122 protein-coding genes, 1 tRNA gene and 1 pseudogene (1 of these 124 only partly in view) are annotated in these 110,280 nt (G+C 69.3%); 64 read left to right on the top strand and 60 right to left on the bottom strand.

Translation table 11 applies throughout. The annotated features are described in order from the left end of the window. On the top strand, nt 1-80 hold the 3' end of the coding sequence (locus tag AC3WLB_RS00620; protein WP_492502440.1) for a GNAT family N-acetyltransferase. 232 nt of this gene lie to the left of the window's left edge; the window shows 80 of its 312 coding nt (coding positions 233-312); the start codon falls outside the window, past its left edge; it ends in the stop codon at nt 78-80. Between the two features lie 117 nt (nt 81-197). Further along, nucleotides 198-788 (top strand): hypothetical protein, encoded by a 591-nt coding sequence (locus tag AC3WLB_RS00615; protein WP_492502439.1) that lies wholly within the window; start codon nt 198-200, stop codon nt 786-788. Nucleotides 789-954: 166 nt separating this feature from the next. On the opposite strand, the gene AC3WLB_RS00610 is transcribed toward AC3WLB_RS00615, so the two are convergent. Both AC3WLB_RS00610 and AC3WLB_RS00605 read right to left on the bottom strand, forming a co-directional pair. Beyond that, nucleotides 955-1,350, bottom strand: a complete 396-nt coding sequence (locus tag AC3WLB_RS00610) for a hypothetical protein (RefSeq protein WP_492502438.1) — start codon at nt 1,348-1,350, stop codon at nt 955-957. A gap of 196 nt (nt 1,351-1,546) precedes the next feature. Next, nucleotides 1,547-2,071, bottom strand: a complete 525-nt coding sequence (locus AC3WLB_RS00605; protein ID WP_492502437.1) for a nitroreductase family protein — start codon at nt 2,069-2,071, stop codon at nt 1,547-1,549. Between the two features lie 83 nt (nt 2,072-2,154). Between AC3WLB_RS00605 and AC3WLB_RS00600 the strand changes: the two genes are divergently transcribed. Then, on the top strand, nt 2,155-2,661 hold the full coding sequence (locus tag AC3WLB_RS00600; protein ID WP_148287686.1) for a superantigen-like protein SSL4: 507 nt from the start codon (nt 2,155-2,157) through the stop codon (nt 2,659-2,661). A 64-nt stretch (nt 2,662-2,725) separates the two neighbouring features. On the opposite strand, the gene AC3WLB_RS00595 is transcribed toward AC3WLB_RS00600, so the two are convergent. Together AC3WLB_RS00595 and AC3WLB_RS00590 are read right to left on the bottom strand one after the other, a co-directional pair. Further along, complete coding sequence (locus tag AC3WLB_RS00595; protein ID WP_492502436.1) at nt 2,726-3,058, bottom strand: hypothetical protein; 333 nt, start codon at nt 3,056-3,058, stop codon at nt 2,726-2,728. 88 nt (nt 3,059-3,146) lie between these two features. Then, nucleotides 3,147-3,320, bottom strand: a complete 174-nt coding sequence (locus AC3WLB_RS00590) for a hypothetical protein (protein ID WP_492502435.1) — start codon at nt 3,318-3,320, stop codon at nt 3,147-3,149. Nucleotides 3,321-3,407: 87 nt separating this feature from the next. Between AC3WLB_RS00590 and AC3WLB_RS00585 the strand changes: the two genes are divergently transcribed. Continuing rightward, nucleotides 3,408-4,307, top strand: a complete 900-nt coding sequence (locus AC3WLB_RS00585; protein ID WP_492502434.1) for a hypothetical protein — start codon at nt 3,408-3,410, stop codon at nt 4,305-4,307. Between the two features lie 157 nt (nt 4,308-4,464). Here AC3WLB_RS00585 and AC3WLB_RS00580 read toward each other — a convergent pair whose 3' ends face one another. After that, complete coding sequence (locus AC3WLB_RS00580) at nt 4,465-4,935, bottom strand: hemerythrin domain-containing protein (protein ID WP_492502433.1); 471 nt, start codon at nt 4,933-4,935, stop codon at nt 4,465-4,467. Nucleotides 4,936-5,134: 199 nt separating this feature from the next. On the opposite strand from AC3WLB_RS00580, the gene AC3WLB_RS00575 reads away from it, so the two are divergent. From AC3WLB_RS00575 to AC3WLB_RS00560, 4 genes are all read left to right on the top strand, one after another. After that, nucleotides 5,135-5,629: a hypothetical protein gene (locus AC3WLB_RS00575; protein ID WP_492502432.1), complete on the top strand. Its 495-nt coding sequence runs from the start codon at nt 5,135-5,137 to the stop codon at nt 5,627-5,629. Between the two features lie 215 nt (nt 5,630-5,844). After that, nucleotides 5,845-6,024, top strand: a complete 180-nt coding sequence (locus AC3WLB_RS00570; RefSeq protein ID WP_492502431.1) for a hypothetical protein — start codon at nt 5,845-5,847, stop codon at nt 6,022-6,024. 28 nt (nt 6,025-6,052) lie between these two features. Continuing rightward, on the top strand, nt 6,053-6,619 hold the full coding sequence (locus AC3WLB_RS00565; RefSeq protein WP_492502430.1) for a Fic family protein: 567 nt from the start codon (nt 6,053-6,055) through the stop codon (nt 6,617-6,619). Nucleotides 6,620-6,744: 125 nt separating this feature from the next. Beyond that, entirely contained in the window at nt 6,745-7,518 is a 774-nt protein-coding gene (locus AC3WLB_RS00560) for a hypothetical protein (RefSeq protein WP_492502429.1), read from the top strand. A gap of 22 nt (nt 7,519-7,540) precedes the next feature. On the opposite strand, the gene AC3WLB_RS00555 is transcribed toward AC3WLB_RS00560, so the two are convergent. Genes AC3WLB_RS00555 through AC3WLB_RS00540 form a run of 4 tightly spaced genes read right to left on the bottom strand, consistent with a single transcriptional unit; the run spans nt 7,541 to nt 9,757 of the window. Further along, complete coding sequence (locus AC3WLB_RS00555) at nt 7,541-7,942, bottom strand: hypothetical protein (RefSeq protein WP_492502428.1); 402 nt, start codon at nt 7,940-7,942, stop codon at nt 7,541-7,543. Nucleotides 7,943-7,990: 48 nt separating this feature from the next. Beyond that, nucleotides 7,991-8,602, bottom strand: coding sequence for a T6SS immunity protein Tdi1 domain-containing protein (locus AC3WLB_RS00550; protein WP_492502427.1), 612 nt, complete (start codon nt 8,600-8,602; stop codon nt 7,991-7,993). A 16-nt stretch (nt 8,603-8,618) separates the two neighbouring features. Continuing rightward, the gene (locus tag AC3WLB_RS00545) at nt 8,619-9,467 is read right to left on the bottom strand and encodes a hypothetical protein (protein WP_492502426.1); all 849 of its coding nucleotides are present in this window, start codon (nt 9,465-9,467) and stop codon (nt 8,619-8,621) included. After that, nucleotides 9,464-9,757 (bottom strand): YrhB domain-containing protein, encoded by a 294-nt coding sequence (locus AC3WLB_RS00540; protein WP_492502425.1) that lies wholly within the window; start codon nt 9,755-9,757, stop codon nt 9,464-9,466. The genes AC3WLB_RS00545 and AC3WLB_RS00540 overlap by 4 nt, the downstream gene beginning before the upstream one ends. A gap of 129 nt (nt 9,758-9,886) precedes the next feature. Between AC3WLB_RS00540 and AC3WLB_RS00535 the strand changes: the two genes are divergently transcribed. After that, nucleotides 9,887-10,540 (top strand): DUF4304 domain-containing protein, encoded by a 654-nt coding sequence (locus AC3WLB_RS00535; RefSeq protein ID WP_492502424.1) that lies wholly within the window; start codon nt 9,887-9,889, stop codon nt 10,538-10,540. Nucleotides 10,541-10,555: 15 nt separating this feature from the next. Here the strand turns inward: AC3WLB_RS00535 and AC3WLB_RS00530 are convergent, their stop codons facing one another. From AC3WLB_RS00530 to AC3WLB_RS00515, 4 genes are all read right to left on the bottom strand, one after another. Beyond that, nucleotides 10,556-11,092 (bottom strand): DUF2716 domain-containing protein, encoded by a 537-nt coding sequence (locus AC3WLB_RS00530; protein ID WP_492502423.1) that lies wholly within the window; start codon nt 11,090-11,092, stop codon nt 10,556-10,558. Between the two features lie 12 nt (nt 11,093-11,104). Next, entirely contained in the window at nt 11,105-11,524 is a 420-nt protein-coding gene (locus AC3WLB_RS00525) for a DUF4279 domain-containing protein (protein ID WP_492502422.1), read from the bottom strand. A gap of 19 nt (nt 11,525-11,543) precedes the next feature. Then, nucleotides 11,544-11,705, bottom strand: coding sequence for a hypothetical protein (locus tag AC3WLB_RS00520; protein WP_492502421.1), 162 nt, complete (start codon nt 11,703-11,705; stop codon nt 11,544-11,546). A gap of 176 nt (nt 11,706-11,881) precedes the next feature. After that, complete coding sequence (locus tag AC3WLB_RS00515; protein ID WP_148287688.1) at nt 11,882-12,259, bottom strand: hypothetical protein; 378 nt, start codon at nt 12,257-12,259, stop codon at nt 11,882-11,884. A gap of 200 nt (nt 12,260-12,459) precedes the next feature. Between AC3WLB_RS00515 and AC3WLB_RS00510 the strand changes: the two genes are divergently transcribed. From AC3WLB_RS00510 to AC3WLB_RS00495, 4 genes are all read left to right on the top strand, one after another. Continuing rightward, on the top strand, nt 12,460-12,708 hold the full coding sequence (locus AC3WLB_RS00510) for a hypothetical protein (RefSeq protein WP_492502420.1): 249 nt from the start codon (nt 12,460-12,462) through the stop codon (nt 12,706-12,708). Between the two features lie 742 nt (nt 12,709-13,450). Further along, nucleotides 13,451-14,197 (top strand): hypothetical protein, encoded by a 747-nt coding sequence (locus AC3WLB_RS00505; RefSeq protein WP_492502419.1) that lies wholly within the window; start codon nt 13,451-13,453, stop codon nt 14,195-14,197. 33 nt (nt 14,198-14,230) lie between these two features. Further along, a complete protein-coding gene (locus AC3WLB_RS00500) occupies nt 14,231-14,629 on the top strand; it encodes a hypothetical protein (RefSeq protein WP_492502418.1) in 399 nt (132 codons plus the stop codon). Nucleotides 14,630-14,711: 82 nt separating this feature from the next. Then, on the top strand, nt 14,712-15,305 hold the full coding sequence (locus AC3WLB_RS00495; protein ID WP_492502417.1) for an acetyltransferase: 594 nt from the start codon (nt 14,712-14,714) through the stop codon (nt 15,303-15,305). 31 nt (nt 15,306-15,336) lie between these two features. Here the strand turns inward: AC3WLB_RS00495 and AC3WLB_RS00490 are convergent, their stop codons facing one another. Continuing rightward, nucleotides 15,337-16,008 carry a hypothetical protein gene (locus AC3WLB_RS00490; RefSeq protein WP_492502416.1) on the bottom strand — a complete coding sequence of 224 codons (672 nt, stop codon included), beginning with the start codon at nt 16,006-16,008 and terminating at the stop codon, nt 15,337-15,339. A 634-nt stretch (nt 16,009-16,642) separates the two neighbouring features. Here AC3WLB_RS00490 and AC3WLB_RS00485 point away from each other — a divergent pair. The 3 genes from AC3WLB_RS00485 to AC3WLB_RS00475 all read left to right on the top strand — a co-directional run bounded on the left by AC3WLB_RS00485 (nt 16,643) and on the right by AC3WLB_RS00475 (nt 19,701). Further along, entirely contained in the window at nt 16,643-17,161 is a 519-nt protein-coding gene (locus AC3WLB_RS00485) for a hypothetical protein (RefSeq protein ID WP_492502415.1), read from the top strand. Between the two features lie 152 nt (nt 17,162-17,313). Then, on the top strand, nt 17,314-18,735 hold the full coding sequence (locus tag AC3WLB_RS00480; protein WP_492502414.1) for an SNIPE associated domain-containing protein: 1,422 nt from the start codon (nt 17,314-17,316) through the stop codon (nt 18,733-18,735). Nucleotides 18,736-19,302: 567 nt separating this feature from the next. Then, nucleotides 19,303-19,701, top strand: coding sequence for a hypothetical protein (locus AC3WLB_RS00475; protein WP_492502413.1), 399 nt, complete (start codon nt 19,303-19,305; stop codon nt 19,699-19,701). 298 nt (nt 19,702-19,999) lie between these two features. On the opposite strand, the gene AC3WLB_RS00470 is transcribed toward AC3WLB_RS00475, so the two are convergent. Continuing rightward, nucleotides 20,000-20,146, bottom strand: a complete 147-nt coding sequence (locus tag AC3WLB_RS00470; RefSeq protein WP_492502412.1) for a hypothetical protein — start codon at nt 20,144-20,146, stop codon at nt 20,000-20,002. A 78-nt stretch (nt 20,147-20,224) separates the two neighbouring features. Here AC3WLB_RS00470 and AC3WLB_RS00465 point away from each other — a divergent pair, with 78 nt between their 5' ends. From AC3WLB_RS00465 to AC3WLB_RS00425, 9 genes are all read left to right on the top strand, one after another. After that, the gene (locus AC3WLB_RS00465) at nt 20,225-20,389 is read left to right on the top strand and encodes a ribbon-helix-helix domain-containing protein (protein ID WP_492502411.1); all 165 of its coding nucleotides are present in this window, start codon (nt 20,225-20,227) and stop codon (nt 20,387-20,389) included. Between the two features lie 193 nt (nt 20,390-20,582). Next, complete coding sequence (locus tag AC3WLB_RS00460) at nt 20,583-21,158, top strand: hypothetical protein (protein ID WP_492502410.1); 576 nt, start codon at nt 20,583-20,585, stop codon at nt 21,156-21,158. A 4-nt stretch (nt 21,159-21,162) separates the two neighbouring features. Continuing rightward, a complete protein-coding gene (locus AC3WLB_RS00455; RefSeq protein WP_492502409.1) occupies nt 21,163-21,513 on the top strand; it encodes a hypothetical protein in 351 nt (116 codons plus the stop codon). A 170-nt stretch (nt 21,514-21,683) separates the two neighbouring features. Then, complete coding sequence (locus AC3WLB_RS00450; protein WP_492502408.1) at nt 21,684-22,661, top strand: siderophore-interacting protein; 978 nt, start codon at nt 21,684-21,686, stop codon at nt 22,659-22,661. Next, a complete protein-coding gene (locus tag AC3WLB_RS00445; protein WP_492502407.1) occupies nt 22,658-23,710 on the top strand; it encodes a FecCD family ABC transporter permease in 1,053 nt (350 codons plus the stop codon). The genes AC3WLB_RS00450 and AC3WLB_RS00445 overlap by 4 nt, the downstream gene beginning before the upstream one ends. A gap of 157 nt (nt 23,711-23,867) precedes the next feature. Next, the gene (locus AC3WLB_RS00440; protein ID WP_492502406.1) at nt 23,868-24,953 is read left to right on the top strand and encodes a FecCD family ABC transporter permease; all 1,086 of its coding nucleotides are present in this window, start codon (nt 23,868-23,870) and stop codon (nt 24,951-24,953) included. A gap of 271 nt (nt 24,954-25,224) precedes the next feature. Further along, nucleotides 25,225-26,025: an ABC transporter ATP-binding protein gene (locus tag AC3WLB_RS00435; protein WP_492502405.1), complete on the top strand. Its 801-nt coding sequence runs from the start codon at nt 25,225-25,227 to the stop codon at nt 26,023-26,025. An 85-nt stretch (nt 26,026-26,110) separates the two neighbouring features. Further along, the gene (locus AC3WLB_RS00430; protein ID WP_492502404.1) at nt 26,111-27,133 is read left to right on the top strand and encodes an iron-siderophore ABC transporter substrate-binding protein; all 1,023 of its coding nucleotides are present in this window, start codon (nt 26,111-26,113) and stop codon (nt 27,131-27,133) included. Between the two features lie 60 nt (nt 27,134-27,193). Next, on the top strand, nt 27,194-27,778 hold the full coding sequence (locus AC3WLB_RS00425) for a hypothetical protein (RefSeq protein WP_492502403.1): 585 nt from the start codon (nt 27,194-27,196) through the stop codon (nt 27,776-27,778). Between the two features lie 39 nt (nt 27,779-27,817). On the opposite strand, the gene AC3WLB_RS00420 is transcribed toward AC3WLB_RS00425, so the two are convergent. Further along, nucleotides 27,818-28,303, bottom strand: a complete 486-nt coding sequence (locus tag AC3WLB_RS00420; protein ID WP_492502402.1) for a hypothetical protein — start codon at nt 28,301-28,303, stop codon at nt 27,818-27,820. A 276-nt stretch (nt 28,304-28,579) separates the two neighbouring features. On the opposite strand from AC3WLB_RS00420, the gene AC3WLB_RS00415 reads away from it, so the two are divergent. From AC3WLB_RS00415 to AC3WLB_RS00405, 3 genes are all read left to right on the top strand, one after another. Next, a complete protein-coding gene (locus tag AC3WLB_RS00415) occupies nt 28,580-29,245 on the top strand; it encodes a hypothetical protein (protein WP_492502401.1) in 666 nt (221 codons plus the stop codon). 82 nt (nt 29,246-29,327) lie between these two features. Continuing rightward, the gene (locus AC3WLB_RS00410) at nt 29,328-30,461 is read left to right on the top strand and encodes a septum formation family protein (protein WP_492502400.1); all 1,134 of its coding nucleotides are present in this window, start codon (nt 29,328-29,330) and stop codon (nt 30,459-30,461) included. Nucleotides 30,462-30,489: 28 nt separating this feature from the next. After that, nucleotides 30,490-31,233: an enhanced serine sensitivity protein SseB C-terminal domain-containing protein gene (locus AC3WLB_RS00405; protein ID WP_492502399.1), complete on the top strand. Its 744-nt coding sequence runs from the start codon at nt 30,490-30,492 to the stop codon at nt 31,231-31,233. A 39-nt stretch (nt 31,234-31,272) separates the two neighbouring features. Here AC3WLB_RS00405 and AC3WLB_RS00400 read toward each other — a convergent pair whose 3' ends face one another. From AC3WLB_RS00400 to AC3WLB_RS00385, 4 genes are all read right to left on the bottom strand, one after another. Next, nucleotides 31,273-31,863 carry a class I SAM-dependent methyltransferase gene (locus AC3WLB_RS00400; protein WP_492502398.1) on the bottom strand — a complete coding sequence of 197 codons (591 nt, stop codon included), beginning with the start codon at nt 31,861-31,863 and terminating at the stop codon, nt 31,273-31,275. A 69-nt stretch (nt 31,864-31,932) separates the two neighbouring features. After that, nucleotides 31,933-32,154 (bottom strand): hypothetical protein, encoded by a 222-nt coding sequence (locus AC3WLB_RS00395; RefSeq protein ID WP_492502397.1) that lies wholly within the window; start codon nt 32,152-32,154, stop codon nt 31,933-31,935. A 134-nt stretch (nt 32,155-32,288) separates the two neighbouring features. Beyond that, nucleotides 32,289-32,729 (bottom strand): hypothetical protein, encoded by a 441-nt coding sequence (locus tag AC3WLB_RS00390; protein ID WP_492502396.1) that lies wholly within the window; start codon nt 32,727-32,729, stop codon nt 32,289-32,291. Next, nucleotides 32,726-33,049 (bottom strand): putative quinol monooxygenase, encoded by a 324-nt coding sequence (locus tag AC3WLB_RS00385; RefSeq protein ID WP_492502395.1) that lies wholly within the window; start codon nt 33,047-33,049, stop codon nt 32,726-32,728. Before AC3WLB_RS00385 ends, AC3WLB_RS00390 begins: the two co-directional genes overlap by 4 nt. Nucleotides 33,050-33,122: 73 nt before the next feature. On the opposite strand from AC3WLB_RS00385, the gene AC3WLB_RS00380 reads away from it, so the two are divergent. Further along, complete coding sequence (locus AC3WLB_RS00380; RefSeq protein ID WP_492502394.1) at nt 33,123-33,674, top strand: putative immunity protein; 552 nt, start codon at nt 33,123-33,125, stop codon at nt 33,672-33,674. 40 nt (nt 33,675-33,714) lie between these two features. On the opposite strand, the gene AC3WLB_RS00375 is transcribed toward AC3WLB_RS00380, so the two are convergent. After that, a complete protein-coding gene (locus AC3WLB_RS00375) occupies nt 33,715-34,776 on the bottom strand; it encodes an acyltransferase family protein (protein ID WP_492502393.1) in 1,062 nt (353 codons plus the stop codon). A 183-nt stretch (nt 34,777-34,959) separates the two neighbouring features. Between AC3WLB_RS00375 and aldh the strand changes: the two genes are divergently transcribed. Together aldh and AC3WLB_RS00365 are read left to right on the top strand one after the other, a co-directional pair. After that, the gene (aldh, locus tag AC3WLB_RS00370; RefSeq protein WP_492502392.1) at nt 34,960-36,336 is read left to right on the top strand and encodes an aldehyde dehydrogenase AldH; all 1,377 of its coding nucleotides are present in this window, start codon (nt 34,960-34,962) and stop codon (nt 36,334-36,336) included. Nucleotides 36,337-36,495: 159 nt separating this feature from the next. Continuing rightward, on the top strand, nt 36,496-37,413 hold the full coding sequence (locus tag AC3WLB_RS00365) for a patatin-like phospholipase family protein (RefSeq protein WP_492502391.1): 918 nt from the start codon (nt 36,496-36,498) through the stop codon (nt 37,411-37,413). A 90-nt stretch (nt 37,414-37,503) separates the two neighbouring features. Here the strand turns inward: AC3WLB_RS00365 and AC3WLB_RS00360 are convergent, their stop codons facing one another. The 5 genes from AC3WLB_RS00360 to AC3WLB_RS00340 all read right to left on the bottom strand — a co-directional run bounded on the left by AC3WLB_RS00360 (nt 37,504) and on the right by AC3WLB_RS00340 (nt 43,135). Continuing rightward, nucleotides 37,504-37,944 carry a hypothetical protein gene (locus tag AC3WLB_RS00360; protein ID WP_492502390.1) on the bottom strand — a complete coding sequence of 147 codons (441 nt, stop codon included), beginning with the start codon at nt 37,942-37,944 and terminating at the stop codon, nt 37,504-37,506. A gap of 94 nt (nt 37,945-38,038) precedes the next feature. Continuing rightward, complete coding sequence (locus AC3WLB_RS00355; RefSeq protein WP_492502389.1) at nt 38,039-38,995, bottom strand: N-acetylglucosamine kinase; 957 nt, start codon at nt 38,993-38,995, stop codon at nt 38,039-38,041. Next, nucleotides 38,992-40,077 carry an SIS domain-containing protein gene (locus AC3WLB_RS00350; protein ID WP_492502388.1) on the bottom strand — a complete coding sequence of 362 codons (1,086 nt, stop codon included), beginning with the start codon at nt 40,075-40,077 and terminating at the stop codon, nt 38,992-38,994. The genes AC3WLB_RS00355 and AC3WLB_RS00350 overlap by 4 nt, the downstream gene beginning before the upstream one ends. After that, entirely contained in the window at nt 40,074-42,074 is a 2,001-nt protein-coding gene (locus AC3WLB_RS00345; protein ID WP_492502387.1) for a primary-amine oxidase, read from the bottom strand. Before AC3WLB_RS00345 ends, AC3WLB_RS00350 begins: the two co-directional genes overlap by 4 nt. Then, nucleotides 42,071-43,135 (bottom strand): Gfo/Idh/MocA family protein, encoded by a 1,065-nt coding sequence (locus AC3WLB_RS00340; protein WP_022895441.1) that lies wholly within the window; start codon nt 43,133-43,135, stop codon nt 42,071-42,073. Before AC3WLB_RS00340 ends, AC3WLB_RS00345 begins: the two co-directional genes overlap by 4 nt. A gap of 151 nt (nt 43,136-43,286) precedes the next feature. Between AC3WLB_RS00340 and AC3WLB_RS00335 the strand changes: the two genes are divergently transcribed. The 3 genes from AC3WLB_RS00335 to AC3WLB_RS00325 all read left to right on the top strand — a co-directional run bounded on the left by AC3WLB_RS00335 (nt 43,287) and on the right by AC3WLB_RS00325 (nt 46,415). After that, nucleotides 43,287-44,582: an ABC transporter substrate-binding protein gene (locus AC3WLB_RS00335; protein ID WP_492502386.1), complete on the top strand. Its 1,296-nt coding sequence runs from the start codon at nt 43,287-43,289 to the stop codon at nt 44,580-44,582. A gap of 89 nt (nt 44,583-44,671) precedes the next feature. Further along, nucleotides 44,672-45,559 carry a carbohydrate ABC transporter permease gene (locus tag AC3WLB_RS00330; RefSeq protein WP_492502385.1) on the top strand — a complete coding sequence of 296 codons (888 nt, stop codon included), beginning with the start codon at nt 44,672-44,674 and terminating at the stop codon, nt 45,557-45,559. 7 nt (nt 45,560-45,566) lie between these two features. Further along, complete coding sequence (locus AC3WLB_RS00325; RefSeq protein WP_022895438.1) at nt 45,567-46,415, top strand: carbohydrate ABC transporter permease; 849 nt, start codon at nt 45,567-45,569, stop codon at nt 46,413-46,415. 90 nt (nt 46,416-46,505) lie between these two features. Here AC3WLB_RS00325 and AC3WLB_RS00320 read toward each other — a convergent pair whose 3' ends face one another. From AC3WLB_RS00320 to AC3WLB_RS00305, 4 genes are all read right to left on the bottom strand, one after another. Further along, nucleotides 46,506-47,294 (bottom strand): GntR family transcriptional regulator, encoded by a 789-nt coding sequence (locus AC3WLB_RS00320; RefSeq protein WP_492502384.1) that lies wholly within the window; start codon nt 47,292-47,294, stop codon nt 46,506-46,508. 161 nt (nt 47,295-47,455) lie between these two features. Next, nucleotides 47,456-49,435 carry a cell wall-binding repeat-containing protein gene (locus tag AC3WLB_RS00315; RefSeq protein WP_492502383.1) on the bottom strand — a complete coding sequence of 660 codons (1,980 nt, stop codon included), beginning with the start codon at nt 49,433-49,435 and terminating at the stop codon, nt 47,456-47,458. A gap of 40 nt (nt 49,436-49,475) precedes the next feature. Then, a complete protein-coding gene (locus AC3WLB_RS00310; RefSeq protein ID WP_492502382.1) occupies nt 49,476-50,801 on the bottom strand; it encodes an ion channel protein in 1,326 nt (441 codons plus the stop codon). 62 nt (nt 50,802-50,863) lie between these two features. Continuing rightward, nucleotides 50,864-52,213, bottom strand: coding sequence for a coiled-coil domain-containing protein (locus AC3WLB_RS00305; protein ID WP_492502381.1), 1,350 nt, complete (start codon nt 52,211-52,213; stop codon nt 50,864-50,866). Nucleotides 52,214-52,360: 147 nt separating this feature from the next. Here AC3WLB_RS00305 and AC3WLB_RS00300 point away from each other — a divergent pair, with 147 nt between their 5' ends. Further along, nucleotides 52,361-52,981 carry a type II toxin-antitoxin system PemK/MazF family toxin gene (locus AC3WLB_RS00300; protein WP_492502380.1) on the top strand — a complete coding sequence of 207 codons (621 nt, stop codon included), beginning with the start codon at nt 52,361-52,363 and terminating at the stop codon, nt 52,979-52,981. Here AC3WLB_RS00300 and AC3WLB_RS00295 read toward each other — a convergent pair. From AC3WLB_RS00295 to AC3WLB_RS00220, 16 genes are all read right to left on the bottom strand, one after another. After that, the gene (locus AC3WLB_RS00295) at nt 52,978-53,577 is read right to left on the bottom strand and encodes a hypothetical protein (RefSeq protein ID WP_492502379.1); all 600 of its coding nucleotides are present in this window, start codon (nt 53,575-53,577) and stop codon (nt 52,978-52,980) included. The two genes, AC3WLB_RS00300 and AC3WLB_RS00295, sit on opposite strands and share 4 nt — an antisense overlap. 579 nt (nt 53,578-54,156) lie before the next feature. Further along, nucleotides 54,157-54,753, bottom strand: coding sequence for an HD domain-containing protein (locus AC3WLB_RS00290; RefSeq protein WP_492502378.1), 597 nt, complete (start codon nt 54,751-54,753; stop codon nt 54,157-54,159). Nucleotides 54,754-54,880: 127 nt separating this feature from the next. After that, nucleotides 54,881-55,186, bottom strand: coding sequence for a hypothetical protein (locus AC3WLB_RS00285; RefSeq protein WP_022895429.1), 306 nt, complete (start codon nt 55,184-55,186; stop codon nt 54,881-54,883). A gap of 168 nt (nt 55,187-55,354) precedes the next feature. Continuing rightward, nucleotides 55,355-56,017 carry a response regulator gene (locus tag AC3WLB_RS00280; RefSeq protein WP_492502377.1) on the bottom strand — a complete coding sequence of 221 codons (663 nt, stop codon included), beginning with the start codon at nt 56,015-56,017 and terminating at the stop codon, nt 55,355-55,357. Beyond that, nucleotides 56,014-57,507: a sensor histidine kinase gene (locus tag AC3WLB_RS00275; RefSeq protein WP_492502376.1), complete on the bottom strand. Its 1,494-nt coding sequence runs from the start codon at nt 57,505-57,507 to the stop codon at nt 56,014-56,016. Before AC3WLB_RS00275 ends, AC3WLB_RS00280 begins: the two co-directional genes overlap by 4 nt. A gap of 93 nt (nt 57,508-57,600) precedes the next feature. Next, nucleotides 57,601-58,248, bottom strand: a complete 648-nt coding sequence (locus AC3WLB_RS00270) for an FMN-dependent NADH-azoreductase (RefSeq protein WP_492502375.1) — start codon at nt 58,246-58,248, stop codon at nt 57,601-57,603. 28 nt (nt 58,249-58,276) lie between these two features. Then, nucleotides 58,277-58,498, bottom strand: coding sequence for a hypothetical protein (locus AC3WLB_RS00265; protein ID WP_022895425.1), 222 nt, complete (start codon nt 58,496-58,498; stop codon nt 58,277-58,279). A 124-nt stretch (nt 58,499-58,622) separates the two neighbouring features. Beyond that, entirely contained in the window at nt 58,623-58,994 is a 372-nt protein-coding gene (locus AC3WLB_RS00260) for a VOC family protein (RefSeq protein ID WP_492502374.1), read from the bottom strand. Between the two features lie 72 nt (nt 58,995-59,066). Continuing rightward, nucleotides 59,067-61,211 (bottom strand): oxidoreductase, encoded by a 2,145-nt coding sequence (locus AC3WLB_RS00255; protein ID WP_492502373.1) that lies wholly within the window; start codon nt 61,209-61,211, stop codon nt 59,067-59,069. Nucleotides 61,212-61,297: 86 nt separating this feature from the next. Then, nucleotides 61,298-62,164 carry an SDR family oxidoreductase gene (locus AC3WLB_RS00250; protein WP_022895422.1) on the bottom strand — a complete coding sequence of 289 codons (867 nt, stop codon included), beginning with the start codon at nt 62,162-62,164 and terminating at the stop codon, nt 61,298-61,300. 2 nt (nt 62,165-62,166) lie between these two features. After that, nucleotides 62,167-63,348, bottom strand: coding sequence for an acyl-CoA dehydrogenase family protein (locus AC3WLB_RS00245; RefSeq protein ID WP_492502372.1), 1,182 nt, complete (start codon nt 63,346-63,348; stop codon nt 62,167-62,169). Continuing rightward, a complete protein-coding gene (locus AC3WLB_RS00240) occupies nt 63,345-65,081 on the bottom strand; it encodes an AMP-binding protein (protein ID WP_492502371.1) in 1,737 nt (578 codons plus the stop codon). Before AC3WLB_RS00240 ends, AC3WLB_RS00245 begins: the two co-directional genes overlap by 4 nt. Next, on the bottom strand, nt 65,078-66,442 hold the full coding sequence (gene aroA / locus AC3WLB_RS00235) for a 3-phosphoshikimate 1-carboxyvinyltransferase (protein ID WP_492502370.1): 1,365 nt from the start codon (nt 66,440-66,442) through the stop codon (nt 65,078-65,080). Before aroA ends, AC3WLB_RS00240 begins: the two co-directional genes overlap by 4 nt. 132 nt (nt 66,443-66,574) lie before the next feature. After that, nucleotides 66,575-67,369, bottom strand: coding sequence for a zf-HC2 domain-containing protein (locus AC3WLB_RS00230; protein ID WP_492502369.1), 795 nt, complete (start codon nt 67,367-67,369; stop codon nt 66,575-66,577). Further along, the gene (locus AC3WLB_RS00225) at nt 67,366-67,872 is read right to left on the bottom strand and encodes a sigma-70 family RNA polymerase sigma factor (protein ID WP_492502368.1); all 507 of its coding nucleotides are present in this window, start codon (nt 67,870-67,872) and stop codon (nt 67,366-67,368) included. Before AC3WLB_RS00225 ends, AC3WLB_RS00230 begins: the two co-directional genes overlap by 4 nt. A 76-nt stretch (nt 67,873-67,948) precedes the next feature. After that, the gene (locus AC3WLB_RS00220) at nt 67,949-69,646 is read right to left on the bottom strand and encodes a class I adenylate-forming enzyme family protein (RefSeq protein WP_492502367.1); all 1,698 of its coding nucleotides are present in this window, start codon (nt 69,644-69,646) and stop codon (nt 67,949-67,951) included. A gap of 124 nt (nt 69,647-69,770) precedes the next feature. Here AC3WLB_RS00220 and AC3WLB_RS00215 point away from each other — a divergent pair, with 124 nt between their 5' ends. From AC3WLB_RS00215 to AC3WLB_RS00205, 3 genes are all read left to right on the top strand, one after another. Continuing rightward, on the top strand, nt 69,771-70,148 hold the full coding sequence (locus tag AC3WLB_RS00215) for a nuclear transport factor 2 family protein (RefSeq protein WP_492502366.1): 378 nt from the start codon (nt 69,771-69,773) through the stop codon (nt 70,146-70,148). Between the two features lie 129 nt (nt 70,149-70,277). Continuing rightward, nucleotides 70,278-72,020 carry an Ig-like domain-containing protein gene (locus tag AC3WLB_RS00210; RefSeq protein ID WP_492502365.1) on the top strand — a complete coding sequence of 581 codons (1,743 nt, stop codon included), beginning with the start codon at nt 70,278-70,280 and terminating at the stop codon, nt 72,018-72,020. 77 nt (nt 72,021-72,097) lie between these two features. Continuing rightward, the gene (locus AC3WLB_RS00205; protein ID WP_492502364.1) at nt 72,098-73,552 is read left to right on the top strand and encodes a phytoene desaturase family protein; all 1,455 of its coding nucleotides are present in this window, start codon (nt 72,098-72,100) and stop codon (nt 73,550-73,552) included. A 4-nt stretch (nt 73,553-73,556) separates the two neighbouring features. On the opposite strand, the gene AC3WLB_RS00200 is transcribed toward AC3WLB_RS00205, so the two are convergent. Beyond that, on the bottom strand, nt 73,557-74,201 hold the full coding sequence (locus AC3WLB_RS00200; RefSeq protein WP_492502363.1) for an MBL fold metallo-hydrolase: 645 nt from the start codon (nt 74,199-74,201) through the stop codon (nt 73,557-73,559). A 58-nt stretch (nt 74,202-74,259) separates the two neighbouring features. On the opposite strand from AC3WLB_RS00200, the gene AC3WLB_RS00195 reads away from it, so the two are divergent. The 4 genes from AC3WLB_RS00195 (at nt 74,260) to AC3WLB_RS00180 (ending at nt 76,213) form a co-directional block, all read left to right on the top strand. Continuing rightward, nucleotides 74,260-75,171, top strand: coding sequence for a diacylglycerol kinase family protein (locus AC3WLB_RS00195; RefSeq protein WP_492502362.1), 912 nt, complete (start codon nt 74,260-74,262; stop codon nt 75,169-75,171). Between the two features lie 84 nt (nt 75,172-75,255). After that, nucleotides 75,256-75,328, top strand: a tRNA-Glu gene (locus AC3WLB_RS00190). Between the two features lie 94 nt (nt 75,329-75,422). After that, nucleotides 75,423-75,953, top strand: a complete 531-nt coding sequence (locus tag AC3WLB_RS00185; RefSeq protein WP_492502361.1) for a hypothetical protein — start codon at nt 75,423-75,425, stop codon at nt 75,951-75,953. A 50-nt stretch (nt 75,954-76,003) separates the two neighbouring features. Then, nucleotides 76,004-76,213, top strand: a complete 210-nt coding sequence (locus tag AC3WLB_RS00180; RefSeq protein WP_022896348.1) for a hypothetical protein — start codon at nt 76,004-76,006, stop codon at nt 76,211-76,213. 22 nt (nt 76,214-76,235) lie between these two features. Here the strand turns inward: AC3WLB_RS00180 and AC3WLB_RS00175 are convergent, their stop codons facing one another. The 4 genes and pseudogenes from AC3WLB_RS00175 to AC3WLB_RS00160 form a co-directional block, all read right to left on the bottom strand. Continuing rightward, a complete protein-coding gene (locus AC3WLB_RS00175) occupies nt 76,236-76,724 on the bottom strand; it encodes an FBP domain-containing protein (protein ID WP_022896347.1) in 489 nt (162 codons plus the stop codon). A 65-nt stretch (nt 76,725-76,789) separates the two neighbouring features. Continuing rightward, nucleotides 76,790-77,062, bottom strand: a complete 273-nt coding sequence (locus tag AC3WLB_RS00170; protein ID WP_492502360.1) for a hypothetical protein — start codon at nt 77,060-77,062, stop codon at nt 76,790-76,792. Continuing rightward, nucleotides 77,059-78,219, bottom strand: a pseudogene (locus AC3WLB_RS00165) (inorganic phosphate transporter). Before AC3WLB_RS00165 ends, AC3WLB_RS00170 begins: the two are co-directional and overlap by 4 nt. A 105-nt stretch (nt 78,220-78,324) precedes the next feature. Further along, complete coding sequence (locus AC3WLB_RS00160) at nt 78,325-80,130, bottom strand: glycoside hydrolase family 15 protein (protein WP_492502359.1); 1,806 nt, start codon at nt 80,128-80,130, stop codon at nt 78,325-78,327. A gap of 100 nt (nt 80,131-80,230) precedes the next feature. Here AC3WLB_RS00160 and AC3WLB_RS00155 point away from each other — a divergent pair, with 100 nt between their 5' ends. The 3 genes from AC3WLB_RS00155 (at nt 80,231) to AC3WLB_RS00145 (ending at nt 82,596) form a co-directional block, all read left to right on the top strand. Further along, nucleotides 80,231-80,956, top strand: a complete 726-nt coding sequence (locus AC3WLB_RS00155) for a M23 family metallopeptidase (protein ID WP_492502358.1) — start codon at nt 80,231-80,233, stop codon at nt 80,954-80,956. A 174-nt stretch (nt 80,957-81,130) separates the two neighbouring features. Beyond that, on the top strand, nt 81,131-81,916 hold the full coding sequence (locus AC3WLB_RS00150; protein ID WP_492502357.1) for a DUF4097 family beta strand repeat-containing protein: 786 nt from the start codon (nt 81,131-81,133) through the stop codon (nt 81,914-81,916). Next, nucleotides 81,916-82,596: a PadR family transcriptional regulator gene (locus AC3WLB_RS00145; RefSeq protein ID WP_492502356.1), complete on the top strand. Its 681-nt coding sequence runs from the start codon at nt 81,916-81,918 to the stop codon at nt 82,594-82,596. Before AC3WLB_RS00150 ends, AC3WLB_RS00145 begins: the two co-directional genes overlap by 1 nt. Before the next feature lie 21 nt (nt 82,597-82,617). Here AC3WLB_RS00145 and AC3WLB_RS00140 read toward each other — a convergent pair whose 3' ends face one another. After that, on the bottom strand, nt 82,618-83,367 hold the full coding sequence (locus AC3WLB_RS00140) for a TIGR00645 family protein (protein ID WP_022897350.1): 750 nt from the start codon (nt 83,365-83,367) through the stop codon (nt 82,618-82,620). Between the two features lie 193 nt (nt 83,368-83,560). On the opposite strand from AC3WLB_RS00140, the gene AC3WLB_RS00135 reads away from it, so the two are divergent. From AC3WLB_RS00135 to AC3WLB_RS00105, 7 genes are all read left to right on the top strand, one after another. Then, a complete protein-coding gene (locus tag AC3WLB_RS00135) occupies nt 83,561-84,544 on the top strand; it encodes a TerC family protein (protein WP_022897351.1) in 984 nt (327 codons plus the stop codon). A 162-nt stretch (nt 84,545-84,706) separates the two neighbouring features. Then, a complete protein-coding gene (leuC, locus tag AC3WLB_RS00130; RefSeq protein ID WP_492502355.1) occupies nt 84,707-86,365 on the top strand; it encodes a 3-isopropylmalate dehydratase large subunit in 1,659 nt (552 codons plus the stop codon). Between the two features lie 4 nt (nt 86,366-86,369). Then, entirely contained in the window at nt 86,370-86,966 is a 597-nt protein-coding gene (gene leuD / locus AC3WLB_RS00125) for a 3-isopropylmalate dehydratase small subunit (protein ID WP_492502354.1), read from the top strand. 68 nt (nt 86,967-87,034) lie between these two features. After that, nucleotides 87,035-88,405 carry a UDP-N-acetylglucosamine 1-carboxyvinyltransferase gene (gene murA / locus AC3WLB_RS00120; RefSeq protein ID WP_022898094.1) on the top strand — a complete coding sequence of 457 codons (1,371 nt, stop codon included), beginning with the start codon at nt 87,035-87,037 and terminating at the stop codon, nt 88,403-88,405. 5 nt (nt 88,406-88,410) lie between these two features. After that, on the top strand, nt 88,411-89,211 hold the full coding sequence (locus tag AC3WLB_RS00115; protein ID WP_492502353.1) for a lysophospholipid acyltransferase family protein: 801 nt from the start codon (nt 88,411-88,413) through the stop codon (nt 89,209-89,211). Next, on the top strand, nt 89,208-90,338 hold the full coding sequence (locus AC3WLB_RS00110; RefSeq protein ID WP_492502352.1) for an NAD(P)H-dependent glycerol-3-phosphate dehydrogenase: 1,131 nt from the start codon (nt 89,208-89,210) through the stop codon (nt 90,336-90,338). Before AC3WLB_RS00115 ends, AC3WLB_RS00110 begins: the two co-directional genes overlap by 4 nt. Then, nucleotides 90,250-91,338, top strand: coding sequence for a D-alanine--D-alanine ligase family protein (locus tag AC3WLB_RS00105; RefSeq protein WP_492502351.1), 1,089 nt, complete (start codon nt 90,250-90,252; stop codon nt 91,336-91,338). Before AC3WLB_RS00110 ends, AC3WLB_RS00105 begins: the two co-directional genes overlap by 89 nt. A gap of 26 nt (nt 91,339-91,364) precedes the next feature. Here the strand turns inward: AC3WLB_RS00105 and AC3WLB_RS00100 are convergent, their stop codons facing one another. Beyond that, the gene (locus AC3WLB_RS00100; RefSeq protein WP_492502350.1) at nt 91,365-91,877 is read right to left on the bottom strand and encodes a DUF3515 family protein; all 513 of its coding nucleotides are present in this window, start codon (nt 91,875-91,877) and stop codon (nt 91,365-91,367) included. A 24-nt stretch (nt 91,878-91,901) separates the two neighbouring features. Between AC3WLB_RS00100 and AC3WLB_RS00095 the strand changes: the two genes are divergently transcribed. After that, nucleotides 91,902-93,080: a thiamine-phosphate kinase gene (locus AC3WLB_RS00095; RefSeq protein ID WP_492502349.1), complete on the top strand. Its 1,179-nt coding sequence runs from the start codon at nt 91,902-91,904 to the stop codon at nt 93,078-93,080. 141 nt (nt 93,081-93,221) lie between these two features. Here the strand turns inward: AC3WLB_RS00095 and rsmD are convergent, their stop codons facing one another. After that, nucleotides 93,222-93,800 (bottom strand): 16S rRNA (guanine(966)-N(2))-methyltransferase RsmD, encoded by a 579-nt coding sequence (rsmD, locus tag AC3WLB_RS00090; RefSeq protein ID WP_492502348.1) that lies wholly within the window; start codon nt 93,798-93,800, stop codon nt 93,222-93,224. A 71-nt stretch (nt 93,801-93,871) separates the two neighbouring features. Here rsmD and AC3WLB_RS00085 point away from each other — a divergent pair, with 71 nt between their 5' ends. From AC3WLB_RS00085 to AC3WLB_RS00065, 5 genes are all read left to right on the top strand, one after another. Next, nucleotides 93,872-96,136, top strand: coding sequence for an ATP-dependent DNA helicase RecG (locus tag AC3WLB_RS00085; protein ID WP_492502347.1), 2,265 nt, complete (start codon nt 93,872-93,874; stop codon nt 96,134-96,136). A gap of 103 nt (nt 96,137-96,239) precedes the next feature. Beyond that, on the top strand, nt 96,240-97,019 hold the full coding sequence (locus AC3WLB_RS00080; RefSeq protein WP_492502346.1) for a hypothetical protein: 780 nt from the start codon (nt 96,240-96,242) through the stop codon (nt 97,017-97,019). A 34-nt stretch (nt 97,020-97,053) separates the two neighbouring features. Then, nucleotides 97,054-97,545, top strand: a complete 492-nt coding sequence (gene coaD / locus AC3WLB_RS00075) for a pantetheine-phosphate adenylyltransferase (RefSeq protein WP_492502345.1) — start codon at nt 97,054-97,056, stop codon at nt 97,543-97,545. A gap of 6 nt (nt 97,546-97,551) precedes the next feature. Beyond that, a complete protein-coding gene (locus AC3WLB_RS00070) occupies nt 97,552-98,553 on the top strand; it encodes a TIGR03557 family F420-dependent LLM class oxidoreductase (protein ID WP_492502344.1) in 1,002 nt (333 codons plus the stop codon). After that, a complete protein-coding gene (locus tag AC3WLB_RS00065) occupies nt 98,550-99,515 on the top strand; it encodes a coenzyme F420-0:L-glutamate ligase (protein ID WP_492502343.1) in 966 nt (321 codons plus the stop codon). Before AC3WLB_RS00070 ends, AC3WLB_RS00065 begins: the two co-directional genes overlap by 4 nt. 17 nt (nt 99,516-99,532) lie before the next feature. On the opposite strand, the gene AC3WLB_RS00060 is transcribed toward AC3WLB_RS00065, so the two are convergent. Beyond that, nucleotides 99,533-100,147: a dihydrofolate reductase family protein gene (locus AC3WLB_RS00060; RefSeq protein WP_492502342.1), complete on the bottom strand. Its 615-nt coding sequence runs from the start codon at nt 100,145-100,147 to the stop codon at nt 99,533-99,535. Between the two features lie 71 nt (nt 100,148-100,218). On the opposite strand from AC3WLB_RS00060, the gene AC3WLB_RS00055 reads away from it, so the two are divergent. Beyond that, nucleotides 100,219-100,797 carry a TetR/AcrR family transcriptional regulator gene (locus AC3WLB_RS00055; RefSeq protein WP_492502341.1) on the top strand — a complete coding sequence of 193 codons (579 nt, stop codon included), beginning with the start codon at nt 100,219-100,221 and terminating at the stop codon, nt 100,795-100,797. A 26-nt stretch (nt 100,798-100,823) separates the two neighbouring features. Here the strand turns inward: AC3WLB_RS00055 and AC3WLB_RS00050 are convergent, their stop codons facing one another. From AC3WLB_RS00050 to AC3WLB_RS00035, 4 genes are all read right to left on the bottom strand, one after another. Then, nucleotides 100,824-101,633, bottom strand: coding sequence for a YidC/Oxa1 family membrane protein insertase (locus AC3WLB_RS00050; RefSeq protein WP_492502340.1), 810 nt, complete (start codon nt 101,631-101,633; stop codon nt 100,824-100,826). Nucleotides 101,634-101,765: 132 nt separating this feature from the next. Next, a complete protein-coding gene (locus AC3WLB_RS00045) occupies nt 101,766-102,131 on the bottom strand; it encodes a DUF6412 domain-containing protein (RefSeq protein ID WP_492502339.1) in 366 nt (121 codons plus the stop codon). A gap of 71 nt (nt 102,132-102,202) precedes the next feature. Then, a complete protein-coding gene (locus tag AC3WLB_RS00040; RefSeq protein WP_492502338.1) occupies nt 102,203-102,835 on the bottom strand; it encodes a hypothetical protein in 633 nt (210 codons plus the stop codon). 86 nt (nt 102,836-102,921) lie between these two features. Next, a complete protein-coding gene (locus AC3WLB_RS00035; RefSeq protein WP_492502337.1) occupies nt 102,922-103,374 on the bottom strand; it encodes a transferase in 453 nt (150 codons plus the stop codon). A 95-nt stretch (nt 103,375-103,469) separates the two neighbouring features. Here AC3WLB_RS00035 and cofC point away from each other — a divergent pair, with 95 nt between their 5' ends. Continuing rightward, a complete protein-coding gene (gene cofC / locus AC3WLB_RS00030; protein ID WP_492502336.1) occupies nt 103,470-104,102 on the top strand; it encodes a 2-phospho-L-lactate guanylyltransferase in 633 nt (210 codons plus the stop codon). Between the two features lie 18 nt (nt 104,103-104,120). On the opposite strand, the gene AC3WLB_RS00025 is transcribed toward cofC, so the two are convergent. Next, nucleotides 104,121-105,086: a sugar-binding transcriptional regulator gene (locus tag AC3WLB_RS00025; RefSeq protein ID WP_492502335.1), complete on the bottom strand. Its 966-nt coding sequence runs from the start codon at nt 105,084-105,086 to the stop codon at nt 104,121-104,123. Nucleotides 105,087-105,175: 89 nt separating this feature from the next. On the opposite strand from AC3WLB_RS00025, the gene AC3WLB_RS00020 reads away from it, so the two are divergent. From AC3WLB_RS00020 to AC3WLB_RS00005, 4 genes are all read left to right on the top strand, one after another. Continuing rightward, nucleotides 105,176-106,978, top strand: coding sequence for a glycerol-3-phosphate dehydrogenase/oxidase (locus tag AC3WLB_RS00020; protein WP_492502334.1), 1,803 nt, complete (start codon nt 105,176-105,178; stop codon nt 106,976-106,978). 37 nt (nt 106,979-107,015) lie between these two features. Next, nucleotides 107,016-107,783, top strand: a complete 768-nt coding sequence (locus AC3WLB_RS00015) for an MIP/aquaporin family protein (RefSeq protein ID WP_492502333.1) — start codon at nt 107,016-107,018, stop codon at nt 107,781-107,783. A 67-nt stretch (nt 107,784-107,850) separates the two neighbouring features. Next, nucleotides 107,851-109,371 (top strand): glycerol kinase GlpK, encoded by a 1,521-nt coding sequence (glpK, locus tag AC3WLB_RS00010; protein WP_022895397.1) that lies wholly within the window; start codon nt 107,851-107,853, stop codon nt 109,369-109,371. A 247-nt stretch (nt 109,372-109,618) separates the two neighbouring features. Further along, the gene (locus AC3WLB_RS00005) at nt 109,619-110,227 is read left to right on the top strand and encodes an HAD-IA family hydrolase (RefSeq protein WP_492502332.1); all 609 of its coding nucleotides are present in this window, start codon (nt 109,619-109,621) and stop codon (nt 110,225-110,227) included. The last annotated feature ends 53 nt before the right edge of the window (nt 110,228-110,280 follow it).

Raw genomic sequence — 110,280 nt, 5'->3', positions numbered from 1 at the left:
CGGTGGCCAACGAGGAGAGCCAGGCGCTGTTCGACTCGATGGCCCGCGCGCGCCCGGACCTGACCTTCGCACTCGTCTGACCGGACGCCGGCGATCCGCCACGATGGCGCAACAGATTGAAACATGGTCAATGAATCGATAGGGTCTCGAGCACATTCTGAAGGAGATTCGTGCCAGCTAGCAGCGTGAGATATCGGATGTTCGCAGGCGTTGCGATTGCCGTGGCACTTGCTGCATTGGCTGGCTGTGCCGGACAAGCTGAGGTCTCCGAAACCTCCGTTGCGTCGCCGACACAGCAGTCACCCGAGCTCCCTGAGCCCATTCCGACGCCACCGCTGAACGACGGTGCGGGCGAGCTGTCGGGAGAGGTCGTTACCGCACTGCTGAACGTTCGGGAGGCCGCGCCCGCCCTGTACCCCGGCAACTACGCCGGCATCGCCACGGGAACAGCCGAATCGAAGGACGTTCTGGTTCTCTTCCTGGCCGACTCCACTCCGGAGATCGAGACCGACCTGCGAACGCTCGCAAACCTCCCCGACGACAAGATCCGGTTCGAGCCGGCGTATCAGTCGCTCGAAGCCGCTCAGCGGATCGATCGGAACATCGCTGCAGCAGTACCCGCCCTAAGCGCGAAGGGCATCGAACTGCAGACCTGGGGTGTGGGAGTGGACGGCGTCGAAGACATCGGCATGGACCACCCGACCGATGAACAGGTCGCGTACCTGTTCGAGAAATACGGGCCGTACTTGCGTATCGATCGGAACGTTGCTCCGGCTCGGCTCCTCTAGACGACAGTCAGCCAGCCGCGCGGGTTGTCACCCGAGCGAGGACGCCGCCTCCGTTCAGCGGTCGGATTCGAGCGCGGGTGTGTTGTCGTCGGGGGCGCGGGACCACGCGATACGCCCGCCGGCGTGCTCGGCGGCCGCGCCGCCGCCGCGAGCGAACAGGAGTCGGTTACAACGACCGATCCTGGCGCGGATCGCGATCACGCTCCTCCGTGCGCATCCGAGTCGCGTCGGGGCTGACGACGTCACCATCCAGGAGCCCGATGAGACCGAACACGCCGTTGATGAACATGCTTTGCTGTCCCGCGGCCACAAGGCGGCCGCGCCGTTTGAATGAGTACCAGCGATTCAAGGCGTTGCCGCCGCGGTGGACGAGCCCATCCGGGGCGCTGTGGGTCGACTCCATCCGATGAACCGTCCAGCGGCGATGGTCGACGCGTTCGACGCGGTACGAAGGCCCCGCATCTGAGATCACGTCGAAGCTCGTGAGCTCATCGAGGCCGGCGGTGTACGGGTCATCGAGCATGACGCCGTCCACAACCACTCGCCCGAAGCCGATGCCCATATCGTCATCGTAGACACGCGCGGCGAGCCCTGCGGCGACCGCCAATACCCGTTCTGGGCATCGCGATCGGTTCCCTCTACGCCGTGCGAGCGCGGACGATGACCCTCTTCGAGCGCGGGGGCGTCCGCGCAGAGACAGGGCGCGGTGACCAACCGTTAGGCCGTGAGCTTGCCGGATGTCGCCGCTGTCGCCTTCCTCAGAGGAATCGAAGACTCTCCTCGACGCTCAACCTGCCGTGCGGGATGGCCGATCGACCGGCTGCCGGTTTCGGCGCGGGGTAGCCGAGCGCGATCGCGTGTCGACCGGTCCAGCCCGGATCGGCTGAGACCAGCTCGGCGGCGATCCGCGAGTTGCTGTCGGGATAGAGGCTGGTGATGCACGAGCCCAAGCCCTGTTCGGCGGCGACGAGGGTGACCGATTGCGCGACCCGGCCGAGGTCGAATTCCGTGTCCAGTTGCTGTGACTCCGGGCTCAGGAGGACGAGGGCGACCGGCGCCGCCTCGAGGTGCCCGGCGTAGGCGCCGAGCCTGGAGAGTTGCGAGCGGATGCCCCGATCGTAGACCGCGACGAATCGCCACGGCTGCCGATTCCGTGCCGATCCGGTCCAGCGCGCCTGGTCGACGATGCGAGTCACCGTGCTCTGCGGAACGGGCGTCGCTTCGAACCTTCGAACCGAACGTCGGGCAATGAGGGAGCGGATTTCCACGTACTCATCCTGCATTGCAACTGCTCACTAGTTGACGTGGTTCCACGAAAGCGGATCATGCCTGGTCTACGCTCGTAGAGAAGCAAGGCGCCGGGAAGGTGCCGAACGAGAGCGGGGGCGCAGTGAGAGCAATCCGAACAGCCGTGGCTGCTATCACTCTCTCCGTGGTATTCCTGGCGACCGGATGCGCGACAAACGCCGGTGTGCCCACATCACAATCGGTCGCCGAGCCGGCACCCACGCCGAACGGTTCGTACATCACCATTCCGTCGACGACCGCGCGCCCTAGCGACCCGCCCTTGCCGAGTGACTACGACCAGGACACTAACAATGGACTCACGGCGCAGGAGGCGTCGCTCAACCAGCTGTGGGGCATAACGAATTCGGAGGTCGGCGCCGACGCCGCCCCCTCCGTTCTCGGGACGACCGGTGGCCTCACGGATTTCACGGCGGCGATCACGGCCCGGTGCTATCCAATTCGCACCGAAGCCGAGGTCAGCGAGCTCGAGCAACTCAGGATCGGTTACCAGAGTCTTCTCGGCACGGAGGCCGCCTTCGAGCCCGCACAGGCGTACTTCGAACGGGCAACCGAACTGTGCATGTGAACGCCCTACGCGAGCGGCATCACGACCCCGAGGTTCGATAGGCGGCTTGAGCGCTCGACTGCGGCTAAACCAGATCTTCGAACGACTCTTCCCCCGGTCTCCACACCATCCACGCGCGGTCCGCGAATCCGCTGAGCATCGCGATCTCCACGTACACCTCATCCAGTGTCGGAAGCAGACGGATGCTGCCCCGCTCGAACACGAGGCACAGGCCGACGCCGGTTGCTTCGCGCGTCTCGACGACCGTTGCGGGAATGAGCTTTCTGAGGGCATCCGCGTACCCCAGGTCTGGCTCGTGGAAGGTGACGCCATCCAGGGTCACTTCCGGCCAGACGTCGCAGTTCAGGAGCGGCTCGTCACCCTCGTCGTTGTCGAAGCGCAGCTGCACGTAGTTCATGACGAACTGCACGGAGTACATCTGGCACCCGACCAGGCGAGACAGAAGCTCGTTGGGAACGTAACTCATGGGCTTGCCGTCACGGGCGCTAGCTGTTCGGCGGACGTGTCGTCGCCGACTCGGCGAGCCACTTGTGGTGATCGCGGAGTCCGCTGCGCACGCCCAACCGAACGACCCAGTACAGCAGGAAGGCGATAACCGCGGCGCCCAGGACGTACAGCGGGATCGCGACCAACGTGATCAGCGTCAGAGGATCGATCATGCCTCCACGCTAGCGCGCCGCACCGACGCGCAGCCAAGGACCACGATGTGGAACGATGTCGCCCAAGCGGTAAATACTGGAGCCACAATGATCGTTCGATGTGATCGCATCTTCGACGCGCAGGGCCGTCCGGTCGCCTCGAGCGCATCGTTGACGGTGGGGGCGAGTTACCCGGTCATCGAGTCCACGGTCCGGCACGGCGAAAGGTCGTGGTTCCGCATCATCGACGACAGGGGCGAATCCCCGCTGTTTTCTCCTGCGTGGTTCAGCGGCGTCGACGACTCCGTGCCCGTGAACTGGGTCAAAACGGCCTGGGCCAACGGTAGCTTCGTCTTGGGTCCGGCGCGATGGGCGGAGCCGGGCTTTTGGGAAGCCTTCTACGACGACGATCCCGCCGCGCTCAATGCGTACTACGACGAACTCGCGGTCATCCTGGAGCCGCATCCTGGTTGGTGGGATCGGGCGCAGATCCACCCGGGTCGCTTGATCTCGGCCGAGCGGGTCGAAATCGCGATGGACTACGGCCAGTTCACCATCTCTGGCGGGGGAGAGTTCGACCCCCTCGACCTGGTTGAAGCCGCCATCGAGGCGCCGCCGAGCAGCGACGACGGGCACAGCATCCTCGTGCTGAGCCCGCATCAGAACAACTTCGCAATGCCAATCGATGTCGAGATCTGGAGCGGCAGACCGCTCGACGATCGAGGCGATTGGGAGCAAGTTTCTGAGCACGCACTTCTCGTCGAGGAGCCTGGGATCGTCGTTTCCTCCCCGACGCTCGACGAGCACAGGCACCCTCTGGCCTCCGGCGAATACCTCGTGGAGGTCACTGGTCGAGGATTCGTGGCCATCGGATGGCCCGGGACGACCACCCCCAACGACACCTGGCGGGTGCGTCTATGGCCGCGATGGGGCCAGCGTCCGCGCAAGGCGAAGATCTGGTCGGGGCCGGACGCGACCGCCGCACGTGGATCGGATGATCGGCCCTGACAGAAGGCACACCCCCACTTCAGCATCGGAGAGTCCCTCGGTCTGCGTGCAGATACCCTCATCTACGACGTCGCGGGGGTGGGGTGATCCACCAATTCCGCCCGCTGGCGACATCCGGGGTCTCCGCGCCTAGCCGCCCGCGCTGCGGGAGCCGCGCTCAGATCGGTCCGAGCACGTCGCGCACCGCGTCGTGTAACTCGAGCCCCTCCAGCACGGCGAGCAACTGCCGCTCTTCGTATCGGAAGTGGTTCTCCATGATCGCGGCCACACCCTCGAGGTGACGTTCGAGTTCGCTTGCGGATGCGCTCCGGTCGACGGCGCCTCTGAGATCGCCGAGCAGCTGGCCGATCATCGAGTGATCCTGCTCGAGAGCGCGCAGCACGGGCGCAAGATCCGGATGCGCCTTTTCGATGGCGGGGAAGAGTGCATGGTCTTCGCCCCGATGGTGACCGTCGAGTGCCGCGCAGAATCCGTGGCAGTACACCAGTAGATCGCGCCCAGCCTGCTCCGCAGACCCGTGCTCACGTGCAGCTTCGCGGGTGACGCGCAAGGCCTCACGGATGCGCCGGTGCACGGCGCGCAATTCAGTGCTCCAGGCGATCAGCCTGGTCGTGTCGCGCTCAGTCACGCGACGACGAAGGGAGCGATGCACGCATCAACATTCCTTCGGTTCGGCGCCTCCATGCCTGACACAACCTGCCACCAGCACGCGACGCTCCCACGATCGTAGTCGCGTGCATCCGGCAGGTGAGGAAGCTGCAAAGACCTGCAGAGCCGTCCATCGTGCAGGATTGAGCTGAGCACCGGCAGTGGAAGGGAGCGACGAGATGCAGGCCTTCAGCTACCCGTGGACTCACCTACCCGAGCCGGCGGAGGTCCCCGAGCACGCGGTGCGGCGCCATTTCGGCGTCGAACGCAGCCGAGGCAGCGGGTACACGACTCTGCGCGCGACAGGCGAGGTGACGAACAGATTCGAGCGCAACAGTGATAGCACTCGCACCACTATCGCCAGCATCGATCCCCGATTCGGCGAGTGCACCCTGGAAGTGATCTGCATCACAGAGCCGAACACACGGCTCGGCCTCTCGTCTGGGCCCGGTGTCGATGCGATCAATCTCTCGTTCGGCGACGTCGAGATTCCGGCCCTGTCCAGTGGGGCGGATGAACGCCACTGGCAACTCGACGCCAGAGACATCGATGCAGTCCAGCTGGGACCAGAGCCTCGCCCTTGGCGACTGATGGTCACTGGACACAACTGGCCTGTCGCGACCCGCTTCATCCTCGCTCCCGCGCGCCTGTACGGACTGCCGGATGGGAACTAGCCGTTCGAATCGGGCCTAACGCGAATTGCGAGATACGCGCAGGGCTCGATCCCGCTTACGACCGCGTGAGCTTGGCGAGTTCGTCTGCGGGGCAGATCGTAATCGCCACGTCGCGTGGCGCAAGACCCTGCACGCGACCCTGCGAAGGTAGAGAGATTCGTCGCGACGCGAGATGATTGAGGAACTGCCGGATTCCGTAGCCTGAGGAGGTCGTGATGGCACCCAAGTCGTTCGTCAGCATCGACCGGCTCAACAAGACAGTCGTACCGTCAACGATGACGACCATGAAGATCGAGGGCCGGCTGCCGTTGCGTGAACCCGTCCTCCGTGCCGGCCGCGCCACGAACGTGGTTGCGCGTCTGAAGTCCCACTCGGTGCCGCGTCAGCTTGGTTGAGTCCGGCACTCCCTACAACTACACGCCTGTGTCCGTCGATGATGCAGCCGATTTCGTCGAGGGAATCACCTTCAAGAGCAAAGCCGATGTCTATCTCGCCGAGGCTCAGGCGTTAGCCGACACGCGCGCTGATCTCTACGCCGCCATCAGCGATCGCGCGCTCTCCGCAGAGGACCTCACGTCGCCATACGCGCTCGAAGACATCCACCTCTCGTGTTACGGGTCTGTTTGGAAGTGGGCGGGCAAGCTACGCATTCGGGAGGTGAGCATCGGTGCTGCGCCGGAAAACATCCGGGAGTTGCTCTACGGCGAGCTGCAGACGCTCAAGTGGCAAGTGGAGAACCTCGACGGCGTTGGTCTGACGCCCGAGTACGTGGCGATGTGCGCTCATCATCGCCTCGTCAAGATTCACCCCTTTGTTGACGGCAATGGGCGTGTGACTCGGCTTTACGCCGATGTGCTGCTGTTGGCTCTGACCGGCAACCGCATCTTCGAGTGGACGGATTCGCCGAACTACTTCGCCGCGTTGAGGCGAGCAGATCAGACAATGAGCCCTGAAGAGCTGTTATCGGTCGTCGGAGCCATCGCACTCTGACCCGCAGGGACGCAGCACAAGAACCGTGAAGCACGAACCGGTCGAACACCGACAGCGTGTCCGGCCGCCTGGGCTTTGGGTGACATACTGCCGGAATGGGGTTGCGTTCGCGATTCGGGCTGAGGATGGTTGTCAGCCTGATCGGCCTGGTGGGTATCACGGTCCTCGTGTCTGGATGCGGTCTTCTCAGTACGCCAATGACCCGGAGCGATGTTCTCGGCCTCTGGGAAGCGCGGGACGGGCAGAACGTCTTGCAGATCGAACTCTCCGGTGATGGCACATCAATGGTGTCCAATCTGCCCGCTGCCCTCGTCGCAATGGACCGGCCAGACACCCTCAGCTGGGACGATACGATCGATTCGGGCGGTGATTGGTCGTTCTGGGAGCCTGGTGCGGACATTTATGTGTCACTGACCGAGGCTGTGCGCGAAGGGCTCTATGGCAGCGTCCGACTCAGCCCTCAGGGTGACGAGTTGGTCGTCTACTACGGCGACGTTGACTTCCCATCGCACCTGACATTGTCGCGCGTCGAGGCGCCGTCGACGCCAGCCCCAGAAACGATCGTTCCCTCAGACCTCGTGGGCTTCTGGACGTCGCCGAGCGACGGTGATCTGGAGTTGAATGCCGACGGCACCTTTCGATTGACCGGTGTGCCACTCCGACTCCTAGCCGTCGACGACACCGACGTCACTGGAGACGCGAGCATCGACGTTTCCGGAGACTGGACCATGCACGAGACGCCATTGCCTCTTAGCGAAACTAGCGGCCCGACGTTGTCGCTGTCTGGCACATTTGGCCACGACCCTGAACTCTTCGATGCCCTCGGACTCACCCTGCACGAGATGGACGGCAAGCTGAGCCTGACCCTGGGTGGCAAAGCCAGATGGAACTTGCAGTAGCTGAGCCTGCAGCGACGACTACCTAGCTCTCGACGAAATCGTCTGAGAGCTTCCCGCGGCGCGCGAACACATCAAGCGAAGCGGCCGCAGCGCGCACCAGCGCTTTCCATGAATCGAGTCCGGCAACGTCGGCGAGCCGAGGATACGTCGCGGTGACATCGCGGGCCGCCTGTTCCCAGGAGGTTTTGAAGGCAGCCACGGTATCTCGTTCTTCAGGGCTGTAGACACCCTCGGGGAAGGTGTTCGACGGGCTCGCCCAGTCGTCCCACTGGTTGAACACTTCGTTGACCACATTGATGTGAGGCTGAGAAGCTTCGAATTGCTTCAGACCGTCAATGTCGGAGGCGAAATCGAAGTAGTCAATCATCCGGTTGCGGATGCGCTGCTCCACCACCCGCTCCTGTGTGTGCTCATGCTTCTCCACCAGGCTGAATTTAGTGCAGAGAAAGTTCGGAATCGGGCGCAGCGGTCGTCAACCGCGACGAACCGAGAATGGCCCCACCGCTGTCCCGGGCGGCAGATCCCTGGTTTGCGCAAGCAGCTGACTCGCGAGCCCCCAATGCACGCTCGTATCGACCAACGCCAGGTTTTCCGGCGTCTGAGCTCCGCCGAGGAACGGCGGAACGGCATACTCGACGCACTCGGTGTACGTCAGCGCCAGGGTGCCCGTCGCCTCGCGCCAGGCCTCGAACTTCGATTCTTCGAATGCTTGCCGATACTGATCGCTGGCGAGAATCCGAGCGAGCGTGTCCGGGGTTCCGATGTCGTCGAGTTGGGCGAAGTCGATGTCCGCCAGAAACAGCCGCGCCTCGGTCCAGCCGAACCGCTTCTTGGTGCGGGCACACACGATCTGCCGGCCCATCCAGTCGAACGCGACGGCGGATGCTTGGGGATCGGTGATCGTTGGAAAGGCCAGACGGATCGACTCGAGAAACTCCGGCCCTGAGCTGGCGTCATGAAATCGCAGGAGCCCTTTGTTGAACGAGCGCCCGCAGTAGCCGGCCTCGGCGAACTCGTGGGTGAAGTGGGGCGGCGTGTATGGCGGTCCGCCGTGGTCGACTTCGGGGTCCAAGCTGAGGGTCACATTGCCATTCTGCGGCCTATCTCGGCGGGGGCAGAACGAAGTCCTCCGCTTGTGCCCGATCCCACATCTCCCAGATGACTGCCTCGTCGTCTGGCCAGCGTCCGCCTTCTGTCTGGACGAGCATCCGACCGAGCCACCGGAATGCCATGCGCGATGAACTCGCACGTCCATGCCCTGCAACGGTGATTCTCAGGGGAAGCGACGCGATGCCCAACCGGTAGTCCTCGGGCAGCTCGAGGGCGACGAAATCCGATCGCGCGAGGCTGTCGAATTCACGATGCGAGGTTGCTGCCAACGCCACCGTCGCCTCGGTTCGACCGCACTCCACGAAGCCCCCGAGCAGACCGTAGGAGGTCGGATGCCCGATCCGCCCGGCCCATTCGATCGCCAGCTGGCCCGGTTCGCCGGGGAGTGTGCTGTCGCCCGGGCCGAAAAGGCGAATCACATCATTCGCCCGCGCAACAGTCCTCGTCGAGGTCGTGTCTCCTTCGAGAGCGCCGGCTAGCCAGCCGTTCTGAGCTATTGCCGCCAGCGAGGCGACCATCGTTCTCGACTGACCGTCGAGCCAGATGACTGTGACGAGAGGTCCTCGATCAATCGAAAGAGTGGAGACAGAATCGCCGCTGACGGTCGCGATATCGGCCAGGAACGTCTCCTCGCCCTCGACGCGGACGGGCCGGTCTCGGGCGAGCCGTCGGGTGTATAGCTGCAGAATCCAGGCTTTGCCCACCGAACTCAGGCTGAATGACTGCGACGACGTACTGCTGAGAGCGATCATCGCGCGGCGCTTCGCCGCCTCGCCGGCTGGAGACGCCCTGATCACGTCAATGAGTTCGGACCGGCTCATGGGCGGTGGAGTGATCATCCTTCGGCCGTCTCAGGGTCGAGCCAGTCCATGAACCGAGCATTTTCGTCTGCGTTCGAGCCGTATTGGTGAACCTGACCCGTGACCTTCTCGATCACCAGCGGGGAACTCCCGACGAGCTGGTCGCTGAACGACCGCGACTCCAGCCATCGTTCGCTCGCGAAGTGTGCGATCCACGCGCGTGAGTGTTCGTCGATCTTCCAGACCACGATGTCGCCCTTCGGGCCCCAGACGGCCCAATGCGATACATAGTCATTAGCGATCGCAAGTGCCTCGGCTCTGTCCACCACTCCCTGAGCATATGTGGTCGACTGATTGACGTGCTTACATGGCACCTGTGATCGAAAGCGCAGCCGAGTACGCGATGTGGTTCGCCTCACGAGGCAGGCGGGCGCAGCATGACGAGTCACGTTGACGCGATGCGCCACGTGGTGGACGTGGTCGCGCCGAACCTCAAGTCGCTGGGCTTCAAGAAGCGGCGGCACTCGTTCAACCGCGCATCCGATGACGGAATCACGCACGTCGTGAGCTTCCAGATGGGGGCATCCGACCCGCCGGGAACGGTCGAGATACCCGGCCAGCGCCCCAACCTCCACGGCCGATTCACGGTGAACCTGGGCGTGCATTCACCGCTGATGACGCGCATGCAATATCGAGATATCTCGTGGGTGAACGAGTACAACTGCCAGCTGCGAAAGCGGCTCGGGAATCTCCTTCGCGAGCGTAGGGACGTGTGGTGGCGTCTCGATCATCCGGATGCCGCTACTGACGTGAATGCCGCAATCCTCGAGGCGGGCATTCCCTGGCTGAATCGCTTCTGCTCAAGCGCGGACATCTGGGACGCATTCGAGAGCGGCGACTTCGATTCCGTGGGCATGTATCCCGCCGCAGCACTCGACGTCGCCGATCTCTACATCGCGCACGGTCGACCCGACGACGCAAGACGGGTGCTGGAGGCGTACGCGCGTTCCGAACATGGGCCATCACATACGCCACACCTCGTGCAGCACCTCAAAGGCCGAGGCTTCGCCGACTTGGCGGAGATAGCGGCAAGATCCGCGAGTTCGCAGTGATCCGGACTCGAAATTTTACCGTCCGTCGACCCTGACGACAGGCAGCCACGTCGAGAGCGTCGCTCCGAGGCTCTTCACGAGTCGATCGCCCATCACGCAGAGCGTCCGCTCCCACGGATGCCCGAACGTTCCTTCGCGGAGATCTGCGGTCATGAAGGCGTAGTAGTCGCCATCGGGGTACACGGTCGGGTGGCCGTTGATCGGATCATCGCTGTACGGGTTCAAGGCCTCGTCCGCTGGCGAAAAGGACCAGGTCGAATGCTGCCAGTCCAGAACGACCATCTGCTCTCCGGCGAGTTCGTAGACGAAGCAGCGCTGCGCTTCACTATTGATCGCGCGCACCGCAACGGCTCGCGTTGCTCCGTCAGGAATGACTGAGAGATCGAACGTGAGCGAAGGAGTGGGTTCCTGGATGGCCGGCCACGTCGACGGCGACACGCCCGGCCGAAAGCCGTACAGCTCGTCGAACGCGTCCCAGATCGCTCGGTAAGCCCCAACATCGAGCTCGCGCCATCCAGCGCGGTTGCCATTCGGATACGACGAGTCGTTCACAGCGTCGGCCCCTCAAGCATCCGGCTCGTCGTCAGATTCGACATAGATCGTCCCGAACAAGGGGACACCAAGCTCGGCGAGCCCGCTCAGCAACTCGGCGGGAAGCACGAATCCGCCCTGCGTCAAATCGGAGTCCGCTGACCACCAGATCGCCGCATCGCAGTCTGCCGGAAGGTTCTGAATCTTACCTGCCGCGGGATGCATGATCGACACGAGTTCTGCCAGTGCGGCGCTACCGGTCTGGTCCTCCTCGGTGTTGCCGAGTCGAGGACCATCAACGCCCCAGTAGTGGCGGGAGCGAGGCTTCCCGAGCCCGCGACCTTCGCCGATCCGGCCAACCTTAGTGGGCTGTAGCCCGAGGACTTCAGTGATCCGATCCGGGTCGGTCTCCGTGGAGTGAATGGAGAATGATGCTCGTGCGAACTGAATCATGGCGCCCTCAAATTGGAGCTCACTTCATCCTGTAGTTCAGGTTCAGCCCGTTCTTGCTGGGCTTCAAATGGAAATGGAAGACGTGCTTCATGACGGCTTTGTCGATGGCAATCATTCCGGCCATGACGCCAAGAGCCAGAGCGAAGGCGACGATCGAGATGACGATCCCAGCGACGTCCATTCCCGGATTCTACCTTCGGAGCGGTTCCCGCCCCGGCATACGCAGTTGGAGGCGGTGACCGTTGTACTGTTCGCTCGGGGAAGCGTCAGTCGACTTGGACATCTACGACGGTGCGGCAGCTTCGCGACGTTCCGGCTCAGTTGGACAATTCGGATAGACGGGTGGCGCGCCCGAGTTCACGCGGGTCCGGTGAGAACGACCTCCAGCGAGTGGGCTTCGAGCGTGATGGTGCCGAAATCACCCTCGAGGTGGAACGTCGTTCCCATCCGGTCGAAGTTGTCGAAGTGTCCCCAATCGTTCGCCCCCGAGGCATCCGTCGCCGGCGCCGCTCCCATGCCTCGCCAGACCACGGATGTGACACCCGAGAATCGGATCGTGCCCCGCCGGAAATACGCGTACTCAGCCTCGCGGGGTGGGCGCCGCTCGGGATGTTCTGTGGCAAATGCGAGGTCAACCTCGAACTCGACGAGGCCCGGGCGCACCTGAATTCCTGCCACCCAACTCTCCTCTAGAACAAAGTGCTCAAGGGCGGGCAAGCTCATGTAGTTCGACACAGCGTGAGCGTATCGGTCGTTGAAGCAGCAGTGCTCTCGGCGTCGGGCACACTCGTGCCACGATTCTCAGATGCACGATGAACTGAGGCTATCGGGGATCCACAAATCGACTGTCATCGTGTCCGCCAACAGTGCTCGAGTATTCACGTCGTATCCCACCGCGACCCCGGATTGCGCAGGTATCCGTGACTGAGCAGGCGATGTCCGGCAGAAGGGCCCTGCGACTGTCAGTCGATCACGGCCAGAAGTGGCCGCTCAACGACAACATGCTCGCCGGGCCGAGCATCCCCTGGGACGAGATCATCACGGCCGATCTGAAGACGCGACTCCTCGATTGGGCGACGTTCTTCCGCACCCATGCCAACGAGGAGATCGGTCTTTTCGGGTCCGAAGAGCGACGCCGCTGGTTCGGTGACCGGTTCGATTTCACGATCGACCTCTGGTTCTGACCCTCCCCGCGCTGAGGGCGACCTGACCTCACCTGCGCCGGTCCATGGGTGTCGCCTTTCCGAATCCCCTTCCGGTCGAAGGGCGAGCGTGGCCACCTCCACCCGGCCGACGCCGATCGGATGGCACCTCGTTGCTGTCGACTTCGACGCCCTGTGTGACATGCTGCATTCGTCGAACCATTGGAGGACGGGCGTCGAGTGAGCGCCACAGAGCACGAGCTGGTGCCCTGTGGGTTGTGATCGTCGCAGCGTTTCTTGGTGTCGCCGGCATTCTTGCTGTCGCCACTTTGGGTCCACCTGTAGACCAAGCGACGTCTGAGATCCCGACGTCGAGCTCGACGCCATCGTGGCCGATCGTGACCCAAATCGCGGCCACATCCACGACTGCGCCGACCGCTGAAGAAAGCCAGGCTGTAGTTGACGGCTACATGAGTGCGCTGGGTCACAAGGGAGGCGTGGGTGGCTATTACCCCGACCAGGATGATCGTGTTCGAGTACTACGGCACTGACCAGGCTGAAGATGACGTCCTGAAAGACCTGGCCAGCGGGTTTGCCGTGGAAGTTCGATTCTGGGGAGACAGGCCGGGACCTCAGAGCTGATTCGATGAGGCAGCTCGACCCGTCGCACTGCGATCGACTTGGCTGAGGCGGCGATTCCCTCGGAGCGAAGTTACCTCCGCCGCGTGCGATCCATAATGGGCGACGTGAGGGCAAAGTCCACCTCGTCACGGGAGATGCAGTATTGACTGGCGCGAGCAAGGAAGAGAAGGCTCTTGCGACGCGTGCGCTTCGCGATGCGGGACGAAAGTACCTGAGCGGTCTTGGGGTTCAACAACAGGGCCGAAGCTCTCGCTACTGGTTGCTGGATCGCGGCTGGTGGATCTTCAACATCGGGTTCGAGTCTCCGACCCACCGCCTTGGCTCGTATCTCAATGTCGGCTTGCAGCACCTTTGGGACGATCATCGAACCGGTCAATACGTTCAGTACTCGTCTCGCCTCGAAATTCCGGGTTACGGCTCGCAGGTTTCGTTAGTCGGCAGCGACGCCGAGGTGAATGCGCAGGCCGAGGCGCTGGGGAAGGGTGCACGAGACCGAGTCGCTGAGTGGTTGAAGCAGTTTCCGAATGACAAGGCTCACCTCACGTGGCTGTCAAAACAGAAGCAAACACCGGCCTACCGAGAGGATGCGGCGATCGCACTCGGCATGCTCGGTAAGCACAAGAGGGCCGGGGCACTCCTCAAGAACGATGCGGAAGCCATGGACCTCCGCTGGGACGGGAAGGGGTTCTGGCATGAGCATAAAAATCGAATGCTTGCGCTCGCTGCACTGGCTTCTCGCCCCGCGTCGTTCGACGACGAAGTGGCTCGTCGTATCGCGCACAAGCGAAGCGAGTTAAAGCTTGATGGCATCGGCGTCGATACCTGGCCGCAGATCCGTCGACTGGACGGGCGGAGACCACTGCCCAAGCAGCTGAGTAAGTTCACGTGACGCCAGCGATTCTTCCTATGCAAGGATCGATCCATGACTCGCGCGGCGTTCCCGTTCACGCCGAGAAGCGCCACGGATCTCAAGGTCGGCGACCTGATAGCAGTTCCGCCTTCATCGGGTCACTGGACGTGTTTGCAGGTACTGGAACTGAAGCCCCGCGTCAGGAGCCATTTCGTCATCGGACTGCTTCCCTGGTGCGGAGATCATGTTCCTCAACCAGACGACGTGACAGGTCTGGCCCCACCCGAAAGGGCGCTCTCGAGAATCGAGCTCTTCACAGACGGAAATCTTCAGGTGTTAGGTAACGCTGACCTGAATGACGACGGTCAGGAGGAGTGGTACGGGCCCGCCTACGTCGGTAAGAGAACACAGGTCTGGGGATGGATGGCGACGATTCGTCGCGCCCACGCGTATTGCACCCACGGCGTGTGAAGGCCGCCCGCGGCCGTCGCGCAGGTGACTCTCGCGGTCCGCAGATTGAAATGGCATTGGGGCGTCGTGATCTAATTTCCGCGTGCAAGAACGCAGAGTGGTGAGGGCTGACTCGCCGGCTCGGACTGAGCTGGAGGCGGAGGGCTGGGTCGTTATCGCCCGATCGTGGGGTGCCGGCCTTGTCGTCAATCATCAGAAACTTGCCCGTTTGCACAAGCTCGTTGATCGGGCACGGCCTCTCGTCCAGGTGAGAGAACTCGATTCGGCTGACGTGGATGCGGTGCTGACTCTCGACCGCGAGACTGCCGACGATTATCCGGGCGATATCGCGACATCCCATGAGGCACTGACGCCCGGCACAGCGACACTGTCAGCCGCCCATCGCGGTTGGGGCGGCTTTACACCGCAGGGCCACCTGGTCGCGATGACGTTCGCGGACATAGCTCAGGACGTCGTAGAGACGCATTTCACTGTCGTCCGTCGAGATTGGCGCGGCCGTGGCCTCGGTGCCGCGGTGAAGGCCGCGTCAGTACTCGCTCTCGCCGGCGACGGTCATACGACCTTCCGCACCGGTGGCTCGGCAGATAACCCGGCGAGTATCGCGGCCAACCAATCCGTCGGATACCAGCTGGACGAGGAATGGCTGACCCTCATCCATCGACCTCATCGCGCCTAAGCCAATTCCTGTGGCGGTGCACGAACAATCGTCAGGGTCTCGCTGCAAGCAACTGGGCCACACGAGAATGAGCATCGATCCACGCCGAAAAATCGCCGTCGAGGTGAGCGGCGATGCTGAGAACATCGGCGTACCGGCCGGCGATGTCGAAAGACCAGATGCGGTGATGATGACCGATGCGGTTGCGGAACGTTCGTAGTCGCGACACGGGGTCGTGAATGGTCGCCTGGCTCCTGTTGGGACTGTTCGGGAACGCGGCGACCAGGTCGGGCCATAAGAACGACTGCCGCTTCGAGACCATCTGATGCCAAAATCCAAACGGCAGCCCGGAGATGATCTGGCCCGCGCTGACGGGCATTCCATTCCGACGCACCCGTCCGATCGCTGTCGCCACATCGAGGTACGGCTGCTTGTGGCGAGGTGGCCAGTTCGCGTCGCGCCCGAGCTCGAAGGCGGCGTCGAAGATCCAACGTCCAGAGCGCCCCTCTCGGGCATGGATGAGGGTCATCTGTCGGTCGATCGCGTTGCGGCGGCCGACCTCGAGAAAGCTCAGCGATTCCCAGAGTGCGGCTGACAGAGCGGCGTTCCACTCGTAAAGACGCATGGCGGCAGCCTTGTCATCGCAACACTCCGCCAGGTAGTGCTGGAGCCGCGCGGCGGAGAAATGTCGTTCGTAGAATGACCAAGGCGTAGTGTTGACCATCATCCATTTCTCTGCCTAAGTTGCTTTCGAACACCCCGGATCCGTCCCTATAGTCCTCCTCGGAGGGCCGATCACACGGCCGGGGTTTTGCTTTGCGCCTGTGCCGTATGCGAGTGCTCGTGTCTAGCGATTCGTGGGCTCGTTGTCGGTCGGTGATCTCCGCTCGGACTCAGCCAGCCTCCTCGTCCCCGTCGTGTTCGAGGCATCGCACCGCCATTCCGGCGGCCAGACGGGATGCGCCGAAGGCCGGCAGCACGGCAGATAGGAAGAGCACATCTCGGCGCGGTTCTGTTGGCTGTAGCGACGCCGGTCGATCGCCATCGGAAACCGGGACACTTACTCCTCAGACGTACGATGGGCAGGGTGATCGTCGTCACACCCTGGGGGGCGATTCTTGACCATCGTGCGCGCCGGCGAACTCCCGAAAGTTGCAGCGAACATCCGCGCCCAAGTTGCTGACCGCCGCCTTGGCCCGGCCCGCCCCCGCGAGTGGATGGCGTCGAGCCGCTCAATTCCGGCGGATACGGTGACTGGACGAATGCGAGCGCCGGCCATTGCTCGTACGCGGAGGCGAGGGGAGGGCGAAGTGCGCGTGCATAACGCCTTCGACTCCGGCCAGCGCTAGTGTTCGTTCATGGATAGCAACGAGGCGGACGTGGAACTGACGTCTCGCGTCTTCACATTCACCGTTCCGTGGGAGTTCGCCGCGGCCTCTGCAGGTGCCATCATCAGGGTCACTGTCGGGCACCCCGCAGTGATCGCCGTGGTCACTGGCCTTGCACTCTTGTCGGTCGGTTTCGGAGTCTTTGAAGTCGGTCCGATCGGCAACGGTTGGTGGCTAGTGGCGGGTTTCGTCGTCCTCGTGTACCTGTGTGTGTGGCGCACTTCATATACCCGCCTGGTGCGTTCCATCCGGTCGGCCTTGCCGGTGGGATCGACGCTCGCTACGCGGTTCGGCCCCACCCACTTTTGGTTCCAGTCGCCGGCTGGCGCTGGCACCGTACGTTATGACACCTATTGGCGAATGCGGGTCAAGAACGGGGTCCTGATCCTGTTTGCTCGCCGTGGTTTTGCGACTCCCTACTTTCCGGTCCAATTGTTTCCCGGGGATTGGATCGCGTTCGCTTCGGACCGACTTGCACCGAAACGTTGAGTGGCTGACTCAAGGGCCGCGGATTTTCCGCTCGAGCTTGACGGGGTCCACCGCCCACACGTTTTGGGGTCTACTCGACGACCGTCGCCCCCGATAACGTCGAGAGACGCGCCACCACGGATGCGTTCAAGATCTCGAGTGTGGGGGATTAGGTGACCACTCCAGCAGGCTGGTACGACGACGGCAACGGCAGGCAGCGGTGGTGGGACGGAGCGGCGTGGACAGAGCATTTCGCTGACACGACGGCGCAGAGCTCGCAGGCCGCTACGTCGGAACCGGTGCCCGCGGTAAAGTCAGCTGCCGTCGCGCCCGGCTACTACCCCGACGCGAGTGGGCACGTCCGTTGGTGGGATGGTACGAACTGGTTCCAAGACGACGGGCCGGGCGCATCCGCTACCGCCCGCGCCGAGAAGCGGACTCAGAAGGACGAAGTCCGGGCTGAACGGCAGGCCACGCGCGACGTGGCTCGAGTCGAAAGAGACATCGCGAAGCATGTGCGGGAGCGCGCAGAGCTCGAAGCCCAGATCGCCGCACTCCGCCAGGATTACATCGACATGCAAGCGGCAGTGTCGCTGCAGGAGTTCGGGATCTTCGACTATGAGCATCCGGCCCAGTCGTCAGCGATCCTCGCGACCGAGCTCGAAGCCTTGCGAACGCGGATCAAGCTGATGGTCACGTCGAAGTCGGCCACGCTGGCAACGAACAACTTCACCTTCAACAACTCGGCCGCGCAGGGACGCAAATTCGTCGGCAACATGTCGACGATCCTGCTTCGCGCTTACAACGCCGAAGCAGAGAACTGCGTGAAGACGATGAGGGCGGGCAACCTGCCCACCGCACAGGCTCGTCTCTCGAAGGTTGCGGAGCAGATCGCGCGCCAGGGCTCCATGATTCAGCTCAGCATCAATCCGGAGTATCACCGACTTCGGCTCTACGAACTCGAACTGGCTGCCCGCCACTTGCAGGTGCTCCAGGCGGAGAAGGAAGCCGAGCGCGCTCGGCGGGAAGAGATCCGAGAGCAGAAGAAGGCCGAGCAAGAGCTTCGTGCCGAGAAGGAACGCCTCGCGAAGGAGCGACAGCAGTATCTGAACGCAATCTCCGCGTTGGAGGCCAACGGCGACACTGCAGGCGTTGAGCGGATGCTGGCGAGCCTCGCCGATGTCGATCGGGCGATCGAGGACGTCGACTACCGGGCCGCGAACATCCGCGCCGGCCACGTCTACGTCATCTCGAATCGCGGGGCGTTCGGCCCTCAGATGGTGAAGATCGGGATGACTCGACGTTTGGTTCCGGAGGAGCGTGTCACCGAACTCGGGGATGCGTCCGTGCCGTTCAGGTTCGATATCCACGCGCTGTTCTTCGCACACGACGCGGTGAGCGTGGAGGCGATGCTGCATCAGACGTTCGCCGATCGGAGAGTAAACCGCGTCAACCTACGACGGGAGTTCTTCTACGTGACGCCGGAGGAGGTTCTCGCAGTGTTGAAGCTGAAGAACGTGACGGAGGTCGTGAGCTACTCCGTCGAGGCGCCGGCCGAGGAATTCACGATGAGCCGCAGTGGAGCAACCGTTTAGTTGTGGCGCGGCTCGCCAGTGGGGAGAATCGTCTCGACGCGAGATGATTGAGGCATTGCCGGAGTCCAGAACCTGAGGAGGTCATGATGGCACCCAAGAAGTTTGTCAATATCGACCGACTCAACAAGACAGTCGTGCGATCAACGATGACGACCATGAAGATCGAGGGTCGGGCACCGTCGCGAGAGCCGGTTGTCCGTGCTGGGCGCAACACTGACGTCGTCACTCGCCTGAAGTCGCACTCCGTGCCGCGCTAGCTTGGTTGAGTCCGGTACCCCGTACAGCGACACACCCGTATCCGTCGAGGATGCGGGTGATTTCGTCGAGGGCGTCTCGTTCGACAGCAAGGCGGCCGTGTACATCGCGGAGGCGCAAGCGTTGGCTGATGCGCGCGCAGACCTCTACGCCGCGATCAGCGAGGGTCTTCTCCCAAGCAGCGTTCGTCAAGCACTCGGCTGACTCTCCACGGTGTCGTGGTCTCAAGGATGCAGAAATGGCGGCGCCAGAACCGCTCTGATCGAGGCTTCTGCTCTCTGGGCCGTCTCCCGATATGAAGGCGCTCCATTCGTGATCAACGCTGCTGCGACGGCGGTTGCGTACGGCGTCGGTGGAGACCGCGTGGTCGCCTTGGCGTCGCTCTACGGAGACACCGACTCAAGAGACTTCCTGGAGTTTCTGACCAGCGCGATCGCGGAGTTGGGCTATCCCATCACTGCGTCTAGCGAGCTCTCAATCGCGTTGAGAGAAGCGGCCCTTTCCGCCATGTGTCGGCGTTTCCTTACGGGTGCGGTTACCGGACCGAAACTGGCTCGTCGGGCGGTTCGCGCCTTCGGTTACGGGGCCGACGGCATAGCCGGCGAACTCGCGTATCTGGAGGACGGCTACGAGATCTATGGCGACTCCGATGAAGTCGCGATCCTCGTGCGCGAAATCGCGCCAGCTCGCGTCCTGACGGTCGGCGGATGACGCGTGCTTGGGGAGTCGCCTGCATTACTAAGGGGACAGGGGTCCGCTCGAGTCACGTGGCCGGTCTGCTGCGCTCATGCAAGGCAAAAAGGGCCAGTGATCGAGCGGAATACCCCTCCAGCCCGCGCGCAGATGCGTTGCGCCTAATAGAAGTCGGGCCCGTAGGTGTCTCTGACCCACAGTTCGTCGGCGCAGTCCTCGGAACAGGCGCGGTGGTTGTAGATCATCTCCCCGCGGGGCACCCGGATGCCGCAGTGCCGGCACCGCCGGAGCCGATTGCTGAACCGCTCGTGCACGTTCATCGTGGCACCGCCCCGACGTACTTGCGCAGGGCCGCGCAGACCACTGCATTGATGTCCTCGCCTCGTGCCGCGGCAATAAGACGAGCCGTCCGTTCGAGCTGGTCGGGAACCCCGACGATCAGCTCCATTTTGTTGGCTGTCATGGGTCAATCTTATGATGTGTTCGAACACGAATCAATGAAACGCGATAAATAGTCACATAAATCGTGGCAGACTGAGTTGTGCCTAAGACACCCATTCATGGATTCAGGATCCCTGCCGAACTGTACGCGGCTGCGTCGGTCAAAGCGGAAGGTGAGGGGCGCACGGTATCAGAGGTGGTGCGCGAAGCATTGGAACGATATGTCACCCAGAGCGTAGAGTCGCGCTCCACCCCCCGTAGCTGAACTCCTCGAGCAGGTGGCTTCTGTCCTGGGGTGCCCGCCGCGGTGGGCTGCAGCGTGTTTGATGTAACTCGCCGCCGTGCGCTGCTCGAGCCTTGTGAGTGTTAAGGGGCGCGTAAGTGGCAAGTTTGGCTGGATCATGTCTTGCGTTGGACTCGCAATGCGCCTGGTTTCGACCGAATTGCGAGCTGCAAGAGTGGAAATCGATCGTTTCGAATCACGCTATTCTGACCGTGTGTATGTCGCTACGGCTGTCGAAGACGGAGCCTGGTCTACAGGTGACTGGCTATCCTTCTGGCAGTTGGTAGGCACCGTTCTCGGCCTTGGAATTGCAGCCATACCGTTGTGGAAGACGGCCAACGCGGTGCAGCAGACCAAGCTGCTCGTGCAGCAAACGAAAGATCTTCTGTCGAAGCGGCTTCTGGTGAATGATTTACTGCTCCTACTGCCGCAATTACACAACTTAGAAGACGACTTGTACGACGCGGCGAAGGGCGAGGACGCCGATGTTCTTGAGAGGGCACTCGTCTCTTATGCTCGCCATGCTGGAGCTATTCAAGGTCACCTCGGAACTAACGAGTCGACCAAAGATGAGAAACTGGTCGCATTGATAAAGGCCAGCCGTACTGCTGCTCGGTCCGCGAAGATTGAGATCGCGGGTGGCTCTCAGCGTGGGCTTTTCGTTATCGCCAAAGGGACGTTGGACAAAGTGTCAAAGGCTACAGACGAGGCAACGGAACTGATTGCCCGACTCCAGAATGAGGTGGATTGATTCCATGACTGCATTTGATCTTGATGAAGTCGCCGAAATAGTGGATGGCCTGGTCAACTCGACCACGGCGGGAAAGCTCCAGTGGAGCCCATACCAGGATGCTGGAGAGCTGCAGGCGAGCACGTCGCGATTTACCTTCTACATCAAAGCCAGAGACGACGACGACGCTCCTCCGTGGCAGTTTCAGATCTATTCCAGAGGTGAGCGCTCAGGCCTGCTTGTCGAGATCGTGACCACTCGCGATGAGCCTGTCCTAGTTGCCAAAATCGGAACTCTCTTCTCGACAGCCAAGCTCTCTGTCCACGGAATCGCATCCCTAAAGAATGAAGTTCTCGACGATCTTAGTTCGATCTAGTACTCGGAGGGCGCTGCTCTCTGTTACGAGAGTGTGCAATGTGTCGCAACTGATGTGACGCCTATTGCCTCCGGGCAGTCGTGTTGCCGCTTGACCTGAGGCTAGTGCCCTAAAGCGCCAAAGGCGGTGTGTTTAGGCTGCGCGCACCAGCAGCCTGGCATACTTAGGTAATGCTTACCTATGCTGCGAGCTCCGAGACTGTGCGCGACGAGCGACCCTCGTACCGGCCTTACCGCGCCACCGTGGCGCGGATCGTGCAGGTGAGCCCCAGCTTCGAACGGGTCACGTTCACGGGCGACGAGTTCGCGACGTTCGGCAGCGCCGGGCTCGACCAGCGCATCAAGGTCGTGCTCCCGCACGCCGACGGCGGGTACGGAGAGTGCGGATGGTTCGCCCCCGAAGTGCTCGCCGCCGGCACCTGGTATCAGCGGTGGCGCGAACTCGACGAGACCGAGCGCAACCCGTTCCGCACCTACACCGTGCGCGCCATCCGGCAGGCCGAACGGGAGCTCGACGTCGACTTCGTCGTGCACGACGAGGGGCACGACGTGCCCGCGGGGCCGGCCGCCGCGTGGCTGGCCGGCGCCAAAGAGGGCGACGAGATCATCATCGTGGGCCCCGACGACCTCAGCCTCGACTACCAACAGGGGCTCGACTGGCGACCCGGCGACGCCATCGACTACCTGCTCGCCGGCGACGAGACCGCCGCGCCCGCCATCTGCAGCATCCTCGAATCGCTCCCGCACGGTACCCGGGCGCACGCGTTCATTGAAGTCCCGCACCCGAGCGACGCGCAGGTGATCGACACGGATGCCGACGTGTCCGTCACGTGGTTGGCTCGCGCATCCGGGTGCCCCGATCTGCAAGACGCCGTTCGTGAATGGGTCGAGGAGCACCGCGACCGGATCGCACCGGCGCTCGCCGCCGAAGAACAGGAGCTCGCCGACATCGACGTCGACGTGGAGATGCTGTGGGATTCGCCGGAGCCCGACACCGAGCATCCGTCGGCCAACTTCTACGCGTGGCTCGCGGGAGAGTCCGCCTGCATCAAGGCGATGCGGCGGCTGCTCGTCACCGAGGTGGGCGTCGACCGGCACCGCGTGGCCTTCATGGGGTATTGGCGGCGCGGCAAGGCCGAAGCACAGTGACGCGGGCCGCTCCGGCGACGGTAGCGGCACCCGCGGCAGGTCACCTCGCGCGGCGCCGGGTCGCGCGCATCCTCGGCCTCGTCGGGCTGCTCATCGGAGTGCTCGCCGCCGTGGGCGCCAGCCTCTTTCTCGGGTCGCGCGCCATCGACCTCGGGGCCGTCGTGGATGCGCTCACCGGGCAGGGCGGCAACACCACCGAGCAGATGGTCGTGCTCGACCTCCGCGTCCCGCGCACCGTCATCGGGCTCGTCGCTGGCGCCGCACTCGGACTCGCCGGGGCGCTCATGCAGGGGCTGACGCGCAATCCGCTTGCCGACCCCGGACTCCTCGGCGTCAACTCCGGCGCCTCGCTCGCCGTGGTCGTCGCCATCGGCGTGTTCGGCGTGGGCGCACCGAGTGGATACATCTGGTTCGCCTTCGTGGGCGCCGCGCTCGCCGCTGTGCTCGTCTACGCCGTCGCATCCGGGCGCGGCGGGCCGACACCGATGGGGCTGACGCTCGCCGGGGCCGCCGTCACCGCCGTGCTCACCAGCGTCATCACCCTCGTGCTGCTGCGCGACCTCGACACCCTCGGGCAGTACCGGTTCTGGTCGGTGGGCTCGCTCGTCGCCCGCGACGTGTCGACCGTGGCGCCGCTCGCGCCGTTCCTCGTGGTGGGGGCCGTGCTCGCGCTGCTGCTCGGTCGGAGCCTCAACGGGCTCGCGCTCGGCGACGACGTCGCGCGCGGACTCGGACAGCGCGTGGGGGTGACGCGCGTGGTCGCGGGGGTGGCGATCATCCTGCTGTGCGGGTCTGCCACTTCGCTCGCCGGGCCGCTCGTGTTCGTGGGGCTCGTCGTGGCGCACGTCGCCCGACGGCTCGTGGGGGCCGACTACCGGTGGATTCTCGCCTACTCCATTCCCCTCGGCGCGATCCTGCTCGTGCTCGCCGACACCGTGGGGCGGCTCATCGCCCAGCCCGCGGAGCTCGAGGCGGGGATCGTGGTGGCGATCATCGGGGCGCCGGTGCTGATCGTGCTGGTGCGACGGGATCGGGCGGTGGTGCGGTGAGCGGGGGAGTGACCATCGGCGTTCGGGTCGACGGCGGGCGGATGCGCATGCTCGGCGCAGTAGGCCAGGTCCGGCGCTCGAGGGCAGTTTGCGTGCGCGGTGGCGACCGGATGCGAGTGGTCGACTCTCCGGCGATCCGTGTGCGCGAGGTGGCGCGGTGAGTGGGGAAGCGACGGCAGCCGCGGTGAACGACGTGCAAGACGACGTGCGGATGCTCGCTGCCGTGCGCCGCGCATCCGGGCGCCGCGTGCTCGTCGTGAGCGGCGTTCTCGTCGCCGTGCTCGTGGTGCTGTGCGTGCTCGCGCTCATGCTCGGCGACCGCGTCGTCGCGCCCGGTGACGTCGTCGCCGCCGTGTTCGGGCAGGGGAAGGGCGGCGACGTCTTCGTCGTGCAAGGACTGCGCCTGCCGCGACTCACCCTCGCCCTCCTCGTGGGCGCCTGCTTCGGACTGGCCGGGGCCGTCTTCCAGAGCCTTCTCCGCAATCCGCTCGCGAGCCCCGACATCATCGGCATCTCGCAAGGGGCCAGCGCGGCCGCGGTCGGCGCCATCCTGCTGCTCGGGTGGAGCGGGATCGCCGTCTCGTTCGCCGCGTTCGGTGGCGCGCTCCTTGCCGCCGCGCTCATCACCGTGCTCGCCGGCGGCTTCACCGGACGAGCACGCGCCGGCGCCGGGTCGCGGTTCGTGCTGATCGGCATCGCCCTCGCGTTTCTCGCCCAAGCCGCCATCGGGTACATGCTCACCCGCGCCGACGTGCGCGAAGCCCAGACCGCGCTCGTGTGGATGGTCGGGAGCATCGGCACGGTCAAGCCCGCCGAGATCGTGGTGACGGCGGTGGGGGCGCTCGTGCTCGCTGTGACGCTCGCCGTTCTCGCTCCACGACTCCGGATGCTCGCCCTCGGCGACGAGACTGCCACCGGACTCGGCGTGCGCGTCACTCCGGCGCGCCTGCTTCTGCTCGTCGTAGGGGTGGGGTTCGCAGCGGTCGCGACTGCTGCTGCGGGGCCGGTCGCGTTCGTGGCGTTCGTGTCGGCGCCGATCGCGCGGCGGTTGCTCGGCGGCAAGGGGCCGGCGCTCGTGACGAGTGCGCTCGTGGGGGCTGTCGTCGTGACGGGGGCGGATATCGTCGCGCAGCACGCTTTTCCGGGGTTCCAGGCACCGGTTGGGATCGTGACGGGACTCATCGGCGCGCCCGTGCTACTTCTCCTGCTCGCGCGGGGAAATCGATCGAGAGGGATGCCGTGATGGGTGCGTACGAGGCAGTAGTCGCGGTTGGTGCTCGTATTTCGGGAGGAGGAGAGGCGAAGCCAGGTCGAAATAGGGGGAGGTTGTGCTGTGCTCCTCCCCAAAACCGCGCGGTGCGCAAGCTCGCACTCACGGAAGCTTCTCGAGGCGCTGGCGGGGGGAGGGCGGTTGCCGTTCCATCCGCGACAAGCGGCGCGTGCGGTGTGCCAGCGGCTCCGGGCTGGCCGCGCGCATCCGCGACGCCAGCTGGCGGGAGAGAGGGAGGGATCGAATGAGCGCGCACGAACTGCGGGCCTCGGGGCTCGCGCTGGGGTACGAGGGGCGGCGCGTCGTCGACGGGCTCGACCTTGTGGTACCCGACGGGCGGGTGACCGTCATCGTCGGGCCCAATGCGTGCGGCAAGTCGACACTGCTGCGGGCGCTCGCACGACTGCTGCGACCGGAAGCCGGCGTCGCCAGCCTCGACGGCACGGATGTGCACAAATACCCGAGCAAGCAGCTCGCGACCGTGCTCGGGCTGCTTCCGCAGCAGCCGATCGCGCCCGAGGGCATCACCGTCGCCGACCTCGTGGGGCGCGGGCGGTTTCCAAGACAGGGGCTGTTTCGGCAATGGACGGCGAAAGACGACGAAGCCGTCGCCCACGCCCTGCGCTCGACCGGCACCGAAGACCTCGCGGCACGACCCGTCGACGAGCTCTCCGGCGGCCAGCGCCAACGCGTCTGGATCGCCATGGCCCTCGCGCAGGAGACCGAGATCCTGCTGCTCGACGAACCGACCACCTTCCTCGACGTCACCCACCAGATCGAGGTGCTCGACCTGCTGCAAGAGCTCAACCAGACCCGCGCCACCACGGTCGTGATGGTGCTGCACGACCTCAACCTCGCCGCGCGCTACGCCGAGCACCTCGTCGTGATGTCGGCGGGCCGCATCGTCGCCGAGGGCGCGCCCAGCGAGGTCATCTCGTCAGAACTCGTGAAAGAAGCCTTCGGGCTCGAGTCGCTCGTCATCGACGATCCCGTCAGCGGGTCGCCGATGGTGGTGCCCATGGGGCGGTTCCACGGGCGCGGCTGAGCGTTCTGCGCTAGGCTCGGTTAGGTAAGGCAATCCTTACCATTTGCGAACCAGTCACAGCAGCCAACCCCAGCAGGAGACATCCGTGCCCCCACGTCTGAAGATCACCGCCCTCGTCGCCACCGCCGCAGCCGCCGCCCTCGTGCTGGCCGGATGCGCGGGGTCGAGCACCGCATCCGACGCCCCCTCGACCGACGCGGCCGACAGCGGCGAAGTAGTCACCATCGAGCACGCGTTCGGCGAGACCACCGTTCCCGCCGACCCGCAGCGCGTCGTGACGCTCGGCTGGGGGAGCGCCGATGCGGCGATCGCGCTCGGGACAATTCCGGTGGCGATCCCCTTCGAGTCGTACGCGGGCGACGAGAACGGGGTGCTGCCCTGGATCGCCGACGCTATCGAGAAGGACGGCGCCGAGCTGCCGACGATCCTCCCCGACTCGCCCGACGAGCCGCCCTACGAGGCCATCGCGGATGCCGACCCCGACGTCATCCTCGCCGTCTACTCCGGCATCACCGAGGAGCAATACGACACGTTGTCGCAGATCGCGCCCGTCGTCGCCTACCCGGGCGAGGCGTGGAGCACGCCGTGGCGCGACGTCATCACGACCGTGGGCAAGGCGCTCGGCAAGTCGTCTGAGGCGTCCGCGCTTCTGGATGACATCGACGGCCAGCTCGCGGATGCTGCCGCCGCGCATCCGGAGTTCAAGGGCAAGTCGATCGCGGCCGTGTGGGACACCGCCGGCACCTTCTACGTCTACAAGAAGGCCGACCCGCGCGTCGAGTTCCTGCTCGACCTCGGCTTCGTGAACGCCCCGGCGGTCGACGAACTGGCGAACGGTGACGCGACCTTCTACTACACGCTGAGCTACGAGCAGCTCGACAAGCTGCAGTCGGACGTGCTGCTGAGCTACTCAAACTCGCAGGACGAAGCGGATGCGTTCCTGGCCGCCCCGCAGACCTCCGTCATTCCCGCCGTCGCGGCCGGGCATGTGGCGCAGGTCGTGGGCACCTCGTACGTGTCGGCGGTGTCGCCGCCTACCGCGCTGTCGCTGCCGTGGGGGCTCGACGAGCTCGTGAACGCGCTGGCCTCGGCGACCGCCGCGAAGTAACCGCAGCTCGCTACGCGCGAGGCAGGGCGTTCGACGCTGCGGCGGTGACATACTCGTCGAATGGTGGAGCGAAGCTTTTCCGACCCGGAATCCATGGTCGGGGCGACTGCCGCTGACGTGGCGGCGATGAAGCCTGAGGGGTGGCTGATGCTCCCGTTCCCCGACGGGCGGCAGGGTTTCCATCTGCTCGACCCGGGGCACCCGGCCGGTGTGTCGGGCAGCATCTCGTTCCATTTCGGCACCCCCGGGTATCGCACGTTCACGGTTCGGCCCTCGCCCGCAGAATTCGTGCTGAACGAAGCGCTCGAGCTGCCTGCATTGGGCACATTGGCCCGGGACTTCGCGAGTGATTCGGAGGGTCGGCTCAGCGCAGCGGACATCGCGGGTCTTGCCGAGACGATCGGCAAGCTCATCCGCTCCCGACTGCTTCGCGTTTGGGAAGACCTGCTGGACGATGAACCGGCGAGGCTCCTCAGGAGGCGAGATGCGGTGATCGCGGTCGCGAGTCAGCTGAACGGTGTGGTCAGTTCCGGGGACGGAAGCGGCGAGCGTGCAGAATCGGTACTCTTCGTCGACGCAACCGAGAAGGGCCGCCGAGTTCTCCGGAAGTCGGATACGGCACCCCGCGGATCCAAATGGCACTGACCGCTGCTCGTGCGCATTGCGCCCCAGGACCCCTGAGTCTCAGAGTGCCTCGCCCACCGACTCGGTGCCCGCATAGAAGAGCTCGATGGCGGCGCCACCCGCCACGGCGGCGAAAGAGGACGGGTCGATCGGCTGCGGTGCGCTGTAGGAGAACTCGTAGACGCCGGTCAGCGGGTCGTAGTGTCCGCCCGCCGACGAGTTCGGGCCGGTCGCTCGCACCACGTCGATCATCGCACCGAGAACGGCGTTGGATTCCTCGAGCGTGGGGCCACGGTGCAGGGCGACTTCGACCTGCAGCGGGGCGCTCTCGAGAAGTGCCCACACCGCATCCGGAACCTCGCCCTGCAGCACGATCTGCGCGTGCGGTGTCTCGTCGTCTCGCCACTCGGCCTGCACCAGGCTCGCGGGGTAGTCGAACGTGAGCGTGGTGTTCAGCTCGCTGAGCTGCTCCATCACGCCGGGTGAATCGGCGCCGACGGTGCGGCGCTCGACGATCGGCGCGGGCGAGGTGGCGGGAATGCTCACGCGTTGAGGCGCGGGCGATGCCGTCGGCGCGGGAACGGCGGAGGAGGGCGCGCTCGCGTCATCGATCGCCGCGCTGCAGCCGGATGCCCCCAGCACACAGGCCGCCGCGATGGCACCGCCCACAACCGCGCTTCGGATTCTGGCGACGCGAAACGTTCCCCGAGTGCTCGTCATGCGTCCATCGTCCCAGATGCCCGCCGGCATGCGCGGATTCCGCCGATCTGCGCGCGATTGGCCCGCGATGTGCCAGAGTCGTGGGAACGAGCGGGGGACGAAGTGACTGACCGAGCAGACGAGGTCGAGGTTGCCGGCGGGGGCGAGGCATCCGCCACTCCGACCGCGCCCGCACCGCGAGACAGCGTGGTGCGGCTGCTCGTCGGGCCCGCGATCATCGTCGTGGTGGTGCTGGGCCTGGCGGCGCTCGCCATGGCGAGCCCCGGCATCTACCTGGTGGCCGTGATCGGCTACGCGCTCGCCTTCATCGCCGTTCCCTATACCGTCATCGCGCTCGTCGTCGCGGTGGTGAAGCACATCCGAACCGCACCGCGCCCACCCGCGCCCGGGCCCACAGAAGAACGCGACCGTGAGGTGCAGAACTTCGGACTGTTCTCGCAGCGCGTCTCGCTCGTTCTGGCAGTCGTGCTGCTGGCCGTGATCATCGCCGCGGGCATCCTGGCGGTGCTGACGCCGCTGGGGGTCGGGATACCGTCTGAATTCTTCGCGGTCGGCGGCTCGGTCGTCGCGGGCGCTGTGTTCATGATCGCGGTCAACGTGCCCCAGCTGTACCGGCGCCGCGTCATCGCGCTGGAGCGTCACGCCGTCGCGACCCGCACCGGTGCGTGGCGGCTGATCGTGCTCAGCTGGATCGTGTCGCCGCTGGTCTGGATCGCCTACGCGGCGACCTCCGCCCTGGCCTACTTCCCCGGCTTGCCCGCCCTCTGATCGACCACCGCCGGGCTCGCGGTGTGCGCCCCGCCCGGCGCGTTCTCTGTGGGTCGACAGGTGTCGATAGAGTGTGACCCGGATGCCCGGAAATGCCGCGGCACGGGCGACGGGCGGGGTGGCAGTGGGGTCGAACACGGACTACGGGTGGGGTGTTCCGGCCGGCAACCGCCGGCGCGAGGACGACCGGTACTTCGGACGCGGACTGGCGTACTCGCTGCTCGTCGTGCCGATCGCGGTACCGGTGTGGCTCATCATCTGGCAGTCGGGCTGGATCTCGAGCATCGTCGCGTTCGGCACGGCCTTCGGCGCGGCGGCACTCTTCCGCTACGGTGCGAAAGGGCGCGTGTCGACCCGGGGCGCGGTGGCGATCTCGGTGGTGTCGTTCGCGACGATCCTGGTGTGCGTCGGCGCATCCGCTCTCTTCGATGCCGGCGCCGCCTATGCGCCGGGCGAACCGATGTTCGGGGGAGTCTCCGAACCCGGGTTCTTCACCTGGTTCTTCGGCAGCTACCTGGCCGACCCGGGCGTCGTGGCAGGGGTGGCGTGGAACGCGGCGCTCAGCCTCTTCCTCGCCTCCCTCGGGGCGTTGCCGACCCTGATCGGGCTGCTCCGCGGGCGCACCGCCGGCGCCCGGTGGGCGACGATGTTGGCGCCGATCGGGGTCGCCGTGACGGCGGTGGCGGTGCTCGGAGTTCTGACCGCGAACGGATACGCGGGCGGGCTCGGTGGGGCCGGCGGCGGTGCCGTGGCGGGTGCGCCGGGCGGGTCGGCTGGGGCCCAAGGGTCGGCGGGAGGCGCATCCGGAGGTCAGCCAGCGGCGACGTTCAGCCCGGCGATCCCCGTGGGCTCGTGCGTGCTCGGTGTGAACGCCTCGGGGGGCGACCAGGAGCTCGCCTCGCCCGATGTGGTCGCCTGCGACCAGGCGCACGACGCCGAAGTGGTGTTCGTGGGTGCGGTCGACACCACGACGACGGGTGCGGACTACCCGGGGTCGGACTGGTTGTCGCAGCAGGCGGCCGAGCAGTGCACGCCCTCGGTCTCCGACTTCCTCGGCGTGCCGTGGGAGCAGTCGGGGTACACGCTGCAGACCGTGTACCCGTCGCAGGCGTCGTGGGACGCAGGGGATCGCGCCGTGTCGTGCTGGCTGCAGAACCCGGCGGCGCAGACCACCGGGTCGCTGCGGGGAGTGGGGGCGGCGGGGGTCGCGAGCTGAGCCGTGCGGGCGGGGTTACGCTGTGACCGTGGCCGCCGATTCCGAACCCGTCGACGTCGAGGCGCTGCTGGCGGCAGCGGCGACGGATGCGACGGTGCGGCCCGCGTTCGTCACCGCACTCCTCGAGAGCACGGTCTTCGTGCCCGGCACGGTGTCGGGGGAGCGCACGGTGAAGCTCGCCAACCTGATCGGGCCCGACGGCCAATCCCGCCAGCCCTTCTACACCTCGGAGGAGCGGCTCAACGAGACGGTGCTCGCCGTCCCGGACATCGACCGTAACTTCATCACCCTCCCGTGCCGCGACTTCTGGGAGATGACCCGCGGTGCGACCCTCGTGCTGAATCCGCATTCCGCGCACGGCAAGGAATTCCTGCCCGGCGAGATCGCGCAGCAGCTCGACGGGGCGGCCACCCTCACCCCGCGCGTGGTTCAGGCCGACACGCGGATCATGGTGGGGCGGCCGGCGCACGTGCCGCCCGGCATGACCGAGGCGCTCACGGCGCTCCTGCGGGAGTACCGCGAGGTCGACGAGGCGCGGCTCGGCTGGAAGGTCACCCCGCAGGAGGATTCGTTCGACGAGAGCTACCTGCTCGTGATCGTGGGCGACCCATCCGTTCGCGACCGGCTCGGCCCGGGGCTCGCGAAGACGCTCGTCGCGTACTCGACCGCGCATCCGGTCGACGTCATGTTCGCCCAGCCGGGGGCCGGCCATGTTCTGGGTGACGTGCCGCCGTTCTACCGGCGACGAAAAAAGGTGTTCCGGCGCGGCTGAGAGCGGGCGTCAGCGGTTCAGCGGGTCCGGTTGAGCGGGTCAGCGGGCGACGATCGCGCCCTGTGAGCGCTGCCCGGCCGTCTTCCGCACGTGCGACTCCACCACCTCGAAGCCGGCCGAGTGCAGCTCGGCGCTGAGGGCGTCGACCGACCACAGGTAGGCCGGCGTCACCGCGTGCGCGTAGCCCTCGACCACGGGCCCCTCGAGAAAGCCGATGAGCAGGCCGCCGCCAGGGCGGAGCACGCGGCGGAACTCGTGCAGGGGCATCCGAATCGCGCTCGGTTCGTGGTGGATGAGGGAGTACCACGCCAGCACCCCGCCGACCGACGCATCCTCGACGTCGAGCGTGTTCAGGCTGCCGAGCGTGAACCGCACGTCCGGGTAGGTGCGGCGGGCCCGGTCGATGAACTCGGGCACCTGGTCGACGCCTCGGGCGTCGCGTCCGCGTTCGGTGAGGTGGTGGGTCCAGTGGCCGGGGCCGCAGCCGGCGTCGATGACGGGGCCGTCGAGAGAGTCGGCCCAGGTCTCGATGAGCTGGCGGTCTGACGGATGCGCGGCGCCCACGTCGCCGAAGAGCGCGCTGTACTCGGCGGCGCGCCGCGAGTAGGCACGGGCGACGTCGTCGGTCATGACCACGAGTCTAGGGACGCCGCCCGTTGTGCGGCGGCGGACGACGCGCCCGTCGCGCACGCGAGCCGGCTACTCCTGCGGTTCTTCCGACTCCGGGCTTGATTCCTTGGCCTTGACGTACCTCATGCGGGCGCTCACGAACTGCGCGACGCCCAGAACCGCCCAGCCGGCGGCAAGCAGCCAGCGCCACGACCACCCGTCTCCGGCCGTGCTGAGAGCGGTGAATCCCGCAATCACCACGAACGCGACCCCGATGACGACCTGCGCCTTCCAGCTCAGCAAACCCCGCATCGACTGACCCCCGTATCTCAGAGAGGACACTACTCTGTTGGCGGCGTGCCCCGCCTACCTGCCGGACACGCGACAGCTCGTGACGTACCCGAACGCGCACCGGCCGTCCCGGTGCCCGTGACAGCGGGCGCCGGTCAGCGACGCCGCTGAGGGTAGACCGTCTCGCGGCGGCGGGAGAGCCGCTCCTCGCGCACGCGGGAGAGGTGCGCGCGGGAGGGCGGCAGCCAGATCGCGACCGCGCCGGCGATGGCGACGGCGGCCGAGATGATGCCCGGGACGTCGGGCAAGAAGACGGCCAAGTAGGTCTGCCAGGCGGCGATGAGGGTGACGACGACCGTGGTCGCTCGACTGCCACGACGGATGAGCCACAGGGGCAACCCGAGGAGCGCGATCCCGATCCCCACGGACGCAACGGTGAGAATGACGGAGAAGACCGCGACTGCGCCGCCACGGTCGGCGAACGACGCCCAGTCGACGCTACGCGCGGAGAGGGCGGCCTGGATGATCAGGAGTCCGATGAGCACCAGCGATGTCAGCCGGGCGATCGTGATGCCGAGCGGTGTGATCGGGGTCATCGCCGTCTCGCTTCGGGGGTCCCTGGCGTTCCGCCGTCATCGGCGGGGCGCTGAATCGTGTAGCGCCGCTCGATGCCGGCCGTCGCCCGGGCCCACGCGCTCGCCACGGTGCGCGCCTGGTGCGCAGCGAACGCCGTCTCGTCGCGGAAGCGCTCGTCGACGCGCCACACCATCGGGTCGGCGGTGGGGGCGACGTCGAAGGCGAGGCATCCGGGTTCCGCACGCGTCAGAGCGACGTGCTCGGCGAGGTGCTGCTCAATGGTCGCGGCTTCGCGGTCGCCCGCGCAGACGAGCAGGCCGCTGAGACGCACGTCACTCATCCGCTCAGGATAGGGCTACGACGCATCGCCCCGCCGTGAGGTCGGGTGCGCCGGCGCGTGGGAGGATGCTCGAATGACCTCGCCGCAGACGCTCAGCGACGCCGACCGGAAGATCGTGGCCGGGTGGGCCGCCGACTGCGCCGAGCGGGTGCTGGCGCTGTTCGAGCAGGAGGCACGGGATGACGGGCGGCCCCGCGAAGCCATCGCTCGCGCCCGCGCCTACGGGCGTGGGGAGCTCACGGCGGCCGGCGAGATCCGGCGCAGGCTTGAGGCTGGGCGTGCCGCGTCCGTCGTCACGTCGCCCGCCGCGGTGGCTGCCGCCCGGGCTGCCGCGCAGGCCTCCGGGGTCGCTCACATGGGGGCGCACGCGCTCGGGGCCGCGGCCTACGCGGCCCGGGCCGCGGGGCTGGCGGCGCCGGCCGACGAGCGGTCGGCCGCGGTCACGGCCGAGATCGAGTGGCAGGTGTCGCGGCTCAGTGGGCCGGCGCGAAAAGCCCTCGGGCAGCTGCCTCCGGTCGGCTCGCACTCCGCGGGTCCGCTCGGTGCGGGACTGCTGGCGTCGGGGGAGTTGGGCGCGATCATCCGCCGCCTCCAGGATGCGGTGGGCAGCACCGCCGCGGAATAGGCTCGCGCGGCCGGCCCATGCTCGCGCCGCCGGCCCGGATTCAGGCGCCCGGCGTCGCATCCGTCGGCCGCGATGCGCTCCAGCGACCACCGGGCAGGCGGAAGAAGAAGCCGAGTCCGATCCGCTTCGCCACGGCCTCCACGCCGACGCAGACGCAGAGCGTGACCGCGAGCAGAAGCCACGGGTACGCCACCATGAGCGCCGGGCGGTCGCGGATCGCCTCCGCCGCCTCGGGGTACCGCAGGAACACGTCGTTGGCCACGATGAACACGAACGGGTGGATGAGGAAGATCGCGAGCGTGTGCCGCCCCAGGTAGCGGATCGGCGCGGCGAGCCGGGCTGCGCCCACCCGCACCGCGACCTGGATGCCGAGCACCACACCCACCACCCCGGCGACCAGGAAGATGCCGTAGTCGATCGAGGTCAGCAGGTACAGCGCCGTCAGCCCCGCATACGCCGCAGCCGTCGCGACCGTCGGCCCGAGCTTCGAATGAGCGACGACCCAGTCGACGAGCTCCGGCGCGCGGGCCGCGACGGCGTAGAAGACGAACGAGCGCAGAAGGTGCTGGGGGAGACCGTCGAAGAACGTCGTCCCGACGATCGACACCACGACCCCCGCGACACCGACCACGACGAGCGGCACCGACCGCGTCAGCCGGGTCACCACGAAGAACGCGAGCAGCGCGTAGAGGTACCACAACGCCGTCTGCGGCCACACGAGGTTCTCGGCGATGAACCGCAGTGGCTCGACCGGGCCGCCCCGGCCGAGTGCTTCGCGGGCGAGGTCGAACGCGGTGTTGACGAGCACCCAGAGCAGGTACAGGTACGCGAGCGTCCACACCCGGCCGCGGCTGACGGATGCCCAGGGCCGCCAGATCGCGCCCGCCGCCAGGTAGCCCGACACCAGGAAGAAGAGCGGCATCCGAACGGGGAGCGACGCATCTACCACCGCGTTCAAGGCATCGGAGCCCGCCGAACCGTAGAAGAAATAGATGTAGTGGAGGATGAACAGGTGCAGCAGCACGACGAGGACGATGCTGCAGCCTCGAGCGAAGTCGGGCCAGGCGAGCCTGGTGTTCTGCGCGAGTTCGATGATGGCCACTCTCTGTTCCGTCGGCTTCAAGCCTAAGTGCGACTCCCAGACCGTCCGAAATGTCTCATCTGGTCAGGTGCAGTCGCGCTCTTTTGTATCTGCTGGCATAATGTTGTCTCAGACCACTTGGTAAGCGGTTTCCGCAATCGCCGCGGCCGCCCGGCGCATGAGCACGATGAAGTGAGGACCCAGATGACCATCGCAACCGTCGACCCCACCACCGGCGAGACCCTCCGCGAGTTCGCCCCGCACACCCCGGCCGAGATCGAGCAGCGCATCGCCGCCGCCCACGCCGCCTACGGCGAGCTCGCCGGCACCACCTTCGCGCAGCGGGCCGAGTGGATGCGCGCGGCCGCCGACATCCTGGAGGCCGAGGTCGACCAGGTGGCCGGCCTCATCACCACCGAGATGGGCAAGACCCTCGGCCAGGCCCGCTACGAGACCCTCAAGTCGGCCACCGGCATGCGCTTCTTCGCCGACAACGCCGAACGCTACCTCACGCCTGAGCACCCCGTGGAGCCGAGCGCGGTGAACGCCTCGGCGCTCAGCGTGCGGTACGACCCGATCGGGGTGGTGCTCGCGGTCATGCCCTGGAACTACCCGCTGTGGCAGTGCATCCGCTTCGCCGCGCCCGCGCTCATGGCGGGCAACACCGGGCTGCTCAAGCACGCGTCGAACGTGCCGCAGAGCGCGCTGTACCTCGGCGAGCTGTTCGCGCGCGGCGGGTTCCCGGCCGGGGCCTTCCAGACGCTGCTCATCGAGGGCGGGGCCGTGACGGCGCTGCTCGACGACCGGCGCATCCGGGCCGCCACCCTCACCGGGTCGGTCGCCGCCGGCGCCGCCGTCGCCGAAGCCGCGGGGCGCAACGTGAAGAAGACCGTGCTCGAGCTCGGCGGAACGGACGTGTTCATCGTGCTGCCCTCCGCCGACGTGGCGCGGGCCGCGACCTTCGGCGTGAACGCGCGCGTGCAGAACTCGGGGCAGTCGTGCATCGCCGCGAAGCGGTACTACGTGCACACCGACGTCTACGACGAGTTCGCCGCCGCGTTCGTCGACGGGATGGCCGCCACGGTCGCCGGCGACCCCCGCGACGAGGCCACGACCTTCGGCCCGCTCGCCACCGCGCGCGGGCGCGCCGACGTGCAGTCGCTCGTCGACGATGCCGTGGCCAAGGGCGCGACCGTGCTGACGGGCGGCTCCGTGCCGGAGGGCCCCGGCTGGTTCTACCCCGCCACCGTGCTCACGGATGTGACGCCCGAGATGCGCATCTTCCGCGAGGAGTGCTTCGGGCCGGTCGCCTGCCTGTACCGGGTGTCCTCAGTCGATGAGGCCGTCTCCGCCGCCAACGACTCCGACTTCGGCCTGTCGTCGAGCGTCTGGACCACGGATGCCGCGGAGGTCGAGCGCCTCAGCCGGGAACTCGACTTCGGTGGTGTGTTCGTGAACGGGCTCACTGCATCCTTCCCCGCGGTGCCATTCGGCGGGGTGAAGGACTCGGGGTACGGGCGCGAGCTGTCGGCGCTGGGCATCCGCGAGTTCACGAACGCGAAGACGGTCTGGCAGGCGTGAGCGAGGGCGTGCTATCGTCAGGGCGATCGTGATCGATGGCTGGAGGTGAGACCCATGAACGCAGTATCCGTAATGGGTGCTCCCTCGCCGTGCACGATCGCGCGCGACTGACCTAGTCGCGGGGAGCGCCGCACAGGCACATCGCGAAAGGCGACTCCCATGAACACCTCCTCTTCTCACACGCGCGACCGGGCCCTGGTGCTGGGTGGCGGCGGATCGGCCGGCAACGCCTGGCTGATCGGCGTCATCGCCGGGCTCGCCGATGCCGGCCTCGACGTGACCCGCGCCGAACTCGTGATCGGCACCTCGGCGGGGGCGACCGCTGCGGCGCAGATCGCCGGCGCCAGCCCCGCCCGGCTGTATGACGACATCCTCACCGCCCCGGTTCCGCCCGCGCGGCCCATGGCGGTGAACGGGTCGCGCGGGTTCGTCGGCTCGGCCGACGACCAGCTGCGGCGGATGACCGAGATCATCGCTGCATCCACCGACCTCGCCGACATGCGGCGGCGGCAGGGTTCCGCAGCGCTGGCGAAGGATGTGACGTCCGACGGGTCGGAACACGAGCGGTGGCGCGCGACCATCGCCGCGCGGCTGCCCGCCCAGGAGTGGCCGGAACGGCCCGACATCCGTCTCACCGCGGTGGATGCGCACACCGGCTCGCCGCTCGAATTCGATCGGCACAGCGGAGTCACCTTGGCGGAGGCCGTGGCCGCGAGCTGCGCGGGCGGATTCGCGTTCCGGATCGCCGACGGACCCTCGGCCGGACGGTACATCGACGGCGGCTACCGGCGATCGAGCGAGAACGCCGACCTCGCGGCCGGGGCGCGGCGGGTGCTCGTGCTCTCGCCGCTCGGCGGGCGCACGCTGCTGCCGGCGTCGTGGGGTGCGGAGCTCGCGGTGCAGGTTGACGAGCTGCGGGCCGGCGGCAGCGCTGTCGAGACCGTGCTGCCGGATGCGGCGTCGCTCGAGGCGTTCGGCGGGAACATGATGAACCTCGCCGCCCGCCTGGCCTCCGCCCGAGCCGGCTTCGCCCAGGGCCGCGCTCTGGCACCGGCCCTCGAGCCCTTCTGGCGCTGACGCGCGCTCCCCGTCGCCCGCCGCTCGCGAGGTGACGCAAAGTGGGCGCTGGCTCCGCCCTAGGTCCTACTTTGCGTCACCTCGCAGGGCTCAGTGGAGGAGCAGCATGAGGGAGAACTGCCCGATCGTGGCTGCGGCCGTGAGCACGGAGTGCCGGATGTGCTCGTTGCGCCGGCGCGCCACCACGGCGAGGGCCGTGCGCGCGAGCAGCCACCCGGCGAGCACGACAGCCGGACTCGTCACGAGCTCGAACAGGTTCGTGGGCGCGGCCATGTGGTGTGCGGCCACGGCGAGCGGATGCGCGACAGCCGCCGCGGCCGCGAGGGTGCCGAGGTTGAGGGCCGCCATCGCCCAGAGGTCCGTGATCGCCTCGCGCGCCCACACCTCGGTGCGGGCCGAACGCCCGAGTGCGATCGCTCCGGCGAGAAGACCCACCACCGCGGGGAGTGCTGCGCCCGGAATCACGAGGGCCGCCGCCATCCCGACCACCATCACCCCGTGTGCTCCCCATTCTCGCCACCGACGGGTCATCCGAACGTCCACGACTCGGCGCGTGGGACGCAGAATGACTTCTCGAGAGGGGAGCGCCCGCGGCCGGAGCGGAAGCGAGGTCATCGGCAGAAGCTCAGGGGGCTGGGGTTGCGGAGTCGCGAGCAGCGGGGGCGCCCACGAGGCGCGCGGCCAGCTCGGTCGCGCCGGCGACGGGCGGCCGATCGAGGAGGCGCACGGTGAGGCGGCTGTGGGCTGCCGTGACCAGGGCCGCCGTGCGCTCGAACAGCACGGGCTGCGCCGAGATGACCGAGCCCGCCGCCACCACCTCGGTGCCGACCGCGCCGTGCGCGAGCAGCTGCAGCACGAGGCGGGCCAGGTGCTGGGCGGCGCCCTCGATCACGATCTGCGCCTCGAGCGAGCCCGCCTGCGCCGCGTCGAACACGACGGGTGCGTGCGGGCCCCAGTTCTCCGTGGTCGGGTCGTCGTTGACCGCCCGGGCGAGGCGCTCGGCATCCGTCACGCCGAAGCTCGTGAGCAGGGCGGCGAGCAGGCCGTCGTCGGGGAAGCCGTCGTCGTGCCGCAGGAGCGCACGCTTCGCCGCCTCGCGCACGATGCCGGCGGCGCCCGCGTCGTCGCCGATCACCGAACCCCAGCCGCCCGCGGCGAGGAAGTCACCTTCGGCGTTCCACCCCACCCCGATCGCGCCGGTGCCCGCGATGAGGCCGATGACGTGCTCGAGGCCCGCCGCGGGCGCGATCAGCGCCGCGTCGTTCACGGCCACCGCCGGGCTGCCGAGTCGCGCGGTGAGCGCCGCCCCGTACTCGAGCATGATCGCGGTGTTGTCGAGCCCCTGCGCCCCGACCCCGAGCGCGGCGACGGATGCGTCGAGCCCGCGCTCCACCGCGGTCGCCGGGAGGGAGCGCAGCACCGAGTCGAGGGTACGGGCGATCCACTCGACGCCGTTGGCGAAGGGCTCGGCGTCCCAGTCGGGGGAGGGCACGACGACCTCGGCCACGAGCTCGCGGTCGAGGTTCTCGACGCGCACCGCCGCTTTGGTGCCGCCGATGTCCATGCCGACGAGGAGGCTCATCCGCGCCCGTCCGCCGAGGCCGCGACGGATGCCGCCGGGGTGACGCCGGCAGCCGCGGCCGGTGCCGCGGCACCCGCATCCGTCTCCACCTTCGTGTCGGCGTTGTGGAACACGAACTCCTCCACGTCGATGCCCCGTACCACCGCCATGTCGTTGGCGAAGGCCTGCATCACCGCCGCCTCGAGCACCGCGCGCTGGGCGGCGTGCCGCCGGGGGAGGGAGATGGTGGTGAGCGAGGAGGTCTCGGGAACGTCCTGGGACGTCACCAGCACCACCTGGTGCCCCGCCGAGCTGAGTGTCTGGGCCAGCAGGATCTCGCGCTCGTCGCCGAGGATGACGTGCATGCCGTCGCCGGCCGACTCCATCGATCCGTGCAGGTACTGGCGCGTGCTCATCGCTGTGGAGTGTACCCGGGCCACCTCGCGGAACAACAGCGCCCCGGCCTCCGCCGAGCCGACCGCCGGACCCGAACCCACGAAGTCGGCCGAGGGGGCGCCGGCGAGCCGTTCGGCGATGCCGAGCGAGCGCGTGGCGAGCTGCGCCTCCACCGCGCGGAAGTCGTCGGCGAGCAGCTCCCAGTCGGGGTCGAGCGATCCGCCGTCCCAGAGGTCGGCGATCATGCCGAGCGCCACGATCGTCGCGGTGTACCCGATGGTCGAGGCGTAGCTGTCCGGGATGTTGCCGAGCACGAGCGACCGCGAGGCCACCTCCGAGATCGGCGACGGCGCGTTGTTCACCACTGCGAGTCGCTGCGCGGGCGGCACCGATTCGAGCACAGCCAGCGTCTCCGAGCTCTTGCCGCTCTGCGAGATGCCGATGATCGGATGCTCGCTGACGGGAAACGGCAGGGGCAGGTCACCCGCGCCGAGCCGCCAGGAGTGGATGCCGCGCCGCCGCAGCACCCACACGGGCGCCGCCGCCGCGGCCAGGCTCGCCCCGATGCCCACGAAGATGGGCCCGGGGCCGCTCAGCGCGCCGGCGGCCTGCAGCGCGAGTGCGCTCTCGGCGATGCGGGCGATCGCGGGTTCGAGGTGGCCGGCTTGGTTGCGGCGCGCCTCGGCGAGAGGAACGTAACCCTTCACGCGTGGTCTCCATCCTGGTGGTGCTCGTGGTTCTGGTGCTCCTGGTGCGAGTGCTGCTCGTGTGAGCCGTGCCCCGGCGCGCAGTGGTCGCTGACGCTCTCCGGGATATCGAGCGTCGGGTTGCGCCCGAAGAAGTCGTGCGGCTTGAAGGTGAACCCGGCCGAGTCGACCGGCATGATCGGCCAGTCTTCGATGCGCGGGAAGTGGGTGAGACCGAAGGTGTGCCAGAGCACGATGTCGGTGTCGTCGATCGAGCGGTCGCCCGCGATCCACGCCGGGAGGCCCGCCCCACCCGGGTGCATGTTCACGAAGTCGCCCGCCGGGTACTGCTCGGCCGGGTCGTACGCCGTGACCCAGAGGTGCTTCGTGGAGTAGGTGGCGCGCGCGTGGATGTCGGATGCCGCATCCGCCAGCAGCACGGGCTTGCCCTCCGGCTGCAGCACCCAGCCGACCGGCCGGCCGAGGCGGTTCAGCCGCGATGGGTTGACGACCTGCCAGACCCGACCGCGCGTGTTGTCGGCCAGCCGGCCGCCCTCGCTCTCGGTGCGGAGGCGGCTGACGCTCTGCGTGAATCCGGTGCCCGTCGGGTTGGCCGGCCCGCGCGGAACGAGGGCGGCCTCCAGCTCGTCGACCGCGTTGCCGACTCCGTCGATCATGGTGTCGAGCCGCGCGCTGAACAGGTGCTGGTGGTACGGCGCGCCGAGCCCGGGCGCCAGCTCGGAGGCGAAGGCGTATCCGGCACCCGGGTAGGCCGAGGTGAACACGACTCCGGTGGCCTTGACCTCCAACTCGATCGTGCCGTCGAGCCCGAAGTACCAGTAGAAGCCGTAGTCGTAGTTGCCGACGGTCACGAAGAACGAGACGACGAGGCGGCGGTTGCGCCGCGAATCCGACGACCCGTTCCAGTTGTCGAAGTGCTTCCACAGGATGCCCGTGTCCTCCTCGTGGATGCAGATCGCCTGCGGAACCACCCGGGCGTGCCCGTCGTCGCCCGCCAGCACGGCGTCGAGGTAGGTGATGTCGCCCACGCAGTCGCAGCCGAGCTCGAGCGAATTCGCGAAGCCGCCGAGGAGGTACTCGCCGCAGTCGAAGAAGTTCTGGAACCAGCGCTGGGGCGACGGGTCGCCGTACGGCACCATCATCTCGGCGATGGACGCTCGGTAGAGCACGGGCCGCTGCTCGCCGGTGTCGTGGTCGCGGATGCCGATGTCGTGCAGCACGAGCCCCTCGCGCTGGTCGAACCCGACCTGCAGCCGCCAGCCGAGCCAGTCGATCACGCCGTCGTCGTCGATCGTGAAGCTCGGCCCCTCGGGCTGGGTGATCTCGATCGGCTTGAGGCCCTCGCGCGGCGGCAGCCCCACCCATGACGGCAGGTGGAAGTTGCCGTCCTCCTCGGGCACCGGCAGGTCGACGTAGTCGATCACGTCGAGCACCTCGCGGGTGACGACGTCGACGATCACGGTGACCCCGTCGACCGGATGCGCCCAGCCGAGATCGTCCGGCGTCTTCTGCACGAAGGTGAAACAGCGCTGCAGGCGGCGGCCGGCCTCGTCGACGCCGAGCACGCCGGCCGAGAGCGGGTTGACGCGCAGCTGCGAGAGGTCGGTGAGACCGCGCTTGGCCATGGCGGCGAGCCAGCGCTCGTCCTGGTGCACGACCTCCTCGACCAGCGCGAACTCGGGCAGCACCACGGGTGCCTGCCCCTCGGCGTCCGGGTCGAGCTCGTGCACCGACTCGACGCGGTCTTCGGCGGGCACCACCACGACGTCGGTCGAGAGGCTCGTGCCGAAGTCGACGAGCATGACCCGGATGCGTCGCGCCGGCCGTTCGCCCGCCAGCAGTCTCCGCTTGTCGGGCTCGAGCAGGCCGAGGTAGGCGACGTGCCCGTCGGGCCCGAGCAGCCCCTCGCGCACGAGCACGGCGCGGGTCGCCTCGATCTCATCGGCGGTCACGGTGCGCAGCGTCGGCGCGAGCTGCGCGGTGAGGTCGTCGGTCACTGGGGGATCCCTTCTGGAGTGGTGAGGGCGGGAATGCCGACGGGCTCCCACTGGCGGGTGCGCATCGAGCGGTAGCAGGCGTCGATGATGGTGTTCACGATGACGCCGTCCTCGAAGGTCTCCGACGGGGCGACGCCCTGCTCGAAGCACTCCACGAAGTGCCGGAACTGCTGCGAGAAGCCGTACGCCCGCGTCTCCTCCGGCACCGGGTAGACCCAGCCGGTGTCGGCATCCGACTTCTCGACGAGGTAGCCGACCGGGGAGGTGATGAAGCCGTAGACGGGGGTCTGCGAGGTGTCGGTGACGATGCGGCCGCCCGAGCCGATGAACTCGTGGCGCAGCGACATGCCGCCCTTCTCGATCCACGACGACTCGATCGTGGCGAGCTGCCCGCCCGCGAACTTGAGCCAGGCCACCGCGGTGTCTTCGCCGGTGGTCTTGTCACCGTGCACGAGGGTGGCGCCCCAGGCCATCACCTCGACGACCGGGTTGTCCTTGCCGAAGAAGTGCCGGGCCGACTCGACGGTGTGGCAGCCCATGTCGAGCAGGGCGCCGCCGCCGGCGGTCTCGGCGTTCCAGAAGTGCGGAGCGTGCGGGCCGCTGTGGCCCTCGCGGGCACGCATCGTCAGCACCTCGCCGATGCCGCCGGCTGCCACCATCTCGTGCGCCTTCGCGATGTTGGGGGAGAACACCGAACTCTCGGCGTACGCGTGCCAGATGCCGGCGTCGCGCACGATCGACAGGATCTCCGCGGCCTCGGCACCCGTCCGCGCCAGCGGCTTGGTGCAGATGACACCCTTCCCGTGGCGGGCCGCCGCCCGCACCGCCTCGACGTGCAGTTCGTTCGGCAGCGCGATGATGACGAGCTCGACGGACGGGTCGGCGCACAGCGCCTCGATCGAGTCGTACGTGCGCGGGATCGACCAGCGCTGGGCGAGTCGAGACGCCGACGCGGGCGTGCGGGAGTAGTTGGCGACGAGGTCGGCGCTGCGCACGTCGGTGAGCGCATCCGCATAGCACTCGGCGATGAAGCCCGAGCCCAGGATTCCAATTCGTGTCATGAGTCAGACAATACCTCTAGAAACAACATCCATACAATTGGGCGAAACATGATCGTTACAAAGATACCTCTTGTAACCTCATGAACAGAATGTATATGCTGGCGAAAACCCGCACTCGCAATCACGAGAAGAACTGGAAGAAGGAGGCGCCGTGCGATCGAAATTCGCGCCCATCGCGATCACCGCAGCCGCAGCAAGCCTTGTCCTCGTCGGTCTGGCCGGATGCTCATCCGGCGGTACCCCGTCGTCCACCGACGGCGGAGGCGACGACGTCACGCTCACCCTCGCCACCTGGCGAACCGAAGACACCGCGATGTGGGAGGACGAGATCATCCCCGCCTTCGAGGCATCGCACCCCGGCATCACCGTCGAGTACGCCCCCGTCGGCACCGACGACTACAACGCGGCCATGCAGTCGCAGATCGAGGGCGGCACCGGCGCCGACCTCATCATGTGCCGCCCGTTCGACGTCAACCGGGCGTGGATCGAAGACGGCTACTTCGAGCCGCTGGCCGGCACGGACGCGGTGAAATCGTTCGACGAGACCGCGCTGGCCGCGTGGACGGATGTCGACGGCAACCCGTTCTGCGTGCCCATCGCATCCGTTCTTGCCGGCTTCTACTACAACACCGCGATCTTCGACGAGCTCGGCCTCAAGGTGCCGACCACCCAGGCGGAGTTCATCGACGTGCTCGGCAAGATCAAGGACAGCGGCAAATACACCCCGCTCGCCCTCGGTTCGGCCGACGGCTGGCAGCTGGCCTACAACGTGCTCTACAGCATGGGGCCGAACTACTGGAAGGGCGAGGACGGCCGGCTCGGCCTGATCGACGGCACGCAGAAGCTCACCGACCCCGACTTCGTGGCCGCATTCCAGGCCTTCGCCGACCTCAAGCCCTACCTTCCGGACGGCTACGAGTCGCTCACCTACGAAGACATGATGCAGCTGTTCACCCTCGGCAAGGCCGCCATCATCCCCGACGGCTCGTGGGACATCTCGGCGGCCACCGCCACCGGTCTCGACGTCGACGTGTTCGGCGCCCCCGTGGCCAAGGCCGGCGACCAGCGCTACCAGCAGGAGATGCCCGACCAGGGCATCGGCATGAACGCCAAGTCGACCCACAAGGAGGCGGCGCAGGAGTTCCTCGACTGGCTGGCGACGCCCGAGTTCCAGAGCCTGTACGTCAACAAGCTCCCGGGGTTCTTCTCGATGGGCACCGAGGCCGTGACCTACGACAACGAGCTCGCCCAGAAGTTCGCCGACCTGAAGACCGACGCGAAGCTCACGCCGCGCCTCGCTCTCGACCGCCTGAGCGCCGGCACCCCGCCGCTCGACGACGAGATCTGGGTGGCCCTGCAGAACATGTACAACTCGGGCCTCAGCGCCGAAGACGCCACCGCCGAGCTGCAGGCCGGGCTCGACTCCTGGTACAAACCGGCTCAGTAGCACCGACCGGCGCGCCGGGTGGCTTCGGCCCCCGGCGCGCCCGCTGTCCGGCCGCCGCCCGCTCCGCTATCTATGAAAGAGGAGGTCAGATGAAGAGCACCGCTCGCTCGTACCGCAATCTGATCCTGTTCAGCGCCCCCGCCTTCGTGGTCTACGCCGGGTTCCTCGTGATCCCGCTGATCGCATCCGTCGTTCTCAGCTTCATGGACTCGGATTCGGGCCCCACCTCGGTGTTCGTCGGCTTCGACAACTACGTCTACCTGTTCACGAACCCCTCGACGAGCGAGCGGTTCTGGAACGCCCTCGTCAACAACTTCGAGTTCTTCGCCGTGCACCTCATCGTCGAGCTGCCGATCGGGCTGCTGATGGCGGCCCTGCTCACCTCGTCGACCCTCCGGCGCTCCCGCGGGGTGTACCGCACGCTGCTGTTCATCCCCGCCACGCTCTCCGTCGTCATCGTCGGCTTCGTCTGGCGGCTCATCATCAACCCGCTCTGGGGCATCGTGCAGTTCCCGCTGCTCGGCGACGAGCACACGGCGCTGCCCACCATCGCGCTGATGTCGGTGTGGGAGTACGTCGGCATCCCGATGATCTTCCTCTACACGGCGCTCATCGCCATCCCGGACGACGTCCTCGAAGCCGCCAAGCTCGACGGCGCGAACGCCTGGACCACCTTCTGGCGGGTCAAGTTCCCGCTCATCGCCCCGCAGTTCGGGCTGATCGCCATCCTCACCTACATCTGGACCTTCAATGGCTTCGACATCGTCTACGCCCTGAACGGCTCGGCGCCCGGGCCCGACTACTCCACCGACATCCTCGGCACCCTGTTCTACCGCACCTTCTTCGGGTCGAGCGGGCAGGTGGCCAACCCCGACCTCGGGGCGACCGTGGCCTCGGTGGTGTTCTTCCTCATCCTCATCATCACGGCCATCTACTTCGCCGTCGTGCAGCGACGACTGAAGAGCTACGAACTCTAGGACCCTCATGACCTCCTTGAACAAGCCCAGCCGAGCGGATGCCGGCGGCCGCCTGGTGGTGCACGTCGCGCTCATCCTGTTCGTCATCGTCGCCATCGGGCCCATCATCATCGTGGTGATGAACTCGCTGAAGACCACGCCCGGCATCTTCAACGGGCCGTTCGTGCCGCCGACCGCCGAGACCTTCAACCTCGACGGCTGGGCGAACGTCTTCAAGCGCGGCAACTTCGCGCTGAACTACGGCAACAGCATCATCGTGACGCTGGTGTCGACGCTGCTCACCCTGGTGCTCTCGACCCTCGCGGCGTTCGCGATCACCGAGTACAAGGTGCGGCTGGCGCCGCTGCTCGCCGGGTTCTTCATCATCGGCATCATGCTGCCCATCCGGCTCGGCACGGTGCCGATCCTGCAGACCATGGTGGCCTGGCACCTCGTCGACACCCTCGTGGCGCTCATCCTCGTGTACACCGCGATGAGCCTGCCCCTCGCCATCGCGCTGATGGCGACGTTCTTCCGGCGGGTGCCGACGGAGTTGAAGGAGGCCGCGAAGATCGACGGCGCGGGGGAGCTGCGCACGCTCTCGATCGTGCTGCCGCTCGTGCGACCGGGACTCGCGGCCGTCGCATCCGTCACCATGCTGCCGATCTGGAACGACCTGTGGTTCCCGCTCATCCTCGCGCCGAGCAAGGAGAACCAGACCGTCACGCTCGGGGTGCAGCAGTTCGTGGGGCAGTTCCAGAGCGACTACCCGGCGCTGCTCGCGGCACTCACCCTCGGGGCGTTGCCGCTCGTCATCCTTTTCACGGTGTTCTCGCGCAACTTCATCCAGGGCCTCTCGCAGGGCTACGGCAAGTAGCCCGCCCTCGCCCTCACCCCTCCTCGCGACCCGTCACTTTTGGCCCTTCCCGACGCGTTTTAGGGCCAAAAGTGACGGGTCGCGAGGAGGTCAGCGGCGGGCGTGGCCCGGGTGGCCGGGCTTCGAGCGGGTGAAGACCGTGCGCAGGCGGTAGCGGTCGCCGGAGTACTCGATGGTGGAGATGAGCACGGGGCGGTCACGCGCATCCACCGAGGTCTGCTTCATCACCAGGATTGGCCGGCCCACCTCGATGTCGAGGTGCTTCGCGATCGTGGCGTCGGCATCGCGGGCCTCGATGGTGGCCTCGGCGCGGGCGATGTCGATGCCGCTGTCGCCGAGGGTGGCGTAGAGCGACCCGGTGGCGAAGTCGACGTCGGCCGCCTGCGGGATGAGGCTGGCCGGAACCCGCGTGTTGTCGATGGCGATCGGCACGCCGTCGAGGCGGCGCACGCGACCGAGGCGCAGCAACGGGGTGCCGGGGGCGACGCTGAGCTCCTCGGCCTCGTCGAGAGTGGCGGGGGAGACACGCTGCTCGATCACGAGGGAGTCTGACACGAGGCCCATGCGCTCCGCCGTCTCACTGAACGACTCGAGCGAGTTCGGCCAGTCACCCGCAGCCTGTTCGCCGGGCTCGGCCATCGACACGTACCAGCCTCGGCCGTGCGACGAACTCAGCACGCCCTCGTCGACCAGCGACACCAGCGCCTTGCGCAGGGTGACCCGGCTGACGTTGAGGGTGAGGCAGAGCTCGCGCTCGGGTGGGAGGCGCATCCCCTCGCTGTAGGCGCCGCTCGCGATCTGCTCGCGCACGTAGTCGGCCGTCTGGGCCCAGAGCGGCTCGGCACGCGAGCTGTCGATGGTGAGGTCGCCGGTGGTCATGACCCTAAGCTATACCACCACCAATACCACACCCTACAAAGACGTGCCGGTGAGGTGCGGCGGGGCGGAGGTGCCGGTGAGCGGAGGGGGCGCGGGGAGGTGCCGGTGAGGTGCGGCGGGCGTGGGGGGAGGTGCCGGTGAAGTGGGTGGGGTGCCGCCGGCTAGGACTCGCAGGCGTAGAGCTGGTCGATGTAGTGCGACATCGACCAGGTGCCGCCCAGGATCACCACCGACTTCGCGTGCAGCGAGGCGATGTCGCTGATCACCGCCTGCGGAACGCACCAGCCGTCCACCAGGTAGAGGGGGGAGTGCGTACTGCCCGCCCGAGCGCTCGCCGAAAGTCCGTCGGGAAAGTTCAGACCGGTGGTGAGATACACGGTGTCGGCCGAAGCGAACGACGCCCGATTGAGAGCGACAGCGGCGGTGTACCGATCGGGGCCCGCCAGCCGGGTGACGCGGATGCCCGTGCCGAACGACCCGGCGACTCCGTCCGACACCGAGGCGGTACCGCCGACGACGGTGACCTTCGTCGTGCCGAGCTTGGCGAGTTCGGCGCGTGTCGCGGCATCCGCACCCGCAGCCGACCCGTTCACGAGCAGCACCGGAGCGCCGGCCGAACCCGCGGCGGCTCCGGCCGAGAGCGCGTCGGGGTAGGAGTTGCCGGTGACCACGAAGGTGGTGGGCGCACCGGCCGCGAAGGCGTCGTCGATGACGGCGCGCGACACGGCGAACCGGTCAGCGCCGCCGAGCCGCGTCGTCGGAGCGATGGTGCCGAGTGCCTTCGCCACCGTGGCGGAGACGGACGCGGTTCCGCCCACCACCACGATCCTCGCTGGGTGCAGGCGGGAGACCTCGGTTCGCACTGCGTCGGGAAGGCCGTCCGACGGGGTCAGCAGCAGCGCGCCTTGCTGAACGGCGGCCGCTGGTCCCGCTGAGAGCGCATCGGCGAAGGCGCCCCCGGATGCGACGTAGACGACGGGCACGTTCGCCGCGGGTCCCGGGAACTGCGCCTGCGAGTTCGCGACGGCCACGGCGTAGCGGTCGTCACCTTGCACGCGGCTGGTCGTGACCCCGGCGATGGTGACCGGCTCGGTCTCCACGATCGTGCTGTTGCTCAGCACGCCGGTCGCCTGGGCGTGCTCTTCGACCACGAGGTTGTGCCCGACGTCTGCCGGTGAGATGACGTGCGCGAATCCCGAGGAGACGGTCGGGAGGTTTCTGTCCATGGTCCAGGTGACCGTGTCGGTGGTCGCCTTCGGCTGCCAACTCGCGGGCTGGTAGGTGAGCGTCGACCCAAGCACCGTGTCGCCGGCGATCACGCCTTCGGCGGTCTTGCGCAGCTGCGGTACGCCCGCGTTGATGCAGCCCAGATCGGCGGCGTTGTTGCCCGAAGCGATCCGGGAGGGATCGGCTCGCGCGCACACCGTGTAGATGCCGGAGCGGGAGACCGGGATGCTGTCGTCGAAGCCCTTGATGCCGGCCAGTCCGGGGTGTGCGGCTTGAACATCCGGTCGGTCGAGTGTGGCGCTGTAGCCGCCCTGCTCGCTGCTCGCTGAGTCGACGGTGACCGTGTAGGTCAGCTGGTTCGACGCCGAACTCCAGCTGTCGGAGACCCAGCCGCGCACGCGGAGGGCGGGCGCGGGGCCGGAGTCATCGACCTGCACCGACTCGATCTGGCCGCCGACCACCTCGGGTGGCACGGTCACCGAGTTGCAGCCGACGATCTCGAACTCGAGCTCGGCGCAGAACCCGTACCGGCCGGGCGTGAGGGGGAAACCGAGTTTGATGCGGTAGCCGTGGTTCGGGCCGGCCTGCGGGTACGCGGCGGCGACATCGGGTCGCGGCAACCCCGTCTCGCGACCGAGATCGCCTGCCCACCAGCCCGCCTGGCCGTCGGGCGTGAGCACCTGCCACTCCTGGGGCGGAGCGTCGGCGGTGGGGTTCTGATTGAGCAACGTCCAGCCGGTGGCGATGATGCCGCCGTCGGACTGGAACTCGAGTGAGTCGAGCGCCCCCTCGGTGAAACCCCAGTCCCACTCGGGGTGGATCGGCAGGGTGTCGGCCTGCGCCGGCGCCGCGGCGACGAGCGAGAGCGCCGCGGTGAGGACCACCGCGATGGCGGCGGTGACGGTTCGACGCACGTTTCCCCCTTGGTCCCCCCGGACCGGTTGTTGATGCTTGCTAATGACTGACAGTACCGGATGCGGGAAGGGGATTCGGCCCGGGGTTCGGTGCCGTCGGGTGCACGATCATCTCAGGGGCGCGGGAGACGAGGAGCCAGGTGGGCAGGATGGCGACGCAGAGCACCGGGAGTACGACGACGCTGCCCGTGACGGCGGCCGCGATGAACAGGGCGATCCAGCCGTCGCGCGCGATCGCCAGCACCATGCCCAGCACCCCCGCGGCGATGGCGAGCGAGACCGGGATGCCCGGCAGCAGCGCGTTCGCCAGCACGCCGATCGCCGTGCCGATGAAGACGGCCGGGAAGATGCGGCCGCCGCGGAAGCCGGCGGCGGCCGCGACGGTGAGCGCCACGATCTTCACCAGCACGATCACCACGAGGGCGGTGGCCGTGTAGTCAGCGCGATTCGTCACGAGCTCCCCGGTCTGGGCGAGTCCCTTGAAGAGGGTGATGGGCCCGCCGATCACCCCGAGGATGCCGAGCACGACGCCGCCCGCGGTGACGTAGAGGACGGGGTTGCCGAGCAGCCGGAACGCGCCGTGCAGGCGCGGGAAGACGGCGGCGGCCGCGATGCCGAGGGCGGCGGCGACCACCGCGATGACGGCGGCGCTCAGCACGTCGACGGGTTGCACGGAGTCGTAGGCGGGCATCGGGATGGCGAAGCTCGGATGCGCGAGCAGCGTCATCGTGATCGACCCGGCGGCCGCGGCGACGAGGGGCAGGAACAGCTTGTCCCACAGTGCTCCGCCGCCCGCGATGCCGCCCACCACGCCCGTGAACACGAGCGCGGCCGCGACCGGTGTGCCGAACAGGGCGCCGATGGTCGCAGCAGCCGTGATCATGATGACCAGCGCCGGCGGCACCGCCTTCCACACCCGCGCCACGAGCGCCACGAGGAGCCCGGTGTTGATGGCGATGATCGGATTCTCGGGGCCGAGGCTCACCCCGCCGGCCATGCCGATGATGGCGACCAGGGCCAAGGACGGCAGCGCGCGCACCGGGAGCGGGGGAGCGATCAGCTCGGTGGTGGCCGAGTCGCGGCCGCCGTGGCCGGGCACGAGCCAGAGGCAGAGACCGACCGCGAGGCCGGTGAGGCTGAGCAGGGTGAAGATCCACCACCCGCTGTCGGGGTCGATGCCGACCGCGTGCGGGAACGCGTCCCAGATCACCGACTCGAGCAGGTCGGCGATCTCTTCGATGGCGAACAGCAACAGGGCGCTCACCACGCCGATGACGACGGCCGGGATGCTCAGCTGGAGGAGGCGCTTGATGGTCGGCGCCGCGGCGGGGAGGGTCGGCACGCCGCTCGGGGCCGGGTTGGTCATGTGCTCACGATAGCGGTCGCGGCAGCCGCGTGCGGGGTCGGTGCGCAGGTCGCTCGCGCGGGTCAGAAGTCGTCGACGTGCAGGTGGTTGCAGGTGTCAGGGAAGTCGATGAAGTTCTGGAACGACGGCTCGTTGCCGGCCGAATACCGGCACTGCGACTGCCCCACGCGGGAGCCGTTGGGCATCATCGGGTCGAGCACCGCGATGAGGTCCAGCGACGCCTGGTTGGCGCCGGTGGTCGGCACCCCGCCCACCGAGGTGAAGTCGACCGCATGACCGCCGCCCTGCATGTAATGCGCGGATGCGGTGCCGGCACCCTCGATCTGACCGGTGCAGCGGCGGCTGATGTCGCTGACCCCGGCACTCCCGAACGCCCGCACCGCGGCCACCATCGCCTGGAGGATGGTGACGTCGATGCTGCAGTTCGCGACATCCTGGCCCTGCGCGATCCAGGCGATCTCGAAGATGTGGTCGGGCGTCGAGCCCCAGAACTGACCGTTGGCGACGTAGCCCATCAATTCCTCGGCGAGGGCCTGCGCGTCGCCGGAGACCGGGCCGACGACCTCGCCGCCGCCGTGCGCAGCAGCGGCCGCAGCGGCTGCGGCGGCCGCTGCCGCGGCTGCGCGGGCGGCGACGCCGGCCTGGTACTGCTGCTCGGTGGTGGCGAGGTTCTGCTGCAGGGACGCGAGTTGCGCATCCATCTCGTCCTTGTGGGCGTAGTTCTCCTGCAGGATGGCCACGGCCTGGCGCTGGGCCTCGGCCGCGGCCTCGAGTGCGGCTTGAGCGGCGTCGGCGAGCACGGTGAGCTGCTGCTTCGCGACATCCGCCTGCTCGCTGAGGGAGGTGGCGGTGTTCGCGTCGAGCTCGGCCGCGGCGTAGATGCCGTTGACCGACTGGGTGAGCTGGCTGGCGGCGCTCAGCTGCGCGAGGAGGTCGTCGACGTGCGCCGAGTCGCTGGTGAGGAGCATCGAGGTGAGGTCGGGGCCGCCCGAGCGCACGAACTGGGCGGCGAGCGCTGCAGCGCGCTGCTTCGACTCGGCGGCTTTCGCGGTGGCGGCGGCGGCGCTCGCGGCGAGCGTGTCGGCCTTCACCTGGCCGGCGGTGAGCGCGGCGCTGGCCTCGTCGTAGGCGGCGGAGGTCTCGGCGACCTTCTGCTGGGCGGCAGCGGCCCTGGCCTCGTTGTCGGCGATGACGGCCTTGATCTTCGCGATCTCGTCCTGCTTGGCGCTCTCGCTGTTGCGAGCGGCGACCACCTCGTCCCAGGTCGGGTAGTCGTCGGCGTAGGCGGCCGGGGCACCGGCGATCGACGCGGTGGTCGCGAGCGCCAGGACCAGCAGGGCGGTGCCGGCGGCGCGCAGCCCGGCGCGGCTGCGGCGGGGGCGGCGCTGCGCGGTGCGTGGAGTCGTGTGCATGGTTCCTCTTACCTCGGGTCGCGTCGGGGATCGGCGGCGCCCGTGGATATTCAACCCCGCGCGCCCGCCCGCGGCGGACGGTGACGCCGGTGATTCGCGAATCGTTGCGGGTGCGAACGAGTTGGGGCGGCGCGATAGGGTCGGCGTATGAGCGGGGGATTCGATGACCGGGGCGGGAGTCCTGGCCGGTTCGGCGCATCGGCCACTCGCGAGATCGACCCGCGTGCGGCCGGGCGGCTCAGCATCGTCTACAACCCGGTGACGGACGGGGATGCCGACCCGGGCGAGATCGTGTGGACCTGGGTGCCCTACCAAGAGCGCGACGGGCGCGGCAAAGACCGCCCGGTGCTCGTGATCGCCACCGAGCCGGGCGGCACGGTGCTGGCCGTGCAGCTGACGTCGAAGCCGCACGACGACCAGTGGGACGTGGCGATCGGCAGCGGCGCCTGGGACTCGGCGGGCCGGCCCAGCTGGGTGCGGCTGGAGCGGGTCTTCCGGGTGCACCAGGCGGGGATGCGGCGCGAGGCGGTCGCGCTCGACGCGACCCGTTTCGGCGCGGTCGCGGCCGCGCTGAGCGCCCGCTTCGGCTGGCGCGTCGCGCCCACGGCGCCGTCGCCCGCCCGATCGGCAGGCCCGGTGCCGGCCGCTTCGGCGGCGGCTCCCGCGCCGCCCACGGCGGGCCGTGCCCGCGCCGCAGGGGACGCCGCCTCATCGCGGCCTCGCTCAGGACTTGTGCGCGCATTCCGCCGACTCTTCGGTTCTCGCTAGCCCCCGAAGATCGTCTCGACGCCCGCGGTGTTCCACAGTAGGGGCGTGTTCGTCATGCCGTAATCGAGCGCTGTGCCCGACTGCGGGTCCATCGCGTACGTGATGTAGTGCTGCTCGTCGAGGGGTGGTTCCACGCCGCTGGGGTGCGTGAATGCGCGCGCAACGAACGAGCCTGTGACCTGGAACAGCAGCACGTGACCGGACGCGCCGGTGACTGCTCCAGGTGTTCCCATCGCCGCCTGCGCTTCATCGCGGTCGGTCGCCATCACATCGACCCGGGTGACGTTCTCGGGCCACGCGGTGATGGTGGCGGCCGCGGCGGATGCGTCCTCGATGCTCAGGTGCGCATCCGCCCCGATCGCCACGTGCATGAGAGTGTGCGCGGAGAGCTGGATCTCCTCCGGAGTTGCCTGCCAGGTTGCGGATGCTGCCGTCGCGGCCGGTGGGCTCGGCGGGATGTCCTTGGCAGAGGGCATGGTCGGCATCGAAGGACCGACCGACAGTGCACCGACCGCGGGCGTCCCGAGCGCGACCGCTCCGGCAGACAGCAGGGCGGCGGCGCCTAGAACGATCACCTTGGTCTTCGTGCTCAACATGGTGACCCCGCGTTCATCGTGTCGTACAAGGAGAACCACTCCTGTACTTGAGGTGTGTCGTGCTTCACCCCGATCGGCGGTGAAGGGACGTGCCATCCGCTCGCCGTGTAGTACTGCATAGTTCGGAAGTATCCGAACGATGCAGTCGCGTTGCTCGTCGACTCCGATCCGACCTGGTAGTTGGACGCGTTCATCGAATTGTTGGTCGAGACACCGGAGTAGTTGTTCGACGGGCCGAAGATGATCGTGTAGGTGTCGGTCGTGGTCTTGCGAATCCACGCGGTGCTGTTGGTGAGTGGAGGGGCGACGGCCAGGACATGGCCGTGAGACGAGCCGTCGATCGGGCGATGGTCGAACCAGAACGCTAGCTGGGTTCCCGTGGGCAGGCCCGTGATGCTCGCGTTGTTGTCGATGAATCCGGCCTCGACCCAGTATCCGTTGGTGGCGACTCGCAGGCCAGAGCCGACTCCGCATGCAGTAGGGGCAGGAATCCTGCCAGAGCGACGGCTGCGACAACCAGTGGAGCTCTCCTCATGAACTCAGCATACGCGCACATGAGGAAAAATCAGCGAAGCGGAATCACGGCTCGAGGGGATTGGCGGCTAGGCGACCGGCCACACCCGAGGCGATCGCCGCAGCTGCGGAGCTGGTGGGCTTGCGGGCGGCCTGGTCCCGGAAACAGGTCAGGAACTCGTCGGTCAGGGTGAGGCGCGGGTAGCGGTCGAGCACCTCGGCCCGGAGGGTCTCGGGCCAGAGCTCGGCGTTGCGGCCGGAGATGTCGAGGCCCGTGCCGATGCAGAGCAGGTGACCCTCCGGGTCGACGGCCGGGTCGACCTCGTCCCACATGTGCCGCACGATGATCTCGGCAGCCCGGGTGCTGCGTTCGCGCGACCATCCGGCGCCGGCGCCGAACACCCAGGCGACGTGGCCGCCGGCGTGCTCGAACGGGAGGCTGTGGTTGTCGAACTCCGGCACGAGTGCGAGATCGTGCAGCATCGCGGCCACGAACAGCAACTCGTCGTCGAACCCGAGCCCCGTGAGCCGGCCCTGCGCCGCGCCCCAGAGGTACGACCGCACGCAATGGTTCACGAGCGCATCCGTGTGGTACTCCTCGGCCACGGCGAGGGCCGCGCGAGCGGCGGGGGACGACGGCAGCGGCAGGTCAGCGAGATGCATGACGTGATCCTCCCGCGCCGGCCCGCGCCGCGTCGCGCTCCGAATCGCCAATTCTCGACGGTTTCCCGCCAGCAGGCGCGGCGCGCCGTGCCGAGTCGACACGCCGCGCCGCACCGCGCCGCGGGGGCTAGCGCTGCGGGTAGGCGCCGCTCGCGCTGTTCGCGCGCAGCACCTCGAGCCGGGCGCGGTACTCGACCTCGTCGATGTCACCCTGCGCGAAGCGCTCCGCGAGTGTGGACTCGGCGCGGCGACCGGGCAGGTTCCACTCGCGGGCAGCCCACGCGTTGCGGCGCCAGCGGCGGCCGACGGTGGCGAAGAGGATGGCGAACAGGGCGATCCAGAACAGTGGGATCAGGACGAACAGAAAGCCGAATCCGCCCACGAAAGGGCCGACATGAGCGGCGGCGGATGCGAGCGCGACGGTTGTGAACACGATGATTCCTTCTCTTCGGGGCTCCCGTGCGGAACCCTCTGCTCACAGCCTCCTCGCCGCCGGCCGCCCGTGAATCTGCCCCCGGGCGACACTTCCGTTACACCGCAGGGAGTACGCCGACGCGAGCGGATGCGCGACCCGGCCGATGCGCGACCCGAGCGGATGCGCCTACGGCCGTCCCGGCGCCACGAGCCCGGTCTCGTACGCGATCACGACGAGCTGCACCCGGTCACGCGCGGCCAGCTTCGACATGATGCGCGACACGTGAGTCTTCGCCGTCAGCGGGCTGAGGTAGAGCCGCGCGCCGATCTCCTCGTTCGTGAGCCCCGCGCCCACGAGACCCAGCACCTCACGTTCGCGGGCGGTCAGGGCGTCGAGGCTCGACGCATCCGGTGTCTCGCTGAGACCCCCGGCCACCCGTTCGAGCAGGCGCCGCGTGACGCCGGGGCTCAGCAGGGCGTCGCCCGCGGCGACGACCCGCACCGCACGGATGAGCTCGACGGGCTCGGTGTCCTTGACGAGGAATCCGCTCGCGCCCGCCCGGATGGCGCGGCCCACGTACTCGTCGAGTTCGAACGTCGTCACGACGACGATGTGCGTGGTGGCGAGGTCGGGGTCGGCGGTGATCTGCTCGGTGGCCCAGAGGCCGTCGCCGTCGGGCATCCGGATGTCCATCAGGATGACGTCGGGCCGTTGCGCGCGCACCAGCGCCACGGCCTCGGTGCCGGAGCCCGCCTCACCCACCACCTCGATGTCGGGTTCGGAGTCGAGCAACGCACGGAAGCCGCCGCGGATGAGCTGCTGGTCGTCAGCGATGGCGACGCGGATCACGGTGCCTCCTCGGGGTGGGCGCGGCCCCCGCCGCGTGCGCCGCCCGCTCCGAGCGCGCCGGGCGACGGCGGCGTGGGATCGGATGAGCGTCGGGGGATGACCGCCGCCACGCCGAAGCCGCCCATCGGTCGCGGCCCCGCGCTGAGGTGGCCGCCGAGCAGCTCGGCGCGCTCGCGCATCCCCAGCAGCCCACGCCCGGGCCGCGGGGCGTTCTCGCCTCGCGGGCGGGCGGCGGTGCCGCCGTCACCGTCGTCGATCACCGAGACCGTCCACGCCTCCGGGGTCGCCGCCAGCACCACTGTCGCCGAGGTCGCCTGCGCGTGCCGGATCACGTTCGTCAGCGACTCCTGCACGATGCGGTAGAGCGCGAGCTGCACGGCCTTGGGAGGCGGCGCGTCATCCCGCACCGCGTCGGCGCCGGGCGTGATGCCGTTCTCGAGCGTGACCTGCAGCCCCTGAGACACCACGGATGCGACGAGGCTGTCGAGCCGCGAGAGGTCGGGTTCGGGAACGAGCGGAGCGGCTGCGACGGCCGCACCCGACGCATCCTGACCCTCGCGCAGCACACCGAGCACCGAACGCACCTCGTCGAGCGCGCTCTTGCTCGTCTCCTTGATGGTGGCGAGGGCGTGCGCCGCCGCGTCGGGCTGGGTGTCGATGAGGTGCAGCCCGACGCCGGCCTGCACGGTGATCTGGCTGAGCGAGTGGGCGAGCACGTCGTGCAGTTCGCGGGCGATGCGCATCCGCTCGGCCTGCACCTCGCTGACGCGTCGTTCGGCGGAGCGGCGGCGGATCTCGTCGATCCGCGCCCGTCGGGAACGGATGCCCTCCCCGACGCCGAGCAGCAGCACGAGTCCCAGCGTCACCGCCACCACGGCGGCGGGCTGCCAGTCGACGCCGAGCAGGATGCCCGTGGTCACCGTCACGAGCCACGCCACGCCGAGCGACCACCACGCCCACACTCGTGCCCCGCGCACGACCGCGCTCACGATCGCGAAGGCGAGCGCGAGGTAGGGCGGGGCGAACTCGCCCGCCACGATGAGCGTGTAGGCGCCGGCCGCGGCCGCGACGACGGCCACGACCGGGCCGGGGAATCGGCGGGCCGCGATCAGGGCGAGTGGGCCGAGGAGGGCCAGCGCGAGGCGTACGGCGAAGCGCCAAGGATCGTCGTCGGCCAGCGCGGACACGTGCCGGAGCCGCCAGGTGAACACCGCGGCCGGCACCTGCACCACGAACGAGACGATGACCGGCAGCCACAGCCGCGCCGGGCCCGAGAGCCGGAACCGTGGCTCCGCGCCCAGGCCGTCCGCGTCACCCCACCGCCGCTCCGCCCATTCCGCGCGTTCGGCGTCACTCCACCGCCGCCCCGCCCATTCCGCGCGCTCGCCGTTCCGCCACCGCTCGTCGCGCCCGGCGCCTTCGTGCCCTTCCGCCCGCGAGTGGGCGTGCTCGCGCGCGTGGTCGTCAGCGGAGGGGCCCGGGTGCGGCATGGCTCGATCGTATCCGCGCGCCCCGCCCCGGGCATCCGCCGCGCGTCGGCCCCCGCGTACTCCCGCGGGAGTAGGTGCGCGGAGGCGAGGACTTCAGGGGGCGCCGAGGGTGTGCGCGAGGGCGGCGGCGGCCTCGTGCGCCTCGGCGAGTTCGCGGCGGCTGCGGTCGATCTGGTCGCCGAGCGCGGGCACCGTCTCGGCGAGGGTGAGGTTGGTGGCGATGACGGTCACGTCCATGCCGAGCGCCGTACCGAGGATGAGGCGGAGGGCCGGAACCTCGTGATCCCAGCCGTCGGTGGGTGACCCGGGGTCGTAGGATGCGCCGCGACTGGTCACGATGACGGCCGGCCGGCCGGCGAGGGGCTGCGTGTCGACGTCGAACGGTGCGGTGACCGCGGGCACGTGGATGTTGTCGATCCAGGCCTTGAGGCTCGAGGGCAGGGAGTAGTTGTATAGCGGTGCGCCGATGAGCAGGGCGTCGGCGGCCAGCAGCTCGGCGATGAGGGACGCCTGCAGCGCCTCGGCGTCGGCGGGCACCGTCGTTCCGGCGGGGCGGAGGCGCGGCGGCCAGTGCAGCGCCGCATCGGCGAGGTGGGGCAGCGGATCGCGGTGCAGGTCGCGGTGCGTCACGGTGTTTCCGGGAGCCGCGGCGAGCCACGCCTCACTGAAGGAGTGCCCGATGGCGCGTGAGCGCGAGTTCTCGAGGTCGGCCGAGGAGTCCAGGTGGAGCAGGTTCGCCATGGCACCACGCTACCGCCCGAGGGCGATTTCAGGCGGTCTTCCGCGCGAGCTGCTCCTCCACCAGCGGCAGCAACTGCGCGAACCGGGAGTCGAGCACCGGCGTCATGTACCCGTCGTCGGCGCGCAGGTCGACGATCAGGGCGCGCAACCTCCCGAGCTCGTCGCTGGAGAGACTGGACAGCGAGATGTCCGAGTACGGCAGTGCCACCGCCACGGCGGCCACCTGGTCCGTCCACGTGATGCGGCCCACGATCGTCCCCCCATTTCACCCCGGAACGGCGGGGCTGTGAGGAGCATATCGGCGAGCGCGCGCCGACCGGTGGCCCCAATACGGGAGCATTCCGGCGTGTCGCCGAAATCGCCCCCGAGGCGGCTCAGGCGGGGCGGGCGAACAGGTTCACCAGGTTGCCGTCGGGGTCGCGGATGAGCGCCGACCGGTTGCCCCACGGCATGGTGGTGGGCTCGAGCACCACGTCGTCGAGACTGCTCCGCAGACGCGCGAACTCGGCGTCGACATCACCCACCTGCAACTCGATGATGACCGAGTCGTTCTGACCGGGCCGCGGTGCCCGGTCGCCGAGCATCGCGACGGTGGCGGTGCTGCCGATGGCGAGGGTGCCGGCACTCGTGCGGAACTCGGCGAACACCGGCGCAGGGCGGGTGGCGGAGACACCCAGCACGGTCTCGTAGAAGGTCACGAGCCGATCGACGTCGTCGGTGATGATGCGGATGGATGCGAACTCCACGGTGGTCCTTTCAGCGGCGGGTCAGAGCGACGGACTCATCCTGCCGCCACCCACCGACATCGAGGCCGTGGCTCAGGCCGCCGCCAGCCGCCGCGCCGCGTCGATGCCCTGGCGGGTGGCCCGCACGGCGTCGACCCGGGACGCGTCGAGCGCCCCGCCCACCACCTCGTGCCGCACCCCGAGCGCCGCGAGCGGCGCGCTCAGCGGATCGTGCGAGACCTGCCCCGCGCACACCACCACCACGTCGGCCGGCACGAGCGCCTCGCGCCCGTCCGCGAACACCACCGACACGCCCCCGGGCGTGATCTCCCGGTACTCCAGCTCGGAGAGCATCTGCACCCCGGCCTCCCGCAACTCGCCGAGCGCCACCCAGCGCGATGTCAGCCCCATGCCGGCCCCGAACTTGCCCGTTCGGCGCAACACGGTCACCGACGAACCGGGCCGAGGCTCGAACGCGGTGCCGAGGCGCGTCGACCGCACCCGCGTGCGCTGGGGAAGGGCATCCGATTCCAGGAAGGTGCTCGGCGACGCCAGCCGGAACTGCCGCTCGAACGCCCGCGCCCGCTCCGCCGGATCGTGCGAGAGCACCAGGAACTTCGCCGTGTCGATGCCGATACCGCCCCCGCCGATGATCGCCACCCGTCCGTCCGGCACCCCGTCGAGGATCGCCCGTTCGTAGCTGAGCACGTGCGGCAGCGACGCCCCCGGGATGTCGACCGTGCGCGGCCGCACCCCGGTTGCCACGACGACCCCGGCGAACCCGCCGGCCGCGAGCTCCTCCGCGGTCACCGGATGCGACAGCTCCACCCGTGCCCCGAGCTCCGCCAGGCGCGACGCGTAGTGCTCGACGGTCAGCGCGTAGTCCTCCTTGGTCGGGATGCGCGCCGCGAGCGTGAACTGCCCGCCGAGTCGCCCCTCCGCCTCGAAGAGCGTGACCCGGTTGCCCCGTGCGGCGAGGTCCTCGGCCGCGATCAGCCCGGCCGGGCCACCACCCACCACGGCGTAGTGGTCCGGCGCCGCGGTGAGGGTGAGCGGGTACCGTGTCTCGGTCGCCGCCCGCGGGTTCACGAGGCACGACACCGGCTGCTTCACGAAGGAGCGGTCGAGGCACGCCTGGTTGCAGCCGATGCACGAGTTCACCGCATCGAAATGCCCGTGCCGGGAGCGGTCGACGATCGCGGCGTCGGCGAGGAAGGGCCGCGCCAGCGCGACCGCCGTGATGAGCCCGCGCGCGAGCACATCCTCGGCGTCGCGCAGATCGGTCAGCCGGTTGCTCGCGATCACCGGCACCGCCGTCGGTGCCGACGGCTCACCGGGCAACGAGAGAGCCCGCGCCACCGCCTCGGCGTAGCGCAACCACACCCCGTGCGGCACCGCCGCCTGCACGGTCGGCACTTTCGACTCGTGCCACCCGATGCCCACGTTCAGCGCGTCGGCGCCGGCGCGCACGAGATCGCGGGCGAGGGCATCCGTCTCGTCCTGCGTGGTGGAGTCGGGCACCAGGTCGGCGCCCGACATCCGCACGATCACGGGCACGTCGAAGCCGACACCCTGCCGCACCGCGCGCAGCACCTCCACCGCGAACCGCCGTCGGCGGCGGGCGTCGCCGCCCCACTCGTCGTCGCGCCGATTGGTGACGGGGGAGCAGAACTGATTGATCAGGTAGCCCTCCGAGGCCATGATCTCCACGGCGTCGAACCCGAGCGCGACAGCCCGTTCGGCGGCGAGCCGGAAGTCGTCGATGGTGCGCAGGATGCCCGCCTCGTCGAGCTCGACCGGAACCTGCGCCCCCGCACTCCGCCACGCGAGCGGCGACGGGGCGACCGGATGCACGGGGCGGCCCTCGGCATCCGTCACCCCGTCGAGCAGGGCGTAGCGACCGGCGTGGAACAGCTGCGCCGCGATGAACCCGCCGGCGTCGTGCACCGCCGCGGCCGCCGCCGCGAACCGGGCGTCGCTCGCCGGGTCGCCCAGCACGCTGAAGTCGTCGGCGCCGCAGCCCTCGGCGTTCACCGCGAGTCCGCCGGTGATGACGAGCGTCGCGCCGCCGCGGATGCGTTCGGCGTAGTACGCCGAGAGCGCTGCCCCGCCGTCGTCGAGGGTCTCGAGCCCCGTGTGCATGCTGCCCGTGATGACACGGTGCGGCAGCTCGAGCGCGCCCAGCCGCCAGGGGGAGAAGGTGCGCTCGAGGGCGGGGGTGGCGTCGTCGCCGTGCATCCGGGTGCTCCGATCGAGAGGAGGCGAGGTGGTGGTGGGCCGAGCAGCCAGGCTACCCGCTCGGCCGGCCGCGGGAGGCCGGCGCGCTACTCGCCCGAGTACTCCACGGGCGTCACGGCCGCACCCGAGGCGCCCTCGCCGAGCACCGCCTCGCGGAGATCGCCCGTGGTGTCGGCCCAGAACGGCGGGGCGACGACGGTGAGCCCACCGTCGACCTGCAGCACCTGACCGGTGATGTACCCGGCCTTGGCCGAGAGCAGGAAGTCGGCGGCGTCGGCCATGTCGTCGGCCGTGCCCGGCCGGCCGAGCGGCACCTTCTCGAGCACCGACTGCATGGGCGCCATGCCCGGCACCCGGTGGTAGAAGTAGTCGAGCGAATCGGTGTCGATGAGCCCGCCGTTCACCGCGTTCACCGTGATGCCGCGGGGGCCGAACTCGGTGGCCATGAACTTCACGTAGGCCTCGTTCGCGGCCTTCGCCGCGCCCAGCGCCGCGTAGGTGGGGAAGGCGCGGAGCGACCCATAGCTCGTGATGGTGACGATGCGGCCGCCGTGGTCCATCAGCTCTGCGGCCCGGATGGCGCCGAGCACGAACGACCGTGTGTTCATCGCGTAGCTGCGGTCGAGGTGGTGCACCTTGAGCTGCGACACGGGCTTGAAGGCGCTCGCCGCGGCGTTCGCGACGAAACCGTCGAGCCGGCCGTAGCGGTCGCGCACCTCGTCGAACAGGCGGTCGATGTCGTCGGGGTTCTCGATGTCGGCCTGCACCGCGAATCCGGAACCGCCGGCGGCCACGACGTCGGCGAGCGACTCCTCGGCGAGGTCGGCGTTCACCTTGTAGTTCACCACCACGGCGGCGCCCTGCGCACCGAGCTTCTGCGCGAGCAGGCGCCCGATGCCGCGGGAGGCGCCGGTGATCACGACGACGCGAGGGGTGGGGGTGGTGTCGGTCATGCTCAGGCCTCGGCTTTCGGGGTCGTGGGGTGAGTGGCGAGGTGGTCGGTCAGCACGGCCCGGGCCACCACCGTCTTCTGGATCTCGTTCGTGCCCTCCTCGAAGCGCTGCGCCCGGGCGTCCCGGTACACCCGCTCGATCGGGTTGCGGGCCCAGTAGCCCTGGCCGCCGTGGATCTGCAACGCCTTGTCGGTCACCCGCGCGAGCATGTCGACGGCGACGATCTTCGATGCGCTGGAGAGCGCTCCGGCGTCGGCGGCTCCGGCCTCGTACGCTCGTGCGGCTTCGAAGATCAGCGCGCGCGCCGCCGCGATGTCGGCGTAGTTCTCGGCCAGGTAGGTCTGGATGACGGGCCGCTCGGCCAGCTTCTTGCCGAAGGTCTCCCGCTTCAGCGCGTACTCGATCGCGAGCTCCTGCGCCCGCTCGGCCAGTCCGACCGCACTCATCGCGACCGACACGCGGCTCGGCAGGAGGAACCCGCCGAGCGCCACCTTCAGCCCGTCGCCCTCCTCACCGAGCCGGGCGCTCACCGGCACGGGGGTGTCGGTGAAGTGCAGGATGGCGTGGTCGGTGCCGTGCACGCCCATGGTCTGCGAGTCATCGATGACCTCGGCGCCCGGCAGCCCGCTGTTCGGCACGAGCAGGGCGACCGTGCCGTCCTTGCCGCTCGTGCCCTCGAGCCGGGCGAAGAGCAGCCAGTAGTCGCACTTCACCCCGAAGGTGATGAGGTGCTTCTCGCCGTTGAGGTAGTAGGTGTCGCCCTCGCGCCGCACGGTCGAGCGGATGTCCGCCCCGGTTCCCGCGGTCGCCTCGGTGAGCGTGAACGCCACGAGCACCTCGCCCGCCACTGCCTTCTTCACGAGCTCGCGCTGCTCCGCGTTCGCGAACGGCTCCATGGCGCGCCAGGTGCCGTTGTTGACGTGCACGAGCATCCGGATCGAGGCGTGCGACCGCGACACGATCTCGAGCAGCTCGAGGTAGCGGGGGAAGGGGATGCCCCGCCCGCCGAGCTCGGCCGGCGCCGCCAGGCTCAGGTAGCCGCGGTCGCGCAGCTCCTCGTAGAGTTCGCGCGGCACGTCGTTCTCGGCTTCGATGCGCTCGGCCCAGAGCTCGCCGGGCCCGCGCACCCAGGCCTCGATCTCGGCCTTGAGCTGCTGGAACTCGTTCTCGTCGATGTCGCTCACGCTCGTGCGCTCTCCCTCTCGTCGTCGGACGCGTCGTGGCCGGACGCGGTCTCGGCCGCCAGCAGCGCGGCGACGCGCTCCCGCAGCAGATTCTTCTGGATCTTGCCCACCGGGTTCCGCGGCAGCGCCTCGATGTACTCCACCCGCTCGGGCCAGTAGTACTTCGACACCCGCGCCTCGGCGAGGAACTGCTGCATCTCGGTGAAGCCGAGCGGCGCTGCCCCGTCGGCGGTGACAAGGTAGGCGCACGCGCGTTCGCCGAGCCGAGCATCCGGCATCGCCACGATCGCCACGTCCTTCACCTGCGGATGCGTGAACAGCAGGTTCTCGATCTCCACCACCGGGATCTTCTCGCCACCGCGGTTGATCACGTCCTTCACCCGCCCGGTGACGTGCAGGAACCCGTCGGCGTCGACGATGCCGAGGTCGCCCGTCTTGTACCAGCCGTCGGGCGTGAAGACCTCGGTGGTGAGGTCGGGCCGGTCGAGGTAGCCGAGGAACAGGGTGGGGGAGAGCAGCTCGTAGTTGCCCTCGCGACCCGGCGGCAGCTCGACGCCCTCGTCGTCGACGATGCGGATGCGGATGCCCTCGAGCGGTCGCCCGTCGGTGCCCCACGCCGAGCCGGGCGGGTCGCTCGGCGCCGACAGCGTGCCGAGACAGGTCTCGGTGGTGCCGAACGCGCCGAGGATCGCGGTGTCGAGCACCCGGGTGGCGCGTTCGGCGAGTTCACGCGGCACGGCGGCGCCGGTCGCCACGAAGATGCGCAGGCTCTGCGGAGCGGCCGCGCCGGCCTCGACGCGCTCGACGAGGTCCATCAGGAAGGGCGTGGCCGCCTGCACGAAGCTCGCGCGGGCGCCCGCGAACGCCTGCTCGAGGGCGACCTCGGCGCTCCAGATCGGCTGCACGACGGATGCGACGCCCAGCTGCCAGCTGAGCAGCAGCCCGTAGAGGAAGCCGGTCTGGTGCGCCAGCGGGGAGGGGATGTACACGCGGTCGTCGGCGGTGAGGCCGAGGTGCGCGACCTCCATGGCGGTCGCGAGCCCCAGGGAGCGGTGCGCGTGCTGCACGCCCTTGGGTTCGCCCGTGGTGCCCGAGGTGAAAAGGAGCTGGGCGACGTCGGTGTCGGCCGGCCGCCGCGCCGCGATGGCGCCCGTATCGACCTGCACGGCAGCAGTCGCGGCGTCGAAGTCGTGCCACGCCCACGGCGCCGACTCGTCGCGCACCGCTCCAGAGCCGGCGGTGGGGCCGGCGCCCGCGCGCAGGGCGCCTGCGGGGTCGCGGTCGGGCACCACGAGCACGTGCTCGACGTGCAGCGTGCGGCCGCTCGACGCGGCTTCGCGCAGCACCGCGCCGAGCTCGTCGGCGTGCCGGCGCTTGCGGAACGACTCCGGCAGTACGAGCACCCGCGCCTTGGCTCGGGCGAGCACCATCGCCACCTCGCGTTCGCCGAACACGGGCATGATCGGGGCCACGACCGCACCGATCTGCAGCACGCCCAGCGTGACGGTGACGCACTCCGCCCAGTTCGGCAGCTGGAACGCGACCGACTCGCCGCGCCGCACGCCGAGGTCGAGCAGCACGGCCGACACCCGATCGGCCTCGGCCTTGAGTTCGGCCCAGCTGAGCGTGCGGGGGCGCTCGCCGACCTCGATGACGGCCGGCGCATCCGGTTGCGCACGCACGAGCGCCTCGACGGCCGCGGTGACTCCGAGGCCGGCGGTCGCGCCGCTCACGAGGCGAGCGCCTGCTGCGACTGCGCCTTGTCGGCGTCCGCGAGCGAGGTGATCGCCATGTCGAGCCCGACGCTCGTCATCGCCTGCAGGAACGTGGGGTACGAGATGCGGTACGCGCGCGGATAGGTGAGCCGCGACTCCCCGGTGGCGCGGGTGGCCGCGACCGAGAGCGACATCAGCACCCGGTGGTCGTTGAACGACGACATGGGGGCGCCGTGCAGGGCGTCCACCCCCGTGATCCGCAGCTCGGAGCCGGTGTCGACCAGGTCGCCGCCCAGCTTGTTGAGCTGCAGCATCGCGTTCACCCGGTCGGACTCCTTCAAGCGGATGTGCGCCACGTTCCGGAGCCGTGAGGTGCCACGCGCGAAGGTCGCGAGCGCCGAGAGCACGGGGAGCAGATCGGGGATGGGCTGGCAGTCGATGTCGAGTGGTGCGAGCTCGATGCCGTCGTGGCGCACCCGCACGAATCCGGTCTCCTCGTCGCGCTCCATCGGCAGGCCCATGGCCGCGACGAGGTCGAGGAACTCGGCCTCGGGGTGGTCGGTCTCGGCCGAGGTGGTGGCGGTGAGGCCGCGGAAGAGCACATCGGCGGGGTGGATGGCGGCGGCCGCCAGCCCGAACGCCGCAGAGCCGACATCCGGCGGGATGGTGTAGTCGGCGGCGGTCGCGGTCTGGCCTGCCGGGACGGTGTAGGTGCGCCAGTCGTCGGAGTGCTCCACGACGAGCCCCCAGTGCCGCATCATGCGCACCGTGAGCTCGACGTAGGGCTGCTCGTTGAGCTCGCCCTGCACCTCGATGGTGGTCTCCCGCTCGGCGAAGGGGGCGAGCAGCAGCAGCCCCGAGAGCCACTGCGAGAGCGTGCCGGGAATGGTGACGTGACCGCCGGCGGGCGTGCCGGGTTGCACCGTGATGGGCGGGCAGTCGTTCTCGGCCGAGTACCGCACGCCGAGCTGCGCCAGGGAATCGAGCAGCGCCTTGATTGGCCGGCGGCGGAAGTACTTCATGCCGGTGAGGGTGATCGGCCGGTCGGCGAGAGCTGCCAGGCCGGTCATGAAGTAGAGCGTGGTGCCCGACGAACCCACGTTGAGCAGTCCCTCGGCCGAGATCGAGCCGTGATCGACGACACCGCCCCGCGTGTGATAGCGGCCGCCGTGCACCACGTAGGTGTCGCCGTCGATCTCGATCCTCGTGCCGAGCGCGCGCAGCACCCCCACGGTCCAGACCACCTGGCGGGTCTCGGACAGCCCGCGCACGACGCTGCGACCGGGCGCGAGCGAGGCGAGCACGAGGGCGCGATGGGCGTGGTACTTCGAGACCGGGATGTTCAGATCGCCATGGATTCGGGTGTCGGAACCGCTCACGAACAACTGCACGCCAGTGCACCTCCTGAAGATGTGTCGCGGGCTCCGGAAAGGGGAGTCGCACAGGCAACGAAAAGGTATCGGAGACAATATTGCCACTTCGCCTGCGGCCTCGTCGCCACCCGGGTAGGGTCAGAAGGTCGTGCGGGCCAACGGGTGATCGCTGCCGGCGAGCCGGATGTCGACCGCGCGCAGCTGTGCGGTGGGGATGCTCGTCGATGCCGAGAGGTTGCCCGCCGCCTCCCCGGCCGCCGACCAGCTGGCCACCGTCGTCTCGGTGCCCCGCGCATCCGTCACCACGAGGTCGTAGGTGAGGTCGGGGGCGCCCGGGTAGCCGGGCCGGCCGGTGCCGTAGCTGCAGCTCCAGTCGAAGCGGGTGCCCCAGCCCTTCTCGGTGACGGCGAGCTCCGCCTCGACTCCGCCCGGCTCGACGGGGGTCATGGCACGAGCCACCCCGTCGCCGATCGGTGCGACGTTGGCGTCGGGCCCGCCGGGCGCGGCCGTCGATGTGGCGACCGCGAGTGGCGTGCTGCGCTCCGCCGCCGTGCCGAAGCCGAAGCCCGCGAACACGCCGGCCACGGCGAGTGCCGCGCCGACGCCGGCGACCAGGGCGATCATCCGCCGCCTCGTGCGCCGCCGGCGCCGGCCCACCCGCTGGGCGAGCTGGTGCACGAGGTCGGGCTGGGTCCGCTCGGGCGCCGCGGGCTCGTCGAGCAGCGCGACCGCTTCGGCCGGGCTCAGGGCGCCGAGGATGCCCGGGAGCCCCGCGAGCTCGGCGACCGCGGCCGTGCAGGCGGCGCACGTGGCGAGATGCCGCTCGAAGGCGCGGCGGTCGTCGGGGCTCAGCATGCCCATCACGTAGGCGGCGTCCCAGTCCCGGAACGGATCGCCCCGCACCGGCTCGGCGGGTGCGCTCGGCTCGCTCATTCGGTCACCCCCCGCTCCTGCAGGGCGAGGCGCAGCGCCCGCAACGCGTAGTGGATGCGCGACCGCACCGTGCCCACCGGCACGCCCTCCTGCTCGGCGATCTCCGCGGCCGAGCGGCCGAGGTAGTACGAGCTCACGACGGCGGTGCGGTGCTCGATCGAGAGCGAGCGGAGCGCGTCGGAGAGCAGCCACTTGTCGAGCACCGCATCCGTCTCGTCGTGCACGCCCCGGTCGGGCACGTCGTCGGTCGCGAACTCGTGCGCGTGCCGGGCGCTGCGCCGGTCGTCGATGACGAGGTTGCGCGCCACCGTGAACAGCCACGCCCGGGCGGCGTCGTCGCTCTGCTCGAGGATGGCGGGCGACCGCCAGGCCCGCAGCAGGGCCTCCTGCACCACGTCCTGGGCCAGATTCTGGTCCTGGGTGAGGCGCACGACGTAGCGGAACAACGCCGGCCCGTGGGCGTCGTGGATCGCCCGCAGCAGTTCCGCCTGATCCTCCGACATCGTTCCTCCATCAAGCACAACGGAACAGCCGCCCGGTTCGTTCAATCGTGCGCCGTGCATCCGCCGGCACGCTCGCTCAGGGTGCCACGAAGAGTCCGGCCGCGACGTCGTCGGGGGCCTGCCGCTTCATGAGGAAGTGCTGCTTCTTGCCCGTCGCGGTGTACGGCAGGTCGTCGACGAAGGCATAACGGCGCGGGCGCTTGAAGCGGGCGAGCGCGACGCTGTCCTGGCAGAACCGGTCGAGCTCGGTCGCTGCGGCAGCCGCATCCTCGAGCACTCCCGCGCGGCGCTTGACGTAGGCCACCACGACCTCGCCCCACTCCGCGTCCGGCACCGCGGTCACGATGCTGTCGGCGACTCCCGGATGCCCGGCCAGCACCTCCTCGATCTGCACCGGATGCACGTTCTCGCCGCCCGAGATGATCATGTCGTCCTTCCGGCCGACGATCGTCACGATCTCGTCGCCGTCCCAGGTGGCGAGGTCGCCCGGGTAGACCCAGCCGTCGCGGAACTTCTTCGCCTGCTCCTCGGGGTTGTGCATGTAGGAGTAGCCGCTCTTGACCGAGCGCATGATCACCTCGCCCACGGTGCTGCCGTCCTGCGGCACGGTGTCGGTGGGGTCGGCCATCCGGTCGGGGTAGACGTTCACCACCACCACGTCGTCGTCCAGGCACGCGCGACCGGATGCGCCGGCGGCGTCGGGCAGGTCCTCCGGGCGCAGGTAGGTGTTCCAGAACGCCTCAGTGGTGCCGTAGCCGTTGGCGATGCGCGGGGTGATGGTGCGCTGGTAGCGCAGCGCGGCGGCGCGCTCGAGCGGCGCGCCCATCGTGACGATGCCGGAGAGGGAGGAGAGGTCGCGCGGGCGTGCCTCCTGCTCGTCGGCGAGGCGCTCGAGGTTGGTCGGCGCGCCGATCACGTACGTGAGGCCGTGCTGCTCGATGAGGTCGAGCACGAGTCCGGGATCGAACTGCGGCAGCGTCACCACCTCCGAGCCCACGTAGAACGCCGTGTTCGGGCCCGCGCAGTAGTTGCCCCCGCGGTGGAACCAGGGCGACATGTTCATCGTCTTGTCGGTGGGCCCGAGCGGGAAGTGCATGATCGCGTCGTGCGCGGTGAGCACCTCGTTGAGGCTCGTCAGCGGCACCGCCTTGGGCATGCCGGTGGTGCCGCTGGTGTAGAGCCGGGAGGTCTCGTCCCACACCGACCCGCCCTCGGGCGCACGGAAGCTCGGCGCCCCGGCCACGAGCAGCTCGGCGAACGGCACCGTCCCCGGCACGAGCTCCGCGGCCCGGGCCACGTCGGCGGGGGAGCCGACCGCGGCGAGCACCGCGGGAACGTGCGCGGTGAGGCCGAGTGCGGTGGCGACATCCGGTGCCGCCGCCGCTTCGAACACGAAGATCGTCGGCTTCGACTCGGTGAGGATGTGCGCCGTCTCGGCCGGTGCCAGCCGGAAGTTCATCGGCGACGACACTGCCCGCAGCCCCTGGGCCGCGAGGTAGAGGAAGGCGAACTCGGGCCGGTTCATCAGCTGGTAGCCCACGATGTCGCCGACGCCCACGCCGCGCTGCGCGAGTCCGGCGACCAGGGCTCCGGTGACCTCGCCGAGCTGCCGATACGTCCACGATTCGCCGGTGGTCGAGTCGGTGAGCGCCGTGCGGTTCGCGTAGCGATGCGTGTTGCGCTCGAACGCCGAGGCGTAGGTGAAGTGCTGCTCGAAGACCTCGCGGAAGGCGCTCGGGTCGTAGTCGGTGTTGGGGGTGGCGTCGATGCTCATGGGACCTCGTTCTGTCGGATTCCAGATATACAACCGTCGGCGCGTCCCCGTCATCCCGGGCCGCGTTTTCGGTGTCGTGCCGCCAGGCCTTGCGTTCCGGGCGGCCGGATGCTCAGACTGACTCATGGCCGACGACGAGAACGACCGCGTGACCGCCTGGATCGACGGCTACCGGCGCGCCTGGGAGTCCAACGACCCCGACGACATCCGCGCGCTCTTCGCCCCCGGCGCGGAGTACCGCACCGAACCCTACGCCGACCCGTGGGTGGGTCACGACGAGATCGTGGCCGGCTGGCTCGAGGCGCAGGACGACCCGGGCGAGACCACCTTCTCGTGGCATCCGGTGGCCGTCGACGGCGCCGTCGCGGTGGTTCAGGGCACCACGGTGTACTCGGGCGGGCCGGTCTACAGCAACCTCTGGGTGCTGCGATTCGCCGACGACGGCCGGGCGACGGCATTCACCGAGTGGTGGATGGAGCAGCCCTTCGACGAGGGGGCCTAAGGGTCTGTACCCCGTGTCGCCCGGCTGTTAGGGTGAGCGGCACCGGCGGCGGGGACGAGCCCGCCGCATCCGGGCGCCGGGCGTCCGGTGGGGCATCCGGTCAGTGTCGACCGGGGTAGGGGGCAGCACATGGCCACGACAGCACGAATCACGCTCCGGAAGGCGATCGCGGGCGGCGGCGTCGTGTCGCTCGTCGTCGCGGGACTCATGGTCGGCGCGGGAGCGGGTGCGGCGAACGCGGCTCTGCCGCAGGCACCCGTGGTCTTCGACGATCCGGGCAGCACCGCGAGCTGGACGGTGCCGGCCGGTGTGAGCTCCGTGGTGCTCAGCCTGAACGGCGCCTCGGGCGGTCGCGGTGGCGGCACGAACGGCGGAGCAGCCGGCGCGGGCGCGGCGCTCTCGGGCACGCTCGCGGTGACGGCCGGCGACGAGCTGACCGTCTACGTCGGCGAGGCGGGCACCGACGGCTACCGCCTCGAAGCGGGCGACCCCGGCTACGACGGACCGAGCGACGGCGACGCCGGCGTCGGTGGCCAGGGCTGGACGGAGGGTGGCGAGGGCGGTCACGGCTCGTTCCTCGCGCGCTCCGGCGGCGGTGGCGGCGGATCGACCGCGGTGATCGTGAACGGCGACACGGCGAACGCCGTCGTGGCCGCCGGCGGAGCGGGTGGCGGAGGCCGCGGAGTGGTCGGTTTCTGCTTCGGTGGTGACGCCGGGAACGCGGGCGAGGCCGGGCACGCCCCGCGCGACGACGACGCCCTGCCGGGCGACCCCGAGTTCGGCCTGCACTGCCTCGCCGAGGGTGCGGGCGGCGTGCTCAACGACTCGGCCGACGGTGACGGCACCAACGGCGGCGACGTCGACTTCCTCGGCGGTGGTGGCGGGGGCGGTGGCGCCTCGTTCTTCGGCGACGGTCTCTCCGGTGGCGAGGGCGGGCACGCCGGCGCCCTGATCCAGACCGATGACGGCGACCCGGCGACCCCGCCCCAGGCGGTCGGTTCGGTCGACGGCGGCATCAGCTTCGGCCTCGGCGGAGGTGGTGGCGGAGGCGCCGGCGGCGGCAGTTCGACCAGCGGGCTCGAGGACACCAGCACGGGGCTCGCCGAGCTCGGCGACGGCTCGGTGACCATCACGTACAGCGTGGAATACGCCACGGCGACCGACATCGCCGTCGCCCCGGCCGCGCCGGTGTTCGCCGACGACCTGACCGTCACGGTGACGGTCTCGAACCTGACCACGGTGGATGTGCCCGTCGGCACGGTGTCGCTGCAGCTCGGCACCGACACCCCGCTCAGCGCGCCGGTGGTCGACGGTGCGGCCGTGTTCACGCTGACGGCGCCCTATCCTGCGGGCATGCATCCGGTCTCCGCGGCGTTCGTGCCGGCCGACATCTCGCCGTTCACGCCCTCCTCGGCCGAGACGACGCTCAGCATCGCGAAAGCACCGACCACCACCACGCTGACGGTCGCTCCGACGAGCGTTCGGGTGGGGGCGGCGGTGACGCTCACGGCCGCGGTCGGCTCAGCCACCGACGTGGTCCCGACGGGCACCGTGGCCTTCTACCGCGGGTCGCAGCACCTCGGTGACGCCACCGTCTCGGCCACCGGCACCGCCACCGCGACCCTCACGCCGAACTCGGCGGGCAGCGGGGCCATCACGGCGCGCTTCCTCGGCGACGCGAACTTCGTCGAGTCGACGAGCGCGCCGGTCACGCTCACCGTCTCGGCGGCGCCGGCGAAACCCGCCGTGCTGGCGAACACGGGGCTCTCGGTGAACGGCGTGCTGCCGTGGGCGATCGCGTTGCTCGTCGCGGGCGCTGCGGCCTACGCCGTCGGCACGGTGCTGCGCGCCCGGGCCCGAGCGCGCGCCTAGGGTGTGCCCAAGGGGTAGCCCGGCGCGGAGTGGGCCCGGCGGAAGCGACAGGCGGGCGGCGGGGATAGTCTGACGGAATGAGCTCGGGGCCGGTCGACGTGGTGGTGGTCGGCAGCGGGCCGAACGGGCTCGCCGCGGCCGTCACGATGGCCAGGGCCGGCCTGTCGGTGCGCGTGTTCGAGGCGGCGGGGACGGCGGGCGGCGGATCGCGCTCGGCCGAGCTCACGCTGCCGGGGCACCTGCACGACGTGTGCTCGGCCGTGCATCCGATGGCCTTCGCCTCGCCGTTCTTCCGCGCGTTCGGCATCGACCGGCGCGTCGACTTCGTCACGCCCGAGGTGTCGTACGCCCAAGTGCTCGACGGCGGCCGCGCTGCGCTCGCCTGGCACGACCTCGAGCGCACCGCCGAGGGCCTCGGAGCCGACGGTGCGGCGTGGCGGCGCCTGTTCGAGCCGCTGCTGATGGAGCGCGACGCCGTGGTCGATTTCGCGATGTCGCCCATTCTGCGCGGGCCGAGGCATCCGTTCGCCGCCACCGCGATGGGGCTGCGGATGCTCGCCTCGGCCCGCGCGGCCGACGCCGGCTTCCGCACCGAAGAGGCCGGCGCCCTTCTCGCCGGGGTGAGTGCCCACTCGATCGGGCCGGTGGCCTCGCTCGGCGCCCGGGCGGCGGGCCTGCTGCTCGGCATGCTGGCGCACGCGCCGGGGGGCTGGCCGATCCCGGTCGGCGGATCGCAGGCGATCGTCGACGCCCTGGTCGCCGATCTGCGCGCGAACGGGGGCGAGCTCGTGACCGAGACGCGCATCCACTCGCTGCGGGAATTGCCGAGTGCGCACGCGGTGCTGCTCGACGTGACGCCGCGCGCCCTCGACGGCATCGCCGGCGACCTGCTGCCGAACGGCTACCGCAGCGTGCTGCGCCGGTTCCGCTACGGCAACGCGGCCGCGAAGGTCGACTACGTGCTCGACGGGCCCGTGCCCTGGGCGAACGCCGAGGTGGCGCGCGCCGGCACGGTGCACATCGGGGGCAGCGCCGCCGAGATCGATGCGGGGGAGCGCCAACTCGCCCGGGGTGTGCACCCGAAGCAGCCCTATGTGCTCGTCTCGCAGCCGAGCGGCTTCGACCCCTCGCGGGCGCCGGCCGGGCACACCGTGCTCTGGGCGTACACGCATGTGCCCCGGGCATCCGGTCGCGACATGACGGATGCGGTCACCGCCCGCATCGAGCAGTACGCGCCCGGCTTCCGCGACCGCATCGTGGCATCGGCTGCCATTCCCGCCTCGGCGATGCAGCTCTACAACCCCAACTACATCGATGGCGACATCGCGAGCGGTGCCGCCTCGGTGGGGCAGCTCGTGGCGCGCCCGGTGCTCTCGGGCACGCCGTGGCGCACGCCGCTCGGCGGGGTGTACCTGTGCTCGGCCTCGACCTCGCCCGGCCCGGGCGTGCACGGCATGGCCGGCTGGCACGCCGCTCGCACGGCCCTCCGCGACGTCTTCGGCATCGCGACGCCCCCGCCCCTGGCCCCCTGAGCGGTCAGAGGTCGAGGGTGTCGCCGGGCTGGAGGGCGACGTACTCGCCGCCGCCCTGCTCGGTGGCCCAGGCCAGGCGGTCGGCCGCCATGTTCTTGCCCGCCACCGAGAGCACCATCTCGTGGGTGCCGAAGGCCCGCCGGGGCGCCACCTCGAGCACGTAGTCCATCGCCTCGCCGATCTTCAGCCACGGCGCCCCGGCGGGGGCCGCGAGCAGGTCGACGGCCACTCCCTCCGGCACGGCGAACGAGTCGCCCGGGTAGTACAGCACCTCGTTGATGAGCACGCCCACGTTGTCGACCACGGGGATCGACGAGTGGATGACCGCGTGCCGCCCCCCGAAGAAGCGCAGGCGGAACGGCCCGACCTCGAGCGCGTCACCCGGCTGCACCTGCTCGACCGTGAGGCAGGCCTCGGCCGCCGCCGTCACGACGCCCTCGGGCCCGATGAGACGCGCGTCGGGCGAGGCGTCCAGGATGCGGTTCAGCTGCTCGGGCGTCCAGTGATCCTGGTGCTCATGGGTGATCACGACGGCAACCGTCTCGGCCGCCTCCGTGATCGGGGTGGTGAAGACTCCCGGATCGACGAAGAGCTTCTTGCCGGACTGTTCGAGCAGGAGGGCGGCGTGTTCGAATTTCGTGAGTCTCATGTTTCCCGACTCAACACCCGCGCATCGCGTTCTGCAAGTTGGGGAATAATCGGTCGGTATGGGCACCCCTCCGAAGCGGATCGTCGTCGCCATCAACCCCAACGCCTCCTTCGGAGCGACCCGCTCGGTCGGGCCGGCCACCGTCGCCGCCCTGAAGCAGCGCGGGCACGACGTGGTGCCGCTGAGCGCGCCCGACTTCGACGGGCTGGTGCGGGTGGCTCAGGATGCGCTGACGCACCCGACCGACGCGCTGGTCGTGGTCGGGGGCGACGGCATGGTGAACCTCGGGGTCAACCTGGTGGCCGGCACGGGCATCCCGCTCGGCATCGTGCCCGCCGGCACGGGCAACGATTTCGCGGCCGGCGTGGGCATCCCGACCGGCGACCACGACGCGGCGATCGCCGCGCTCGGCGACGCCCTCGAGCGCGCGCCGCGGGTGGTCGACGCCGCCCGCGTCACCGGCGCGGACGCCTCGCAGCCACCCCGCTGGTTCGCGGGTGTGCTCTCGGCCGGCTTCGACGCGCGGGTGAACGAGCGGGCGAACGGGATGCGCTTTCCGACCGGTGCCTCACGCTACGTGGTCGCGCTCGTCGCCGAGCTCGTGACGTTGCGCACGCGCCGCTACGAACTCGTGATCGACGGGGTGCGGCGCGAGGTCGACTCGTGCCTGCTCGCCGTGGCGAACAACACCACGATCGGCGGCGGCATGCGGGTCGCACCCGACGCGAGGCTCGACGACGGTCTGCTCGACGTGTTCATCGTGAAGCCGGTGTCGCGGCTGCGGTTCATCCGCCTGTTCCCGAAGGTCTTCTCGGGCACGCACGCCGGGCTCGAGATCGTCGAGTTCGTGCGCGGGCGGACGGTGACGGTCGACGCGCCGGGCATCGTCGGCTACGCCGACGGCGAGCGCTTCGGGCCGCTGCCGCTCACGGTCGAGCTGGTGCCCGGCGCGCTCACCGTGCTCGTCTGAGGCCGGCCGACGTCGAGCCGGCGAGGCGCCCGGCGATTTTGAGAAGGGTTGCGGAGTGTGGCATACTCGATGAGTTGTCTGAACGGCCCCATCGTTTAGCGGCCTAGGACGTCGCCCTCTCACGGCGGTAACGCGGGTTCAAATCCCGCTGGGGTCACAACACCGAAAACCCCCGGGAAACCGGGGGTTTTCGTGTTCCCGGGCATCGCTGCGGGTCTTCCCGTCCCTGCCGGTCGCGGCAGAATGAGGGCATGGACGCGCGCCCACCCCGACCCCGTAGAGCACCCCGGCCGGCCGAGATCGAGGAGGTGCGTCCGCGCATCCGGGAGCGGGTCTACATCGCGTTCACCGGCCTCGCGGTACTGCTCGCCTTCGGCGCCCACGCCGAGGAGGCGGGCGCGTGGACCATCGCGGCCGCCCTCCTCATCGGTGTGCTCGGTGCCGTGCTCGCCGGGTTCTTCGCCGACGTCATCGCCGAGCTCGCCGTGGGCGCCCGGCTGCCGAGCGCACGGGCGATGGCGGGTTTCATCGGCGTCTCGGGTTCGGCGCTCACCACCGCCGTGGTGCCGCTGGCGGTGCTCGCTGCCGCCGGCATCGGCTGGCTCGACGTCACCACGGCACTGGTCTTCGCCGTCGGGGCGATGGCGTTGGGCCTCGCGGCGGTGGCGTTCGCCGCCGTCGCGCGGGCGGAGCTGCCGTGGTGGGCCAAGCTCGCGGTGTTCGCCGGGGAACTGGTGTTCGCTGCGATCGTGATCGTGGTTAAGTTGCTGGCACACGGTTGATTCAGACGGTCGATGCACAGAGCGTGATCGGCCGAGCCGGGAGGAGCCCCATGAACGACAAGAACGACGAGCCCGTCGACCTCAGCGACATCGAGTACCCCGACGGCGCGGGCTACCCCGACGGCCAGGGCGTCGTCGGCAACGGGCCGACCACCGACGCGATCCCGTCGGGGGTGGACGCCACCCTGGCCGACGAACCCGAAGACCCCGACGCCGAGATCGACACCGACGAGGCCACCCTCGAAGAGAACGACGGCTGAGGTCGCGGCCCGCGGCCGCAGGTCAGCGCAGCACGTCGTCGGTGAAGGAGTTCAGGCGTGAGCTGAGGCCCTGCGCCCGCGCCGCGATGAGCTCGGCGGGGTCGGGCTGCATGTCCGACTTCGGCGGCACCACGCGGATGAGCATCGAGCAGGTGAGGTCGCTGCAGATGTAGGTGCCGATGGTGCTGCCGTCGATGCCCGCCTGCCCGGCCCGCGGGGCGGTGAACAGCGTCACCTGCCCACCGGGGAGCGGCGTGCGGCAGAGCGAGCACATCGCGGAGATGCCGGGGCGCATCCGGGAACCGGCCGCCTTCAGCATGATGCCGACCGGGCGGTCGTCGCGCCAGAACACGATGTAGCCGCGGTGGATGGCGTGCGCGTCCCGCCAGCCGAGGAACTCCCGGTCTTCCCAGACGATCTCGTGCAGGCCCGGGAGGGTCATGCGCGCGAGCTCCTGCGGGCTCGTGTTGGTGAATGAGGCGCGGATCTCCGACTCGGTCAGTGGCAGCATCGCTTCGAGCTTAATCGCTCCCGAGCACGATGCAACCGGGCGCGGAGACCGCCTGGCCGGTCACCTCACGGATGGAACTGCGGGATGATCAGCCACAACCCCACCAGCACCGCCAGCCCGGCAACGCCGATGCACAGCCAGCCCGCCGCGGTCGGCAGCGCCCGGTGCTCCGGGCCGGCCACCGCGAGCAGCCGCAGCCCGGCCGAGTAGGCCACCACCACCGCGATCGTGGCGGCGAACGCCACCAGGAAGACCACCACGAAGGCGCCCCAGTCCACCCCGAGGAACTGCCCGTCGGCCGCCGCCTGAACAGCGCCCAGCGCATCCGTCGTCGTCATCGTGCCGCCTCCGCTTTCGTCGTCCGCTCGTCGTCGGTGTCTGCCTCGGCCGTCTCGTTCACGTTCTTCGACGTGACCGGATGCCGTCGGGCCAGGAAGAAGAAGGCGAGCCCGGCGGCCAGCGCCAGCACCGCGACCACGAGCAGCCCGAGCGTGCTGCTCGACGCGGCCCACGCCGCCAGCCCGCCCACCAGCGCGGCCGCGGGCAGCGTCACCAGCCAACCCGTCGCGATGCGCCCCACGATGCCCCAGCGCACCCCGGCGAGCTTCTTGCCGAGCCCGGCGCCCACGACGGCGCCGGACGTCACCTGGGTGGTCGAGAGCGCGAAGCCGAGCTGCGACGACACGAGGATGGTCGCCGCCGAACTGGTCTCGGCCGCGAAACCCTGCGGTGCGTGGATGTCGGTGATGCGCTTGCCCACCGTGCGCATGATGCGCCAGCCGCCGAGGTAGGTGCCGAGCGCGATCGCCATCCCGCAGGCGCCGATGACCCAGAACTGCGGGCCCGATCCCGAGTCCTGGTAGCCCGCCGCGATCAGGGTGAGGGTGATCACGCCCATCGTCTTCTGCGCGTCGTTCGTGCCGTGCGCGAGCGAGACGAGCGAGGCCGACACGGTCTAGCCGTGCCGGAAACCCGCATCCGACCCCCGCGCCTTCGCCTGCTGGGTGATGCGGTACGCGGCGTAGGTCGCCACGAGCGCCACCACCCCCGCCACGACGGGCGAGAGGATGGCCGGGATCACGACGTTCGTGAGCACCACGCCGAAGTTCACCGCGTCGAAGCCGGCCCCGATGACGGCGGCGCCGATCAGGCCGCCGAAGAGGGCGTGCGTCGAACTCGACGGCAGCCCGAGGTACCAGGTGGCGAGGTTCCAGAGCACCGCGCCCACCAGGCCCGCGAAGATCATCACCGGCGTGATGTCGACGCCGTTCTCACCCTCGTTGATGATGCCGCCCGAGATGGTCTTCGCCACCTCGGTGGAGAGGAACGCGCCGACCAGGTTCAGCACGGCCGAGATGGTCACGGCCGCCCGGGGTGTGAGGGCGCCGGTGGCGACGGAGGTCGCCATGGCGTTGGCGGTGTCGTGGAAGCCGTTCGTGAAGTCGAACACCAGCGCGATGGCGATGACGAGCAGAACCGTGATGAGCACATCCATGCCACCTGCCTATGCCGGGCGGCGGGGTGCCGCGCGGGCACGTGGGTGAACAGTGGCCGAACGACGGATGCACGACACCCGCCGACCGGCGAACGGCCGCGCCCCCTACACCTCGAGCAGCGGCGCGTGCGTCTCCCCGGCCTCGGCCCGCGCGATCGCGTCGGCCGCGCGCACGAGCGCCAGATGGGAGAACGCCTGCGGGAAGTTGCCCACCTGCCGGCCGCCCTTCACGTCGTACTCCTCGGAGAGCAGGCCGACGTCGTTGGCGAAGCCGACGAGCGTCTCCATCAGGGCCCGCGCATCCGTCAGCCGCCCGGAGTGGGCGTACTGCTGCACCAGCCAGAACGAGCAGGCGAGGAACGGATGCTCGCCGCCGGGCAGCCCGTCCACCCCCGATTCGGTGCGGTACCGCAGCAGCAGGCCGTCGTGCATCAGGTCGTCTTCGATGGCGGCGACGGTGCCGAGCATCCGCGGGTCGTCGGCCGCGACGAAGCCGATCTGGGAGAGCAGCAGAAGCGACGCGTCGACCTCGGTGGTGCCGTAGTGCTGCACGAAGGTGTTGCGCACCGGGTCGTAGCCGTGCTCCTCGATCTCGGCCCGGATGGTGTCGCGGAGCGTCGCCCAGCGCTCGGCGTCGCCCGGCAGCCCGTAGACGTTCACGGCCTCGACGCCGCACGCGAACGCCGCCCAGATCATCGCGCGCGAGTGCGTGAAGGCCTGCTGCGGCCCACGGATCTCCCAGATGCCGTTGTCGGGGCGCTGCCAGGTGTCGGCGAGGAAGCCGAGCAGGGTGCGTTGCAGGGGCCAGGAGAACTCGTCTTCGTCGACGCCGATGCGGCGGGCCTCGCGCAGCGCCACCATGAGCTCGCCGAAGATGTCGCCCTGGTACTGGCCCGACGCTCCGTTCCCCACGCGCACGGGGGAGGCGCCGAGGTACCCGGGCAGGCTGTCGACCTCGTACTCGGGGAGGTGCCGCTCGCCGGAGAGCCCGTACATGATCTGGATGTCGGCCGGGTCGCCGGCGATGGCGCGCAGCAGCCATCGGCGCCAATGCCCGGCTTCGGATTCGTACCCGTGCAGCATGAGTGCCGCGAGGGTGAGGGAGGCGTCGCGGAGCCAGGTGTAGCGGTAGTCCCAGTTGCGCGAACCCCCGAACTCCTCGGGGAGGCTCGTCGTGGCTGCGGCGACGATGCCGCCCGTGTCTTCGTGCGTGAGGGCGCGGAGCACCAGCAGCGAACGGCGCACCTCCGCCTGGTAGGGCTGGGGCAGGTCGGTGGCGGATGCCCAGTTGCGCCACCAGGCGGCGGTCGCTTCGAGGCGCTCGTCGACATCCGTCGGCTCCGGCGGGGTGCGGTGGGACGGGAACCAGGTCAGCACGATGTCGGTCTGCTCACCGGCGGCGAGCGTGAAGTCGGATTCGTGGAAATGGTTCTTGGCGGTGAGCTTCGGGCCGCGGATGACCACCGCATCCGGCCCCGCCACGCCGACGACCGCGTTGCGGCCGTGCTCGGGGGCCTGGCGCATCCAGGGCAGCGCGTCGGCGTACCCGAAGCGGATGGCGACCTCCTGCCGCATCCGCACCGTGCCGCTGACGCACCGCACCCGCCGCACCACGTCGGCGCGGCGGTCGCCGTGCGGCATCGCGTCGATCACCTCGGCCACGCCCGTTGGCGTCTCCCAGCGGGTGATGAGGATGAACGTGTCGTCGAGGTAACTGCGCGTCGCCGTGGCGGCGGGGTCGGCAGGGGCGACCAGCCAGCGGCCGTGCTCCTCGGTGCCGAGGAGGGCGCCGAAGGTCGAGGCGGAGTCGAACCGGGGGAGGCAGAGCCAGTCGATGCTGCCGTCGCGGCCGACCAGGGCGGCGGTGTGGCAGTCGCCGATGATGGCGTAGTCCTCGATCGCAAGGGGCATGCCCTGATTCTGCCAACTCCCGCTGACACCGCCGTGCACGACGCGGCCGAGCGCGTCGCTGCGGTTGTGCTGGGCCGATGCGCCCTGTTGAATGGGGCGGATGAAGTACCAAGGCCCAGTGCTCGGCGTCGTCGCCATGGCGTTCGTGGTCGGCGTCGCCGTCGCCACGTCGGTGCCCGCGGCGTCGCTGACGCGGCCGGGCTCGTTCGACGACCTGCAGATCCAGGCTGCCGCCGGCGGCGAGCAGTCGTTCTCGGCCGCGGAGGGCCCGGGTGCCTCGGTGGCTCGCGACGGGTACGTCATCCACAAGCCGACTCCCACTCCCACGCCGAAGCCGGTCACGACCTCTTCGGGCAGCGAGGGCGGTTACGGTGGGGCGCAGTGCCAGGCCGGGGCGGATGCGGTGGCCGAGTCGGCCGCGTTCTCGCCGGTGTATCCCGACGGCAACCGGATGTCCGACGGGTTCGGGCCGCGCGCCGAGGGCTTCCACAAGGGCATCGACATGCTGAACAGTCCAGGCGTGCCGGTGCACGCGATCGCCGACGGCGTGGTCATCGCCGCCTCGGGCGACGGCGGCACCGGCGGGGTGTACACCTCCATCGCCCACAAGGTGGGCGGCGTCGCGGTGTGCAGCATGTACATGCACTTCCAGGACGGTTCGCTCACCGTCGGCGTGGGCTCGATCGTGACGGCGGGCCAGGTGATCGGGTTGACCGGCCGCACGGGTAACGCGACCACCGAGCACACCCACTTCGAGCTGTACGGGGCCGACGGCGTGCGCTACGACCCCATCCCGTTCCTCACCGAGCACGGCATCGCGCCGTAGCGGTGCGCGCCGCTCGCGATATATCTTGACTTCTCCCCAAACGCGATATAACGTGTCTTCTATCGGACGCGATATAGCGCGTTTCTGGAGGAGGTCATCGTGGTGCTGGAGAAGTGGATCGTCGACGGTCCCAAAGTCATCGACATCGAGCTCGTGCGCTCGCTCTAGGTCGGATTGATCGGCGGGCAGATCGACGTCATCGGCCACGACGAGCCGGGTGCGCGCATCGAAGTTCACTCGGTGACGGGCAAAGACCTCAAGATCTCGATCGACGGCGACCGCCTCGAGATCGACCACCCGCAGTTGCGCTGGGACAACTTCATCGAGGTCTTCAAGTCCTGGCGCGGCAACGCGAAGGCCGACATCAGCCTGATGGTGCCGCGTGATGTGGCGCTGAAGTTCGGCGTCATCTCGGCCTCTGCCCTCATCTCCGGCCTCACGACGGATGCCCGCATCAGCACCGTCACCGGCGAGGTCGTCATCGACTCCGTCGTCGGCGACCTCGACGTCAACACCGTCAGTGGTGAGGTGTCCATCCGCGACCACACCGGTCTCGTCAACGCGCACACCGTGTCGGGCGACATCACCGCCTCCGGCGCCATCCGCCGCTTCTCGGCCGACGGCGTCTCGGGCGAGATCTTCGTCGACACCACCGGCACGCCCGACGAGGTGCAGAACAACACCGTCTCCGGCGACCTCACCGTGCGCTTCGATCACGACGTGGCCGCCCGGTACAACGTCAACTCGGTGTCGGGCACGCTGCAGCTCGGCGCCAGCACCATCAAGGGTCTGCGCGGTGGTGGCTACAACGGGCACACCGGCACCCTCGACGGGCAGTGGACGGAGTTCCGCGCCAACTCGGTGTCGGGCAACATCACCGTCGTCTTCCGGGAGGCGGAAGCGGGCGAGGCGGATGCGCCGGCACCGGCATCCGCCACCACGACCACCGAGGGGCTGTGATGAGCCCCGTCTTCGGCCACGGCCACCTGCGCCTGTATCTGCTCAGCCTGCTCGACGAGTCGCCGAAGCACGGCTACGAGCTCATCCAGGCGCTCAGTGACCGGTTCGGCGGCACCTACAGCCCGAGCGCCGGCACGATCTACCCGCGGCTGGCGAAGCTCGAGGAGGAGGGTCTCGTCACCAAGTCGGCCGACGGCCGCAAGACCGTCTACGCCATCACCGACGCCGGCCGCGCCGAGCTCGCGGCCCGGCGGCCCGAGCTCGACGACATCGAGGCGGAGCTCTCCGACTCGGTGCGCCGGCTCGCCGACGAGGTGCGGTCGGGTGTGAACCAGGCCATGAAGAGCCTCAAGGCCGACCTGGCGGCGGCGGCCCGCGACGCCCGCTCGGGTGCGACGTCCGACTGGGATGCCGGTGCCACGGCGGGAGCCGGCGGCACCAGCTGGACCACCTCGGGCTGGTCGGGGTCATCCGAATCCGCGCGCGCGGCGTCGGCCGAGGCGCTCCGCGACGCGGATGCGGCGATCACCGAGTTCCGGCAGCGCCTCCGCCTCGACCTGCGCAAGGCCGCGACCCGTGAGGGCGTCTCGCCCGAGCTCGTGGCGCGGCTCAAGCAGCGCCTCAACGACGTCGCCGCCGAGGTGCGCGACGACCTCGCGCGGGCCCGCGCTTCCCGCTGACCCGGGCGCGGGTCAGGCAGGTCAGGCCTCGATGAACTTGCCGTCCACCAGGTAGCCGCGCACGGCGGTCGCCGGCACCGGCACGCCCGGCTGCGCTGCGACCGCACGCGGGGCGGTGGGCTCGGTCGGGTCGAGTTGCCCGCGGCTCCGCGGGCCGGCGACGTGCTTGTGCGACATCCGGTCGATCCAGGCCAGGGCGAGCGCCGAGACCACGAACGAGAGGTGGATCACCACCTGCCAGAACACGCCGGCCTCGGTGTAGGTCTCGCCGGTCTCCGACTCCGCATCCGAGGCGCCGATGTCGCCCACCTCGATGAAGGTGCGGAGCAGGTGGATCGACGAGATCGAGATGATCGAGACCGCCAGCTTCACCTTCAGCAGGTTGGTGTTGACGTGCGAGAGCCACTCCGGTTCATCCGGATGCCCGTTCACCCTGATCTTCGACACGAACGTCTCGTACCCGCCGATGATCACCATGATGAGCAGGTTCGCGATCATCACGACGTCGATGAGCCCGAGCACGGCGAGCATGATCTTCGTCTCGTCGATCTCGGTCATGCCGGTCGCGACGTCCTCGACGATGTGCGCGAGGTCGACCATGAAGACGATCACGTACACCAGCTGGGCCACGATCAGGCCGAAGTACAGCGGGGCCTGCAGCCAGCGGCTGGCGAAGATGAAGTAGCCGAGCGCGGCGGAGGTGGGGGAGTTGCGGTAGCTGCGCGGGGGCTGGTCGGCGGTCGGGCGGTCGGGGCGGTCGTCCTGGCTCACGGGTGGAATTCTACTGACGGCGCGGCTGTACTATTGCCGTGAGAAGGGGAGTATCCCACCTCACCGTTGTCGTCATCACGGTGTCCGTCGTCGGGCATCCGGGAGCGGTGGCGCGGAGACCGGTTCGCCGGCGCCGTGCGGGAGAGACTTTCGCACTTTGTGCTGTCTGAAAGCTCTCACCGGAAGGTTCCCCGTGCACCTCGAGCTCCCCCTGGCCTTCGAGATCGTCTCGCTGGTCGTTCTCGTGCTCATCCTCGCCGCCGACCTCGTCATCGCGTTCAAGCGGCCGCACGTGCCGTCGTTCAAGGAGGCGACGCTGTGGGTCATCTTCTACGTGGGCCTCGCGCTCGTCTTCGCGCTGCTCATGCTGCTCATCGCCGACGGCGAGCACGCGGGCCAGTTCCTGGCCGGCTGGCTCACCGAGTACAGCCTCTCGATCGACAACCTCTTCGTGTTCGTCATCATCATGTCCCGCTTCAACGTGCCGCGGAAGTACCAGCAGGAGGCGCTGATGGTGGGCATCATCATCGCGCTCGTGCTGCGCGGCATCTTCATCCTGATCGGTGCGCAGCTGATCGAGTCGCTCTCCTGGATCTTCTACATCTTCGGCGCGTTCCTGCTCTACACCGCGTTCAAGCAGGCGTTCGGCAAGCAGGACGAGGGCGACGGCGAGAACGGCTTCGTGCGCTGGCTCCGGCGGCGCATCAACATCGCCCCCGACTTCGACGGGGCGAAGGTGCGCACGACGGTCAGCGGCAAGCGGATGTTCACCCCCATGCTCATCGTCTTCCTCGCGCTCGGGTCGACCGACCTGCTGTTCGCGCTCGACTCGATCCCGGCGATCTTCGGCATCACGCAGTCGCCGTTCATCGTGTTCACGGCCAACGTGTTCGCGCTCATGGGGCTGCGGCAGCTGTACTTCCTGCTCGGCGGACTGCTCGAGAAGCTGGTGTACCTGCACTACGGCATCGCGTTCATCCTGGCGTTCATCGGGGTGAAGCTCGTATTCCACGCCCTGCACGAGAACGAGGTCTTCTTCATCAACGGCGGTCACCCCATCGAGTGGATCCCCGACATCGACACCTGGACGAGCCTCGCCGTCATCATCCTCTCGATGGCCGTCGCCACCGTCGCCTCCCTCATCCACATGCGCCGCACCCCCACCCCCGCCGCGTAGCGCGCCCGCGCTCCGGAGGGACGGGAGGGCGGTGGTACGATCGGGGGGTGCTGTTCGGTCGGCTTCTCCTTCGTCGCCGCGACGGGGCCTCGTTCTAAGGCCTTCCCCGTCGCGGAGTTTGTCGTTGGCTGACCCCCTACTCTTCGAAGGACACGCGATTCCATGAGCACTTCATCGACTCCCGAGCCCGGCGCGGGCGCCGGAACGCCGAACGAGAACACCACCGCCGCCGATCCGGTCTCGATCGACACCGTCGCGATCGACATCCACGAGCTCCTGCGGGCCGACGCCGAAGCCGCCGCTGCCGAGGCCGATCTGGCCGAGGAGGTGCGCGAGGCCGAGGCGGCCGCCGCCGAACCGCTGGATGCCGGCGCCGGCAGCGGCCGCCCCCGCACCCTCGCCGAGAAGGTGTGGGACGACCACCTCGTCGTCAAGGGCGAGAACGGCAGTCCCGACCTGCTGTACATCGACCTGCACCTCGTGCACGAGGTGACGAGCCCCCAGGCCTTCGACGGCCTGCGCGCCGAGGGCCGGCCGGTGCGCCGCCCCGACCTCACCATCGCCACCGAAGACCACAACACCCCGACGCTCGCGATCGACAAGCCGATCGCCGACCTGACGAGCCGCACCCAGATCGAGACGCTCCGCAACAACGCGCGGGAGTTCGGCGTGCGCCTGCACTCGCTGGGCGACCTCGAGCAGGGCATCGTGCACGTCGTCGGACCGCAGCTCGGCCTCACCATGCCCGGCATCACGGTGGTCTGCGGCGACAGCCACACCAGCACCCACGGCGCGTTCGGGGCGATGGCGTTCGGCATCGGCACGAGTGAGGTCGAGCACGTGCTCGCCACGCAGACCCTGCCGCTGAAGCCCTTCAAGACCATGGCGATCACGGTCGAGGGCACCCTGCGACCCGGCGTCACGGCGAAGGACATCATCCTCGCCGTCATCGCCAAGATCGGCACCGGCGGCGGCCAGGGCTACGTGCTCGAATACCGTGGCTCGGCCATCCGCAGCCTCTCGATGGAGGGGCGGATGACCATCTGCAACATGTCCATCGAGGCCGGCGCCCGCGCGGGCATGGTCGCGCCCGACGACATCACCTTCGACTACCTCAAGGGTCGCCCGCACGCCCCCGCCGGACAGGACTGGGACGACGCGGTGGCCTACTGGCGCACCCTGCAGACCGACGACGACGCCGTTTTCGATGCCGAGGTCTTCCTCGACGCCGACGAGCTCGAACCCTTCGTCACCTGGGGCACCAACCCCGGTCAGGGCGTCTCGCTGAGCGAGCGCGTGCCCGACCCCTCGACCATCGTCGACCCCAACGAGCGTGCGAGCGCCGAACGCGCCCTCGAGTACATGGACCTCGCCGCCGGCACCCCGCTCAAGGAGGTCAAGGTCGACGCGGTGTTCATGGGCTCGTGCACCAACAGCCGCATCGAAGACCTGCGCGCCTTCGCCGAGATCATCAAGGGCCAGAAGAAGGCGGATGGCGTGCGGGTCATGGTGGTGCCCGGCAGCGCGCGCGTGCGCATCGAGGCCGAGGCCGAGGGCATCGACAAGATCGTCGAGGAGTTCGGCGCCGAATGGCGCTTCGCAGGCTGCTCGATGTGTCTCGGCATGAACCCCGACCAGCTCGCACCGGGGGAGCGCTGCGCCAGCACCTCCAACCGCAACTTCGAGGGCCGCCAGGGCAAGGGCGGCCGCACCCACCTGGTGTCGCCCGTGGTCGCCGCGGCGACCGCCATCCGGGGCACGCTGTCGAGCGTCTCCGACCTGCGAGCGGATGCCGATGCCCGCCAGAGCGTGGAGGTCTAGACCCATGGACAAGATCAGCACCATCACCGGCGTCGCCGTTCCGCTGAAGCGCGCCAACGTCGACACCGACCAGATCATCCCCGCCGTCTACCTCAAGCGCGTCACGAAGACCGGCTTCGAGGACGCCTTGTTCGCCGGCTGGCGGAACGACCCCGAGTTCGTGCTCAACCGGCCCGCCTTCCAGCACGCGCGCGTGCTCATCGCCGGCCCCGACTTCGGCACCGGGTCGAGCCGCGAGCACGCCGTGTGGGCGCTCCGCGACTATGGCTTCCAGGCTGTGCTGAGCGCGCGCTTCGGCGACATCTTCCGCGGCAACTCGGGCAAGCAGGGCCTGCTCACCGGACAGGTCGACGAGGCCGAGATCGAGCGGCTCTGGGCGGCCATCGAGGCGCAGCCCGGAATCGAGGCGACGGTCGACCTGGTCGAGAAGACCGCCACGGTCGGCGACCTCACAGTCTCTTTCGCGATCGACGATTACACTCGGTGGAGGTTGCTCGAAGGTCTGGACGACATCGGGCTCACACTCCGCGACGAGGCGGCCATCACGGAATTCGAGAGCCGACGAGCGAGTTGGAGACCTCGAACTCTTCCCGTCAAATAGCGAAGGCCGCCGACACAACCGGCACCTGAGCGCGAAATATCGTCAAATCAGACAGTGCAGGTGATTCAGTGAACAGTCTCGTACAGGATGCTCGCAAGGCAGCCGAGCGCGTCGGCCTCAAGTCCGACACGATCGTCATCAACGGCGGCCGTCCCCTCCGGGGAACCATCGACGTCCGCGGGGCCAAGAACCTCGTGACCAAAGCGATGGTGGCGTCGCTCCTCGGCGACACGACGAGCACCCTGCGGGATGTTCCGGACATCAGCGACGTGCACGTGGTGGCGAGCCTGCTCGAGATCCACGGCGTGAAGATCACGGGTTCGGCCGCCACCGGCGTGCTGCAGCTCGACCCGGCGAACGTGGCCACGGCCACGAGCGCCGAGATCGACGCGCTCTCCGGAAGCTCCCGCATCCCGATCCTGTTCTGCGGCCCGCTGTTGCACCGCCTCGGTCACGCGTTCATCCCGGATCTCGGCGGCTGCCGCATCGGCGACCGCCCGATCGACTTCCACCTCGACGCCCTGCGCGCCTTCGGTGCCGTCGTCGACAAGCTGCCCTCCGGCATCAACATCACGGCGCCCAACGGCCTCCGCGGCGCCAACATCGAGCTGCCGTACCCGAGTGTCGGCGCCACCGAGCAGGTTCTGCTCACCGGTGTGCGGGCCATCGGCACGACCGAGCTCAAGAACGCGGCCATCGAGCCCGAGATCATGGATCTCATCGCCGTGCTGCAGAAGATGGGCGCGATCATCTCGGTCGAGCCCAACCGCACCATCTTCATCGAGGGCGTCGAGACCCTCGACGGCTACAACCACCGCGCGCTCTTCGACCGCAACGAGGCCGCCAGCTGGGCATCCGCCGCGCTGGCCACCGGCGGCTCGATCTTCACCACGGGCGCCAAGCAGTCCGAGATGATGACCTTCCTCAACGTGTTCCGCAAGATCGGCGGCGCGTTCGACATCGAGGAGGAGGGCATCCGCTTCTACCACCCCGGTGGCGAGCTGAAGCCCGTCGTCATCGAGACCGATGTGCACCCCGGCTTCATGACCGACTGGCAGCAGCCGCTCATCGTGGCCCTCACCCAGGCACAGGGCACCTCGATCGTGCACGAGACGGTGTACGAGAACCGCTTCGGCTTCACGGATGCGCTCATCAAGATGGGCGCGAACATCGAGGTGCACAAGGACGGGCTGGCCGACCCCAACCGCCGGGTTCCCCGTCGCGCGCTCGAGCAGGCCGCCGTCATCACCGGCCCCACCCCGCTGCACGGCGCCGAGCTCGAGGTGCCCGACCTCCGCGGCGGCTTCAGTCACCTGATCGCCGCACTCGTGGCCAAGGGGCAGTCCTCGGTGTCGAACGTGGGCCTCATCGCCCGCGGCTACGGCGACTTCGTGGGCAAGCTCGAGAAGCTGGGAGCCGACTTCTACTTCGCGGAGTAGGGCCGATGGCAAAACCCGGGCAGCAGGCGGACGTCGACGTCCAGCGGCGCAAGAACACCGAGAAGACGGTCTCGTTCCGTGTGCTCGAGGTGCTCGTCGTGCCGTTCCTCAACGTCATCGCCCGGCTGCGGATGCACGACACGGCGAAGCTTCCGGTCTCCGGTCCGTTCATCCTCAGCCCGAACCACTACAGCAACATCGACCCCGTCATCATGGCGTGGGCGGTGTGGAAGCTCGGGCGCGCGCCGCGGTTCCTGGCCAAGGCCTCGCTGTTCCGGGTGCCCGTGGTCGGTTTTCTGCTCCGCACGAGCGGGCAGATCCCGGTGGAGCGGGCCGGATCGAACCGGCACAATGCCCCGATCTCGGCGGCGAACCACCTGGTCGAGCACGAGCAGGGCGTCATCGTCTACCCGGAGGGCACGCTGACGCGTGACCCCGACATGTGGCCCATGAGAGGCAAGACGGGGGCGGCGCGCCTCGCGCTGGAGCACGGCATCCCGCTCATCCCCGCCGCCCACTGGGGCACGCAGGCCGTGCTGCCGCGCTACTCGAAGAAGCTCAGCCTCTTTCCCCGCAAGACGATCCAGATCGTGTTCGGCGACCCGATCGACCTCGACGACCTGCGCGAGGGGCCGATCGACCAGAAGAAGCTGGTCGAGGCGACGGACCGGCTGATGGCCGCGATCACGGGGCTCCTCGAGGGCCTCCGCGGCGAGACGGCGCCGGCGGAGCGCTGGAACCCGGCGGCGCACAACCAGACCGAGTTCGGGCGCATCGCGGAGCGCGACAGCGGGGCCGCCGAGTGAGCCGCACCGCTGCCCGCGTGCCCGCGCGGCCGCGGGTCACCGTGCTGGGGGCCGGCAGCTGGGGCACGACCTTCTCGAAGGTGCTCGCCGACGGCGGGTCCGACGTCACCATCTGGGCGCGCCGGCCCGAGGTCGCCAAGGAGATCCGGGAGGGCAAACGCAACAGCGGCTACCTGCCCGGGGTCAATCTGCCGCTGGCGGTGACGGCCACGCCCGACGTCGGGGCGGCGCTGCAGGGGGCGCAGTTCGTCTTCGTCTCCATTCCGAGCCAGTCGCTGCGGCAGAACCTCGTCGAGATCCGCGAGCTCATCCCCGCCGACGTGCCCGTCATCAGCCTGATGAAGGGCGTCGAGAAGGGCACGGGCGCCCGGATGAGCGAGGTGCTCGAGCAGGTGCTCGAGATCGATCGCGACCGCATCGCCGTCGCCTCCGGGCCGAACCTCGCGCTCGAGATCGCGAAGGAGCAGCCGACGGCCGCGGTGGTCTCCTCGACCAGTCTCGAGACCGCCGAGGCGGTGGCGAAGGTCGCGACGAACCGGTACTTCCGGTCGTTCGTGAACACGGACGTGATCGGCACCGAGTTCGGCGGCGTGCTGAAGAACCTCATCGCGGTGGCGATCGGCATCGTCGACGGTGTCGGCTACGGCGAGAACACGAAGGCGTCGATCATCACGCGCGGACTCGTGGAGATGACGGACTTCGCGGTGGCCTACGGCGGGCATCCGGAGACCCTCGCGGGGCTCGCCGGGCTCGGCGACCTCATCGCCACGAGCGGCTCGCCGCTGTCGCGCAACAACACGGCCGGCCGCCTGCTCGGGCAGGGCTACAGCTTCGCCGACGTGGTGAAGTCGATGCAGCAGACCGCGGAGGGGCTCGCATCCGTCGCCCCCGTGCTCGCGCTCGCGGCGGCCAAGGGTGTGGACATGCCCATCTGCCGTCAGGTGAGCGAGGTGCTGGCCGGTACGCTCGATCCGAAAGACATTGCCCCCCACCTGACGACCGACGACGATTCGGGGCCGCAGGGCGAAAGGACTCTCGATGCCAGGAAAGATCACGGTGGCGCTGCTTTTCGGAGGTCGCTCAAGCGAGCATTCGATCAGCTGCGCAACCGCGGGCGGAGTTCTTGAGGCGATCGATCGGTCGCGCTTCGAGGTGATCCCGGTGGGGATCACGCGGGCAGGGGCGTTCGTGCTGGAGGACGACGATCCGGCGAAGTTCCGGCTCGATGTGCATGCGCTGCCGGAGGTGCACGACAACGGGTCGCGCATCCTGTGGCCGGAATCGACCGAGAGCCGTGAGCTCTCGGTGCGGCTGCCCGACGGGTCGACCCGGATGCTCGGCGCCGTCGATGTGGTGTTCCCCATCCTGCACGGGCCGTTCGGCGAAGACGGCACCGTGCAGGGGCTGCTCGAGCTGATCGGGCTGCCGTACGTGGGCTCGGGGGTGCTCGCGTCGGCGCTCGGCATGGACAAGCACTACACGAAGACCGTGCTGGCCGCCGCCGGTATCGCGGTGGCGCCCTGGCAGACGGTGACCGCGCGGGGCTGGGCGGATGACGCGGATGCGGTGGTCGCCTCGGCCTCGACGCTCGGCTTCCCGCTCTTCGTCAAGCCGGCGCGCGCCGGGTCGTCGGTGGGCGTGAGCAAGGTCGCGTCGGCCGAGCAGTTGCCGGCCGCCGTCGAGGTGGCGTTGCGCGAGGATTCGCGGGTGCTGATCGAGCAGGGCATCGCCGGGCGCGAGGTCGAGTGCGGTGTGCTCGGGGGTCGTGCGGGCGCCGCGCCGCGGGTGTCGGTGGCCGGTGAGATCGTGATGACCGGGCGGGAGTTCTACGACTTCGACGCCAAGTACCTCGACGCGCCCGGGGTCGACCTGGTGTGCCCCGCGGTGCTGAGCGACGAAGAGCTCGCCTCGATGCAGTCGCTGGCGGCGCGCGCCTTCTCGGCGATCGACGGAGCCGGGCTCGCCCGCGTGGACTTCTTCTTGACCCCCACCGGCTTCGTGGTGAACGAGATCAACACCATGCCCGGGTTCACGCCCATCTCGATGTTCCCGAAGTGCTGGATCGCGTCAGGCCTCAGCTACCCCGAGCTCATCTCCGAGCTGATCGCCCTCGCGCTCGAGGACTGATCCCTTCGCGACGTGTCGCGAGGAGGTCAGTCGGCGGGGATGGGGACAGGGGTACCCGTGCTCGTGCCGGTGCCGTCGTCGAGGCTGAGGCACTGCTGGGTCTGCGGGATGACCGAGACCGCGTTGGCGAGGTCGACGAGGGTCGACGAGCTCGAGGCCGCCTCGCTGTCGAGCACGATCTCCACGGCGGGGGTGCGCCCGAAGGTGGTGAACGTGTAGGTGGGGGCGTTGCTGTCGTCGCGGATCCAGTCGACGCCGTTCACGTTGTCGCAGGGCAGCGTGGTGGGGCCGGGCGGCGTGGCACCGCAGTGCAGGAGCACGGCGGCGGGGTCGCCCCAGGCGCCGGTGGCCTGGGCATCCGTCTCGCGTCGGGGGAGGTCGGCGACGGTGTCCGGCAACCGCACGATGACCTCGGCGCAGGACGGGTCGGTGGCATCGGCGGCGGGGTCGAGGGCGACGGCGCCCGCGCATCCGCTCAACCCGGCTCCGGCGGCGATGACGAGGGTGAGCAGGGCGGCGAGGCGGGTACGTGCGGGCATCGCTGTTCAGGCTACCGTTGAGAGGTGACTCCCGACTTCGGTTTAGCTGCGAACGCCGAGCGGGAGACCCTCGCCGAGGTGGGTGAGGTCGAGACCTTGCGCCGCATCTTCCCCCGCTTGCCGCAGGCTTCGGCCGAGCTGCTCGGGCCGGGCGACGACGCCGCGGTGCTGGCGGCGCCCGACGGGCGGTTCGTGGTGACGACGGACATGATGATCCACGGCCCGGATTTTCGTGCCGCCTGGTCGACGGCGCACGACCTCGGGTGGAAGGCGGCCATGACGAACCTCGCCGACGTCGCGGCGATGGGGGCGCGGCCGACCGCGCTCGTCGTGGCGATCGCGGCGCCGCTCGACACGCCCGTGACGGTGCTGCTCGGCATCGCCGACGGCCTGCGCGACGCCTGCGAGCTGGCGGCGCCCGGGTGCGGCGTCGCCGGGGGCGACCTGTCGGTGTCGGCGACGCTGACGCTCGCGGTGACGGCGTTCGGCGACCTCGAGGGCCGGGCGCCGGTCACGCGCGGTGGCGCGCGGCCGGGCGACGTACTGGCGGTGGCGGGCCCGTTGGGCCGCGCGGGGGCGGGCATCCACCTCCTCTTCCGCGACGGCGTCCGGCTCCCGGCGCCGGCTGCACCCACCCTGCCCGCCGGCGCCACCGACGCGGCACCCGGCGGCGCGACGCCGGTGGTCACCGATCGCGCCGCAGCGGCGCGCGCGGCGGGCGCAGCGGGGGAGCCGGATGCGGAGCTCGGGCGGCGGGTGCGCCTGGCGCACCCGACGGTGGTGGAGGCGCAGCTGGCGCCGACGGCGCCGATCGCCGCCGGTGTCACGGCGGCGGAGGCGGGGGCGACCGCCATGCTCGACGTCTCCGACGGACTGGTGCTCGACGCCCGGCGCATCGCCGCGGCCAGCGGATGCCTGGTGCGCTTCGACCCCGCCGCGATCGCCCGCGAGGCGCAGGAACTCCGCGACCTCGACCCGGCCGTCGGCGACCGCGCCTCCGATTTCGTGCTCGCCGGTGGCGAGGACCACGCGCTGCTCGCCACGTTCCCACCCGGCGCCGCGCTGCCCGCCGGCTTCCGCCCCCTCGGCGAGGTCGCCGCCCTTCCGCCCGGTGCCGAGCCCGACGCCCTCGTCGGCGCCCAGCCGTACACGGCCCCCGGCGGCTGGGACCCCTACGCCGACTGGGACGGCAACGCCGGCTGACCCCCAGTCCGTGCCCGTCCCGCTCCTCGTCGCCGGAACGACGGAGTTTTCGCGCCGAAGTCGGCAACGACGGAGTTCGCGCGGCGTGTCGCGAGAGAACTCTGTCGTTCCCGCATCGGCGGGTGGGCGGCGCCGGGCGGGTCAGGCGGGGGTGGCCCACCAGAGAGCGGTCTCGCCGTAGGACTTCGTGCGGTCGAGGGTGAGGGCTCGAGGCCAGGTGGGCTCGGGGGAGCGGCTGCTGCGCTCCACGAGCACGGTCGCCTCGGGCGCCAGCAGCGGCGCCAGCGCCGTGAGGGTCTCGGCGAGCTCCGTTTCGCCGAGCTCGTACGGGGGGTCGATGAACACGACGTCGAAGCCCGCTCCCGCGACCACCGGCACCGAACGGAGGTAGCTCAGCACGGCGTGCACGACCACCTCGACGCGGGGCCGCGCATCCGCTCGTGCCGCCGCCATCACCGTCGTGGCGTTCTGGCGCGCGACCCGCGCCGCTGCCGGGTTCTTCTCCACCAGAACGACGGATGCCGCCCCCCGGCTCGCCGCCTCCAGCCCGAGCGCTCCCGACCCGGCGAACAGGTCGAGCACCCGGGCGCCCTCGAGGCCGCCACGGGACTCCAGCGCCGAGAAGATCGCCTCGCGCACCCGGTCGCTGGTGGGCCGTGTTCCCGAGCGCGGGACGGCGAGGCTGAGCGATCCGGCGAACCCGGCGATGATACGTGGCACGCCCAGCACCTTACCTCCTGCCCCGCGGGCGTGCGGGCGGCCGTGTCGGGGGCGGCGCATAGGATTTGAGGGTGAGCAGTTCGGCCCTCGACGCGAAGCTCGCCGGGGTGCTCGGCGGGCGCACCGCGAGTGCCTTCGAGAAGGCGTTCGGCATGCAGACGGTGGCCGACCTGCTCAGCCACTACCCCCGTCGCTATGCCCGGCGCGGCGAACTCACCGCCATCGACAAGCTGCCGATCGACGAGAACGTCACCATCGTGGCCGAGGTGCGCAGCGTCAGCGAGCGGCAGATGCGGGCGCGCCGGGGCAACATCCTCGAGGTCTCCATCTCCGACGGCCAGGGCTTCCTCACCCTCACCTTCTTCAACCAGAAGTGGCGCGCCAACGAACTGCGGCCGGGCGTGCGCGGCATGTTCACCGGCAAGGTGTCGAACTACCGAGGGGCGTTGCAGCTCGCGCATCCGAACTACGAGATCTTCGACGACCTCGCCGTGCGCGCCGGCGGCCTGGGCGAGGCCGGTGCCCTCGACGACGCCGAGGCGAAGCGCTGGGCCGAGATGCCCATCCCCATCTACCCCGCCACCGGCACACTCGCCAGCTGGCAGATCGCCAAGTCGGTCGAGCTGGTGCTCGACGGTCTGCGCGGCGCCATCCCCGACCCGCTGCCCGCCGACGTGCGGGAGGAGCACGGCCTGCTCACCGCGCAGCAGGCCTACGAGGGCATCCACCGCCCCCGCAAAGACGTCGAGTGGATGCGGGCACGCGACACGCTGCGCTACCACGAGGCCTTCATCCTCCAGACCGCCCTGGTGAAGCAGCGCGCCGAGTCGCACGCCGTGCACACCGCGGCCCGCACGCCCAAACCGGGCGGCTACCTCGAGCGCTTCGACGCCGCCCTGCCCTTCCGGCTCACCGCCGACCAGCAGCTCGTGGGGGAGGAGATCGCCCGCGACCTCGCCGCCGAGACGCCGATGATGCGGCTGCTGCAGGGCGAGGTCGGCTCGGGCAAGACGGTGGTGGCCGTGCGCGCCATGCTCGCCGTGGCCGACTCGGGCGGCCAGTCGGCCCTGCTCGCGCCTACCGAGGTGCTCGCCTCGCAGCACCTCCGTTCCATCGTGAAGGTGCTCGGCCCCGATCTCGCCGCCGAGCTCATGCCCACCCTCCACACCGGCCAGCTCAGCACGGCCGAGCGCAAGAAGGCGCTGCTGCGCATGGTGTCCGGCCAGGCCAAACTCGTGGTGGGCACCCATGCCCTGCTCTCCGACACCGTGCAGTTCTACGACCTCGGTCTCGTGGTGGTCGACGAGCAGCACCGCTTCGGGGTGGAGCAGCGCGACACCCTGCGGCAGAAGGGCGCCACGCCGCCGCACGTGCTCGTGATGACGGCCACACCCATCCCGCGCACGGTGGCCATGACGGTGTTCGGCGACCTCGACGTCTCCACCATCACCGAGCTCCCCGCCGGGCGCAAAGGCATCGAGAGCTTCAGCGTGCCGCTGGCCGAGAAGCCCGGCTGGGCGGGGCGCATCTGGCAGCGGGTGGCCGAGGAGCTCGCCGAGGGGCGCCAGGCCTTCGTGGTGTGCCCCGCGATCGACCCGGCCGACGACACCGGCGACGGGCTCGACGACCCCGACGAGGCAGACGAGAGCGCCGATTCGTCGCCGCCGGCCCGGGGTGGGCGCCCCGCACCCGGTGCGACGGATGTCGCGGCACCCCGCCCCCCGAAGGCCAACGTCGTCGACACGCTGAAGCAGCTCCGCGCCACCCCGCTCCTCGAAGGGCGACGCATCGAAGCACTGCACGGCCGCCTGCCGAGCGACGAGAAAGACGCGATCATGCGCGCCTTCGCCGCCCACGAGATCGATGTGCTCGTGGCCACCACCGTCATCGAGGTCGGGGTCGACGTGCCGAACGCCTCCACCATGGTGGTGCTCGACGCCGACCGCTTCGGGGTGAGCCAACTGCATCAGCTGCGTGGCCGCGTCGGGCGCGGCGGTGTGCCCGGCCTCTGTCTGCTCGTCACGAACGCGCCCGCCGACTCCCTCGCCCGCGAGCGCGTCGATGCGGTCGCCGCCACGCTCGACGGCTTCGAGCTCGCCGAGGTCGACCTCGAGCTGCGCCGCGAGGGCGACGTGCTCGGCAGTGTGCAGTCGGGCGGCCGCTCTTCCCTGCGCCTGCTGCGGGTGGTGAAAGACGCGGCCGTGATCCAGGATGCCCGAGGCGTCGCCACCCAGATCGTCGCGGCCGATGCGCAGCTCGACGAGCATCCGGCCCTCCGCGACGCCCTCGAGCGGCGGCTGCGGGAGACCGAGCGCAGCTTCCTCGCCAAGACGTGACGCGCCACGACCTGAGGGGCGCGGAAACCCGCATCATCGCCCGCACCCATTGAAATATCCTCCGCACGGGAGCACAGTTGGAGTCAGTGGAGATGAGGTGGCTATGAAGACCCTGAAATCACGACGGATGGCAGGAAACCTGCAGCCCGACATCATGCCGGTGCTCTCCGCGGGGCGGCATCGCTCCCCGCGCTCGGGTGCCTGCTTCATGGAGTTCGCATCGTTCCTCGCGGGCGAACGCTGGAGCGACCATCCGGCCTGCACGCACGCCGGGCTCGCGCACATGGCGCGCGCCGTCAACGACCTGACCTCGGACGAGGGCCGGAGCGCGTTGGCGCCCCTCATCCCCTCGGTGATCGGGCTCACCAGCGACGACCCGAGGCTCGACCTCATCATCGCGGTGACGGCGGCGTCGGCCGCCATCCCGATCGCGTCGATCGACCGCCAGCATGCTCTCGCGGTCGGCGCCCTGGTGTGCCAGGACGCGTTGCAGCGCGCCGGTGGCAGCGGTCCGATCGACGTCGACGGGCCGTTGCGCGAAGCACTCGACGCGGCGCCGGAGGCCGAGACGTGGGCGCGGCGGTTCCTCGACCGCAACGTGCGCTGGCGGCGCACCGAGATCACGCCACGGCAGACCCACGTGACCATCGCGATGTCGGTCGACGGGGTGCGCTCGGCCTGCACTCCTTACCCCGACCAGCGGCTGTACACGCTCCTGGAGTCGACGATCGCGCTCTGCACCGAGTTCGTCGCGCGGGAGCGGCGGGAGCGGGCGGAGCGGGCGGTGCAGGAGACGGCGGAACGCGCATCCACCGTGCCGACAGCACCTGGTGCCGCAGCCGAGCCGGAGGGGCCGCGCCGCGACTTCACCCGTCACATGTGACGTGATGGAAATACGGCGTTGATAGCCTGGGACCATGAGCAGCGTCGCCGTGGTCCCCGGCTCCTTCGACCCCATCACCCTCGGTCACATCGACGTGATCGAGCGTGCCGCGACCCTCTTCGACGAGTTGCACGTCGTGGTGGTGCACAATCCGGACAAGCACGCCCTCATCCCGATCGCGCACCGGGTGGCGTTGATCGAGAAATCCCTCGAGGAGCGCGGACTCACGGCCGGCAACATCGTCATCAACTCGTGGAGCGTCGGTCTCCTCGTCGACTACTGCACGGATGTGGGTGCCTCGGCGATCGTGAAGGGCATCCGTTCGCAGGTCGACGTGGCGTACGAGACGCCGATGGCCATCGTCAACCGCAACCTGGCGGGGGTGGAGACGATCTTCCTCCTGCCCGACCCGGCGCACGCCCACGTGTCGAGTTCGCTGGTGCGCCAGGTGTCGGCGCTCGGCGGCGATGTGGCGCCATACGTGCCGAGAGCGGTCGCGGAGTTCCTCAAGCACACCACCGATTAGGCCACGATGACGAAGATGCAGGTCGGCTACGCCGCCATGCTCGAGCAGTTCGCGCCGAGCGAAGCGGTGGCCCTCTCGGCCTACGCCGAGGAGCACGGCTTCAGCGGCGTGATGGCGGCCGACCATTTCCAGCCCTGGGTGCCCCGGCAGGGGCAGTCGTCGTTCGTGTGGAACGTGCTCACCGCGATCGGTGAGCGCACCCGTGGTGATTTCGGGCCGGGCGTGACGGCGCCGAGCTTCCGCTGGCATCCGGCCATGGTCGCGCAGGCGTCGGCCACCCTCGGCGCGATGTATCCGGGGCGGCACTGGCTCGGGCTCGGGTCGGGGGAGGCACTGAACGAGCACATCGTGGGCGGGTACTGGCCCGAAGCGCCCGAACGCATCAACCGTATGTTCGAGGCCATCGACGTCATCAACAAACTCTTCACGGCATCCCTCGCCGGCAAGGACGTGAAGCACTCGGGCACGTTCTTCAAGCTCGAGTCGACCCGGTTGTGGACCATGCCCGCCGAGGCGCCCCCGGTGCTCGTGGCGACCGCCGGGCCGGTGACGGCGCGGCGGGCCGGCCGCACGGTCGACGGGCTGATCACGGTGGGGGCGCCGCTGGAGAAGATCTCGGGCCTGTTCGCCAAGTTCGACGAGGGCGCGCGCGAGGCCGGCAAGAACCCGTCGACGATGCCCCGGGTGCTTCAGCTCCACCTCTCCTGGGCCCCGACCGACGAAGAGGCGATGGCGAACGCCTTGCACGAATGGCCGAACGGCGGCATGCGCTTCCCGAAGGCCGACATCCGCAGCCCCTTCGAGTTCGAGCAGATCGCCAAGATGGTGCGGCCGGAGGACTTCGACGGCCGGCTGGTGATCTCGAGCGATCCCGATGTGCACCGCGCCCACATCCAGCGCTTCGCCGACCTGGGGTTCGACACGATCTACCTGCACAACGTGGGCCGCAACCAGCGGGAGTGGATCGACGTGTTCGGGCGCGACGTGCTGCCGAAGCTGCACCGATGACCGGCGTCAGCGTGCTGGGCGTGCCGGGCCTGCCCGAGGTCGAGGAGGGTGCCGACCTGGTGGCGCTGATCGGCGACGCGCTGTTCGCGGCCGGCCTCGAACCGGTGGCGGGCGACATCCTCGTCGTGACGAGCAAGATCATGTCGAAGGCCGAGGGGCGGCGCATCGCGGCCGCCGACCGGGAAGACGCCATCACCGCCGAGACCGTGCGCGTGGTGGCGACCCGGGCGTACCCGGGCGGGGTGACGCGCATCGTCGAGAACCGGCAGGGCATCGTGCAGGCCGCGGCGGGGGTCGACTCGAGCAACACGCCGTCGGGCACGGTGCTGCTGCTGCCGGTCGATCCGGATGCGTCGGCGCGGGCGCTCGCCGCCGGACTGCGCGCGCGCTTCGGGGTGCGACTCGGCGTGATCGTGTCGGACACCCTCGGGCGCGCGTGGCGTGAGGGTCAGATCGACCTCGCGATCGGCGCCGCCGGGGTCACGGTGCTCGACGATCTGCGGGGGAGCCGCGACAGCTTCGGCCAGGAGCTGTTCGTGACGCAGGCCGCGGTGGCCGACGAGCTCGCGTCGGCCGCCGACCTCGTGAAGGGCAAGGCGAGCGGGATGCCCGTGGCCGTGGTGCGCGGCTACGGCCATGCGGTGGTCGACACGCTCGACACGCCGGCACGGGCCCTGTCGCGCACGGGGGAGCGGGACATGTTCCGCCTCGGCACCGACGAGGCGCTCGCCCAGGGCCGCGCCGAGGGCCGCGAGGAGGGCCGCGCCGAGGCGCTCGCCGAGCTCGCGGCGGCGCGCGAGGCGGCCTTCGCGGAGGGTCGGCGCGCCAGCCTCGCCGAGGCGCATGATGCCGACGTCGCCGAGGTCAGAGAGGCCGCTCTGCGAGAGGGCCGCGAAGCGGGCTTCGCCGAGGGTTACGAGCGCGGGCTCGCCGAGGGCTGGTCGCGCGGCCTCGACTGCTGACGGCGCGCCCGTCCCCGTCACTCTCCCGGGCGCACCTCGGATTCCTCGGTGCGGGCGTACTCCGAGATGATCACGCCGGAGCGGAACGCCGTGCTCGATGCCAGGGCGAACCGCCGGCCGACAGCCGACCCGGCGGCGGTGCCGGCGCCCGGAGCGAAGAGCGGGATGCCCTGGCCGAGCACGATCGGGTGCACCTTCAGCACGAGGGCGTCGATCTCCGGCAGCAGTGCGCTCGCGAGGCGGCCACCACCACACAGCCAGATGCCCGACCCCGCCTGCCGCTTGAGGTCGCGCACGACCGCGCGGGGATCGGCGTCCGTGACGGTCACAGCGCCATCCCTGCTCGCCTGGCTGCGGGAGAACACGTGCGTGTCGAGGTGGGGATACGGGTCGGTCAGTCCGGCCGGGAGCCCCACGGCGTACGTGTTCCAGCCCATGACCACCGCGTCGAAACGGGACCCGTCGGGCTTCAGGTCCAGTGCGGTCAGAGCGGGGGCGGGCAGGGCATCCGCGTAGTCGCGTAGCTGGGCAGCCATGTGGTCGCCGTCGGTGGCGAACATCGAGAAATCGCCGTCGGGGGCGGCGATGAAGCCGTCGAGGGTGACGGCGACGTAGTAGGTCAGTGGGCGCATCCGGAACTCCGATCACAACAAACGTAGTGGTTAATGTACTGCAGGTGTAGTGGTTGCGCTAGGGTCGTGTCATGGCCAGAAATCCGGAGCGGCGCGCTGCGCTCGCCGACGCGGGAATCGTCGTCCTCGCTCGCGAGGGCGCCCGCGGGCTCAGCCATCGGGCAGTCGACGCCGAGTGCGGGGTGCCGGCCGGCACCACCTCGAACTACTTCCGAAGCCGCCGTGCTCTGGTGGAGGCGCTGATCGAGCGCATCGGCGAGCGGCTCGCGCCGGCCCCGGGGAGGCTGCGCGAACTCGCCGGTCGCGAACCCGGCCGGGAACTGTTCGCCGACCATCTGCGCTACATCGTCGAACGTCTCACCGCCGACCCGCGCGTCGCGATCGCGCTGCTCGAGCTGCGGCTCGAGGCCGCGCGACGGCCCGCGGTGGCGGAGGTGATCGGGCGCTGGCAGCGAGACGCCTTCGCGGCCGACCTGGCCTACAACGATGCCGCCGGGCTGCCGGGCGGCACCGCCGAGATCGCGTTGTTCCACTACGCCATCGACGGGTTCGTGCTCGACCGGTTGACCACGCCGATCGACCCCGGCACGAGCGCCGACGCGGTGATCGACCGGCTGGTCGACGCGGTGTTCGGCGCACCTGCACGATGACCCGGGTCAGCGCCCGCTGACCCGCATCACACGATGACCCGGCGCAGCACCTCACGTTCCCCGAACGTCCACGCCGTGGTGACGAGCAGGTAGAGGCTCGCGGCGAGCGGCACGAACGCCGCGAACACCACCGTGATGAGCGGCAGCCAGCTCAGCATGCGCGCCGCCGACCCACCCGGCGCGAACGCGGCCAGGGCGCCGCCGTCTGCGGCTCCGCCGAACGCCGCGGCCCCGGCGCCGGCCCCGGCCCCGGTCCCTGAGGCCGGCGCGACCGCCAGCGCCGACCGCAGCGCCTGCCGGCGCGAGAGCAGTGCGATGCCGGCGATGAGCGCCAGGATGATCGTGCTCACCACCACTCCGACCGGATCGGTGCCGCTGCTGAGCGCGGTCGCGAAGCTCGTGCCGAGCGGCGCCCCGAACAGGGTGTGCCCGAGCAGCTCGTTCGGGTGCCCGTTGATCGTGGGCAAGAGGAACAGGCCGTAGATCAGCGACAGGATCGGCGCCTGGATGACCAAGGGCAGGCAGCCGGCCAGCGGCGACGCGTTCTCCGAGGCGTAGAGCGCCATCGTCTCGCGCTGCAGGCGTTCGGGGTTCGAGCCGTGCCGTCGCCGCAGCTCGGCGATGCGCGGTGCCAGTCGCCGGCGCATCCGCTGGGCACGGGCCTGCGAGACCCCCACCGGGATCAGCACCAGCCGCACCAGCACCGTGATGAGCACGACCGTGAGCGCCGCTGCGTCAGCACCCGCGACGGGAACCAGAGCGGCGGAGAGGAACAGGACGACGGAATACGCTCCGTCGAGCGCGGCCGCAACGGGGCCGAAAGCATAGATGTTCACCAGAGTCTCCCAACGAGAACGACGAAAAGGGGTCGTCTGGTCGCCGGGCGTGCGTTCGGTGAACGCGCGCGTTCGCCTGCTCGCGCGCGCCACCGGGGCGGCGCGGGCGGAGCGCGAACGGGCTGGAAGCCCCTAGGCGACCGTCGGGCGGTCGCCGGGCGCTCGCGGCCGCGGCCGGCCGGGAGCATCGGGGCGGCTCTGGGTGATGGTGGCGGGCAGGTCGATGCGCTCCGCCGGGGCGCGGGCGACGGATGCGCCGGCCAGGGCCACAAGCGTCGCGATCAGGATGCGCAGCGAGGCCGACGAGGCGATGGCGGCCGCGGAGGCGGCTGCGACCAGGGCGACGGCGGCGAGCACTCCGGCGCCGGTGCTCGTGGCTCCGGGCGCGCCACCCGCGGCGCTCGCGTCGGCCACGAGGAGCCACGCGATGCCGAGGCCGAGCGCGACGGCGACGACGCGCCAGGCGCTGCCGCCCGTCACGCGCATCCGTTCGCTCACACAGCGACCCTACCGCGTGGCGCGATCAGCGCCTGCAGCCCGGCGCGCCGCGGCTGCCGGGGTGGTGGCCCTCAGACGCCCGGCGGGGGAGTGGCGAGGGCGCGCTCGAAGAGGGCCGGTTCGTTGCGGGTGATCCGCGAGACGACGAGGGTCTGGGCGTTGCGCCGCTCGCCGTAGTGACCCGCGTAGGGCAGCTCGACGATGTGCGTCATGCCGCTGCGCCACGCCGCCACGACGGCCGGCAGCGATCGCCGTTCGGGCATGGCGTCGAGGCTCATGGGGTGCTCGCGCGAGGTCAACTGCCGGCGCCACTCGTTCAGGGCGTCGGTGTCGATGCTGCGGCGCCAGAACTCCGACGGCGCGCCCGACACGGCGGCGGCGAGTTTGGAGTCGTCGAGCGTGACGAGCAGCCGAGCCGTCTCGGCGTCGGGGCCCGTCGCCGAGCGGTTGGGCGGGTCGAACTGCGCCCAGGCGCGACTCCAGTCCCGGCGCCACAGCGCCGCCATCTCGCCCGAGGACAATCGGGGTCCCGATGCCAGCCGCGAACTCGCCCCGAGCTCCGGCACCTCCTCGAGCGGCGGTACCTCTCGGATCTCGAGCCGCCACAGCTCCCGGGCGAACAGCAGATCGATCAGGCCGAACGGAGCGTTGTCCCGGTGCAGCACCATGTCGTGCGGCCAGACGGTTTCGGAGGGCTCAGCCATCCATCGAGGGTAGCGGCCCGCGCGCGGCCGGGCCAGACCACGCCGCCCCGGGCCGGACCGCGCAGTCGGCTGCGCTGCGCCGCGGGTCAGGCCGCCTTCGCGTAGCCTCCGTCGCTCGACCGGCCGGCGCGGGGCGTCTGCACCTCGGTCGCGGCAGCGATCCGCCCGACCCGTGCGCCCGGCGCGACCGTCGTGTCGCTGTCGATGTTCGTGTCGTCGGCGATCACCGCGTCGGCACCGATCTTCGAGTGGCTGCCGATCTTCGAACGGCGGCCGATGCGAGCCCGCTCGCCGATGTGCACGTTGGCGCCGACCATCACACCCGATCCGATCACCGCGCCGCTCTCCACCCAGCTGCCGGAGCCGAGCCAGGCCTTCGGGCCGATGTGGGCGCCCGTCTCGATGTAGGTCGTGGGGTCGACGAACACGGTCGGGTCGACCTCAGCGCCGACTGCGACGTATCCCTTGCCGTTGGGGTGGCGGCGATACCGCGACACGACTCCGCGTTCGCCCTCGATCTCTAGGAATGTTCTGCTCACGTTGTATGCAACCGACAACACCCCGGCTTCATTCCGCATGGCGAGCACAACGCGCGGCGGCGTGGGAATGCTCGAAGGGGAGGATAATCGAAGCAGTGACCGAGAACCGATCCGCCTTCGCCGTGGTGGTGCCCGTCAAGGGCACCGCGGCCGGCAAGACCCGCATGGCACCCGGCCTCGACCCGCGCCAGCGCATGCTGCTCGTCGAGGCGTTCGCCCTCGACGCGGTCTCGGCGCTCACCGCGTCGCCCTTCGTGAGCCGCGTCATCGTGGTGACGGATGCCGCGGCCGACCTCTCCCGATCGCTGCGCACCCTCGGTGCCGACATCGTGGCCGACCAGGGTGGTGGCCTCAATGCGGCCGTGACGACGGGTCTGGAGGCGGCCAGGGCCAGGGACCCGCAGACCGCACTGGCAGCGCTCCTCGGCGATCTGCCGTGCCTCGTGGCGGCCGATGTCGACGACGCCTTCGGGCGCGCGGCCGAGCATCCGCTCGCCGTGGTGCCGGATGCGGAGGGCAGCGGTACGACGCTCATCACCGCCGGCCCCGGTCTGGCGCTCGAACCGCGCTTCGGCGCAGGATCGGCGGCCCGCCACCGCGCCGCGGGCCACGTGGTGCTCGATGTCGGGGCCGACTCCACACTGCGCCTCGACGTCGACACCGAGGCCGACCTCGCGGCGGCCCTGGTGCGCGGGGTCGGCCCGCACACCCGCCGCGCCTGGGGCTGAGTGCCCGGGCGGGCGGCGCTACGCCTCCAGCAGAGAGTGCGCCGTCGCCTCGTCGACGATGAGGTCGGTCATCACCCCCGCCGCCAGCGCTCCGCGGAGTGCCGGCAGCTTCGACCGCCCCGACACCACGCAGACCCGCCGCGACACCTTCGCCAGCAACGACAGCGCCGGGCCGGAGGAACGCGCGTTCATCGGGATGTCCTCGCTCGACCCGTCGGCCCGGTAGAACACCGTCGCCACGTCGCCCACCACCTCCGAGCGCTTCAGCTGCTCGAAGTCGGCCTCGTCGAGGTACCCGCCCACGTAGACGTGGGAGGGCACGTCGGCGCTGGCCGAGCCCAGACCGAACAGCGCGACATCCATGTGCTTCTGGATCTCGAGCACCCGCCGGATGCTCCGCTCACGCCAGAGCACCTCCTTCGTGCGCGGGTCGTCGAAGAACGCGGGCACCGGGAACTGCTGCACGTAGGCGCCGAACGCCCGGCCGAAGCGGGTCATGATCTCGCTGGCGTAGCCGATGCCCGTGGTCTGCGCGTTGGAGGCGCCGTTCAGCTGCACGATCTGGGAGTTGTGGGTGACCTTGTCCTGCAGGTGACGCGAGACCGCCGAGAGCGTCGAACCCCAGGCGATGCCCATCGTCATGTTCGAGTCGAAGAACGGGCCGAGAATCCGTGCAGCGCTCATCGCGACGCGTTCGAGGCGGTCGATCTCGTTGGTCGAATCGGGTACCGGCACGACGTGCGCGGTCACCGAATACCGGTCGCGGATGCGCTGTTGCACCGACGAGATGCGGTCGACCGGTGACTTGACCTGGATCTCGACGAGCCCGATCTCCCGCGCGAATCCCAGCAAGCGGGACACCGAGGAGCGCGAGGTGTGCAACTCGCTGGCGATGGCCTCCATCGTCAGATCCTGCATGTAATAGAGGTGGGCGGCACGGAGCGCGTCGCGCACCTTGTCGCTGCCGAGGCTGTCGTTCGCCATGCTTCGTCGCATCCTTTCCGAGGACCTTGCACATATGTGCACCCAGCTTGATCATATGTGAAAAGGGTCGTAGAACTGTATGTCGTCGCATGGATCGTCCCACGCGTCCACGACTGCACGAAGGCGAGTACACAGTGAGCACTTCCCACTCCGACATCCGGGCGAACGTCGAGTCGATCCGTTCGCACCCGAAGGCACAGGTCCTCATCATCGGTGGCGGCATCAACGGCATCGGCACGTTCCGCGACCTGGCGCTGCAGGGCGTCGACGTCGTCCTGGTCGAGCGCGGCGACTACGCATCGGGCGCGTCGAGCGCATCGAGCCACATGATCCACGGCGGCGTGCGCTACCTCGAGAACGGCGAGTTCCGGCTCGTGCGCGAGAGCGTGCAGGAGCGCAACCGCCTGCTGCGGCTCGCGCCGCACTACGTGAAGCCGCTGCCCACCACCATCCCCATCTTCTCCACCTTCTCGGGCATCCTGTCGGCGCCGCTGCGCTTCCTCACCCACAAGCAGGGCAAGCCGAAGGAGCGCGGCGCGCTGCTCATCAAGGTCGGACTGCTCGGCTACGACTCCTTCTCGCGCGACGGCGGCAACGTGCCGCGGCACAAGTTCGTGGGCCGCAAGAAGTCGCTGGCGAAGCTGCCGGCGCTCCGGCCCGACGTGAAGTACACCGCCACCTACTACGACGCCGCGGTCGAGAACCCCGAGCGTCTCGCCCTCGACCTGGTTCAGGATGCGCTGGCCACCGGCCCGCACGCCCGCACGGCGAACTACGTCGAGGCCGTCGGTGCATCCGGCGACGCCGTCGTGTTGCGCGACCTGGTGAGCGGCGAGACCTTCGAGGTCACCGCCGACGTCGTCGTGAACACCACCGGGCCGTGGACCGACCTGACCAACAAGGCGCTCGGCGAGAGCACCGCCTTCATGGGCGGCACGAAGGGCTCGCACATCGTGCTCGACAACCCCGAGCTCTACGCGGCCTGCGCCGGTGGTGAGGTGTTCTTCGAGAACGACGACGGACGCATCGTGCTCATCTACCCGCTCAACGGGCGCGTGCTCGTGGGCACCACCGACCTCGAGGCCGACCCGGCCGAGCCGAGCGTCTGCACCGAGGAGGAGGTCGACTACTTCTTCGGACTCGTGAAGCACGTGTTCCCGACCATCGAGGTGAACCGGCCGCAGATCGTCTACCGGTACTCGGGCATCCGCCCGTTGCCCGGTCACGGCGACACCGCGCCCGGCTTCGTGTCGCGCGACTACCGCATCGAGCAGAGCGCGTTCGCGGGCTCGGCGACGGTGAAGCAGCTGAGCCTGGTGGGTGGGAAGTGGACCACCTTCCGTGCCCTCTCCGAGCACCTCGCCAACGACACGCTGGCCCTTCTCGGCCGGCAGCGTACGGTGAGCACGACCGACCTCGCGATCGGCGGCGGCGTCGGCTACCCGCAGACGCCGGCCGCGGTGGCGAACTGGGTGAAGGCGCACGGGGCCGACCTCGGTGAGGAGCGGGCCCGCATCCTGCTCACGCGCTACGGCACCAATGCTGCCGCGGTGATCGACTTCATCCTGGCTCACCAGGATGCGACGACCGAAGCCACGACGGATGCCCCGCTCAGCACCCTCCCGGGCTACAGCGCCGCCGAGATCGCGTACCTCATGACCGAGGAGCACGCCGTGCACCTCAGCGACCTCGTGCTGCGCCGCAGCATCATCGCGTTCGTCGGCGCCCTCGATCAGGCCGCGTTCGACGAACTGAGCACCATCGCGGCGGAGGCGGCCGGCTGGTCGCCCGAGCGCCTGGCCGACGAGCGTGCGTCGGCGGTCGAGAACCTCCGCTTCTTCCACGGCATCGTGCTGGAAGCGGCGAACACGGCGGCGGCTGCCGTCAACTGAGTCGGGTGGCATCCGCCGCCCCAGAAGGAAGGTCAATGTGGACAATCTCGGTATCGACTTCGTGTCGGAGCTGGTGGGAACAGCACTGCTCGTGCTCCTCGGCTGCGGTGTGGTCGCCAACGTCGCGCTGGTGCGCACGAAGGGCTTCAACGGCGGATTCCTGATGGTGAACATCGGCTGGGGCCTTGCGGTCTTCTCCGGCGTCATCGTCTCGTACGCGTCGGGCGCTCACCTGAACCCGGCGGTCACGCTCGGGCTGGTCGCGAACGGTGCCAAGAACTTCGGTGGTCCTGACACGCAGGTCGACGTCAACTTCCTGTCGGTCATCGCGTACATCGGTGCGCAGCTGATCGGCGCCATCATCGGTGCGGTGTTCGTGTGGCTGGCGTACAAGCAGCACTTCGACGCCGAGCCGGATGCGGCCAACAAGCTGGGCGTGTTCTCCACCGGTCCTGCGCTCCGCAGCTACGGCTGGAACCTGGTGACGGAGGTCATCGGCACCTTCGTGCTCGTCTTCGTGGTGATCGGCTTCGGCCGGAACGGTGACGGCGGTGGGCTCGCGGCGCTCGGCGCCCTGCCGGTGGCGCTGCTCGTGATCGCGATCGGTGCCTCGCTCGGTGGCCCCACGGGCTACGCGATCAACCCGGCCCGTGACCTCGGCCCGCGCCTCGCGCACGCCTTCCTTCCCATCAAGGGCAAGGGCACCTCCGACTGGTCGTACTCCTGGGTGCCGGTCGTCGGCCCGATCATCGGCGGCCTCCTCGCCGGCTGGCTCGCCATCCCGCTGCTGCCGATTCTGACCTGATCGCAAAACAAGGCTGACAAGCGCTCTCGTTTCCGCAAGAATCCAATCAATAACAAAGGAGTTAGACGTGTCCGAACAAAAATACGTCCTGGCCATCGATCAGGGCACCACCAGTTCCCGCGCCATCATCTTCGACCACTCCGGCACCATCGTGTCGACCGGTCAGAAGGAGCACGAGCAGATCTTCCCGAAGGCGGGTTGGGTCGAGCACAATCCGATCGAGATCTGGGACAACGTGCGCGAGGTGATCGGTCAGGCGCTCTCCAAGGCCGACCTCACCCGGCACGACATCGCCGCCGTCGGCATCACCAACCAGCGCGAGACCGCGGTGGTGTGGAACAAGAACACCGGGCAGCCCGTCTACAACGCCATCGTCTGGCAGGACACCCGCACGCAGGACATCGTCGACCGGCTCGCGGCCGACGGCGGGGTCGAGCGCTTCAAGCAGATCGTGGGCCTGCCGCTCGCCACCTACTTCTCGGGCACGAAGATCGTCTGGATCCTCGAGAACGTCGACGGCGCCCGTGAGGCCGCCGAGGCGGGCGACCTGCTGTTCGGCACCACCGACAGCTGGGTGCTCTGGAACCTCACCGGCGGCACGGATGGCGGCGTGCACGCCACCGACGTCACCAACGCCTCCCGCACCCTCTTCATGGACCTCGAGACGCTCCAGTGGCGCGACGACATCCTCGAGACCTTCGGTGTGCCGAAGTCGATGCTGCCGGAGATCAAGTCCTCCTCCGAGGTCTACGGCACCGTCGAGTCGTCGAACCTGCTCCGCGAGGTGCCGGTCGCCGGCATCCTCGGCGACCAGCAGGCGGCCACCTTCGGTCAGGCGGCGTTCGACGCCGGCGAGTCGAAGAACACCTACGGCACCGGCAACTTCCTCATCTTCAACACCGACACCGAGATCGTGCACTCGAAGAACGGGCTGCTCACCACGCTGGGCTACAAGCTCGGCGACCAGCCGGCGCACTACGCGCTCGAGGGTTCGATCGCGGTCACCGGCTCGCTCATCCAGTGGCTGCGCGACAACCTCGGCATCATCTCCTCGGCCCCCGAGGTCGAAGAGCTGGCCAAGACGGTCGAGGACAACGGCGGCGCCTACTTCGTGCCCGCGTTCTCGGGTCTCTTCGCCCCCTACTGGCGGCCGGATGCCCGTGGTGCGCTCGTGGGCCTCACCCGCTACGTGAACAAGGGCCACATCGCCCGCGCCGCCCTCGAGGCCACCGCCTTCCAGACCCGCGAGGTGCTGGATGCGGTCAACGCCGACTCGGGCGTCGACCTCACCGAGCTCAAGGTCGACGGCGGCATGATCGCCAACAACCTGCTCATGCAGTTCCAGGCCGACATCCTCGGCGTGCCGGTCGTTCGCCCGGTCGTCGCCGAGACCACCGCGCTCGGCGCCGCCTACGCCGCCGGCCTCGCGGTCGGCTTCTGGGCCAACCTCGACGAGCTGCGCGCCAACTGGCAGGAGGACTCGCGCTGGGAGCCCCAGATGGACGAAGCCGAGCGCGACCGCCAGCTGCGCAACTGGAAGAAGGCGGTCACGAAGACGCTGGACTGGGTGGACGCGGATACGCAGTAGTAGGTACTGGGTACTACGCGACCCCCCCTTCGGGCTCGCCCGGCCTTCGGCTGGGCGGGCCCTTATTGCTCGCGCCGCCGCTTCTGCGGCGCGAGGCGCCATGTGAGCGTTCGGTCGCTTCGCGGCCGAGCGCTCACCTTGGGTCGTCGGGCGCGGCCCGCGGCCTGCGGTCTCGTGCCCTGGGTGTTGGGTGGTGGGGGTGCGGTGCTGGTTTTTGGGGGAGGGGTGGGTCGGGCAGGATGGGGGGATGGGTTCTGGGCGTGTGATTGTGGCTGATGCCGTCATTTTCGATATGGACGGGACGTTGGTCGACTCGACTGCGCTCGTGGAGAAGGTGTGGGCGGCGTTCGCTGAGAGGCACGACATCGATCTCGCTGAGCTCATCGCTTATGCGCACGGGCGGCGTGCCGACGACACGCTCGAGTATTTTCTCGGCGCGGGAGCGCGCGCGGAGGTCGGTGCGGCCGATCTTGCCGAGGCTCGGGCGGCTGTGCAGGCGCACGAGATCGGGGTGGAGGGGGCGGTGCTCGAGATTCCGGGGGCGGCCGCGTTCGTGGCGGCGTTCGACCCGGCCGATGTGGCGCTCGTCACCTCCGCACCCCTCGAGTTGGCGCGCCTTCGTATGAGGGAGGCGGGCATCCCGCTGCCCGAGGTCACCATCACCGCCGAAGACGTCTCGGCCGGCAAACCCGACCCCGAGGGCTACCGTGCCGCCGCCCGGCGCCTCGGGCACGACCCCGCCCGCGTCGTGATCTTCGAAGACGCCGATGCCGGCCTCCAGGCGGCACGGGCATCCGGAGCCCAGGTCGTCGTGGTCGGCACCCACGACGGCGAGGGTGTCAGATCGTTTGTGTAAGGGGTGTCGGCTTCTTACGGAAGGACGACACTGATGACCATGATCGACAAGGA

Source organism: Herbiconiux sp. FW305-C-125 (assembly GCF_058783455.1).
Note: the sequence above shows the minus strand (reverse complement) of the source record. Positions and strands in the feature narration are given on the sequence as shown.

Coding starts and splice junctions, on each gene's coding strand:
- AC3WLB_RS00615 (WP_492502439.1), top strand. CDS start 198: ATGTTCGCAGGCGTTGCGATTGCCGTGGCACTTGCTGCATTGGCTGGC.
- AC3WLB_RS00610 (WP_492502438.1), bottom strand. CDS start 1,350: ATGGGCATCGGCTTCGGGCGAGTGGTTGTGGACGGCGTCATGCTCGAT.
- AC3WLB_RS00605 (WP_492502437.1), bottom strand. CDS start 2,071: ATGCAGGATGAGTACGTGGAAATCCGCTCCCTCATTGCCCGACGTTCG.
- AC3WLB_RS00595 (WP_492502436.1), bottom strand. CDS start 3,058: ATGAACTACGTGCAGCTGCGCTTCGACAACGACGAGGGTGACGAGCCG.
- AC3WLB_RS00590 (WP_492502435.1), bottom strand. CDS start 3,320: ATGATCGATCCTCTGACGCTGATCACGTTGGTCGCGATCCCGCTGTAC.
- AC3WLB_RS00585 (WP_492502434.1), top strand. CDS start 3,408: ATGATCGTTCGATGTGATCGCATCTTCGACGCGCAGGGCCGTCCGGTC.
- AC3WLB_RS00575 (WP_492502432.1), top strand. CDS start 5,135: ATGCAGGCCTTCAGCTACCCGTGGACTCACCTACCCGAGCCGGCGGAG.
- AC3WLB_RS00570 (WP_492502431.1), top strand. CDS start 5,845: ATGGCACCCAAGTCGTTCGTCAGCATCGACCGGCTCAACAAGACAGTC.
- AC3WLB_RS00560 (WP_492502429.1), top strand. CDS start 6,745: ATGGTTGTCAGCCTGATCGGCCTGGTGGGTATCACGGTCCTCGTGTCT.
- AC3WLB_RS00545 (WP_492502426.1), bottom strand. CDS start 9,467: ATGATCACTCCACCGCCCATGAGCCGGTCCGAACTCATTGACGTGATC.
- AC3WLB_RS00535 (WP_492502424.1), top strand. CDS start 9,887: ATGCGCCACGTGGTGGACGTGGTCGCGCCGAACCTCAAGTCGCTGGGC.
- AC3WLB_RS00525 (WP_492502422.1), bottom strand. CDS start 11,524: ATGATTCAGTTCGCACGAGCATCATTCTCCATTCACTCCACGGAGACC.
- AC3WLB_RS00520 (WP_492502421.1), bottom strand. CDS start 11,705: ATGGACGTCGCTGGGATCGTCATCTCGATCGTCGCCTTCGCTCTGGCT.
- AC3WLB_RS00510 (WP_492502420.1), top strand. CDS start 12,460: ATGTCCGGCAGAAGGGCCCTGCGACTGTCAGTCGATCACGGCCAGAAG.
- AC3WLB_RS00500 (WP_492502418.1), top strand. CDS start 14,231: ATGACTCGCGCGGCGTTCCCGTTCACGCCGAGAAGCGCCACGGATCTC.
- AC3WLB_RS00490 (WP_492502416.1), bottom strand. CDS start 16,008: ATGGTCAACACTACGCCTTGGTCATTCTACGAACGACATTTCTCCGCC.
- AC3WLB_RS00485 (WP_492502415.1), top strand. CDS start 16,643: ATGGATAGCAACGAGGCGGACGTGGAACTGACGTCTCGCGTCTTCACA.
- AC3WLB_RS00470 (WP_492502412.1), bottom strand. CDS start 20,146: ATGACAGCCAACAAAATGGAGCTGATCGTCGGGGTTCCCGACCAGCTC.
- AC3WLB_RS00455 (WP_492502409.1), top strand. CDS start 21,163: ATGACTGCATTTGATCTTGATGAAGTCGCCGAAATAGTGGATGGCCTG.
- AC3WLB_RS00450 (WP_492502408.1), top strand. CDS start 21,684: ATGCTTACCTATGCTGCGAGCTCCGAGACTGTGCGCGACGAGCGACCC.
- AC3WLB_RS00435 (WP_492502405.1), top strand. CDS start 25,225: ATGAGCGCGCACGAACTGCGGGCCTCGGGGCTCGCGCTGGGGTACGAG.
- AC3WLB_RS00425 (WP_492502403.1), top strand. CDS start 27,194: ATGGTGGAGCGAAGCTTTTCCGACCCGGAATCCATGGTCGGGGCGACT.
- AC3WLB_RS00410 (WP_492502400.1), top strand. CDS start 29,328: ATGCCCGGAAATGCCGCGGCACGGGCGACGGGCGGGGTGGCAGTGGGG.
- AC3WLB_RS00400 (WP_492502398.1), bottom strand. CDS start 31,863: ATGACCGACGACGTCGCCCGTGCCTACTCGCGGCGCGCCGCCGAGTAC.
- AC3WLB_RS00395 (WP_492502397.1), bottom strand. CDS start 32,154: ATGCGGGGTTTGCTGAGCTGGAAGGCGCAGGTCGTCATCGGGGTCGCG.
- AC3WLB_RS00390 (WP_492502396.1), bottom strand. CDS start 32,729: ATGACCCCGATCACACCGCTCGGCATCACGATCGCCCGGCTGACATCG.
- AC3WLB_RS00385 (WP_492502395.1), bottom strand. CDS start 33,049: ATGAGTGACGTGCGTCTCAGCGGCCTGCTCGTCTGCGCGGGCGACCGC.
- AC3WLB_RS00380 (WP_492502394.1), top strand. CDS start 33,123: ATGACCTCGCCGCAGACGCTCAGCGACGCCGACCGGAAGATCGTGGCC.
- aldh (WP_492502392.1), top strand. CDS start 34,960: ATGACCATCGCAACCGTCGACCCCACCACCGGCGAGACCCTCCGCGAG.
- AC3WLB_RS00365 (WP_492502391.1), top strand. CDS start 36,496: ATGAACACCTCCTCTTCTCACACGCGCGACCGGGCCCTGGTGCTGGGT.
- AC3WLB_RS00360 (WP_492502390.1), bottom strand. CDS start 37,944: ATGACCCGTCGGTGGCGAGAATGGGGAGCACACGGGGTGATGGTGGTC.
- AC3WLB_RS00355 (WP_492502389.1), bottom strand. CDS start 38,995: ATGAGCCTCCTCGTCGGCATGGACATCGGCGGCACCAAAGCGGCGGTG.
- AC3WLB_RS00340 (WP_022895441.1), bottom strand. CDS start 43,135: ATGACACGAATTGGAATCCTGGGCTCGGGCTTCATCGCCGAGTGCTAT.
- AC3WLB_RS00330 (WP_492502385.1), top strand. CDS start 44,672: ATGAAGAGCACCGCTCGCTCGTACCGCAATCTGATCCTGTTCAGCGCC.
- AC3WLB_RS00325 (WP_022895438.1), top strand. CDS start 45,567: ATGACCTCCTTGAACAAGCCCAGCCGAGCGGATGCCGGCGGCCGCCTG.
- AC3WLB_RS00320 (WP_492502384.1), bottom strand. CDS start 47,294: ATGACCACCGGCGACCTCACCATCGACAGCTCGCGTGCCGAGCCGCTC.
- AC3WLB_RS00310 (WP_492502382.1), bottom strand. CDS start 50,801: ATGACCAACCCGGCCCCGAGCGGCGTGCCGACCCTCCCCGCCGCGGCG.
- AC3WLB_RS00305 (WP_492502381.1), bottom strand. CDS start 52,213: ATGCACACGACTCCACGCACCGCGCAGCGCCGCCCCCGCCGCAGCCGC.
- AC3WLB_RS00300 (WP_492502380.1), top strand. CDS start 52,361: ATGAGCGGGGGATTCGATGACCGGGGCGGGAGTCCTGGCCGGTTCGGC.
- AC3WLB_RS00295 (WP_492502379.1), bottom strand. CDS start 53,577: ATGTTGAGCACGAAGACCAAGGTGATCGTTCTAGGCGCCGCCGCCCTG.
- AC3WLB_RS00290 (WP_492502378.1), bottom strand. CDS start 54,753: ATGCATCTCGCTGACCTGCCGCTGCCGTCGTCCCCCGCCGCTCGCGCG.
- AC3WLB_RS00275 (WP_492502376.1), bottom strand. CDS start 57,507: ATGCCGCACCCGGGCCCCTCCGCTGACGACCACGCGCGCGAGCACGCC.
- AC3WLB_RS00270 (WP_492502375.1), bottom strand. CDS start 58,248: ATGGCGAACCTGCTCCACCTGGACTCCTCGGCCGACCTCGAGAACTCG.
- AC3WLB_RS00255 (WP_492502373.1), bottom strand. CDS start 61,211: ATGCACGGCGACGACGCCACCCCCGCCCTCGAGCGCACCTTCTCCCCC.
- AC3WLB_RS00250 (WP_022895422.1), bottom strand. CDS start 62,164: ATGACCGACACCACCCCCACCCCTCGCGTCGTCGTGATCACCGGCGCC.
- AC3WLB_RS00230 (WP_492502369.1), bottom strand. CDS start 67,369: ATGAGCGAGCCGAGCGCACCCGCCGAGCCGGTGCGGGGCGATCCGTTC.
- AC3WLB_RS00225 (WP_492502368.1), bottom strand. CDS start 67,872: ATGTCGGAGGATCAGGCGGAACTGCTGCGGGCGATCCACGACGCCCAC.
- AC3WLB_RS00220 (WP_492502367.1), bottom strand. CDS start 69,646: ATGAGCATCGACGCCACCCCCAACACCGACTACGACCCGAGCGCCTTC.
- AC3WLB_RS00215 (WP_492502366.1), top strand. CDS start 69,771: ATGGCCGACGACGAGAACGACCGCGTGACCGCCTGGATCGACGGCTAC.
- AC3WLB_RS00210 (WP_492502365.1), top strand. CDS start 70,278: ATGGCCACGACAGCACGAATCACGCTCCGGAAGGCGATCGCGGGCGGC.
- AC3WLB_RS00205 (WP_492502364.1), top strand. CDS start 72,098: ATGAGCTCGGGGCCGGTCGACGTGGTGGTGGTCGGCAGCGGGCCGAAC.
- AC3WLB_RS00200 (WP_492502363.1), bottom strand. CDS start 74,201: ATGAGACTCACGAAATTCGAACACGCCGCCCTCCTGCTCGAACAGTCC.
- AC3WLB_RS00195 (WP_492502362.1), top strand. CDS start 74,260: ATGGGCACCCCTCCGAAGCGGATCGTCGTCGCCATCAACCCCAACGCC.
- AC3WLB_RS00185 (WP_492502361.1), top strand. CDS start 75,423: ATGGACGCGCGCCCACCCCGACCCCGTAGAGCACCCCGGCCGGCCGAG.
- AC3WLB_RS00180 (WP_022896348.1), top strand. CDS start 76,004: ATGAACGACAAGAACGACGAGCCCGTCGACCTCAGCGACATCGAGTAC.
- AC3WLB_RS00175 (WP_022896347.1), bottom strand. CDS start 76,724: ATGCTGCCACTGACCGAGTCGGAGATCCGCGCCTCATTCACCAACACG.
- AC3WLB_RS00170 (WP_492502360.1), bottom strand. CDS start 77,062: ATGACGACGACGGATGCGCTGGGCGCTGTTCAGGCGGCGGCCGACGGG.
- AC3WLB_RS00160 (WP_492502359.1), bottom strand. CDS start 80,130: ATGCCCCTTGCGATCGAGGACTACGCCATCATCGGCGACTGCCACACC.
- AC3WLB_RS00155 (WP_492502358.1), top strand. CDS start 80,231: ATGAAGTACCAAGGCCCAGTGCTCGGCGTCGTCGCCATGGCGTTCGTG.
- AC3WLB_RS00145 (WP_492502356.1), top strand. CDS start 81,916: ATGAGCCCCGTCTTCGGCCACGGCCACCTGCGCCTGTATCTGCTCAGC.
- leuC (WP_492502355.1), top strand. CDS start 84,707: ATGAGCACTTCATCGACTCCCGAGCCCGGCGCGGGCGCCGGAACGCCG.
- leuD (WP_492502354.1), top strand. CDS start 86,370: ATGGACAAGATCAGCACCATCACCGGCGTCGCCGTTCCGCTGAAGCGC.
- AC3WLB_RS00115 (WP_492502353.1), top strand. CDS start 88,411: ATGGCAAAACCCGGGCAGCAGGCGGACGTCGACGTCCAGCGGCGCAAG.
- AC3WLB_RS00105 (WP_492502351.1), top strand. CDS start 90,250: ATGCCAGGAAAGATCACGGTGGCGCTGCTTTTCGGAGGTCGCTCAAGC.
- AC3WLB_RS00100 (WP_492502350.1), bottom strand. CDS start 91,877: ATGCCCGCACGTACCCGCCTCGCCGCCCTGCTCACCCTCGTCATCGCC.
- AC3WLB_RS00080 (WP_492502346.1), top strand. CDS start 96,240: ATGAAGACCCTGAAATCACGACGGATGGCAGGAAACCTGCAGCCCGAC.
- coaD (WP_492502345.1), top strand. CDS start 97,054: ATGAGCAGCGTCGCCGTGGTCCCCGGCTCCTTCGACCCCATCACCCTC.
- AC3WLB_RS00070 (WP_492502344.1), top strand. CDS start 97,552: ATGACGAAGATGCAGGTCGGCTACGCCGCCATGCTCGAGCAGTTCGCG.
- AC3WLB_RS00065 (WP_492502343.1), top strand. CDS start 98,550: ATGACCGGCGTCAGCGTGCTGGGCGTGCCGGGCCTGCCCGAGGTCGAG.
- AC3WLB_RS00060 (WP_492502342.1), bottom strand. CDS start 100,147: ATGCGCCCACTGACCTACTACGTCGCCGTCACCCTCGACGGCTTCATC.
- AC3WLB_RS00055 (WP_492502341.1), top strand. CDS start 100,219: ATGGCCAGAAATCCGGAGCGGCGCGCTGCGCTCGCCGACGCGGGAATC.
- AC3WLB_RS00040 (WP_492502338.1), bottom strand. CDS start 102,835: ATGGCTGAGCCCTCCGAAACCGTCTGGCCGCACGACATGGTGCTGCAC.
- AC3WLB_RS00025 (WP_492502335.1), bottom strand. CDS start 105,086: ATGGCGAACGACAGCCTCGGCAGCGACAAGGTGCGCGACGCGCTCCGT.
- AC3WLB_RS00020 (WP_492502334.1), top strand. CDS start 105,176: ATGGATCGTCCCACGCGTCCACGACTGCACGAAGGCGAGTACACAGTG.
- AC3WLB_RS00005 (WP_492502332.1), top strand. CDS start 109,619: ATGGGTTCTGGGCGTGTGATTGTGGCTGATGCCGTCATTTTCGATATG.